Here is a 114263-nt window from a genome sequence, read left to right as displayed (position 1 = left end):
AGTACGCTTGCAAATGATATTGCTATTCTGAAACTCGCATCGCCAATAACTGCTGTAACAAGTTATGCAACGCTTGGTACGATAGGTGATGAGGGCACTTATAGGCAGACTAGTCCAGTTCAAGTGTTTTATGCGGTTGGTCACGGTAATACTCAAACCAATATCGATGCCACCACTTATCTACAAAGAACCCAGCTCCAGTATGTTCCAAATGCGAACTGTAATGTCTATACCAGCGCGAATACTAGTGCCAATCTGTGTATGAAAGGAGCGGCTACGGTCGTTTATGATAATGCAACCTGTCAAGGTGACTCGGGAGGTCCATTATATTGGGATATGTCGGGTAGCTTTGTTCAAGTTGGAATTACGAGCTTTGGCCCTCAAACTTGCGGTAACCCTGCTGTAGCGGCAAACTCGATATTTACGGAAGTTTCTGATCATAGAGACTGGATTACGTCAGTACTAGCGGGAAATGAGGCTCCTCAAGTGACGGTAACAGACGCTCAGCGAAATGCTCATCTAAATCCTAGCTCTGGGGACTCTGGCGGTGGCTCTCTAGGTCTCGTCTTTCTAACTCTATTAGGCTTCGTTGAATGGAGACGCAGCAAATAACTACCCAATGATCTGACGCACTTCTTACATCGTAATCTAAACTTAAAAGGTGATTACAATGTAGGAAGAAAGTATGAAAGCGTCAGCTCGGTTGTTTTGCCTGCTATTGTTTACCAAGTTAAGCTATGCCATTGAAGTGACTCCTTATATCGTCAATGGCAGCGACGCTAATATAGTCAATTATCCTTCCTTCGCGAGTCTGTTTTTCCGCAATGGTAACGTCTACAGTACTTCTGCGTTTTGTGGCGCGACCATGATTAATTCTCAGTATGTTTTAACAGCAGCGCACTGTGTTTATGGTGACGACAACTTAATGTTATACACCGTTGTCGCCCCCCAACTAGATGATGAAAGTAATTTCCTCTCTAATCAACAAGCCAAGGCTTTAGAATTCTACTATCCAGATACTTATATTGATTCATCAGCAGAGCTTTGGCCTGATGACATTGCAATAATTAAGTTGGAAAATCCATTGGCGGTAGCCGATTACTCGTCTTTGCTCAATGTGACAATCAACAATGCATTTCCCGGAGGCGGAGATTATAAAGCCATCGGGCATGGCTTAATTGAGGGTAACGTCTCTGGTGGTACAAACTTACTTGAAACGGCTCTTATCTATGTTGATACCGCTACATGTCAGGCGGAATACGGCAGCAAGCTGACTTCAAGTCATTTATGCTTCAGTGGTGCAATTAACGGTGGCTACCGTAACTCTACCTGTCGAGGAGATTCAGGAGGGCCAGTTTATTGGTACAATGGATCCCAGTACATCCAAATTGGTATCACAAGTTTCGGCCCTACTACCTGTGGAGATACAAGCGTAAATGCCACTTCCATTTTTACTGATGTGCATGACTATCAAACGTGGATATCAAGAGTAATTAATGGACTGGAAACACCAAAAGCTTATGTGACCACAATCAACGGTGTGAGGACCTTAATCAACAACGATTCTGGTTCGAGTGTGTCCGTCAGCGGTGGTGGCGATGGCGGTGGTTCTTTAGGTGTGTTAAGCCTGCTATACCTTCTAGTAGTACTTTTAGTACGTCGCGATTCGATAATGTCCTTACGAGTATTCATTTAACATTGTTCTTACAAATGAGAATGGCTTATTAATTCATTGAAACTATGGGCTGTTTTTGCTGAACAGCTCTTGAATGAGTAGATTGCTGTGTTGACTATTTCTTCCTAAACGATAGTTTTAAATCATCGGTAAGTCGTTTAGGGATCGCCACGATGAATAATGATATCTACAGAATTACGCTTATTTCTGATGTAACGATGCAATCAAAACTGCTGAAAGATTCTTTGGAAAAAGGGCTCTCGCTACAAGTCACTATGGTTACGTCAGATGCCTTAGAAGAGATGGAAGAAGGCTGTTCACTTTTAGGCAACCTAGTACTTATCGATTACCACTACCTTGATGACAGTAAGTTCGAGTCGTACAACCAAGCGAAAATAGCTGGTCAATACACAGTCAAAGAAATTGTATTCAACTGCCCGACTGAAGCGCCTTCAAGCCATTTGTTTAAATGGCGTAATCTAGTCGGAGTTTTCTATGTTGATGATGAAGTTTCTTTGCTTCTCAAAGGCATGGAAAAGATCATGAACGATGAGATGTGGTTATCGCGTAAAGTTGCTCAAGACTACATTGAACACTTCCGCTGCGCCAACACGGTCACGACTTCTCAAGCATACGCAAATTTGACTAAACGAGAAAAAGAAATCATGCGCTTGCTCGGGCATGGTGCTTCCAATATTCAGATTGCGGAAGAGCTGTTTGTCAGTGAAAACACGGTGAAAACGCACTTACATAATATCTTTAAGAAAATTAACGCTAAAAACCGATTACAGGCCCTGCTGTGGGCAAACAATAATATTGCTTTAGAAGAGCGAGTGTAATCGCGCTAATAGTTAATTTTCCTTGCCAGGCCAAGCAACAAGCTTGGCCTTTTTTATTGAAAAACTTCGACGATAAACAACAAATTACCTTGCATAGTTGGATGGCGCAATGAGGCTAAACTACGCTTAGTAAAGTGAGTGGTTAACCATTAGGTGTCGAATGGCAGACAAAGAGCTGATTTCATTGCTCTGGTTGCTAGGGTGTACCTGTATTGCGTTGTTTATGCAGGCAGGATTTACCTTGATTGAGACTGGCAGTGTACGTGCTAAAAACTCAGTCAATGTCGCGATGAAAAACCTTGCCGATTTTATTGTCGTGACGGTGGCTTATGTCGTGTTTGGCTATCATCTGAGCCAGGGCGAGAGCTTGCTCTCTTTTACAACTCTAGCTATGGATAATGAGCACTTACCGAAACTGCTATTTAACGTCATGTTTGTCACGACCGCAGCGACGATCGTTTCTGGATGTGTCGCAGAACGAATGAGTTACAAAGGTTATATCTATACGTCCTTTCTCATCGCTGTAATCACCTACCCAATAGCCTCATACTGGACATGGAACCCATACTCTTGGCTTAACTCAAGCGGCTTTTATGACTTCGCAGGTGGGGCAACCGTACATGTTGTAGGCGGGATAGTCGGTTTGGTGGGGACTATGATCGTCGGGCCGAGAAAAGGCCGCTTTGAAAAGAAGACAGTTCGAGAAATCCCTTCTTATAGCCATACGCTAGTCACTTTGGGCGTATTCTTAATGCTGTTTGCTTGGCTTGGATTTAACGGAGGGAGCCTATATACCTTTGATCTGCGAGTACCGAAAATTCTGTTCAACACTTTAGTTTGCGGTGCTATTGCTGGATGTACGACTTTGCTCTGGTTACATCACTATAGGTATGTTCCGGTCTTTGTTGTTCTCAATAGTGTTCTTGGTGGTTTGGTGATCGTCACGGCGGGTGCCGACATTATGGGAATCGTCGACTTATTGCTACTAGGTATGTTTGCATCAGCGAGTGTCATTTTAGGCGACCGACTATTGATCAAAGCGAAAATTGATGATCCGGTGGGGGCGATTCCTGTCCACCTATTCTGCGGTGTTGTTGGAACATTGTATGCGGGGTTCAAACTGGGATGGATGGAGAGCCATGACCTAGTCAATCAATTACTCATTCAAGCCATTGGCTTAGTGATGGTGACGGGTTGGGCGGCACTCAATGCTGTTGCCATATTTATGTTATTGAGAAAAATGCACTTGGATCGTGTGACTGAAAGCGAAGAGGAGGTGGGTCTCAATGTCAGTGAGCATGGCGTCAGAATGAGTTGGCTGGAAACTGTGAATACCATTGAGCAAATAAGCCAGCATGGGGACTATTCACGACGGGTTCCGATTGAATTTGGAACTGAAGCGGGTGATGTGGCGATTTCATTTAATAACTTGATGGATCGTCTAGAGAGCAACATTGATGTACTCCACCAGGTTGCTAAAGGTAACCTCGAAGATCTAGATGTGACGCCGAGCAGTGACAGGGACATTATGTCCAACTCACTAAAAACAATGATCGTTGGGTTGCGATCATTGATCGATGATGTTGAAGGCCAATTACAAAAACAAGTTTCTTCGGGAGATACTCACACTTTGCAAGCGTTAATCGAACGCTTTAAGCGCACTCAAGATCAGCTCATGGAAGCTGAAAAAATGTCTGCGTTGAGCGGTATGGTGGTGGGGGTTGCACATGAACTGAATACGCCTTTAGGGGTCTCGGTCACGAGTTTATCGATTTTAAATGAACGACTGTTTTCGATACAAAAAAGCTTCGTGGATAAAACGATTTCTCAGGACGATCTCACCGAGTTCCTCTCAGTGGCCAACCAATGTATGGAGATGCTTATCGCTAACATCAATCGCTCTGTTGAGTTGGTGAGTAAGTTGAAAAGTGTCGACCAGAAAATGACCGTCGAAGAACCCAAGTTGATTGAGTTGTCGCAACTGTTTTCAGACGTGTTAACTCACACAGAAGAGTTATTTGATGAACACAATATCTCTGCCCGATTAGAGTGCGATGAGAAACTTCGCGTTTACGTTGCACCGATTTCGTTGGCGTGTGTTATTGAGGAGCTTTTAACCAATAGCGCATTACATGCATTCTCTGACGAACAGAGCTCCCAGCGCGAGGTTAAGCTGGTTGCTAGCCAAGATCAGAAACATACCTATATCTACGTTGAGGACAACGGTAAAGGGATCAGTGAGCAAGATCAGTCAAAAATTTTCCAACCCTTTTTCACGACACTTAGAGCTAGAGGTGGAACAGGACTAGGGATGCACATGGTTTACAACATATGTACTCAGAAACTAAGCGCAAACATTGAAGTGGAGAGCGCCTTAGGCATGGGAACGAAATTTGTTATTACTCTTGAAAATCGAATTGGACCGGAAGAGTGAGCATTTGCTTGAGAACAAATACTCACTAGGGGTGGTTAGAACACACAATGCTTGGCGTAACTCGTTGCGTCGTTAGCGCTCCAATCGCCCTTTGGCTTGTCTTCTAAATCATTACACCATCCTTCACTTCCGACAGCGTCTTGCAACACACAGTGTTTAGCGTAGTCAACAGCTCCCTGAGCATTCCATTCGCTTTTAGGCTTATCAGCCATCTCGTCACACCAAGCTTGCGTTCCCACCTCAGTTTGGCAGGCGCTTAGCATTAGCAGCGTTACGAAAGAAAATACAATTTTTTTCATTTCAACTTCCAAATCTTATCTCTGCCTCACACTATACCTTAAAACAAGCATAGCGCCGCTTAATAGAGTCAATAAATAAAGAAAATGGCATATCGAAACGTTTCGATGGGTGATCTTAGTCACTTTGATAATAGAATAGTCACTATCAAAGTGGATCAATTTCACACTCTGTAGAATCGAATCTCGAATTTCTGAAGTGACGGATTATTATGCTATCGAAACGTTTCGATGAGTGTTTTCTCAATAACTGCCGAGGTAGAGAAAATAAAGCTTGCCGTACGATAAACGTGTTTTTGAAAGGTCGATGAGATGAAGAAAAGTACCCTTATAAATTCAGAACTTTCTTACTTGGTGGCGACATTGGGTCATACCGATGAGATTACGGTTTGTGATGCAGGCTTACCTATTCCTGATGAAGTGCAACGTATTGATTTAGCACTGACACATGGTGTTCCTTCATTTCTAGAAACAGTAAGAGTGCTATTAACAGAGTCCCAGATTGAGGGCGTTATTATTGCCGAGGAGTTTGCCAAGGTGAGCCCTGCTCATCACGAGGCTTTAATTAAAGAGCTTGCGACAGAAAGTGAGCTAAGCGGTAAGAAAATTGAAGTGATGTATGTGTCTCATGAAGACTTCAAAGCTCGCACAAAGCAGAGTCGAGCGGTCGTTCGTACTGGTGAATGCACACCTTATGCGAACGTTATATTTCAAGCAGGTGTGGTTTTTTAAGCCGCGGGATCGTAGGGAAGAATTATGACTCAAGCCATTCTTCAGCTGAGCTCCATTGAAAAGGCTTTCCCAGGTGTTAAAGCTCTGGACAAAGCAAGCCTGAATGTTTACCCCGGACGTGTTATGGCATTGATGGGAGAAAACGGAGCAGGTAAGTCGACTTTGATGAAAGTGCTTACGGGCATTTACACCAAAGACAGCGGCAGCATTCAATATCAAGGTGAAACCGCGGCCTTTAAAGGCCCAAGAGATTCTCAAGAAGCTGGGATCAGTATTATTCACCAAGAATTAAACCTCATTCCGGAACTGACTATTGCCGAAAACATTTTCCTTGGTCGAGAATTTACCAGCGCATTTGGTGGCATTCAGTGGGGAAAAATGTATGACGAAGCGGACAAATTACTGGCACGCTTGAACGTCAAACACAGCTCTAAGGCCTTGCTGGGTGACCTGAGTCTAGGTGAGCAGCAAATGGTCGAGATTGCGAAAGCACTGTCGTTCGAATCCAAAGTTATCATTATGGATGAGCCTACGGATGCCTTAACCGATACCGAGACCGAATCATTATTTAAAGTGATCAATGAGCTTCGTGCTCAAGGTTGCGGCATTGTTTATATCTCTCACCGTCTCAAAGAAATCTTTGAAATCTGCGACGACATTACCGTTCTTCGTGATGGCAAATTTATCGGAGAATGCCAAGTTTCTGATACCGATGAAGATGGCCTGATCGAGATGATGGTTGGTCGTAAACTTGATGAGCAATATCCGCGTATCGACGTTCGTCATGGTGAAACCTGCCTAGAAGTGATTGGTTTGACAGGTTCAGGTGTCCAAGACGTTACTTTTACTCTTAAACGAGGCGAGATCTTGGGTGTGTCTGGCTTGATGGGCGCAGGTCGCACTGAGCTAATGAAAGTCATCTACGGCGCACTGCCGAGTGAACGTGGTGTGATTAACCTAGACAACAAAACCATTAATCCAGTTAGCCCGCAAGATGGACTTGCGAATGGTATCGCCTATATCTCTGAAGACCGAAAAGGCGATGGCTTGGTACTAGGGCTTTCGGTTAAAGAGAATATGTCTCTTTGCGCATTAGATAAGCTGACCAAGGGTGGTCGCATTCAGCACAATGACGAAGTGGTTGCTGTTGAAGACTTCATCAAGCTTTTCAATATCAAAACCCCGACTCGCGACCAAATCATAGGCAACCTATCTGGTGGTAACCAGCAGAAAGTAGCGATTGCTAAAGGGTTAATGACCAAACCTAAAGTATTGATCTTGGATGAGCCGACTCGCGGTGTTGATGTCGGAGCGAAGAAAGAGATCTACCAACTTATCAACAAATTTAAAGCCGATGGCATGAGCATCATCCTTGTCTCATCGGAAATGCCCGAAGTGTTAGGCATGAGCGACCGCATCCTCGTGATGCACGAAGGTCGAATTAGCGGCGAGTTCGATGCAAAAGACGCCGACCAAGAAAAACTACTCGCCTGTGCCGTAGGCAAGAAGATTAATGAGGAAGCAGCATGAGTACCAATACCATGAGCAAACCAACGGAAACAAACAGCAAAAAACTGTTTAGTAAAGAGTGGTTAATTGAACAGAAATCGTTGATTGCACTCTTGTTTTTGATTGTTGTCGTATCATTTTTAAATCCGAACTTTTTTACGGTCGATAACATACTCAACATCCTGCGCCAGACATCGGTTAACGCCATCATCGCCGTCGGTATGACTTTGGTTATCTTGACCGCGGGTATCGATTTGAGCGTTGGCTCAGTATTGGCCCTTTGTGGTGCCTTCGCTGCGAGCTTAATCGCGATGGAAGTGCCTGTTCTAATTGCAGTACCAACAGCATTATTCGCCGGTGCCGCGCTAGGGGCAATCAGCGGCATTATTATCGCTAAGGGTAAGGTTCAAGCCTTTATTGCTACCTTGGTGACTATGACGCTGCTACGAGGCGTGACAATGGTGTATACCGACGGTCGACCAATTTCTACGGGCTTTACTGATACGGCAGATGCATTCGCTTGGTTTGGTACTGGCTACGCATTAGGTATCCCTGTTCCAGTTTGGCTAATGGTTATCGTATTTGCAGCCGCTTGGTACTTGCTTAACCACACTCGCTTTGGTCGCTATGTCTACGCCCTAGGTGGTAATGAGTCTGCGACTCGCCTATCTGGTATCAACGTTGACCGAGTGAAGATTGGTGTCTATGCCATCTGTGGTTTGCTTGCTGCACTGGCTGGCATCATCGTTACCTCACGCCTTTCGTCGGCACAACCGACTGCGGGTATGGGTTACGAGCTAGACGCGATTGCCGCAGTTGTACTGGGTGGCACTAGCCTAATGGGTGGTAAGGGCCGCATCATGGGCACACTTATCGGTGCGCTGATTATCGGCTTCCTAAACAATGCCCTAAACCTACTCGACGTTTCCTCCTACTACCAAATGATCGCTAAAGCAGTGGTAATTCTACTTGCGGTACTGGTAGACAACAAAAACAAGTAAATCATAACTAAATCGAGCCAAGTGACGTGTCTTGGCTCACCCTACACAAGGACTGAGAAAATGAAAAAACTAACGACTCTTATCTCTGCTGCACTACTTTCGTCAACCGTTTCCGTTTCAGCGCAAGCTCAGGACACGATGGCAATCGTATTGTCTACGCTAAACAACCCTTTCTTCGTTACGATGAAAGATGGTGCTGAAGCAAAGGCAAAAGAGTTAGGTTATGACCTAATCGTACTAGATTCGCAAAATGACCCAAGCAAAGAACTGTCAAACATCGAAGATCTGACTATCCGTGGTGTTAAGGCGATTCTAATCAACCCAACAGATTCAGATGCGGTATCTAACGCGATTCGCATGGCAAACCGTTCTAACATCCCAGTACTGACACTAGACCGTGGTGCGAGCCGTGGTGAAGTGGTGAGCCACATTGCTTCAGACAACGTTGTTGGCGGCGAAATGGCCGGTAACTACATCGTTGAAAAAGTGGGTATGAAAGCGAAAGTTATTCAACTTGAAGGTATTGCGGGTACTTCAGCGGCACGCGAGCGTGGTGAAGGCTTCATGAATGCGGTTAAAGGCAGTGACATGGACGTTCTTGCGAGCCAACCTGCAGACTTCGACCGTACTAAAGGTCTTAACGTAATGGAAAACCTGCTAGCGGCTAACCCAGATGTGCAAGCGGTATTTGCTCAAAATGATGAGATGGCTCTAGGTGCCCTTCGCGCGGTTCAAGCATCGGGTAAAGATGTCATGATCGTTGGCTTCGATGGTACAGATGATGGTATTGCAGCCGTTAACCGTGGCAAGCTTTCTGCGACAATTGCACAGCAACCAGATCTTATCGGTGCGCTAGGTATCGAAACGGCTGACAAAGTACTGAAAGGTTCCCAAGTAGAAGAGTACATCCCAGTACCACTGAAAGTTATCACTAAGTAGTGAGTTAGCCAATTTTGCCCTTCTCTCCGTTTATATCTGTCGTTTAGGGGAGAAGGGCGAATAGCCATGAGTTTTATTACAGAGCTCATCGCTATTACTCCTGTTCACATATAAGTGGCTCTAACAAGCCGAGGATTACCTTATGAATAAGTTAGTGGTGTTAGGTAGTGTAAACGCTGACCATGTTCTTCAAGTGCCTTCTTTCCCTCGCCCTGGCGAGACGTTACATGGTCGAAACTATCAAGTTATTCCTGGTGGTAAAGGGGCAAACCAAGCTGTAGCGGCTGCGCGATTAAATGCGGATATCGGCTTTATTGCTTGTGTTGGTGATGATGCGTTTGGCATCAATATTCGTGAAAATTTCAAGATGGATAATATCAACATTGCTGGCGTCAAAATGGAGCCAAACTGCCCTACAGGTATTGCAATGATTCAGGTTGCCGATAGCGGTGAAAACAGTATTTGTATTTCTGCAGAAGCGAATGCAAAACTGACTGCTGACGCTATTGAGTCAGACTTAGAGCAGATTCGTTCTGCCAAATACCTACTGACCCAATTGGAAACGCCGATTTGTGGCATTGAAAAAGCGGCCAAAGTGGCGAAAGAGGCGCGCACCAATGTGATTTTAAACCCTGCGCCAGCTCGCCCACTTTCTGATGAACTGCTAGCCTGTGTCGATGTGATCACACCAAACGAAACGGAAGCAGAAGTCCTTACAGGGATTACAGTGACAGATAACGATAGTGCGCAAGAAGCGGCGAATGAACTGCATCGTAAAGGGATTGAAATTGTTATGATTACCCTTGGCGCGAAAGGGGTTTGGCTAAGTCAAAATGGCCGTGGAGAGTTAATTTCTGGGTTCAAGGTTGATGCGACAGACACAACGGCGGCGGGAGATACCTTTAATGGGGCATTGGTCACTGGTTTGCTAGAAGATTTACCTTTAGAATCAGCGATCAAATTTGCTCATGCAGCAGCGGCTATCTCAGTGACGCGTTTTGGTGCTCAGACATCAATCCCATCTAGAGACGAAGTCGATGCCTTCTTAGCAGAGCGAAGCTAACTTATCGCTACAAGCAAGGAGAGAATGACATGGCGACAATGAAAGACATCGCAAGAGTTGCAGGTGTATCGACCTCTACGGTGAGCCATGTCATCAATAAATCTCGTTTTGTCAGTGAAGAGATCTCTGAGCGCGTTAACAACGCCGCTCGCGAGCTTAATTACCGTCCGTCTGCTTTAGCCCGCAGCCTTAAAGTCAATCGCACCAAAACCATCGGCATGTTGGTGACTACATCGACCAACCCGTTTTTTGGCGAAGTGGTAAAAGGGGTCGAGCGCAGTTGCTATCAACAAGGCTATAGCCTGATACTGTGTAATACCGAGGGTGACCACGAACGTATGCGCGAGTCGATTAATACCTTGCTGCAAAAACGTGTCGATGGCTTGATCTTGATGTGTTCTTCGCTCGAAGGTGAGCGCTTAGAAGTCTTTGAGCAATACCAAGACATTCCAGTCGTTGTCATGGACTGGGGACCGATGCTGTTTACCAGCGATAAAATTCAAGACAACTCGTTACGCGGCGGATACCTTGCGGCGAAGCACTTAATTGAGTCAGGCCATAAACAGATTGGTTGTATCACCGGCCCATTGGTCAAACACCAAGCTCAAATGCGTTATGAAGGGTATAAACGAGCACTTAACGAACACGGGTTGGAATTCAAAGCCAATTGGATCATCGAGTCCGACTTTGAGTGTGAAGGCGGCTACGAAGCGTTCAATAAAATGGTCGCGAAAGGACCACTACCAAGTGCACTTTTTGTCTGCAATGACATGATGGCGATGGGGGTGATCAATGCTGCGAACGAGAAAGGTATCCGGATTCCGGAGGAACTGTCCATTATTGGCTACGATGATATCCATATCGCAAAATTTATGAGCCCGTCTCTCACCACTATCCACCAACCTAAATACCGATTAGGTAAAGCGGCCGTAGAAGCACTGCTCAAGAAATTAGAAGGTGAATCAACAGATACTCAAGTGGTTCAACTCGAACCAACTTTGGTTAGCAGAGCAACCGTTCTTAAGTTGTGATAAAGGCAAAATCAAGCGTCAAACAATGAGTACAGTGAATTAGTCTTTGCTTAATGAGTAAGTAGTAAATATCTGCAAATTTGTGCTAAACCTAAAGAATGAACTCATTTGCGATATTAGGTACTACATGGAGTTGTTTGCCGACCAAAGACAGCAAGAAAGTCCTCTGAGTGATGGCCCAATTGATGAGGTTATTCCCTCAGTACCATGGACAGTACTGCTTGTAGATGATGACGCCCAAATGCACCAAGTTACTCGCTTGGCCTTATCTGGTTTTACTTTTGAAGGTCGTAAGCTCAATCTTATTTCTGCACATTCGGCGCAAGAAGCAAAAACTGTCTGCCAGCAAAATAGTGAAATCGCTCTGGCTCTAGTAGATGTAGTGATGGAAACAGAACACGCTGGACTGGAGCTTGTTAAGTTTATTCGTGAAGATTTAGGTAACAGCTTGATGCGAGTTGTTTTGCGTACAGGTCAGGCTGGCCAGGCTCCAGAAGATATCGTTATTCGTGAATATGAAATTGACGACTATAAAGAGAAGACGGAGCTCACTACCCAAAAACTCAAAACCTTGCTCTATTCGATGCTGCGCTCTTATCGCGACTTATGCCTTATTAATCAACAGAAATCAGGGCTTAAGAAAGTGATTGAGTCTTCCGCAAAAGTTCAAAATACTACGACGTTACAAGCCTATGCTGCCTCTGTTTTGGAACAGCTTACCTCGCTACTACAGCTCGAGAAATCAGCCTTTTACTGTCTAGTAAAGCCAAGGCCTAATGGTGAAGTGACACGAGCATTGACTTTAGCCGCAACGGGTGAGTATGTCGATTGCTATAGTGAGTGCGCATTCAATAAGTTGCCTGAAGAGGTCGCTAATCGTTGCCAACAAGCCCTTGAGCAGCGTCATTCGCAACATTTTGGCGATGCGTTTATTCTCTATACTAGTGATGAGCAGGGTGTAGATAGTCTCTTGTACGTCAATTTCCATAAAGACCTTTCCGAGTTGGATGTGCAGCTGCTTGAGATATACATGCAGAATATCGGTCTAACCTTCGAGAATCTGAGTCTTCTTATCGATATTAAAGAAACGTCAAAAGAACTTGTCTATAACCTCGCTAACGCTGTAGAAGCGCGTAGCCGCGAGACTGGTGCGCATGTTCAGCGAGTCTCACTTATCTGTGAAAAACTCGCACTTCTTTATGGTTTGAACGAACATGAAGCAAGTATGATGAAGCACGCTTCGCCTTTGCATGATGTCGGTAAAGTCGCGGTACCAGATTCGATTCTTCATAAACCCGGCAAACTTGATGCTGATGAGTGGGAGATCATGAAGAAACATGTCGACTACGGAGTGGAAATATTAAGCCGTTCAAAACGACGTTTGATTGTGATGGCAAAAGAAATTGCTGCTTACCACCACGAAAAGTGGGACGGCTCGGGATACCCTAATGGACTGAAAGGTGAGGAAATACCAATTAGCGGACGTATCGCCGCGCTTGCTGATGTGTTTGATGCTCTGGGCGCAAAACGAAGTTACAAAGAGCCGTGGAGTGATGAAGATATCCGTGCGGAGATCGTGAAACAAAAAGGGGCGCATTTTGAGCCGCAACTGGTCGAATTGCTTATTAACCATTGGGAGGAGTTCATCGAAATCCGCAACTCTCTGCCCGACTAGATGTTGTAATCTAAATGGTGTTCGGGAGAGTCATTAGCGGGTAAGTTCCTTGGCAGCCTTAGTTCAAAGTGAACCCCTTGACCGACTTCAGATTCGAATATCAGTTCACCTTTCAACTTCTGCTTAACCAGATTAAACACCAAGTTCAGCCCTAAGCCTGAGCCACCTTTACCTCTCTTTGTCGTGTAGAAAGGCTCGAAAATCTTCTGATGTAATGAGGCATCAATCCCACTGCCGTTGTCTCTGTACTCAAAAACCATAGTTTCCTCGTCTTCATGGAATTGAATCGATATTTGCGGTGTGCTTTGATCGTGAAAAGCGTGGTTGATGCTGTTCATAATTAGGTTAGAAATAACCTGAGTTAATACGCCCGGGAGACTGTTCATCGTTAATTTGGTATCGCCCTCAAGTACCGGAACTACAGGGAGTTTGCGTGTCTCTGGGTGTAGACTGGCGATTAAGGCATCCAACACCTGATATACTTGAAACTGGCTACGGCTTTCTGACACTTGATCGACCGCGGTTTGCTTGAAGTCTCGAATCAGTTTCGCGGCTCTGTTTAGATTATGTTCCAACATGGTGCTGCTGTCTGACATTCGCTCCATAATGGATTTGAACTGCTCTGTCGTGAGAGTTTGATTGGCAAAAGCTTGATTCGCTTCATGTGTCACATCGCGAATGACTGATGTCGCTGTCACTGCTATACCCAACGGTGTATTCACTTCGTGAGCAACACCCGCAACAAGCCCACCGAGGGCCGCGAGCTTTTCTGACTCAACAAGCTGTTCTTGGGTATGTTTAAGCTGCTCCATGCTTTGTTTCAAATCTAAGGTTCGAGTCGCCACTGTGTGTTCAAGATTTTGGTTCAGTTCTTCAAGTTCGATTTGGGTCAGCTTCAACTCGGTAATGTTGATGGCAGTGCCGCGAAACCCAAGGAAACGATCACTTTCATAGCGCGCTTTTGCTTGAAACAGCAGGTATTGGGTAATGCAGTTTAGTGTGATGGTCTCTTCACACATCGAAAAGGTGCTTCTTTGGCGAAGCTTTTCATGAAGTGAAGTGCAATGCTCCAACGCGGTTAGTTGATTCAATAGAGGCTTGCTGAGACTGTCTATGCCAAGCGCTTGTCTCATGCTGTCTGAACAATAAACAAGATGCCCTAACTCATCAGTCTCCCATAGCCAGTCTGAAGAGACATGGGCAAATTCTTTGAGACGCTCTTGCTCTTGTTTGATGTTGTCATAAAGCCGGGTGACGTTACTGGTGATTTTATTGGCTTCTTCGGCAAGCCAATCCAGCTCATCATCCTTTTCAGAAATCCAAGCTTGGTGTTCTAGCTCCAAAGGGTCTGCGGGATGGCGTGGGTTGTATTTACGAAGGTACTTGGCGATAGCAAAGATCCTTTGATTGACACTACGATGGAACACCATCAACACCAAATAACACACTAGTAGCGTTTTACCGGCATTGAGAAGCAAAGTGTAAACTGCTTGCCAAATTAGATAGTCATATATCTCTTGAGCATCAGACTGAACAAAAATATGCCCGATTTCCTCGACACGCGAAGTGTTCGGGTGCTTGTAGATCAAAGGATATTTTTTGGTTAGCGCGTTTTCCATTACTTCTGTGCCCGCTTCAAAAGTGTATCCTCCGCTTTCTACTCTTAGGTAATCCACTCTGGGGAGGTTCACCAGGCCATCTATTTCTTGCTGTAGAACCAATAGGTCAAAATCCCAGACTGAAGAAGCAATTAAAGGGGCGTGAATATCTCGGATTTCAAGCTGGCGTTGTTTAACAGTATCGAACTCTTTTTTATAGTCCCACGACAGTTGCAGTAATGTGGTAAACACAGTGATAAGGCCGCTCAGAAGCACCATGATCAGAATAATACGTCGTCCGATCCTGCTATAAAAAGGGCTATTCTGGCTTTGTTCGATGTCTTTACTACGCGTCATGGCATTAATTCTAAAGTTTATTTTTGAGTATAGACGTTCAAAGACTAATTGAATGGGAATGCCAGTGGAGACTTGAGCGGAGACAACTACACTAATAGAAAAGCAAGAGGAAACACTCATGCGTTGGATATTACTTTGTTTGGTTTTTTCGTCCCAAGTATTTGCAACTAAAGTATTGCTCATTGAAAGTTATCATTCTGAGTATCCATGGGATAAAAGTTATGTGGAAGGTATCAATGCTACCCTAGCTAGCACTGTAGAGCTGGAAACTTTTCAGATGGATACCAAACGTATCCCTAAGGCAGATTATGCGGGAAAAGCGATGGAGGCTTTTGCTAAATATAAGAGCTATAAGCCTGATATTGTCATGCTAGGTGATGACAATGCCTTGACCTATATGCTGCCTAAGCTGTTTGATGAGCCCATATCAATTGTGTTTTTGGGGATCAACTCCAACCCAAGAAAGCTACTCTCGAAGTATCGCGGTCAGGCAAAAGTAACTGGCGTGCTGGAGCGTCCACTTTTTACTAAATCTTTAGGGGAGCTTAGGAAGCTATTTGATGATCAAGATTTCAAGGTGAAGGTGTTGTTTGATTCAGGTGTGACGTCTCAAATCGCCAAAAGCTATATAGAAAAACAGTACACTTTAATCAGGGACAACCTTGGGATTGATGTTGATATCCAAGCTATTTCGACCAAAAATGAGTGGCATAGCCAAGTCAATGGGGCAAAGAATGACGGTTTTACGGTCATCATTGTTGGTTTGTATCAAACGCTTGTCGATGAACAAGGCAAAAATGTTCCAGCCGAACAGGTCATTAATTGGACCAACCAACATTCAGAGCTACCGATTTTTGCGTTTTGGGACTTTGCTGTCGGTGAAAAGAAAGCCGTTGGTGGCGTAGTATTGTTTGGCTATAGCCAGGGTGAGCAAGCTGCCAACTTGGTCACTCAAATAATTAACAGTGGGCATAGTAAACCGATTCCTATTGTGACAGGTAATCAGGGTAAGGCTATCTATGCAGAATCAGAGCGAGCGAGATGGAATATTGAAATGCCATCCCACTGGCGTTCAATTGACTAAATTATTACTTGCTCAGGCGCGGATATAGAGAAGTTTGAACTATGTCGGAGCAATTGATTTACAAATCACGGGATTACAGATAAAAAGAGCAAAAGAATTTGTAATTGATGACGATAATATAAAGTGATCAAACTAAGAAAGTAGAATTATGAGCGGATCAACCAGTACGATTTTAACGGAAAGTGGTACCAATGAACTTGAGATTATCGAGTTCCATTTGGTTAAGGAGCTGCCAGACGGTAGCAAGAAGACGTGCTATTACGGTATTAACGTCGCTAAGGTGAGAGAGGTTATCCAAGTCCCGGACACGACGGATTACCCCAACGCGCAGCCACATATGGTGGGTGTATTCTCGTCTCGGGATATTTTAACACCCTTAGTCGACCTCGCTGGTTGGTTGGGTGTACCAACGTCGAAAGATCTGCAGAAAAAGTTCGTCATTGTTACCGATTTCAACAATATGACTAATGGCTTCCTGATCGACAGTATTAGCCGAATTCATCGCATTTCTTGGAATGATGTAGAGTCTCCGAGTCAATTCCTTGAAGCCGGTGAGCAAGACTGTGTGGTCGCGGTAGTGCGCAAAGATGGCAACTTAATCATGATTCTCGACTTCGAGAAGATCATCGCTGACATCAACCCAGAACTGAGTATGGAAAAATACGATGTCACTTTAGATAAAAGTGTCGACTTAAATCAGCGTATGGTGGCTAAGCGAAATGCGAAAACCATCATGGTGGTGGACGATTCTGCTTTTATACGTTCTATGATCCAAGATACCTTGAGCTCTGCTGGGTACAACATTATTGCTTGTAAAGATGGTGGAGAGGCTCATGATAAATTAATGGGTCTAATAGACGTTGCCAAAGAAGAAGGGCTTCCAGTTAGCGAGTTCATTGACGGTGTAGTGACCGATGTTGAAATGCCACGTATGGATGGTATGCATTTAGTTAAACGCTTACGCGACAGTGACGCTTATTCGTCTGTTCCTATCGTGATGTTCTCATCTCTTATGAGTGAGGATAATCGTACTAAAGCACTGGCTTTGGGAGCGAACGATACGATCACCAAACCTGAGTTAGGTAAAATGGTGACCATGATGGATAAGTATATCTTTGGTAAAGAATCTTGAGCGCTTCTTCTCGTTACTAATCTTTCAAAAGGTACGCATTGCGTGCCTTTTGTCTTTCTTGCACCTTTCTCCACCACTCTTTCCACAAAAATATTGTAGTTTGACATTGAATTTAATAAACTAGTTTAAATTCAAACTAAAGTGTAGAACTATGAAACCAACAGATACGATAGGCGGATTGGTTGGCTTAGCTTCAAGAGTACTGACTAATGAGCTTGAAGCGCAATTTAGCCAAAGTGGGCTTAATTTGACGCGTGAGCAATGGATATTCTTGATGACAGTCATCGATGCAGAGCGTATTACTCCGCTCGAGCTGTCAAAGCAGTTGCTAAAGAATCGGGGTTCGGTGACTAGTCTGATTAAAGGATTGGAAAAGCGCGAGTTAATACACCGTATTACCTCAGAAACAGATGGAAGAAGTTATTCGATAGTCGCGACACAACAAGCGGTAGCAATGGTCGAGTCCTCGAAACATGTCGCATTTGGTGTATTGGGTAAAGCGCTGCACAATTTTGATAGTCAACAACAACAAAAACTTCACGAATTGCTCAACATGTTTGTGGAGAACTTACTAGGAGAAAATAATGGATAAACCATTCGAAGATCACGGCTTGTTTAGTTGGTGTGAACTGATGACGACCGATTTTGATAAGTCTTTCGAGTTTTACTCAAATGTGTTGGGCTGGACGCTAAGAGAAGTGCCGGGAAGAAATCAATCGCGCTATGCCTTAGTCATGAATGAAAATAGTTCAGAGCCGTTTGCTGGCATTCTGACGATGCCAGAGCTTTTAAAAGAGCGTGGCGTACCAAGTTTTTGGCAAGCCTATGTGACCGTAGAGGATGTGGATGCGACGTTAGAGAAAGCATTAGAAAATGGTGCGCAAGTGGTCATCGAGCCGATGGATATAGAACGTATTGGTCGCATTGCTTCATTTCGCGACCCTCTCGGTAGCGTATTGTCGGTAATTAAGTACGCGAGAAAGTAATATAAAAAGAGGCTCAAAAGAGCCTCTTTTTAAAGTTGCGATAGTTACACCTTAAAGAACCCAAGCTGCTGCTTTTGATTCTCGGCTAAGTTAGATAGCTCTTGGCTTGCTGCTGCTGATTGAGTAATACCGGTCACGTTTTGGCTGACAAGCTCGTAGATATTGCCAAGGTTCTTGTTGATGTCAGAAGTCACTTGACCTTGCTCTTCAGAAGCGACGGCGACTTGTGCGTTAAGCGTGGTAAGCTCCGATATCGAAGAGCTAATGTTACTCAGTGCTTCACTTACCTGCGCAGCTTGTTGCTGGTTTTGAGAGAGCATCTCTAGGCTAGAGTTCATGCTGTCGTTCGCACTACCAGACTGTCTTTGAAGCTCTTCGATGATGGTTTGAATCTCTTTGGTTGATTCTTGAGTGCGTGCCGCAAGCATACGTACTTCATCGGCAACCACTGCAAATCCACGGCCACTTTCACCTGCTCGCGCTGCTTCAATCGCAGCATTGAGTGCAAGTAGGTTGGTTTGCTCTGAAATACTTTCGATCACTTCGATCACTTTACCAATCTGTTCAGATTGATCTTTTAATGTGTTTACTACGCCTGCGGCCTGGTTAAGTTGGTCGGCCATCTTTTCACTTTGGCGAGTATTTTGTTCAAAGATCGCAAGGCTTTCACGTGCCAGTTTATCTGCACTGCTAGAAGCTTGATCCGCAAGGTTAGCATTTTGTGTAACTTCGGATGCGGTACTTTCCATCTGGTTGATAGCTGAAGCAACCTGTTCAACTTCGTTCTTCTCTTGATCTGAGTTGGCCGTTGATTGCGTCATTACAGCGGCAAGCTCTGTTGAAGCCGAAGCAACGTCGACACTAATGCGTACGAGCGAATCGACGGTTGTTTTAAGCTGTGCCACCGTCGAGTTGAAGTCTTTTGATAGGGCCGTGATCTCATTATTACCTTGCTCGGCAACGCTCACCTTAAGGTTACCTTGAGCAAGCTCCTGCATCGCTTTTTGTAGCTTTCTAATCGGGGTAACGATAATTCCCGCAAGGACCCAGCTAATAGCAAAAGCACCCAGCAACACAAAACCTAAGCCAATGATAGACTTGGTCATCACGCCTGAATGGATTTCACCATTGTGTTCTACCTCTGCTAAAGCGAGAAGATTAAGCTTGCTCGAAAGGTCTTCAATCGCTTTGACCATGAGATTACCTTTGTCGCGATAGAGGGAAGAAGCTTGATCATATTTGCGCTGGAACTCATCAGACACTGATGACTGACCATGCTTAGTATTGAGTAGTGGAACCATGGTATTGATTGAGTAACTAACATACCCTTCAATCGCCTCTTCCATCTGTTTTACTTCTCGTTGTAATCCATCGATATCACGCAGAGAGTCCAGTAAGCGTAAGTTGTCGTTCTGCTTTGCGAGAAGAGTAGATTGAAGCTGGGCGACATCCTCGGCACGAAACAAACTATAGATAGCTTTAATACGCATGCCATAAGTGTTGTCGATGATTTTTGTCAGCTCGTCTTTATGTTTAACCACGTTTTCAGTGGAAATGGTCACTTGATTGAACGCATGTTTTAAGCTGGTGGTGCTGTAGGTGATGCCGACAATGAGTAGTAACAATGTGAATACTACAGGTACGACGACCTGTAGCTTAATGGATAAGCCGTTTAGTAACTGGCGCATTTATAGTCCTCTCCGATGAAATATTAATAGTTTTATAATTGTTATAATGAGAGTGATTCTAATTCCTTTGATCTATAAATCAAAGGTGAAATCAGCAGGGTTTTTACAAATTTTGAACAGGCATTATGCAACTAAATTATTCATATTTTTCATTAGGTTAAAATGTGTTCAATTTTTCACATTTGGACACATTCAGCCGAATTTCAAACAGTACGATCTACTCTAATATTCGTTCTGGGACGGCGAAAAAGAAAAATTTAATCTGTCATACAGGCTTCAACGAAGTGAAACACAACTGTCATATTTGAGTCCTAAAGTGGGCACCGTTCAAGTGAAACACAACGGCAATAAAGCCACTTAAGGAAATTGTGATGAAAAAGACAGTAATCGGTGCAATCGCACTTCTAGGCGCAATGGCAGTGACTTCAGTTTCTGCTAAAGAAACTATCTCTGCAGTGGGCTCTAGCAGCGTAACTCCACTGATGGAAGTTTTCTCTGAAACATACATGAAGACACACAACAACGTGTTTATCGAAGTTCAAGGCCCTGGTTCTTCTGCTGGTGTAAAAGCAGCGAAAAACGGCAGTGCTGACCTTGGTATGTCTTCACGTAACCTGAAAGATTCTGAAAAAGAGCCAGCTCTTAAAGAACTAACAGTTGCACTAGACGGTATCGCAGTTGTTGTTAACCCAAAAAATGGTTTAGACAAGCTAACAGCTGAACAAGTAACGGCGATTTACAAAGGCGACATCACTAACTGGAAAGATGTTGGTGGTGCTGACAAGCCAATCGTAGCAATCACTCGTGACACAGCTTCTGGTACTCGTGGTGCATTCGAAGACATCATGAAGCTTAAGAAGAAAATCTCTGGTAAGAAGGTTTCTGCAATCTCTCAACGTGCTCAAGTTGCAAACGGTAACGGCGCACTGAAAACCATGGTTGCTTCAAACCCTTACGCTATCGGCTACATCTCTCTAGGTACAGTTGATAACTCTGTAAACGCGCTTTCAATCGACGGTGTGGCAGCAAACGTAGACAACGTTAAGAACGGTTCTTACAAAGTTGCTCGTCCATTCCTAGTTCTTTACAAAGAAGGTAAGCCATCTGCTGAAACTCAGAAGTTCCTAGACTGGATGGTTTCTGATGAAGCACAAGCTCTTGTTGATAACAAAGGCTACATCTCAGTTAACTAATTGCAGTTAACCCCACTTACTAAATTTGCTCAGCCCACCTTTTCGGGCTGAGCGTTTTCAATCCATTTCGACTCTGCTTTGCAGCTCGAACTGTGAGATTTTCATATGACCATCGCAAATAGTGAAAAGCTTATGAATACTGAAGCGACTCAACTAAACAAGTCAGGTCTGCGTGCCCAAAAACGTGTAGATTGGAAAGAAAGAATCTTCCACGGCCTGTTTTTAACCAGTGCGGTTATCGGTATTGTCTCTCTAGCGGTTATCGCTTACTTCATTGTTAAAGAAAGTATCCCTGCGTTCCAAGAAGCGGGTGTTTCTGGCATCGTCCTAGGCCAAGATTGGCTACCACCAGCGCTTTACGGCGTTGCTACTATGATCGTTGCCTCTGTGGTATCCACCTTAGGTGCGGTTGTGGTTGGTGTGCCAGTTGGTGTTCTAACGGCGATTTATATTGCTGAAATCGCGCCTAAACGTGTTGCTGACATTATTCGCCCTGCGGTAGAGCTGTTGGCGGGTATCCCTTCGGTCGTTTACGGCTTCTTCGGTTTGGTAATCATCGTTCCTCTGATTCAAAATATCTTCAATGTTCCGGCTGGTAACACGATTCTAGCGGGTATCATCGTGCTAGGTGTGATGATTCTTCCAACGGTTATCACGGTATCTGAAACGTCGATTCGCGCAGTACCAAGAACCTATAAAGAAGGCTCATTGGCACTAGGTGCTTCGAAGATCTTTACTATCTTCAAACTGTTAGTGCCTGCTGCTCGAAGCGGTATCATGACAGGTGTGATTTTGGGTATCGGCCGCGCGCTGGGTGAAACCATGGCAATCATCATGGTTATGGGTAATGCGCCAGCGATGCCTGAGGGTATCCTTGACTCTGCACGTACTCTAACAGCGAACATTGCGATTGAAATGTCTTACGCAAGTGGTGTCCACGCGAACGCACTCTACGCAACCGGTGTTGTTCTACTGGTGTTTATTATGTCTCTGAATGCGGTTCTGCTTTACCTTAACCGTGAAAAAGCGAAGTAATGACTATGTCTCAAGTAAATCAATCACCTAATAAGACAAAGGCCTCGCAAATGGATACAGCAAAACTTAAGAAAGCTCGTCAGACCAAAGACAATATCCTAAATGCCTTCATTTGGGCTGCTGCGGCGCTAACGGTTGGATTCCTGTTCTGGATTATCTGGTACATTCTTTCCAATGGGCTCCAGCATGTGGACTGGGCGTTCATTACCGATAACTACACCGCGACTGGCGAAGAAAAGGGTATTTTCCCGATGATCGTCTCGACCATCTACATGGTTATTGCATCGATCGCGGTTGCGGCTCCACTTGGCATTATGACGGCCATCTATCTAACTGAGTATGCGAAGGTGGGTAGCCGATTAGTTAAAGTTATTCGTTTCTGTACTGAGTCGTTGGCCGGTATTCCATCGATTATCTTTGGTCTATTTGGTATGACCTTCTTCGTGGCGATTCTTGGTCTTGGCTTCTCGATTCTATCGGGTGCTTTAACTCTGAGTATTCTTATTCTGCCAGTCATTATCCGTACTACGGAAGAGGCGTTAATGGCAGTACCACAAACATACCGTGAAGGCTCTTATGCACTGGGTTCTTCAAAAATCTATACTATCTGGCGTCTTATTCTACCGAGCGCGACACCAGGTATCTTAACTTCGGTCATTCTAAGTATTGGTCGTGTAATTGGTGAATCCGCACCTGTGTTTCTAACAGCAGGTATGGTAGCGCGAGTTCCAGATTCTCTTCTCGACTCAGGACGCACACTAACGGTTCACCTTTATAAGCTAACTACCGAGCTGTTCACTATTGAAGAGTGGAATCAAGCATACGGTACAGCAACAGTGCTGATTGTCGTGGTCTTATTGATCAATATGACAACCAAATTTATCGCTAGCCGCTTTAACAAAGCCACCTACTAAAGCTAGCCCTAGTCAGCATAGTTAGACACGAATTACAGAATTTTAGAGATTAAGACAATGAACAAATTTGATATTGAAAATCTAGATCTATTTTACGGCGAAAACCAAGCACTGAAATCAATCAACCTGCCAGTACCAGAGCGTCAAGTCACGGCGCTGATCGGCCCATCTGGCTGTGGCAAGTCAACACTATTGCGTTGCTTGAACCGCATGAACGACCTGATTGAAGGCGTAAAAATCACCGGTCGACTAGATATGGATGGCGATGACATTTATGGCAACATTGATGTCGCAGATCTGCGCATTAAAGTGGGCATGGTGTTCCAAAAGCCAAACCCGTTCCCAATGAGCATCTACGAGAACGTAGCATATGGTCTACGAGCTCAAGGCATTAAAGATAAAAAACACATCGACCAAGTTGTTGAGCAATCTTTGCGTGGCGCCGCGCTTTGGGATGAAGTAAAAGACCGTTTGAAATCTCACGCATTTGGTTTGTCGGGTGGTCAGCAGCAGCGCTTATGTATCGCGCGCACCATTGCGATGGAACCTGATGTCATCTTGATGGATGAGCCAACGTCAGCACTTGACCCAATCGCAACACATAAGATCGAAGAGCTAATGGAAGAACTGAAAAAGAACTATACGATCGTTATCGTGACGCACTCTATGCAGCAAGCACGCCGTATCTCTGACCGTACTGCTTTCTTCCTAATGGGAGAGTTGGTCGAACACAATGATACCCAAGTGATTTTTAGCGATCCTCAAGACGACCGAACTCGTGGTTATGTAAACGGTGACTTTGGTTGATATCGAATACTGGCAAGACAAAATTATAACTATAAGCGATGGTACTTTGCCCCTCTTCGTGAGGGGCTTTTTTGTATCCGGTGCTTTAGGTTTAGCATGTTAACTGTATTAGTTGGCAACAATGAACCTGTTAATGTCGCCGTGATGTCAGCAATTGATGCGGCAGTAATCCATATGATCGTCGGTGGTATTGGGCGAGGTATATGGCAACCGCAAAGCGACAAGGACGTTAAGCATGAGGTATTGCAGAAATACGCAAGGCAAACTCACCAAGTACTTTAACCTATAGTTTCGGATATCTTGATTTTACGTGCAGTGTGTTTCTCTACATACATTTTATTATCGGCGAGTTGCATTAGATCGTTGATCTCGTCTGCATCTTCTGGGAATTGCGCGCTGCCAATGCTGGTACCAATATGAATCACACAGCCATCTGTGACTATGATGGACGCTCTCATTTGGTTGTGTATTGCTTCGGTAATAGAATGCAGTTCATTCACAGCAATTTTATCATTGATAATCGCAAATTCGTCTCCTCCAATTCGATAGCATTGAGTATCTAGGCTACTTAAGCGTTCAGCAAAAGCTTTCAGTACGCGATCACCAGCTTGGTGACCATACTGATCATTGACGGCTTTAAACGCGTTTAGGTCGAGCAAGAATAGATGGAAAGGGTAGTCGTTGTGTACTCGCCATTTTAGGTCATTGAACAGTGCTAAGCGATTAGCAATGCCGGTGAGAGAGTCAGTTAAAGATTGCTGACGATGGTATTCGGATTCTTTGTGTAAAATGAACGTGACAAGCACAACACAAACGATCAGTAAGAGCATTGAGGTCAGCTGGAACTGATTTAAATCGTTAGCTGCGCGCTGTTGGTGTTCATATAGCGGGCTTTTAACACGGAAATTGGTGTTTACATACTTAACCATTGAACGGTAAACAGCATCAAGTTCTCTTCCTAGCAATTGTGCTTGCTCTTTAGTTTTTAGCTGCTCCAGTTTAGGCTCCAGTGACTGAAAATGATTAAATAAAGTCAGAAAAAACTCTCGCGCTCCTGGTAGTGAGATAAAAGAATCAGCTTCTCCACTGGTAAGAAGCAAATCGAAACGAGACCAAGTCAATTCATACTTTAGCAGGACTTTATCGCGATAATTCTGGCCATCGGCGGCAAATGGAGTGATGGTATTGAGCTCAGTAAACTCTTTGGTGAGCTGTAGGAGGAACCAAGTTGCCTGGTTTTGCTGCTCGCTATATGAATGCGCATGTTGCCGAGTAGCCGAAAGGAAGTAAAGGTTGGCAGCAATCAATACAACACTGAGCAACAGCAGCAGATACTTTGCTCGTTTTAGTAGGGTGGATGGGTCATTATCGTTATTTATTTTCCACATCTTGTTTTCTATGTACCATTATCTCATCGATTTGCCATACCATTTGCGAATGAAAAACAGCGTTATCGATCTCTGGGTTTTCATCTAAGTTAAAGACCAGCCAATACGGGCCTTTATTTCGGACCTTCATTTTTTATCGTTCATCTTATATGCAACTATAGGCTCATATTTTAAAATGTCCTCAATTTGAGAGCTGGCTGCGTAATCATTGAGGGCGATGAAAGAGACGGAGAAAGCATCATTTATTGAAAGATACTGCAATAAATCAGAGACTTTAAAACCTGTGTACTTATTGGTGTTGGCGTACCAAGGCAGCTTAGTGGTAAATGAGGCAGGGGAGAGTTTGGTTGTAATATCAGCATAAGATAGATGAACTGCTTGCTCATCGCCAACTCGGATAACCAGTTGAGAAGCTATCGCTTGAAAGCTCAATAACAGTGATACAAATACCAGCGTCCACCTCATAAGCACTCCTTGCAAGTAAGGTTATTATGTAATGTATCATTAATTATATGATGAGATGATTGTTAAGGGAATTTTAATTCCTAAGGAGAATGTTGGCTAACCAATTAGTGGTAGAGGGTTGATTACTAGGTACAAAAAAAGCCCCCGAAGGGGCTTAGTCTCATTACTTTAGAATATTAGGTGAGCAACACCCGCAATCACTGGCAGGGTAATCAAGGTACGCAAGATAAATATTGCGAACAGCTCAAAAATGTTAACTGGAATACGGCTACCTAGAAGCAGAGCCCCAACCTCGGACATGTAGATAAGCTGTGTTACCGACATTGCTGCAATAACAAAACGTGTCATTTCGTTATCAATTGACGCCGCTAAGATCGCTGGGATAAACATATCCGCAAAGCCAACAACGATGGTTTCAGATGCTGCTGCCGCTTCTGGGACACCAAGCAATTCAAGGAATGGGATGAAAGGCTGACCGAGAATGCTGAAAACAGATGTGTATTCTGCAATCACAAGGGCAATCGTACCTAGACCCATAACGACAGGAAGCACGCCAAACACCATGTCAACTGCGTTACGTATGCCTTCGCCAAACACGCCTTTAACCGACTTCACCTGAGCTGCTTTCTTAAGTGCTAGGTCCATGCCCCATGAGAACGCGGTATGCCCTTGAGGAATGGCATCGGCATCTTTAGCAGGCTCAGAACCGTCGATAAATGTGTTTTTCTTAAAGCTTAGTGGAGGAAGGCGTGGAATGATGATCGCCGCAACCAAGCCTGCCAAACAAATCGCACCATAGAACGGTAGGAACAGATGCTCCAACTCAACTTGTGCTATTACGACAAGGCTGAATGTAATCGATACTGCAGAGAAGGTAGTACCAACGACTGCTGCCTCGCGCTGGGTATAGAATTTGTTTTCGTACTGCTTACTTGTCAGAAGGATACCGACAGAGCCATCACCTAACCATGACGCCATACAGTCAATAGCGCTGCGTCCTGGTAAGTTGAATACTGGACGCATGATTTTACTCAGCAAAGTGCCAAATAGTTCCAGTAGGCCAAAGTTCAGTAGGAGTGGCAGCAACAAACCAGCAAAGATGAATACAGAGAATAGCGTCGGTAGCAGTCCTTCGAGCACTAAGCCACCAGTATTTTCTTCCCATACCGCATTTGGACCTACTTGGAAGAAAGTCATTACAACGGCTGCACCACCAATCAAACGTACCGCTAACCATAGTGGGCTTGGATTGAACAATCCGTTTAAGAATTCGCTATTAGCGATAAAAGCCGGCGTTTTGATACGGCACAGGGCAGACGCAATGGCCATAAAGGCGATGATCGCTGTCACCATGCCAACTAGATGGTCGCCAAAAATAGCTTGGATAGATTTCGCTAGTACTGCGACAGGGATAGTAATATCACCTTCGTAGCTGATCGGAGCCATAAAAAGGAACAAACCGATCAAGGAAGGGATAAAGAACATCCAAAAGTTGCCTTTAGTTTTTGGTTGTTCTGTTGATTGAGCGCTGTTTTGCATACGTTTCTCGAGTTACAACTAGATAAATAGTATAGCCACTGAGTGGCATAGTTATTCACTAAACTTCCATATATTATCAAATTGGCGCAAGATTAATGGCTTTCATGCATCCTTGCAATACTATTCAATAAATATCGCTAAATATTCAAGATAAAGCGTCGAATATTTATCATTTAGTGGTTAAATGTGTCGAGAATGTTAAATTGTTTATTTGTCTGTTTCAAGCTTAGTGGCACATTATCTGTGTGCGTTATGGTTTGATAGGAAGCGCCAGTAGGTGATCGCGAGTAAGAAGGCTAAAGCAACAGGCAGTAGCAATGCGGCTATTGAGTAGATAGAAAATACCTTGGCGCCAACGATACCACCGAATAAAAATCCGCAGAAAATAAACATAAACAGTTTGGCTTTACGGTAGTCAAAGCTTTCTCCCCGTAACTTTGCTCCGATCATTAATCCAAGATCAGTAATGATCCCTGTCATATGCGTAGTGCGAACAATCGCCCCACTAAATGTCGTGATCATGGCGTTTTGTAATCCACAAGCCGCAGAGGCGAGGTACTGTCCGGCAAGGTAATTCTTATCAAGCAGCCAATAAGCTCCAAGCAACAAAAAGCCTTCAACGCACAATGCGATGCCATATCGGCGGCCTAATTTGAGTGCTGTACTCTCTATAAACAACCCACTGAGAATCGCGCCAAACAGGAAGCTAAACAGGATCAGAAACAGATGGCCTGTTTGCGCATTGAGAGCTTCGATTGACGTGCCTAAGAGAGTGACTGTGCCAGATATGTGTGAAACGGCTTGGTGTTGAAAGCCGAGCAGACCGATAGCGTTTACGGTGCCAGCGAGTAAAGCGAGTAGAAAAGCGCCATATTCTACCCAACGAGGGAGTTTGGTGATCAAAATTGACTCCTTAGATTAGGGCGCAATTATAGAGCGAGTATGCTGAGTTCGGTAGGGGAAAAATGCCGAGAATATTGATCCGAAGCAATGAGTCGAGAAGATCTAATCGTAGTGCTCCATTTGGCAATCAAATTTGACCCAACCATGTTTCCTCTCTTCATAAACTGAAAAGCTGGGTGAGGGTAAGTCATGTTCGTTGAATACGCCAACGGGCACAACAATAGCATCAGGTGCCGCTTGTAGACGGAGCAACATCGTTGTGCTGCATTTAGGGCAAAACGAATAGGTCACTTCATTGCCAGAATCACTTATCCTGGTGTACTCAATCAACTCGCCGCTAAAAGAAACTTGTTCTTTTTCGAATCGCGCTTGTACGCCAAAGACACTGCCCGTTCTTTTTTGACACTCAAAGCAGTGACAAACTGAAGTACGAGAGGGCTCTCCTCGGCAAACTAAGCTCACTTGGCCGCAGCTACAATCTGCGATTCGAACTTTCTTCTGATGTTCCATTTTAACTCCTAATAGTGTCCTGCTAACATGGAGGCGAATAACGTATCGCTTTTATAAGACCTTAACTCACATGAAAAAACGCATTTTACCTGTCCCACTTATCCTTTTGATTCCTATCGTATTGCTAATCATAGTCGCTGTGGCAGGGATTTATCGGTTCAGTCTTACTGATGAAGAAATTTTAGCCAAATTTCCTAACCAAGTCTCTCAGTCAGATCGAGTAATGCAAAGCCTGTTTTCGATTAAAACGGTCAACCCTTGGACGATTAAAATCCCAGAAAGTAGTGCCTTTACATTTATTGATGATATGGAGCAACCACAGATTGTGAAAGGCACCTACGAAGACGGGGCTGAGCGTGGTGAGGTGTCGATAGAAACTCGCTTTATCACGCAGGTAAATGAGACCACCTACGTGTCGCCATTAGTAGTAAGTAACCAAGGTTCAGGCGTGTTTTACTATTTAATCATTTCTACATACGATGAGTTTCGGCAGCGTATGGTGACAAAAGGCTCTGCATTTTTGGGAGATAGAGTTCGAATCAAAGATATTTCTGTCAATGAAAATCAAGTGACGGTGAAACTCTTACAACGTGATGAACATCAAGCAATGTCAGAAGAACCTTCTCAATTAACCACTATACTTTTCAAGGTAACTGAGCAAGATAGCTTAGCAAAGCAATAGGTTTAGAGACCCAAGTTATCAGCATTGAATTCAGTATTGAGTATGTGTGATAGATTGCTTATGATTTGACCTAACAAGTTATGAGATGGAATTTAATTGTCGTTAACGGAGTAAACTATGATCAATAAACGTTTTTTCAAAACGAAAAATGAAGTAGAAGTTACCTTTGAGCTTGCAGCGGAAGAAGTAGGTCAATCTGTCGCTATCGTTGCTGATTTTTTGGATTGGCAGCCAACGGAAATGAAGAAAGTGGCGAAATCGAAGTCTTACAAGTTTAAGACTCGTTTGCCAAAAGATAGTCAGTTCGAATTTAGGTATCTGGTAGATAAAGAAAAATGGATCAATGATCCGAATGCAGACCAGTATCGACCGAATGGATTTGGTGAAGATAATGGTCTAGTGTCGACTTATCAATAGCAGCGATACTTTTAGAAGTAACTGCTAATTTAGACCAATAAAGGCGCAATCTGCGCCTTTTTTAGTTTAAATCTGACATTTCGCAGGTGACAACTTCTAGATAAATTCGTAACCTTATGCCTTTGTTTATATCAGGTAATAGGTCAAATTGTGCTAACTAGAAGTCTGAAGACCCGCTTCCAACAGCTGTCTAGACCAAAAAAAATGATGGTGGTGAGTTTACCTCTCTTAGCTGCAGTCGTTATTTCTAGCGTACCTAAGCATGGTAAGTATCATCGCACTATTGATCTTTCTCTTCCTGAGTCTTCCCTTGTATCCGATTTCTTACTCGACAATGAAGTTGTACGTGACGTTCCTGATTACGAATACGTAATTCAAGCTGGCGATAACCTAAGCACGATCTTTGATCAGTTAGGTTTTGGTTATAGCGAGCTCATGAAGATCATGGAAACCGATCTTAACTTCCTTGCTTTAGATACCCTTAAACCTGGAAACACATTGAGATTCTGGCGTAACGAAGAAACGGGCAATTTAAGCAAAATGGAGCTTGAATTTAGCTTAGTTGAACGCGCGGTCTATAGCCGACTCGAAGATGGCAGTTATGAGTTTGCCGACGTTAAAATTCCTGGTGTTTGGAAATCATTCCCTATGGTTGGGGAAATTAATGGCAGCTTCTCCCAGTCAGTCAATGCGCTTGGCTTAGGAAAGAGCGAAATTGAACAAGTGGTTAGCCTACTAAAAGATAAGATCAATTTTGCTCGAGATTTACGCTCGGGCGATAAGTTTGAAGTGGTTCAGTCACGCCAGTTTGTTGGAGATCAGCTTACTGGTAATCGAGAAATACAAGCGATTAAAATCTATAACCGTGGTCGTGTGCTATCTGCTTATCTACATAGTGACGGGCAATATTACGACTACAATGGTGACAGCCTGCAACGGGCTTTCCAGCGTAAACCCGTTAATGGTCGATATCGTCTAAGCTCCAACTTCAACCCGACTCGTAAGCACCCGGTAACTGGACGTGTTTCACCTCACAATGGTACAGACTGGGCAACCCCTACGGGAACGCCGATTGTATCAACGGGTGATGGGGTCGTGATCATGACGCGTAAACATCCTTATGCAGGTAACTACGTAGTGATCCAACATGGCAGCCGCTACAAGACGCGTTACCTTCACCTGAGTAAGATTTTGGTGCGTAAGGGGCAGAAGATTTCTCGCGGGCAGAGAATTGGTTTATCGGGCGCGACAGGGCGTGTCACTGGCCCTCATATTCACTATGAGTTGATTGACCGTGGTAGACCTGTCAATGCGATGAAAGCCAATATCCCCATGGCAAGCTCTGTGCCGAAGAAACAGATGGCATCATTTCAGTCTCATCGAGATGATATGGATAAGATGCTCAAGCAAAGGGAAATCGAACTCGCTAAGCAACAGAGTGGTGCGAGTACTAGCTAAGTTTAAAGCTCCTTCGGGAGCTTTTTTAGTGCGTGATGAACATAAAAGTTGCATTACATAAATGTCATCAATGTTACATCTTTTAGTGATCGTCTCGATAAAAAAGTAACTGCATACTCAATAAATTTCACAAATTGATTTCCCTCAATTTTGTATGGTTTTTATGTGCTACTTTGCGGCGCAAATAACAATGATTCCTTCAATCAATAAAACAAAACCCTACAAAAGGAAATCAAAATGAAAAAAACACTTTTAAGCCTAACCGTTCTAGCAACACTCGCTTCAGCAAATGCGTTTGCTCATAAAGAGGGTGATATTATTGTACGTGGTGGCTTAGCGGCAGTGGTACCGAATGAAAGCAGCGGTGATGTTTTGGACAATCCAGGCTCGAAGTTTTCGGTCGATTCTAATATCCAACTTGGGTTAACAGTAGGCTATATGTTTACTGATAACATCAGTTTTGAAGTGTTAGCTGCAACACCATTTAAGCACAAAATTTCTACCAATCACGGTGGCTTAGGTGACATTGCTGAAACTAAGCATTTACCGCCAACATTTATGGTTCAGTACTATTTCGGTGAATCTGGCAGTGACTTTCGCCCTTATGTAGGTGCGGGTATTAACTATACAGTTTTCTTTGATGAGAGCCTAAATAGTACAGGAACCAATGCTGGCTTAAGTGACTTATCACTTGATGATTCATGGGGCTTAGCAGCAAACATCGGTTTGGATTATAAACTCAATGAAGACTGGTTCTTAAATGCTTCAGTTTGGTATGCAGATATTGATACGACAGCGAAATATAAGGCTGGTGGACAAGAGTACTCGACCAAAGTCGAAATCGACCCTTGGGTATTTATGATCGGTGGTGGCTACAAGTTTTAAGCGAGCTTAAACCAGAAAGTAAAAAAGGCTTCCAATTGGAAGCCTTTCTTCATATCAAGCAAGCTTATTTACTTACGTTACCTAACTTCAACCAGGTATCGATAACCGTATCAGGGTTGAGTGATACTGAGCTGATACCTTGTGCCATTAACCATTCAGCTAGGTCGTCATGATCCGATGGACCTTGTCCACAGATACCGACGTATTTACCCGCTTTGGTTGCCGCATCGATTGCCATTTGAAGCATGGCTTTCACCGCTGGGTTACGCTCGTCAAATAGATGGGCGACATCACCGGAGTCACGGTCAAGGCCAAGCGTCAGCTGAGTCATATCGTTTGAACCAATAGAGAAGCCATCAAAGTATTTTAGGAACTCATCAGCGAGTACCGCATTCGATGGCAGTTCGCACATCATAATTACTTTTAAGCCTTGGTCGCCACGGCGTAGGTCAAACTTAGCAAGAAGGTCGATAACCGAAGCTGCTTCGCTTGGTGTACGAACGAATGGGATCATAATCTCTACGTTTTTCAGACCCATCTCATTGCGAACGCGTTTGATTGCTTGCGTTTCAAGTTCAAAACAATCTTCAAATACTGGCGAGATGTAACGCGATGCACCACGGAAACCTAGCATAGGGTTCTCTTCGTGCGGTTCGAAGCTCTTACCACCAACTAGATTGCTGTACTCGTTAGACTTAAAGTCTGACATTCGAACAATCACACGCTTAGGCCAGAATGCAGCACCAATCGTGGCAATCCCTTCGGTTAGCTTGCTCACGTAGAAATCGATAGGGTCTTTGTAGCCACGAATACGCTGACTGATTTCAGCTTTTAGCTCGTCACTTTGCTCATCGAAGTTCAATAGCGCTTTCGGGTGAATACCAATCATCTTGTTAATGATGAATTCTAAACGCGCAAGGCCGACACCTTCGTTAGGAATTTGTGCGAAATCGAAGGCGCGATCTGGGTTACCTACGTTCATCATCACTTTAGTTGGCAGCATTGGCAGCTCGTCGACTGAAGAGCGCTTAACTTCAAACTCAAGTTCACCTTTATAAACGTAACCGGTTTCACCTTCAGCACAAGAGACTGTTACGGTCGCGCCATCTTGAAGGCTAGTCGTTGCAGTGCCACAACCCACGATCGCTGGGATGCCTAGCTCACGGGCGATGATCGCAGCGTGACAGGTACGGCCGCCTCGGTTAGTCACAATCGCAGATGCCTTCTTCATTACAGGTTCCCAGTCTGGGTCTGTCATGTCTGTGACAAGTACATCTCCATCTTGAACCAAAGACATTTGGTCTAGCGAGTCGACTAAGCGGACTGGGCCAGAACCAATGCGTTGACCGATTGCACGACCTTCAACAAGAACGTCGGCCTTATTGTTTAGTTCATAGCGCTCAATAACATTTTGCTCGCTTTGAGAACAAACGGTCTCTGGACGTGCTTGAACAATGTACAGCTTGCCGTCAATGCCATCTTTTGCCCACTCAATATCCATAGGACGTTGGTAGTGCTTCTCGATGATCATTGCTTGCTTCGCTAGCTCTTTGATCTCTTCATCGTTTAAAGAGAACGTTTGGCGCTCTTGCTCTGAGGTATCAATGATGTCTACCTGTTTGCCAATTTCTTGGTTGGTTGAGTAGATCATTTTGATCAGTTTAGAACCAAACGTCTTCTTAACGATTGGGTAATGACCCGCTTCAAGCATCGGCTTGTGGACGTAAAATTCGTCAGGGTTAACTGCACCTTGAACAACCATTTCGCCAAGGCCCCAAGAAGAAGTAATAAATACAACTTGGTCGAAGCCTGACTCAGTATCTAGGGTGAACATAACACCTGAAGACGCTTTGTCTGAGCGAACCATGCGTTGAATGCCCGCTGAAAGCGAGATCCCGCGATGGTCAAAACCTTGGTGAACACGGTACGAAATCGCACGGTCGTTAAACAGTGACGCGTAAACGTGTTTTGTTGCTTCAAGGACAGCGTCGATACCTTTCACGTTAAGGAAAGTCTCTTGCTGACCAGCGAATGAAGCGTCTGGTAAGTCTTCAGCGGTAGCTGATGAACGAACAGCGACTGAAAGCTCATCATTACCGCCAATAAGTTCTTGGTAGTTTTCACGTATATCCTGCTCTAGATCAGCAGGGAAGGGGGCTTCTAAAACCCATTGACGGATGGTAGCACCTGTCTTACGCAGAGCGTCTACATCATCAACGTCCAGTTCATCCAGCAATTGGTGAATGCGATCATCCAGTCCTTCAAAATCTAGGAACTGGTTAAACGCGTAGGAAGTGGTCGCAAAACCGTTGGGTACTGAAACGCCAGCATTGGATAGGTTAGAAACCATTTCACCAAGTGAGGCATTCTTACCGCCGACTTTGTCGACATCTTCCATGGATAGGCCATCGAACCAGAGGGTGTTCTTTTGCATGTCTTTCTCCAGAAACATTGCAGCTTTGTAGGGATTGGGCAAACGATTACGTAAAAGCTTAAAAAAATTCACAAGGAATTTTCAAAGCTGTGGGGGCCGTAACAGCAACCCGGGTTTTATTGTCGATATTATGGCTACTATCCTACTCAAAAGAATTTTAAAGTTTAAAAAAAAATGCAAATTGATATTCAAAGTCGTGATGTATTCTATGTTTCTGACGGAACGGCTATAACATGTGAAACATTAGGGCACGTTGTTCTGGGTCAATTCCCGTTTAAAGCCAATGAGAAGACCTTTCCATTTATTGAAAGCGAAGACAAATTATCTGACCTGATAAAAGAAATCGAAACTTCATACCAAAAAAGTGGCATAAAGCCGTTGGTGTTTTTTTCAATTGTTATTCCTGAATTTCGCCAACGTTTACTCGAGTCGAACTCGTATGGTTATGATGTGTTAGAGAGTATTGTTCAGAAAGTACAAGATGATATTCAGATGCAGCCAAAGCCGAAGTTACAGCGTTCGCGCAGTGTAGGGCGCGATTCTGATAAGTACTTTGACCGAATTGCAGCGATTGAATATACCTTGGCCCATGACGATGGAATTACCTTAAAGGGGCTGGAAGAGGCAGACATCATCTTATTAGGGGTTTCTCGAAGCGGTAAGACGCCAACCAGCTTGTATATGGCGATGCAGTTTGGTTTACGCGTGGTCAACTACCCATTTATCGATGATGACTTAAAGCGAATGAGGCTTTTGCCCGAATTTGAAATTCATCGTCACAAGCTATTTGGGTTAACTATCAATCCAGAAAGGTTGACAGAAATACGAGAAAACCGATTAGCGGGTAGTGAGTATGCAAGTAATGAGCAATGTTTACACGAGCTTCAAACGGTAGAGTCCTTGTTTCGTCGTGAGGCGATTCCTTACATCAATACCTCTTCTTTATCGGTCGAAGAGATTTCGACTAGGGTACTAGAGAAAACGGGACTTAGAAGAAGGCTTTTATAGGTATTACTCTTGTTGTCGAATAGTGCGAAGGTGTTGATCTAAATAACGCTTTAGTTCATGCCTTTGCTCTAATTGACGTGAGATTAGCATGTGGAATTTGTGTCGTTTCATGTTGGGAACGGCGACAGACACTAAATCATCTGATATCAAGTTTATGCCCCACATCTCTTTAATTGCGTATAGGATTTCCTCCCAGTTTAGGTAGATATCGCATTCGCCCTGCTTTACCTTTTCTATACATTCGTTAATAGAATTTCCTACACGTTTTATGTCTCCTAAGCCGAAATCGGAGTAATTGTAACCATGATTTCCGCAGACTCTGAACTGGGTAAGTTCCTGGACATCAGAGATTCTCAAACCGTCAGGAAAACGTTTTTTGGAATAGACATAGTGAGGCGTAATTGAGTAGTACCAATCCGTGTAAAGGTAGTCTTTATTTCGCTGCTCATTAAAAGAGGCGCTCAGTGCTAGATCGAACTCTCCGCTTTTTGTCCCGCGCAGACACCTTGACCAAGAGGTCATAGTGATATCATAGCTAAATCCTCGCTGCGTCAAGACCTCGTCCAAAATATCGATATCATAACCGAGTGCTTTGTCGTTCAGTACATAGGTGTAAGGAGGCCAGTCGATAGCATCCCCGCATACGCGGATATGAGGAAGGTCAGCTTTCGGGGCAGCATACGCCCCAAAACTGAGTAACAAGCTAAGAACAATAATCAAGGGGTCAGTTATCCGAACCATCTTAGAGCGTCCCTCAAGCACGATAACTTGAGTATAGCCAAGCTTCACTGCCCCATCTAAATTACCTAAGCGGCTGGATAAATAAGTGGAAAATCGAGCGTTGGATGCGGTGCAACAATGGAGTCATAACCGTAAACACGTTTAATCATCTCCGGTTGCAGAGCTTTCCATGGAGCATCATCACAAACTAGCTTGCCATCATGAAGTACGATTAAGCGATCTGAGTACTGAGCGGCTAAGTTCAAATCATGCAGCACGACTACAACGGCAGTATCGTGTTCATCGGCCAGTTTACGCGCAATCTTCAACGTATTGTGCTGGTGGGCTAAATCTAGCGCGGAGGTTGGCTCATCAAGCATTAAGATCTTATTTTCGCCTGCCTGATCAAGTTGTACTAGAACGCGAGCTAAATGAAGACGCTGTTTTTCGCCGCCAGACAGTGAAGGGTACAAACGGTCACTTAAGTGAGTGACGTCCGTCATTTCCATGTACTTATTCGCGAGCTGTTGTGCAGATTTGTTTGGCACATTCAAAGGAATCGCCCCAAGTTCAACCACTTCATGGGCGAGAAACGGAAAACTCAGAGTACTGTGCTGTGGCAACATTCCGAGGTGCTTAGCTAAATCAGCAGGTTTCCATTGCTGTCGCGGTTGGTTGAAATAGCGAACGTCACAGCGTGATGGTATTTCTCCGCAAAGCAGTTTAAGTAATGTACTCTTGCCTGCACCATTAGGCCCTAGTAGCGTGGTGACTTCTCCGGCACGAATATCGATATTAATATCATCCAGTACCTTGCGAGCGCCGAACTTCATGGAAATATGCTTACCTGATAAAACAACTTTACGCATCAGATGATTTTTCCTTTTTGCTTGAAGAGTAGATAGATGAAGAAAGGCGCGCCGATGAGTGCTGTAACTATACCAACAGGTAACTCTGCAGGAGCGACGGCAACGCGAGAGAACATATCGGCAAGCGTAAGTAGTAAAGCGCCCATTAGTGCCGAGATTGGCAATAGGGTTCGGTGATCTGGGCCCGACAGCATTCTACCTAGATGAGGGATGACCAAGCCGATAAAGCCAATCATGCCAGACACACTCACCGTGACACCAACACCAACAGCAGTTAACAGAATCAGCTGACGCTTTAAGCGTTGAACGGGAATTCCTAGATGGTTCGCCTCCGCTTCACCTAGCAAAAGCGCGTTAAGAGACATCGCCTTACGCACAAAGATGAACATCAACAAAACCAATGTGACGGCACATAAAATGATGCTGGTCCAATTTGCGCCTGCTAACGAGCCCATCGACCAGAGGGATAAGTCGCGCAGCATTTGGTCATCAGCTTTAAAGTTCATGTAACCGATTCCCGCACCCGATAGAGCACTAATCGCCACACCAGCTAGCAGCATGATAGTCACAGAGGTGCCCATCTTACTTGTCCCCATTTTATAGACGAGAACTGTAGTCAGCGCGCCGCCAAGAAAGGCAAATATAGGCACGGCGGCAAAATTCATAAACTGCGGGTACTGCTCAATGAGATCAGCAAACATAACGATTGCTAACGCAGCCCCTAAGGATGCACCAGCAGAGACACCAATAATTCCGGGTTCAGCCAGAGGGTTACGAAACAAACCCTGCATCACGGTTCCGCAGATAGCAAGTATAGCGCCTACTAGCATGCATAAGATGGTACGCGGAAAACGTATTTCGTGGATAACCAAATTCACGTGTGGGGCTAATTGTTCTGATCGAAACATTAGGCTTTGGACACTTTCCCAAAAGCTAATGTTCATTGGTCCAACAGTGACTGAACTGATCGCAGTAGCAACCAATGCAAAACCAAATATGGCAACAGCAGCACTAAGCGGCAGACGGCGTAAAAGCATAGTAGTGACTCATTACTTCAGAAGCTGGCTCAAGCGATCTGCTTCAGACAGGCTTTTTAGTCCAAGTCCGCCGACTAATGCGTGACCATCAATTTGAATAAACTGTTTGTTCTGTCCTGCTGGCGTTGCCGCGAGCATTGGCATTTTCTTCAATATTTCGTCGGCACCACCCAGTTTGTTGTAACTGCGCCCGCTGACCAAAATAATGTCTGGCTGCATTTCGACCATAGCTTCGGTAGAAAGTGGCTTGTATGAACTTAACTGGCTAGCGGCTGGGTTTACACCGCCTGCGAGTTCAATAATCGCGTTAGGTGTAGTATCGCGGCCGGCGACGTTGGCAGGTCTACCTTCGTGAATAAGCAGGAACAACACCTTTTTCGCTGATTTCTGCTGGGATTTGTTCTTTTCTAAACGAGCAATCTGCTCTGTCACTTGTTTTTTTAATTTGCTTGCTTGCTGCTTTGCATGAGTTAGTTCAGCGATTTCGTCAATGCGCTCAATTAGGCCTTCTGGAGTTGGTTTTGTATTGACGATATCAACTTCTACACCTGCTGAGCGAAGCTGGCTGAGCGCCGTCTCTGGTCCCATCTCATCCGAGCCAATCAAGCGATTTGGGCCGAGAGCCAAAAGGCCTTCTGCTGATAAGCGTCGGTGATAACCAATTTTAGGCAACTGCAATGAGCCTGGTAGTTCACTAGTAACATCAACCGCAACCAGTTTATCTTGCTGATTTAAAGCGATAAGTAATTCTGTAACGGCACTTCCTGCACTGACAATTCTTTCGCTAGCGAATGATGTTGAAGCCATTAACGATAAAGAAAGGGCTGTTACGGTTTTTAAAAAGGCTTTTTTATACATGTTGAACTCGATTAATTAGATTCTTCCGTGAGTAGCTGTGTCGCTTGAATACCGTTTTCTTGCAAAAAGGCGAGCAACTTCACTAGGTGCTGAACTTGGGCTGTTTTATCCGCACCTATCACGATGGGCTGTTTGTTAGATTTGTATTCTTCCAGTAACGCTAGGGTGAAATTCTCCCAGTCTATGTATTCTTTTCCATCAATTGCCCAGTGAGGTTCTGCCTCCAAGATATTGACGGTTAACGATTTAGTATCTACTTCTGACACAACTTGAGAGTCAGTGGTCGGCAGGTCGACTTCAAGTGAGTCGAGCTTTACTGCTGCAGTGAGCATCAAAAACACCATTACGATAAAAATAATATCGAGAAGAGGTGTAAGATCAGGCGTCAATCCGAAGCGATTTTCTTCCTGCTTAACTTTGATCATGAACTGCCTCAGTTGCTAAGTTCGTTGATGGCTTTATTGCGGTCAAAGCGTTATCTGGCGACACATGCTGGAGGCTAATACCTTCCAACCATAGGTTTACGTAGTTGAGAGTGTGCTCTAATTTCGCCATGACTTTATCGGCCCACAAGCCGAGAAGCTGGGCTCCGGCAATAGCGGGTAGGGCAATAAGAAGACCAGCGGCAGTTGTTCTCATTGCCAAGCCAAGTCCGTCTGCTAGGTCATTAGGGGTAATGTTACCAGTTGAGGCCGCGACGCCTTTAAACATCTCTATCAGACCTAATACTGTGCCTAGTAAGCCAATCAGTGGACTAATTACCCCAATTAGAGTGAGTAACCTTAATCCAGAATTAAGCTGGTGGCGTTTTTCCTGTAACCACATACCGGCGGCGTCTTCACGCAGAGCTTTGGCAAATGAGTGGTGAGCAAGCAGCATGGCCACACCTTTATAGAGCAAAGGTCGGCGAGGTGAGAGTTTCTCTGCCAACGCCTCGATTTGATAGCTGTCAGTAGGGCTAATCTGCTTTAGTTCGCTGCGGATGGCTCGTTTGCCAACACCTAGGCTAATCATGACTTGAAAAAGACGCTCGGCAATAATCATTAATGTGAGTGCTGAGCAGATGATCAATGGCCAAGCCATAAGACCTAATTGTTGTTGCAATTGCTGTAATTGTTCCATTATCGATCCAACTTAAAACGAACAGGGATTTGGACGCGATGAGCCATTTTTTGCCCATTGACAGAATGAGGTGAGAATCGCCATTTTTTGATGGCCGCTAATGCTGACTTATCAAGTATGTCAGTGCCTGAAGATGAAATAAGGACTTGTTTAACCTGTTTACCATCCTCATCAAGCCAGATTTCATACAGGGCGATGCCTTCAATACCACGTTTTCTTGCTAAACGTGGGTACTTAGGTGCTGAAGGGCGAGTGAGAAACGAAGGTTTGGTGACCATCACTGGTTGAGAGCTTGCGCCCTGATTGACGAGTTCTGGCTGGGCTTTTGATTCGTGCTGTTTAGGCGCTTGTTTTTTTTCAACCACCTTTTGCGCAGTTTTTTCCTTTGGTTCGTCAGCCTCCAGTTGTTTCTTCGGCACGGGTTTTGTTTTGGTGACCTTTTTTTCTACCTTGGGCTTTTTCTTGACGACTTTCTTTTCAACTGGCTTAGGTTGCTTTACTACCTTTTTAGGCTCATAAGGAGCTGGTTCTTTTTTACTCGGTTCTGGTTCAGCTTTTGGTTCTGATTGTGTTACAGGTTGTTCTATTGGCGTGGCAGGCTTTGTTGCGACTGCCTTAAAATTAATCGACACAGAGCTTGATTGTGCCCCTGCTGGCATTGCAAAGGCTTTTGGCTCTTGTGCAACGAACACGAACGCAGCGTGGATAGCTAAAGAAATGCTACCTGCAATGGTGTATCGCTTGACGTTCACTAGAGTTCTCCATGATTCATATCGGTTACCAGACGGATTAGAATTATTACTCACAATGCAAATAAGATCAATTATCAATTGCATTATCATTACCGCCAATTTATGATCGCTACCAGTTTTTAAGAATTTGGCGCGAGGCTAGAGCTGACAAGCGCTGAGAGATTTATGAAATGCTTAATATTTATAATTTCGATGAATCAGTTTTGGCAGTAGATACGCCTGATCCACTTCGATTTGCATTTGCCAAAAAGTCTTCCCCTCATGCAGGCGGTATGGCAGCCCCTTTATTGCCTGAACAGAAAGCTGAAGTATTAAATAGACTTTATGCCTCACAAGGGGAAAAAAAAGATAAGCGCTGCTTATACATTCATATTCCATTTTGTCGAGTTCGCTGTACGTTTTGTAACTTTTTCCAAAATGCCGCCAGCCGAAAGCTTGTCGACGACTATTTCGAAGCCTTGATGGTTGAAATTAAGCACAAAGCAGCAATGCCTTGGACACAATCGGGAACATTTCACGCCGTTTATATCGGAGGTGGAACGCCAACAGATCTGTCGGCGGAGCAAATCGAACGATTGGGTAAAGCCGTTCGAGCGCGTTTCCCTCTATCGACTGATTGTGAGATCACCCTAGAAGGACGAATTAACCGCTTTAGTGATGAAACATTTGAGCGCGCTTTAGAGGGTGGTTTTAATCGATTTTCATTCGGTATCCAGAGCTTTAATACTCAGGTTCGACGTAGTGCAAAACGCCTCGATGACCGAGATGCAGTACTAGAGCGTGTGAGCTCTTTAAGTGCCACTGACCAAGCGCCAATAATTTTAGACTTACTCTATGGTTTGCCTTACCAAACTTTAGAGGTGTTTGAGCAAGATCTGAACGATTTCATGTCGACAGGAGCTCACGGGTTAGATTTATACCAGTTAGTTGTTGGTGGTAACGCACCAATGTTAAACCTAGTGGAGAAAGGAAAGATCCCCGCACCAGCAACGACACCAGACAAAGCATCAATGTACCAGCTTGGTTCAGAATTTATGCGAAAGCATCATATGCGACAGCTAAGCGTTAACCATTGGGCTAGAGACAACCGTGAACGCAGCCAATACAACTCGTTAGCAAAAACCTATGCCGAGGTTTTACCTATTGGCTGCGGGGCAGGCGGCAGCATCGGTGGCTACGGTATGATGAATCATCGAACACTAGAAACCTACATGACAGCAATGAAATCTGGTGACTCGCTAGTCGCGATGATGACTAAGCAGCACACGTTGGAACCGATTTTTTCTGTCGTGAAATCAGGCTTCGACCGCGGTGTTTTATCACGTGCGGCAATGCCACAATTCTTAGGCTTATCATCATTTGATTTCTTATTGCCTTTATTCCACCACTGGCAAGAAAAAGGGCTAGTTCAAGTCGAAGGTGATTATCTGTCTTTAACTTTGGCTGGGCAATTTTGGGCAGTAAGCCTCGCTCAAGCATGTATTCAAGTACTACAGTCAACGTATCAAGAAAAAAACGCGCTCGAATCAGTCGCGATGTAAACGGAAAAACTATGGAAGCACTAAAACAGCAGGTTGCTCAGCTTATCGAGCAAGAACCCAATCTATTACCCGCAGCTATTGCGGAGAAACTGAATGTCTCTGAATTTGAAGCGGTAGCGGCTTTACCTGAAGAAATGATTGCTTTAGTAGCTGGAGAGCAAGCTCAACATATCTTAGAGAGCTTGGTTGGATTCGGCCCTGTAACGACAATTGTTCATTCTTTTGGCTCAATCTTTGAAGTCAAAGCCCCTTTTCCTAAAGGGAAAGTAGCGCGTGGTTACTACAACTTGATGGGGCGCGAAGGCGAACTGCATGGCCACTTGAAGCTAGATAATGTTAAAAATATTGCTTTAGTAAGCAAACCTTTCATGGGTAGAGAAAGCCATTACTTTGGTTTCTTCTGTGAAGCGGGAAATAACATATTTAAGATCTACTTAGGTCGTAATGAAAAGCGTGAGTTGATTGAATCGCAGGTAGCGACATTCAAACAATGGCAGCAAGAGTTTAGAAAGTAATTCAGAATAATAATAGTAAGAGAAAGTTAGGAGCCTCAACATGGATCAACAAGTTAAACAAGAACGCCTTCAAGGACGTCTTGAGCCTGAAATTAAAGAGTTTCGCCAAGAGCGACGTACACTGCAACTAGCGACAGTCGATGAAAATGGTCGTCCAAACGTAAGCTACGCGCCATATGTTCAAAACCAAGATGGCTATTTCGTGCTTATCTCTGAAATTGCTCGTCACGCACGTAACCTGCAGGTAAACCCGAATGTCTCGATCATGATGATTGAAGATGAAGATACCTCTAAGCAGCTGTTTGCACGTAAGCGTTTAACGTTTGATGCAGTGGCTTCTGTAGTTGAGCGTGATACCGAGCAGTGGACTCAAGTTGTTGCACAAATGCAGGGCCGATTCGGTGAAATCATCGAAGGTCTAAGCCAGCTACAAGACTTCGTTCTGTTTAACCTTAAGGCTGAGAAAGGCCTGTTTGTAAAAGGTTTTGGTCAGGCATATCAAGTTTCAGGTGATGACTTAGTAGATTTCGTTCACCTAGAAGAAGGGCATAAGAAGGTATCAAACGCTTAAATTTGTTTTAAATTTAAGAGCCTAGTAAGCTATTTCTATTCAAAGGAGCCACATTGGCTCCTTTATTTTTGCCAAGGATTTATAATGCGCCCTGTAAGTAAAGAGCATGGAGAGATCTGTTATCCATTTATCTATGAAGATAGCCCTGTGTGTGATTTCGAAATTGCTGCTGATGAACTGTGTAGTCGAATCGGCTTAGTACTGACCATGGAATTAGACTCGCTGTGCCGTGATATTTTAAGCCGTATGCAGCCAAATGTTTATCACTTGAACGGTTCTGTTCGAGGTAAATTAGCGATTGATGAGCAGCAAGTCCAAGAACTCTATCAAGACTATAACCTATTGCGAGATAAGTTAGATGGCGGGTTTCGAGGTTTTGTCCTTCCAGGTGGTCATCTCATTTCTGCAGAGCTGCACCTATGCCGAACTCAGGCAAAGAAAATAGTCCGCGCTTTGGTCGCTGTTGAACATTCAGGTAAAAAGTCCCCAGCACCAATTTTGTTCCGCTACGCTAACTTGCTCGCTAACGTGATGTATACATTAGCTTCTTACACCAATTTGCTTCATTAAGTTGAAGAGGTAGAGTTTGTCAGTCGCAGTTACTAAACCTAGATTACAAGGATTATAGTAGGGGGCTATGAAGGCCCCTCATTGTTAGAAACTAGAGCCGGGCTGTGTTAGGAACTCCACTTCTTCAGTGCTACTCGCTCGCCCAAGAATGTCATTGCGATGCGGATAACGTCCAAATCTGTCAATGATCACCTTATGCTTCAGTTCAAACTCGTAATTGTTTTCCATTCCCGGGGCGTTAAACAGCTCAACCGCTTGTTGATGGATGAACGCTGACTCGCTGTGCATAAATGGCATATAGAGAAAGCTTCTTTGCTTGGTTTCTAACTCCTGGTCCAGCCCAAGTGAAATCGCCTCTTGTGCGAGGGCGAGTGCCAAAGGGTCTTGAGCAAAGGCCTTAGGTGTGTTGCGATAGATATTGCGAGAAAACTGGTCTAGTACGATGACTTCAGCGAGTCGCCCTTGACTAGAGCTCCTCCATGTAAACAGTTCACTTTGGGCGGCACTATTCAGTAAATCTTCAAAGCGCGAAGTGATTGCCTTATCTAACTCTGAGCTGCTGACAAACCAATCTTTTGGCTCTAACTCGTTGAACCAAAAATTCAGAACGTCTGTTGCATTGGGAAGTGTACTCATGATTCTATCCGTGTAATGAGGTGGTCAACTGATGATGAATAAGAGTGGCGAGCTTTTCAACCCCAAGTTTCCAGTCTGGATTCGATAAAAAGTTGGAGCAGCTAAAACGGATGCAATGTGAGTATTGTCCTGAAGTGTCAAAAATAGTTCCGGGCAATATGCTGATTCCTAGCGACTTTGTTTGCTGATACAAGGCGTTGCTATCGAAACTACTTGGTAATGCAAGCCACAGTAAAAACGAACCTTGCGGCAAAAGTAACTTAAACTTTCCATTCAAACTTGGGTATTGATTGAGGCAGTAGCTTAGCTGCTGATAAAACAGTTTAGTGTTACCTTGGTACAAGCGCTTCATTCTTTGTACGTGTTGGCGATACTTTCCTGAGCTAAGGAAATCAGCCACGGCAGATTGCATTAGATTCAGGCTGCCCATGTTGTCACACACAAGGAACTTTTCAATTTGTGCTTGGTATTGACCTGCCAGTATCCAGCCGATACGTAAGCGAGAATCAAGCATCTTTGAAAGCGAATTCACATAGATGACTCGATCTTGCGTATCAAGAGTCTTCAGTGGCGGGATCCCTTCATCAAATGCAAGTGCACCAAAAACGTCATCTTCGATAATGGGAATAGACCCGGTTACCTCTAGTAATTTCAAACGGTTGTCTAAAGGCATTCTCGCCCCGGTCGGATTGGTAAAGTTGGGAGTGACGAGCAGTGCTTTCACATTCCAGTTATCTAGAGCATCTCGCAATGACTGAGTATCGATACCAGTACGAGGACAGCTTGGAATCTCGACCACTTTTAGCCCTAATGATTCCATCAAAAGTAGGTTGCCAAAGTAACAAGGTGACTCAACCGCAATGATGTCTCCTGCCTTGGTCAAAGCGCGAAGTGCTAAACTGATGGCTTGTTGGGCACCATGAGTAATGGCTATCTCATTTTTGCCAGCATTTACGCCGAGATCTTGGCTAATCTTAGTCAGGTGTTTGAGTAAAAGCTCGTTGCCAGGAGGCAGTTGATAGTGGCTTGGGGTATGGCTTTGACGTCGACTATGGCGACCTATTTCTGCATAAAGACTTTTAATCGCAGGCGTATCTATATTTGGATGAGCAGAACCTGTCGCCAAGAGCTCCTGTTGGTGTGAGTAAGTAAGGATCTCTTTACAAACCGAAAGCAAATCAACGTTGTTTGGTGCATGTACCGACGGCGCTTGAGAGTGACGAGCAGACACGCGATAACCTGATTTAGGCACCGTATAGATCATGCCTTGTGCTTCGAGCTCTTGATAAGCACGAATGACGGTGTTTTTACTCACGGTTAATGTATCGCTTAGTGAGCGAATCGAAGGTAGCTTATCTTCATCTGCCAACAAGCCAGTATCAATCTTCTGTCTGATGTATTGCTCTACCATCAGATATTTATTACTCGCATTCATTAATCTGTACCCAATAAATAATCTAAATCTGTATCTTTAAGCTTTTTCTGTACCTATTAAAGTAAACCTATATTAACGATTAGATCCAGAGGAAAGTTCATGTTAGTACGGCTCATCCCATTTGTGTTTGTTGTTCTTTGGGCTTCAGGCTTTGTTGGCGCAAGGTTTGGGCTTCAGTATGCCGAGCCCGCGACATTGCTTTCTTTACGTATGGTGCTGAATGTTGCCTTGTTCGCTGTTTTGATTGTGTTCTTACGTCGTCGATTACCAGCAGGTAAAGCTTTGCTGCATTGTGCTGTGGTTGGGGTACTTATTCATGGCTTCTATCTTGGCGGAACCTACCTCGCCATAGACCTAGGTATGCCTGCAGGGCTAAGTTCACTCTTGGTCGGTCTACAGCCAATATTAACGGCGTTAATATTAGTCTCTTTCGTTGGACAGTCGTTTAAGGCCTCTCAATGGTTGGGATTGGCGCTTGGCTTTGTCGGAATAAGTTTAGTCTTGATGGGTAAAGTAAGTTGGCAATCTGAAGCGCATAAGACAGCGGCGATCATCCTTTGTTTGATCTCTTTAGTTGGTATCACCCTTGGCACTCTGTATCAGAAAAAGTTCTGCCAAGGCGTCGACATGGTAGGGAGTGCGGCGGTTCAGTATTTTGCAGCAAGCCTGTTGTTTATCCCTTACGCGGTGGGTTTTGAATCCATGCAGGTGGATTGGAGTTTTCCATTTGTTCTTACCATGATCTGGCTAGTGGTCGTTCTTTCATGTATTGCGATTCTACTGCTGCTCTATATGGTAGAGCATGGAGCGGCATCCAGTGTGGCTTCCGTCTTTTACCTAGTACCGCCAACAACCGCTGTCCAAGCTTGGTTGATGTTTGGTGAGTCTTTCGATGGACTTGGTGTGCTTGGCTTTGCCTTTGCAGCTCTGGCGGTTTATTTGGTTGCCAAAGCGCCTGAGTTTAGCATCTTCAAGCGCAGAAAAGAGAAACTCAGTCGGCCACACACTTTGTAGGTATTGGCAAATCTGGTGAAGGATCTATAATCCCGCTCCTTATTGTTGTTTGAGCTTTTTGTGTGAAAGAAAGTAGAAAACCAGATCGAGTAGCCGCAATGAAAGGCATTATTGAGCAGGTAAAAAATACCTTACCTCTTTATGCGCCAGAAACGTTTGTGTGTGGCACCAAAGGTAATTGCGTCGGCTGTCCAAAGAAGTTGTTAGAAATGGTGGACTCTGAGCTGAGTTATTGGGAGTCAGCGATAGATAGAGGCATCACTCCGCAGTTCGATGAGATTCGTCGATTCGGCAAAATGTGCTCAAGTGTTAAGCGCGGCTTAAGTCGAAACGGTCTAATTTAATTCTTTTTCCTCCTTTAGAACTGGTCATCCGTAGACTAACTTTAGTATTAGATGGCAATTAGGGGGAGAACATTGTGATTCACAACATCTCTGTTTACCACTTGCTTATGGCGCTTGCCGTTTGGTTGTTATCTCCAAGCGTGCTGAGTAAGGAAAACGATCTGCGAGAAGTCTCGTTTTATACTGAGGCCTATCCGCCTGCCAACTTTCTCAAAGACGATATAATTACTGGGTATTCCGTCGAGATACTGATGGCGGCGAGTGCCTTAGTTGGCGAACCTGTCACGCTCTCTCAAATGACTCTTCAACCTTGGGCGCGTTCGTATCGCACCGTGTTGACACACAAGAATTCCGTACTTTTTTCTACGACACGTTCTGAACATCGTGAAAAGTTGTTTCAGTGGGTGGGGCCGATCGTTGATATCAAAGTGGTTGTCCTTGCAAGAAAAGACTCAAACATCAAGATTAACGATGCGCTTGATATGGCTAAGTACCGTATTGGTGTAATCCGAGACGATATCGGTGAGCAAAGCTTACTAGAACTCGGTATTCCGAGAAACTCGATGCAAGAGGCCTCTTACGTCACCGTCTTGGCTGAACAGTTAATGAAAAAGCGTATTGATCTGCTTGTCTATGCCGATCGCGCTGCTTATTGGTGGTCGCGTCAAGCAGGTGTAGACCCAAGCATATTTGAAGCTGTATATGTGGTTAAGGAAGGGGATTTATATTTTGCCGTTAATCGCAATACAGACAAAGAAATCGTCGATAAGCTACAAAAAGGGCTTGAGTTGCTGAAGAAAGAAGATGAGTCGGGTATCAGTCGCTATCAACAAATACTCGATAAGTACTAAGGACAGCGTTGCGCTGTCCTTATGCGGTTAGACTTTGGCTTTTTTGACAAAGTATGGGTTGTCGAACTTTTTAGGGCTTCCCAGTTCAGAAACCACCAACTTGTTCCACAATTGAAGATCGAATTCACCTTTCTCAATCGAAGGATACAGTGTCTCTGCTTCTTCAAGAGCGAAGCGGATGAATTGCTTCTTCTTAATTTGATTGTATTTACGTGCCACGCGATTGTGCTTCGAAATCCATTCTTGTTTAAATGCAATCAAACCCGGCTCAGCCTCTTCAATAGGCAATCTTGATAAGTAAATACGCTTGTATGACACTTTACGGTCCATCATGGTGCGCATTGCAGTTTGAATGTACTTACCATGATTGGTAATCGAGATATCGTTTTTATCAAAAAGTTGGACACTCCAACCTGACGGAAAAAAATTAGGTTTTCGGTATTGCTTATTCCTAACTTCGATTGCTTGGTGCATGACAAGATCAGAGGTGCCGTTGAACGTCTGCTGCCATTTGCCTATACGGATCTGTACGGCCGTTGGCAATCGATAAATATTGGTGAATTTATCTTGTTCCATATTAAGTACACTACTATACGTCTATGAATATGAAGACGGGAAAAAGGCGAACCTACGGAACGCCTTAGACATTGCTTGTTTTTTATTCTGCCACAGTGTAAAGACTAGCGCGTATGCAATCTAGTCGTTTGAGTCAATTGTAAGTCAGAAATGTGGCGGCTTACTTTAGCGTTAGATTATACATGATAACTACTGGCTGTGCGATATGTGAGCGATGACAGTTGTATCATTTCATTACGTAATGCCTAATTATCTTAAACAATATTCTGTAAAGTGTATCTACTACTAAGGGGCGACTGCGCCGCCTAAGGTTAAATTTGTCGGCCATTTCGAAATACGGTTACCACCAAGAAAAATATTGCCGTTTACAGTCATGGTGTCGGGGAATGTCGTAATCTTTGACCCGCCGATATACAGATTGCCATCGATGGTTATCCCTTCAGGTAACGTTTCAAGTGGAGTTCGTATCACGCTGAGATCCCCTTTTACGCGCAATCTCGGCGGCAAAGAGGTGAGCGGGGTATCAGTTAGGTTGATATAGCCGCCGACTTTTACGCCAGAAGGCCACCTTGTGATTTTGGAGCCTAGCAGGTTAGCATAACCTTTGATTTTTACCCCTTTATCAATCTTGCTTAGGCTGCAGTTAGTCGCAGTCAGACTGCCCTGAATATCCACGCCTTTGGGGATACGTTTAATCGAGGTTTTGGCAATGTTCAGATTCCCTTTGACCACCAAGCCACTGGGCAATTCGGTATAGGGCTTATTGCGCAGATCTAAGTTACCATAGTTATCTAGATGGTTAAGAATACGAAATTGATCTAGAGCGACAGCATGGGTATTCAGAGAGAATACGACTAACAAGATTGAAAACAGAATACGCAGCATAGTCGAACGAGGTTTGTGAGAGTGATACCTAATATTAAGTCTAGGCTTAAATAGTGCAATGATATTGGCTTGTTGAAATAAAAAAACGGGCTGAATAGCCCGTTTTAGATAAAAATCAAATAGTTGATTATCGCGCTAGAGAGCGAGTTTTTAGTTCAAAGATCAGTTTCTCAGCACTTACCTCAAACTTAAAACGAGCCGTTAGCTCAGTTGATTCTTCAGTGATAGGAGACACTTCAAATTCAACAGCCGCACAAACTTGCTTGGCTAACTCAACATACCTATCCAGTTCTGCCTGTAGTAGTGTTTGGCCAGCTGCAAAGATAGTTACTTCGGCAACATCATCACCTTCTTTAATGATGAAACCCATTTCGCCTGCACAGCCACATGCTTCGCATACTTGTTCTGGTTCAGTGCTCATCTCAAATCAATCCTCTTACAAATAATAGGGCTATATTACCCAGTAATTAGATCTGAATCCATAAAAAGGACTCTGCTAGCAATAGAGTAAATAACAGTATGATCTATTGTTTGCTGAAATTTTGCGCAAACATAAACACGACGAATTGGTTAGCGCTAAGTGTGATTTAGATCAATAAATCACGAAAATTCATGTCATTCTCGCGTCAGAATGCTATTCAGTTAGTTGTAAGCACCAACAAATTGTAAGATTATCGGTCGCTCAATATTATATAAACAAAAAGATAACGTCCTTTGATTTCATAAATATCGTCAATGGTTATTTATGGAAAATTAGCTTGCATTACACAACAATTAGATAAGCCGTATGGTTTAATTGTGGTTTGGTCTTTTACGTTGAAAAATGACGTACGATACTAAAACGGAAGTTAGTGACATTGGACGTCAATAATTAAAGACGGATATACAGAGAGAAGAGCCTAAACATGCCAAAGCGTAGTAAAGAAGATACTGAGATCACCATCCAGAAAATAATGGATGCGGTAGTAGACCAACTATTACGACTCGGTTACGACAAGATGTCGTACACAACATTAAGCCAACAGACAGGTGTATCAAGAACGGGTATTAGTCACCACTTTCCGAAGAAGACTGACTTCACTGCTGCACTGGATGGTCGCATTTTTAAAATGTTTGTCGAGCACGTTAATTTTGAAAACGGGCTGGAAGCATTTTCATCTAGCTGGGTAGCTGCGCTAGATAACGAAGAGTTTCGTGCGATCCTACGTCTACTATTCCACCACATTGTGACTTCTCAAAGTACACATGAGTTTGCCAGCAATGGTATTGAGCGCCTTTACAAGGTTTGTGAAGAGAAGCTCGGTGATGGTAGTGCAAAAGAACTTGAGTGGTTAATTGGTCGTTCACTGATTCGAATGGCTCAATAGTCAAAAAAAGCCTTCTTCGGAAGGCTTTTTTGATCCTATAGAAACCTACTATCGGTAGCTATAGCTTTCTAAACTGGGTTACAAGCTTTCCTTGTGAGTCTAAGTTTTCGACCAGTCCTTCACATTCGTCTTTAGTATCACTTGCTAACACATTGGTTGCTGCGCAAACATCACTGATTGATTGAACGCTAGAGTTCATTTCATCTGTCACTCGTGCCATTTCTTCAATCGCAGTAGCGATTTGATTGTTTCGGTCAGAGATATCTGTCACTTGATGAAGTAGGGCATCCAGTTTATCTCCGGAAGTATTAGCACAATCGACACAGATGTCTGAAAGTTGATTGCCTTCATTCATGGCTTGAACTGCTCTTTCAGTGCTGGCTTGAATGAGCTTGATGATGTTCTGGATCTCCTCTGTTGACTCGTGGCTTCGTTGAGCTAATTGGCGGACTTCATCTGCTACTACGGCAAAACCTCGACCTTGTTCACCCGCACGCGCTGCCTCAATCGCTGCATTGAGTGCTAGTAAGTTGGTTTGCTCTGCGACACCTTGGATGATGACCAGAACTTCGCCGATAGTTCTACCATGCTCTACCAACTGTTGGATAACCTCAGAAGCCACACCCAGTTGTTTGGATAGCTCACTGATTGAATCGATAGTTTGAGTAACGGAAGCTCTACCTTCATTTGCAGCGGTACTTGCTTGTTCTGTGACATCCGAAGCGCTTTGCGCATTTTGAGCTATTTCGTTAGCGGTAGAGTGCATTTCATTGATCGCAGCGGCAACTTGTTCTGTCTCCGAAGTTTGACCAACAAGGTTCTCTGCGGTTGTCTCACAGTTTTTAGCCGAGGAACTCGCCGCCTTTGATATTTGTTGGTTAGAGTCTTGGATTCGGCCAACTATGGAATTGATTTCTGATTGGCGCATCTTAAATGCAAGTTGAATCTCTGAAATATCGTCTACCCGTTTGTTGTATACCAACTCCATTAAAGGGTTGTCGAAAACTTTCCGCGCTTGGGCCGAAAGTTCTTCTAAGCGTCTTGTTTGTGCGTAGGCAGTGGCGGTACTAAGAGCAAAAAATACCCAGATAGCAGTAGTGGGGGAAAAGGAGGCGATAGCACTTGCTGCTATGGCTATCAACAACATAACGCTTGCCATTCGCTGCCACAACCGAGTTCGAGGTAGTTTAAGCTGAAGAGGGGTATTGCCTTGATTGAGCTGTGCATAAATCTTTTCGGCATTTTTGACGTGCTCTCTCTTAGGCGCAAGTCTCACCGATTGATACTCGACCGTTTTGCCATTCTCTTTTATCGGGGAAGCAAAGGCATCAACCCAGTAGTGGTCACCATTTTTACAGCGGTTTTTCACCAATCCCATCCATGAGTTACCTTGTTTTAGATAACCCCACATGTTTTCAAAGGCTGCTGGTGGCATATCTGGGTGTCGGACGATGTTATGGGGTTGGTCCACTAACTCATCCAACGTATATCCAGCGACTTCGCAAAAATCCTGGCTTGCATAGGTGATATGGCTGCTTGGCTTAGTGATAGAGAGTAAATTGTATTCTGGCGGATACGTGACTTCCCTTTGGGTTACGGGTTGGTTTACGCGCATAAGGTTCCCCTATTACTTCCTTTTATAAAACGATTTCTAATGACCGAGTTCCATTCAGTATATGAACAAATTGAATACTTGACCTAATTACTAGGGATTAATTTTGTTTTTGATTCTTTTGTTATTTGTCACGTCAATTATGTGGTCTAAGCTTAATTGCATAGTCAATTGTTACGACTTTAGTTGAAGCCTTCACGAAGTGGCGATTAAAGATGAGGAAGCAAGGATGTCAAACAATAAGTCGGTTGGTTCATATACAAGTGCGGACAGCTTACTTAAGTTGCACGATTTAACAGAGGCAGACTTGGCGCTTATCCGTAAGTTTGGCGATCTAATGTTGCCTAAACTGCATGACTATGTGGGTCACTTTTATGACTGGCTAGAAAATCAACCCGAATATACACAGTTTTTTGCAGACGACAAAAAGTTGAAACGGGTTCAGAATGCGCAAATTGAGTATTGGAGTACATTTTTCAAAGCCAAAGTAGACGACGAATATGTTAAACAGCGCCGAGATGTAGGAGAGGTGCATGCGCGTGTTGGTTTGCCTTTACCCACATACTTCGCAGGTATGAATATCTCGATGGTTATCTTCACTAAAAGGATGTACGACGGAAGTTTATATAGTGATGAATACAGCTCGCTTGTAACAGCCTTTACGAAACTGCTTCATTTAGATACCACAATCGTAGTTGATACTTATTCACGCTTAATCAATCGCCGTATTGCGGAACAGAGCGAAGCGCTTCTGGCAATGTCTACGCCGGTGACCATGGTGTGGCAAGACATTTTAATGCTTCCTATTGTGGGGATCATTGATTCCAAGCGGGCGCAAGACATTATGTCGGCTGTGCTCAACAAAATATCCGAACACCGCGCTAAAATTTTCATTATGGATATCTCAGGTGTTGCGGTTGTCGATACCGCCGTTGCCAATCACTTTATTAAGATTACCAAAGCCACCAAATTGATGGGGTGTGATTGTTTAGTGTCGGGCGTTTCACCGTCAATTGCGCAAACCATGGTTCAGCTTGGTATCAACGTTGGAGAAGTACAAACCAATGCTACCTTAAGGGATGCATTAGAAAATGCATTTGAAATGATGGGGTTAAACGTACAGGCACTAAAAGCACTCTCTTAGTTTGAGGCTTAGCATAATAATGAAGAAGTCTATTTCCATAAGTCAGTTACAGAATGTTCTTGTTGCGACGATTCAAGTCGACTTGAGTGATGAAGTCTTAGATGACTTTCGCTTTCACTTGCTAGAAAAAGTCGCAAGCCACTCGATTAGTGGTGTACTGATTGATTTGTCGGAAGTGAAAACCTTAGATCGCGCCGATTTCGATAAGCTGTTTACCATTGCAAAAACGGTACGAGTTATGGGTAGGCGCTGTCTGTTTGTTGGTATACGACCTGGTATTGCAATGGCATTGGTTAACATTGGCTATCATACCGAGCAGCTGCCTTGTGTGCAGAGTATTGACGATGGTTTACAACTGATAGGAGGCGTCATTGATTGATTCTAGTGCTCCTGCAAAAGTGATAGAAACGCATCATGTTACGTCAGAGTCAGATGTCATGAGTGTTGTATTGGCTGTGTACACTATAGCTCAGCAGCTTGGGTACAGCGCTGCTTTTGTAAGTGAGTTAGCTACGTCGGTATCTGAACTTGCCACTAATATTGTGAAATATGCGGGAGAAGGTGAGGTATCTATTCACCAAGTTGAAACTTCGCTAAATATTGGCTTGAAGATTATCGCCTCAGATTCCGGGGATGGAATTAGCGATTTGACAAGTGCGTTGAAAGACAATTATTCGACCGGGCAATCTTTGGGGCTTGGGCTTCCTGGTGTAGTGAGAATGATGGATGACTTTGATATTCAGTCTTCACCTGAAATAGGGACAATTGTCACTATTACCAAGTGGAAGAACTAATATGGGGTTCCAATACAGCGTCAAGTGCGTCCCATATCGAGATGAACCGGAAGCCGGAGATGGCTTTCATATCTGTAAGCTAGACAACGGGCTACTGGTCACAATTATTGATGTTTTAGGTCATGGAGTAAAAGCCGCTCAGTTAGCCCGACAATTAGAACAGTTTCTTGATGCTAGTGGCAGCGCTGATATTGATTGGACAATGCGTCAAGCCCATCAATTCTTAGCCGGAACTTTAGGTGCAGCCATGACCATAGTTTTTTTCGATTCAACCAAGTTAAAAGGCTATGGTTTAGGTGTGGGAAACACTCTTGTTCGTCGGCTTGGAGATAAAGGAACGAGTTTCCATGCTCAAGCGGGGATCGTGGGTGAGACCTTACCGAATCTAAGGCATTTTGAATTCGAATTTACTAACGACTCCACCTTTCTCTTGACGACAGATGGTGTCAAAGAAAACATTTCTCAGTCTGAGTTAGAGCATGCCAATGGCAAAGCTTTGGATTACATCTCCTCTTATTTTATTGAGTCTTTCAGTAAGCCCTTTGATGATGCAACCGCAATAGTTGTGAGGTTCTCTCATGACTAACCAATATCACCTAACTGTTGCCAATAGTGATGTGTCTAGAATTGCATTGCGCAGAAAAATTGTTTCAATATTGGATGTCATTGGTTACCAACACATCGAACGTGACCAATTCCTAATGCTTGGCAGTGAAATCCCTCGGTATCTCTTTACACTTACAGACAAAATTCAATTGATAGCGGCATTGGATGATGAAATGCTGATGTTTGAATGGCGCTGTCCTGAACTTACCACACCTATTCCCCATTTAGCGATTCCAATACTGGATGTTCAGGTCTCCAAACAGAGTTTAATTTGGCGAATCCGGTTAGGTACAGCGCTTACTACCCAGCAACGTACCGCTATAGCAAGCATACTAGGAGAAAAATCACGGGATGAGTTGCTAGAAGAGTTGCAACAAAAAAACTTGGCTTTAGCAGAGCACCAACAAGGTTTAGAAGCGGAAATTGAGCGTCGAACGAAAGATCTGAAAGCCTCTGAGGCCTTGTCGAGTACTATTATTGATGGGGCTCCATCGAGCGTCGTTATTATTGATGCGTACCAGAAAATTGTCATGTGGAATAAGACGGCGCAGGAGACTTATGGCTTTACTTCCCAGGAAGTCACCGGCAAGAACTTATGTGAATTACTCAAAGTCGAGTTGCCAAAAGACCTAGAAGAAATCTTGAGTGGTGAGCTTTCTATTGATGATCAAGATAAGGTCAGTGGCGGTTTCTTTGAAGTTGAAACGTTCACCAAAGATGGAAGAATGATTCCAATAGATCTTGGGATTAGCATTTTTTGGTTTGATGACCAGTGTTGTGCAGCCATGTTTTTGCGTGATGTGACTTCGAGGAAGTTAGTCGAAGATGAGCTTACGAAGGCTCGTGCGAAAGCAGAGGAAGCGGTTGAAGTAAAGTCCATGTTCTTAGCCAACATGAGCCACGAAATTCGCACGCCTATGAACGCGATCATTGGTATGTCTCACCTTGCGTTGAAAACAGACCTTTCACCCAAACAACACGACTATTTGTCTAAGATCCACAATTCAGCTTCTCTACTGCTCGGTATCATCAACGATATTCTCGACTTCAGCAAAATAGAAGCTGGCAAACTTACCATTGAAGAGATCGACTTTTATCTCGATGATGTTTTGCACAATGTTTCTATGGTGACGGGTCAAAAAGCGTTTGAAAAAGGCCTAGAGCTTCTGTTTAAAGTCTCAAAAGATGTACCGAAAGTGATTAAAGGCGACCCGCTTCGCTTGGGGCAAATTATCATTAACTTGGTGAACAACGCGGTTAAGTTTACAGAGCAGGGCGAGATAGCGGTGTCGGTCAATGTCCGCCCTGAGTCGGATGGTCAGATTTACTTATGCTTAGACGTTCAGGATACCGGAATTGGAATGTCAAAGGAGCAAGCTGACAAGTTATTCAATGCATTTACTCAGGCAGATGGTTCTACTACCCGGCGTTATGGAGGTACAGGGTTGGGACTATCAATATGCAGAAGACTGGTCGAGCTTATGAATGGTGAAATTCGAGTTGATAGTACGCCTAATCAAGGCAGCTGTTTTTCATTTTGCGTCCTCGTTGGATTTGAAGAAGCCAATCAAGATAAATGTTTGGTGGTTCCAGATACGCTCCAATCAGTAAAAGCTTTAGCTGTAGATGATAATGAACATGCGCTACTCATTATGGAAGATTTACTGGATGTCTTGCCTAATAAGCCAGCTATGGTCAACAGCGGACAAAAAGCACTGCAAGAGCTTGAACGCGCCTCAGCGGCTGGAGAGCCTTATAACCTAGTGTTCATGGATTGGAAGATGCCTGAAATGAGTGGTATTGAGGCAACAAAGCTGATCCGCCAACAAATCAAACCGCAGCATCAACCCCAAATGGTCATTGTTACTGCTTATGACAAAGATGACATCTCCAATGAACTAGACGATTTAGATATTGCAGGATTCCTGGCGAAACCGATAGGACAGTCATTTCTGTTTGATCTATTGATGGACCTATTCGCGCCCCAAGGTTCATCGTCGAGTTCCCGCCATAAATCAAAAGCAGAAAAAGACGGTGGTATGTTTAACGGGTTGCGCGCACTGCTCGTAGAGGATAATGAGATCAATCAGCAAATTGCGGTTGAGCTGATGGAAGACAAAGCGATTCATGTGACGGTGGCCAACAACGGCTTAGAAGCGTTAGAAATCTTAGAAAAAGACAGGGATGCCTTTGACATAATTTTTATGGATCTACAGATGCCTGTTATGGATGGTTACGAGGCTAGTCGAAGAATTCGATCCAATGAGTTGTACGATGACATTCCACTGGTTGCCATGACGGCGCATGCGATGATTGAAGAGAGGGAAAGGTGTTTAAGTTTGGGTATGAACGAGCATGTATCTAAACCGATTGATCCAGACGCGCTTTATTCGACGATAAAGAGGTGCTGTGTCGATAAGCTCGATCTTAAAGATTCGAGGCAACAGTTTGCTGTATCGGAGCAAGAGAATGAGAGTGCTGTTGATACTAGCTACTCGATTCATGATATTGAGTTGCTTGACGCTAAAAGTGGGTTAATGCGTGTTGCAGGTAACGAAGTGCTCTATCAAAGATTGCTCTCTCAGCTAGTTGATAAAGAACATGATTTCTGCAAGCGTCTAAACATATCGCTTGAGAAACAAGATTATCCCCACGCGAAACTGTTAATACATACGCTTAAAGGTTCTGCTGGGAATCTAGGGGCAACACGATTATCTGATATCGCCGCACGATTAGAGTCACAACTGGGTGAAGAAGGGACCAATCAAGAGTTTGAAAGCTTAATTGAGGAACTTGAAGCACATTTAGAGCCGTTTTTTATAGCAGTTTGCAAAGGGCTAGGCCGACCTTATCCCGCTGAAGTTAAAGAGAGCTTAGATGACGAGAGTGTCGCGCTGATAGCTCGGCTCGATATGTTACTTAATGAATTTGACTCTAGTGCTATCGACTTTCTTGACGAGCACTACATACGACTCAATACTTTACTAGAGTCGGAGAACTTCGAAGCCTGCTGTCGGAATATTCACGATTGTGACTTTCTAGCGGCAAGTCAGGCATTGAGAAAGGCGATCAGTATCTATCCATTAGATATTGATAAAGTGTTTGGAGAGTCAAGTGGCTGATTCGGTATCGAGTGTGCTTGTTGTCGACGACAACGCAGAAAATCGGGTGTTATTAAGCAGCCTGCTTAAACCGCATCACAAAGTCATTGTGGCAACGAGTGGCCAGCAAGCTCTGGCTATTTGCGAAAATCAATCCCCTGACATTGTCCTTTTAGATATCATGATGCCTGAGATGGATGGTTATGAAGTCTGTGAGAGGCTCAAAGCCAATCCGAATACCCAGCACATTCCAGTTATCTTTCTCACCGCTAAAACTCAGATTGAAGATGAGCAACGTGGCTTTGAAGTTGGAGCGGTCGATTATATCCTGAAGCCGATCAGCCCACCGACCTTGCTATCACGTATCAATACTCACCTTAAGCTACGTTTCACGATGGAAGAGCTGTCTGAGCAAAACGAAAGCTTGGAACAACGCGTGAAAAAGCGTACTCGAGAGTTAGAAATGCTGCAAGACGCGACAATAGGCGCGATGGCATCATTGGCGGAAACACGAGACAACGAAACAGGAAACCATATACGTCGCACGCAAAACTACGTCAAACTGCTTGCTGAAGAGCTCCTGATTAATGGTCACTACACGGAAGAGTTGAGTCCGAGCTCAATAGAACTGCTCTACAAGTCAGCACCTCTGCATGACATTGGCAAAGTCGGTATTCCTGATAGTGTACTATTGAAGCCGGGTAAATTGACCGACGAAGAGTTTCATTTGATGAAGTTCCACACCACGCTTGGTCGAGCAGTGCTATTGACGGTTGAGGACTCTATTGACTTTAAATGTGATTTTCTTCAAACGGCAAAAGAGATTGCCTACAGTCACCAAGAAAAGTGGGATGGTAGCGGTTATCCGGAAGGTTTGTCAGGCTACGATATTCCTTTGAGTGCGCGGCTTATGGCGGTTGCTGATGTCTATGATGCGCTAATTTCAGAGCGCGTATATAAACCGGCTTTTTCCCATGAGAAAGCGGTAGGAATTATTGCTGATGGCTCAGGTAGCCATTTCGAACCCTTGATGGTCGATACCTTCTTAGCAATAGAAGAAAAATTTAGAGAGGTTGCGTCAACGTTTCGCGATGAAGGATTTGACGAGGACTCATTTAATCAAAAAGCGAGTGGCGAAGAGTAAGCCTAATATTGGTCTAGTGGTCTTACCTACTGTTTACTCAAAGAAATTTGCCGCCTAGCGTACCGGGTGTGCAAACCTTCTGTTACACTCAAATAATAAACTACATAAATAGGAGTAGGTGTACGCATGTCTTATCCGGTACTTATATGCGATGACTCCGCTTTGGCGAGAAAGCAAATGGCTCGCTCACTGCCTGCTTCGCTAAATGCTGATATTACCTTTGCAGTCCATGGATTGGATGCTTTAGAGCAGCTAGAACAAAATGAATTCAAGTTGATGTTCTTGGATTTAACCATGCCAGAGTTGGATGGTTTTGGCACATTAGAAGAAATTGGCAATCGAGGTATTGATATACCTGTGGTGGTTGTATCAGGCGATATTCAACCTAAGGCCAAAGAAAGGGTGATGACGCTAGGTGCAAAGGCGTTTATCCAGAAGCCAATTGATAAAGATGCTCTTAATCAGGTGCTTAAAGAGCTAGTTGAACCGCCAACTCAACCGAGAATTATCACGCCTGTTTCTGTCGAACTACCGATACTTCGCCGCCGCGATATCTATATGGAAGTGGCTAACGTATCTATCGGTCAAGCGGCTGACGCCTTGGCAAGACACTTTGATGTGTTTGTCCATTTACCCTTACCAAACGTAAATATACTAGAAGTCAGTGAACTTCACATGGCCCTTAGAGATCTAGCGGAAAACGATCAAGTCTCAGGGGTGTGCCAAGGGTTCAGTGGGGAAGGTATAGCAGGTGAAGCGCTGGTACTATTAAGTGATTCAAGTGTCAGCGACCTTAAAAAACTAATGAAAGTCCCTGCCGATAGTGAAGAGTTAGAAGAGCTTGAACTGTTAATGGACGTTTCTAACATTTTGGTCGGTTCCTTCTTGAATGGTTTGGGTAAGCAAGCTGAGGTGCGCTTCTTCCAAAGTTCTCCAGTGTTGTTAGGCCAGCACATCTCTATTGATTCTGTGATTTCTTCAACGACCGGTGTGTTTAAGAAAACGATGACGTTTGAAGTGAGCTACAACATTGATGGAACGTCGATACGTTGTGATTTACTGTTTATGTTTGTCGATGAATCGTTACCACTTCTAGACAACAAGCTTTCGTACCTAATGGAGGACTTCTAATGTTATCTCTTCCAGCTGAATTTGAGCAGTTCCACTGGATGGTGGATATGGTGCAAAATGTAGACTTGGGCTTAGTGGTTCTCGATACTGATCATAATGTTCAAGTGTGGAATGGGTTTATGACTCATCACAGTGGCATACAAGCGCACGATGCGATTGGTAAGTCTCTGTTTGAGCTGTTTCCTGAAATTCCTCAAGATTGGTTTAAGCTAAAAACCAAACCCGTTTATGATTTAGGCTGTCGTAGCTTTATCACTTGGCAGCAGCGTCCATACTTGTTTAAGTGCCGAAATGTTCGTCCTGTGACTCAACAAGCAGACTTTATGTATCAGAACATTACGCTTAACCCGATGCGTACACCGACGGGTGAGATTCGTTCTTTGTTTCTATCTATACAAGATGCGACGGCCGAAGCGCTTGTCTCCAAAAAGCAATAATCTGTAATCAACGCCAAGGATTTCCTTGGCGTTGTTGTATATGCTTTAAAGATCTTCCAATACCTCGTCGAATTTATGAACTCAACACTTCCTCTAGAACTGTATACAGGCCAGCAAGTTAAACACGGTGAACAGCAAGCAGCTAAGCTCGCTGGCGTTGAGATGTATACGTTAATGCTTCGAGCTGGGCTGGCAACTTATCAACTGATGAGAGATGAGTTTCCTCGTGCAAAGCGTATTGTGATAATGGCAGGAACAGGAAACAACGGCGGAGATGGCTTTGTCGTCGCCAAACTTGCCAAGTCAGATGGATTAGAGGTTTCTCTCTATTTATTCGGTGATGAGACCAAAATATCTGGTGATGCGGCTAAAGCCAAACAAGAGTGGAGGGAGTGCGGCGGAGAGATTCAATTGTTCGACTCGTTGGATTGGTCGAAAAGCAGCGCGGATGTGTTGATTGATGGACTATTGGGCACTGGTCTTACGGGAGAAGTCAGGAAGCCCCTTCAAGATCTCATCGCAAAGGTCAATGAAAGCCAAGTTCCGGTTGTCGCGATAGATACTCCTTCCGGTTTGTGTACCGACAGTGGTCAAATCTTGGGAAATGCGATCATTGCAAAACACACGGTAGCGTTTATTGGCGTAAAACAGGGTTTAACAACCGGGCAGGCGAGAGCGTACACAGGTAAGCTTCACTTTGCGGGCCTGGGTGTTGAGAGTGAATTCAGGCAGTGCGTAGAAGCCAGTAGCCGATTTATCGATGCGGGCCAATTTCGCTTAGCGATGCCGCCCCGTATCGCGACAGCTCACAAAGGGCACAATGGACGTTTACTATGCTTGGGTGGGAATCAAGGCTATGCGGGCGCGATTCGTCTATGTGCGACCGCGGGAGCGCGAAGTGGTGCTGGTCTGATACGTACGTTATGTCACCCCCATTCGGCGTTGCCACTGCAGGTTGCCTGCCCAGAGGTAATGACGTTGGGGTGGGGCGGCGAAGCTGATGCCCTGAAGGGTGGGTTAGATTTTGCTGATGTCATTGCTATGGGGCCGGGGCTTGGAATTGACAGCTGGGCACAAGATATGTTCTTAGCAGCTAGTCGAGTAGAAAAACCAAAAGTTATCGATGCGGACGGCCTTAATCTCTTGGCGCGGCAACCCAATGCCGATAGTTTGCGAATTCTCACTCCCCACCCAGGTGAAGCGGCGCGTCTTCTGGGCTGCAGTGTCACTGACATCGAACAAGACCGCTTTCAAGCAGTAAGAAACTTGCATAAGAAATACGGTGGTATCATCGTCTTGAAAGGCGCGGGAACCTTAATATTCGACGGAGACGAGATCTCAGTTTGTCAGGCAGGAAATGCAGGAATGGCAACTGGCGGTATGGGAGATGTCCTAACCGGAATTCTTGCAGCCTTGATCGCGCAGGGATTGACATTATCTAATGCTGCCAAGTTCGGCGTACTACTACATAGTGTTGCCGCTGACCAAATCGCAATGCGTGAAGGGCAGGTCGGTATGCTCGCTAGCGATGTGATTGATGAGGCGCGAACCGTGCTTAATTACTGGTTAACCTGAACGATTTTTGAACTTTTCTTAATCAATTCTGTGACTTCGATTGTTATTTCACATTAATTCGTTACAATACGCGTTCGTTCCTGAGTTGTGCATCCGTATTTGCGCAGAAAAAGGAAAAGAACTCTCGTCTTTACTCCTTGAATTCTAAGTTAAAGACACGTTTTAAATTGCATGTGTTGCTTGGTGTGCAACACCACTGTAAAGGACAGTTAAATGCCTATTATTACTCTTCCTGACGGCAGTCAGCGTCAATTTGACAACCCTGTTTCTACTCTTGATGTCGCACAATCTATCGGTCCTGGTCTTGCGAAAGCAACCATCGCTGGTCGTGTAGATGGTAACCGTGTTGATGCTTGTGATCTTATCGAACAAGATGCAAGCCTAGAAATCATCACAGTTAAAGATGAAGTAGATGGTCTAGAAATCGTTCGCCACTCTTGTGCTCACCTACTTGGTCACGCGATCAAGCAGCTTTTCCCTGAAGCGAAAATGGCGATTGGTCCGACTATCGATAGTGGTTTCTACTACGATATCGACCTTGAGCACTCTCTAACGCAAGAAGATCTAGAAAAGATTGAAAAGCGTATGAAAGAGCTTGCTAAGACCAAATACCAAGTCATCAAGAAAAAGGTTAGCTGGCAGGAAGCTCGCGATGCATTTGAAGCTCGCGGTGAAACATACAAGATGGAAATCCTAGACGAGAACGTTTCTCGTGATGATCGTCCTGGTCTTTACCATCATGAAGAATACATCGATATGTGTCGTGGTCCACACGTACCACATATGGGTTTCTGTCAGCACTTCACGCTACTGAACGTAGCAGGTGCATACTGGCGTGGTAACAGTGACAACAAGATGCTACAACGTATCTACGGTACTGCTTTCCATGACAAAAAAGCGCTTAAAGCGCACCTTACTCGCTTAGAAGAAGCAGCGAAGCGTGACCACCGTAAAATCGGTAAACAGTTAGATCTGTTCCACATGCAGCAAGAAGCACCGGGTATGGTGTTCTGGCATCATAATGGTTGGTCTATCTTCCGTGACTTAGAAGTGTTCGTACGTCAAAAGCTAACAGAGTACGATTACCAAGAAGTAAAAGGTCCATTAATGATGGATCGTGTTCTTTGGGAGCGCTCTGGTCACTGGGATAAATACGCAGATGCGATGTTCACAACTTCTTCTGAGAACCGTGAATACGCGATTAAACCGATGAACTGTCCAGGTCACGTACAGATCTTTAACCAAGGTCTTAAATCTTACCGTGATCTACCGCTACGTATGGCAGAGTTTGGCTCTTGTCACCGTAACGAGCCATCGGGCGCGCTACACGGCATTATGCGTGTACGTGGCTTCACACAGGACGATGCACACATCTTCTGTACTGAAAGCCAAATCCAAGACGAAGTTACGGGTTGTATCAAGATGGTTTACGATACCTACCAAACTTTCGGCTTCTCTAACATCGTGGTTAAGCTATCTACTCGCCCAGAAAAGCGTGTAGGTTCAGATGAGATCTGGGATCAATCTGAAGAAGCACTTAAGCTATCTCTAGAATCAATGGATATTCCATACGAGATTCAAGAAGGCGAAGGCGCGTTCTACGGTCCTAAGATTGAATTTACGCTTTACGATTGTCTAGATCGTGCATGGCAGTGTGGTACAGTTCAGCTAGACTTCAACCTACCGGGTCGTCTAGGAGCCACTTACGTGGATGAAAATAACGAGCGCCAAGTGCCAGTTATGATTCACCGTGCTATTCTTGGTTCACTAGAGCGTTTCATCGGTATTTTGATTGAAGAATACTACGGCTTCTTCCCAACTTGGTTATCGCCAGAGCAGGCTGTAATCATGAATATTACTGATAAGCAGTCAGATTATGTTCAGGAAGTGGCACAAAAACTACAAAAATGTGGAATTAGAGCTAAAGCGGACTTGAGAAATGAGAAGATAGGCTTTAAAATCCGCGAACATACTTTGAAGCGTGTACCGTATATGCTTGTTTGTGGCGACCAAGAAATGGAAGCTGGCGAAATCGCAGTACGTACTCGTAAAGGCAAAGATCTTGGCAAGTTTAAAGTGGATGACTTTATCTCATACATCCAAGACGAGATCTCAAGCCGTAAGCTCAATCTGGAGGAATAAACTATTAAAGGCGGAAGACGCGGCCAAGTACCGGCCAAACAAAATGCTCATCGTTTAAACGGTGAAATTCGTGGCGTTCGTGAAGTTCGTTTAACTGGCGCTGATGGTGAATCAGTTGGTGTTGTTTCTATCCAAGAAGCAGTAGCAGCAGCTGAAGAAGCTGGTATGGATCTGGTAGAAATCAGTCCAAACGCTGAGCCACCAGTATGTCGTGTAATGGACTACGGTAAATTCCTCTTTGAGAAGAGCAAATCTGCTAAAGAGCAGAAGAAAAAGCAAAAACAGGTCCAGATTAAGGAAGTAAAATTCCGTCCTGGAACTGATATTGGAGACTATCAGGTAAAACTACGCAACCTGACGCGTTTCCTTGAAGAAGGCAACAAAGTGAAGGTAACAATTCGCTTCCGTGGCCGAGAAATGGCACACCAAGAGATCGGTGTTGACGTTCTAAATCGTCTTAAGGAAGACACTGTTGATTTAGCAGTAGTGGAATCTTTCCCTAAGAAGATCGAAGGTCGTCAGATGATCATGGTTCTTGCCCCTAAAAAGAAGTAATTAACGGCTTTGCAAGTAAGAAAACTCAGCTTCCGTAAGGTGGCTGGGTTTTGTTCGCCCTAATTACTATTGTTTAAAACAACTCAACAATGCGGAGTTATTCATCATGCCTAAGATGAAAACCAACAAAGGTGCTGCTAAGCGTTTTAAGAAAACTGCTGGTGGTATTAAGTTTAAGCACGCTACTAAACGTCACATCCTGACTAAGCGTACTACTAAGAACAAGCGTCAGCTTCGTCCAAATGCAATCCTTCCTAAGTGTGAAGTGGCTGCAGTTGCTCGTATGCTACCATACGCATAATTCTTTTTAGTTTATTAATCGTTTAGTTTAGGAGAAGCATAATGCCTCGCGTAAAACGTGGTGTACAAGCTCGTGCACGTCATAAGAAAGTTCTAAAACAAGCTAAAGGTTACTACGGTGCACGTTCACGTGTTTACCGCGTAGCTTTCCAAGCAGTTACTAAAGCTGGTCAATACGCTTACCGTGACCGTCGCAACAAGAAACGTCAATTCCGTCAACTATGGATTGCACGTATCAACGCTGCATCTCGTCAGAATGGTCTATCTTACAGCCGTTTCATCAACGGTCTTAAGAAAGCATCTATCGAGATCGACCGTAAGATCCTTGCTGACATCGCGGTATTCGACAAAGCTGCATTCGCAGTTCTAGTTGAAAAAGCGAAAGCTGCTCTTTAATTAGAGTTAGTTTTTAGGATTAAGAAAAGGAGAGCTTCGGCTCTCCTTTTTTGTATCTAGATTTTGATCCTTGCTCAATTATCCACTCAAATACGATTAACCACTCGTTCATCGTCACTCCACCTATTGCAAACCTACTGAAATCACTTAATATTTTGCATTCACCCTATTATGCATCTATGACAATAGGCTAGTTGAACAGTGAGGGTAGTATGCAAGCAAAGGAAGCATTTGAAGCGGCGAGTAGTGCAGAGAAAGTCGCGAGCTCGTTGTACAAATGGATTGCAGGTAATCGTGGGCTTAAAAGAACGGTTGCAGTTGAACTGCAAGAAAACATCGAGCTCATTCGTTTGTACGTAGAGACGCGCTCGGGGTATGAACAACTCATTCCACAAATTAAAGAATCAGCCTATCGAAACGCATTGCAGCAAGGGTTTAACTTTAACTCACTCAGTCGCTCCAAAATAGATGCAGCTAGCACTAAAGGGATCAAACAGCTTGAGCGCTACCATGGGTGGGAGACTCAGCAAGTGATTGAAAGCATTTACGCCAAGATCTCTGCAATTAAAGCTGCCATCAAGATTAAAGATAATGCTAAGCCACTACGATTAGGGGTTCGATTACACAACATCTTCAAGCTTCTTGTGATGCTCTCTAATCACATTGGTCAAAAGTAAAGTAGCCGAACGAGGTGATAGGAAATGGATATTCTGATTGAACAAGAAAAAGCGCTACATCAGTTTTCAGTTAGGAAAGACAAAGCTGAAAGAGAACGACTAATCCACCCGACATTTCGTGAAGTAGGGAAATCGGGTACTAGTTTTGATTTTGAGACGATCACTGAAATGATGGACGGTGAAGAAGCTTCTCAAGTCGTTATCCATTCTCAGGATTATGAATGTATCCAACTTGAACCCTCCGTACAGCTTGTTTTATATAAATCCGCGTTGATCTCTGCTGATGGTGAAAGTAGCAGTTACGCCAAACGGTCATCGATTTGGGCATTTACTGAATGTAACTGGCAACTCAAATATCATCAAGGGACACCTTGTCCTGCTTTTGAAATTGAATCTTAGGCTTATCTCTTGGCGAAATCGAGTGTAGGATGAAATGTGCGCTGAAGGTCAAGGAGGACAAATGGAACTAAGGCAAGTAGAGCTCTCAGACGCTCAATGGATTGTAGATATTTATAATCACTACATCGCGACTACCGCAATCTCATTCGAGGAAGAGCCTATTTCTATTGAGGAAATGAAGGTGAGGATTGACTCTGTTCTCACCGCAGGGCTTCCATGGATTGTGCTTGAAGCAGATGGACAGCCCCTTGGATATGCCTATGCGGCAAAATGGAAACCTCGCAGTGCTTATCGCTATACGGTTGAACCATCTATTTATCTATCTAGTGATGCGAAAGGCAAAGGGGCGGGGCAAAAGCTCTATAGGGCCCTTATTGCCCAATTACGCGAACTGGGCATTAAGAATGCGATAGGAACGATTGCACTTCCAAATCCGTCGAGTGTGGCACTACATGAGAAAATGGGGTTTAGAAAGGTTGGAGAGTTTGCCAACATAGGATTCAAGTTTGATCAACATATCTCCGTGGGTTATTGGCAGTTAGAGCTTAACTAAATAGACCAAGCAAACCTGTACTGGGCGCCACGACGAACGAAGGGAAAGATAGAGACTGATATGAAGCCAGAACAAATAGGCAAGGCATACGACCAAATTACTCACATTTGGCAAGGTGAAAGTTTTAACTTAGAGAATGGTATTGATCAACACAAGCGCGCCGTCTCATTTACGGAGAAACGCGGAAAAGCACTTGATATTGGTTGTGGTTGCACTGGGCGATTTATTGATTTGCTGTCTAGAGAAGGGTTCACACCTTCAGGCATGGACGTCTCAAGTGAGATGCTGGCGCTAGCCAAAGAGAAACACCCACAGGTTGAGTTTATCAATGCAGATGTCTGTCAGTACGAATTTGCTGAAAAATACGATTTCATTACCGCTTGGGACAGTATTTGGCATATTCCTTTAGATCAGCAGCGCCAAGTTATGACCAAGATTGTCGATAGTCTCAATATTGGCGGTATCTTCATCTTCTCCTTTGGCGGAACGACTGAAGAGGGCTTTCACACCAACAGCTTTATGGGGCCTGAAGTCTATTACTCGTCACTCGGAACCAATGGATTTTTAAGTTTGTTTATTGAGCAGGGCTGTATGGTTCGACATCTCGAATTTGACCAATACCCAGAGCTCCATACTTATTTGATAGTTGAAAAGCTTAAGTAGCCGCATTGAGCTTCATTAAGGGAAAATTCGCTAGGCATCATGGAGGATGTAATGTACGCAGTTATTTTTAAAGCGAAAACGGGGTACCAAGATGCTCACTATTCTGAGATGGTCGCACTTATGCGTAACCTTGCCTTTGAAAAATACAACTGTCGAGACTTCATCGCGGTAACAGAAGGTTCTCAGGAGATAGCGATCTCTTATTGGGAAAATGAAGAAGACATTCGAAAATGGCACTTAGATAGCCAACACTCCATCGCTCAAAACTTGGGGCGAGAGAAATGGTATTCGTCTTATGTTGTTGAAGTTGTGGAGATAAAACGTAAGTATGCGTTTGGTGAGTCGGTATAATATCGACAAGCGCTCTATATCAAGCTCAAACATACAGCTAAGTGAAGTGGTTAACGATGAACAAACAAGTACGTGTCGGTGTCGCGGTTGTAATCAAGCGAGACAGTCAAATCCTTCTGGGGGAGAGAATTGGTGCTCATGGCGCTCATACTTGGGCAACACCTGGCGGGCACCTAGAATTTGGCGAGTCTATTGAAGAGTGTGCTCAGCGTGAAGTCTTTGAGGAAACTGGATTACAAGTGTCTGCAGTTAGTAAGCTTGGGTTTACCAACGACGTATTTGAACAAGAAGATAAGCACTACATTACGTTATTCGTAGTCGCGGAGTGCGAAGTCGGAGAGGCAAAAATTATGGAGCCGAACAAATGTAAGCAATGGAAGTGGTTTGCATTGGATTCACTTCCGAAACCACTTTTCTTGCCGATGACCAATGTATTGGCTGAAAATCCAGAACTGAAGACGAAATTTTGAGTAACAAAAGACACCTTCATCCTGACAAAGACAGTCAAGTGAATTGAAAACATGATTTACTAAACCATGATCTTTAAAGAAAGTTTGCCAAATAAGGTACCGATGGCGTTGTTGCTTGAAGCTGACCCCAGCGAGCAAAGTATCGCAACGTATCTCAGTGACTCTTGGTGCTTTGTAGCGCTAGACAACGAGCGAATAGTGGCTGTGTGTGCAGTAAAGCCTTTAAATGACACACTTGCCGAAGTATTTAATGTCTCAGTGCTACCTGTTTATCAGCAGAAAGGTATCGGTTCGAAGCTACTTAGGTATGCGCTCGCTGAGCTAAGCAATAAAGGTGTTAAGCGAGTCGAGTTAGGGACGGGAACGTTTGGTTATCAACTGACTTATTATCAAAGGCTAGGTTTTAGAGTCGATAGCGTGGTTAAAGATCACTTTGTAGATAACTACGCTGAAGCTATTTTTGAGTTTGGCATTCAACATAAGGATATGTTGAGGTTATACATACAGTTATAAGAACGAAAAATAAGAGGGAATACTATGTCAACGGAACTGAAAGCTTCATCCATCAAAGTTCAGGACTTTTTATCAAGTCGTGGCCATGATTTCGTGATTCAGCAAATGCCTGCCTCAACTCGCACTGCAGTAGAGGCGGCTGATGCTATTGGCTGTGGTGTCGCTCAAATCGCCAAATCGCTTATTTTTAAAAATGGTCAAACGGGCGAGGCCGTACTGATTGTTGCTTCAGGCACCAATATGGTTTGTGCAGACAAAATTAAACAGCAAACGGGTATCCCACTTGAGAAGGCCAACGCGGCATTTGTCCGAGAGAAAGTTGGATATGCGATTGGCGGTGTGCCTCCCGTCGCCCACTCCGCAAAAGTCCAAACCCTGCTCGACCAGGATTTGAAGCAATACGGTGAGATTTGGGCAGCAGCCGGAACGCCGAATACGGTATTTAGACTAAAGGCTGCAGATCTTGACAGTTTAACGGGCGGTCAATGGCTAGATGTAGCTAAGTAATCGAGCCCCTATTTACGTTGAAAAATTCGCTATGGAACTAGAAATCTATCAAGTTGACTCATTTACCTCCGAGCCTTTTCGAGGGAATCCTGCTGGCGTTTGTATTACTCAAGAGCCGCTCGAAGAATCGGTGATGTATTCGATTGCTGAAGAAATGGCCGTCTCAGAGACAGCGTTTCTCACATTGAGCAACATGCAACTGAGATGGTTTACGCCCAAAGTAGAGGTAGCACTATGCGGTCACGGTACCCTGGCCGTTGCCCATATCCTCGCGCAAAAGGAAGCACTCAAAATAAAGGAGAGCGTTAACTTTAATACACTATCAGGGCAACTAACGGCCAAACTTAATCACAATAGTATCGAACTTGATTTCCCAATTGCTACATTGACCCGCAGTGAAGCTGACTACTCGTTGCTATTTGAAGCTTTAGGATTGAGCCCAAGTCAAGTGAGCGCAACAAGGCAATTTGGTGAAAAAGTACTGATACACGTACCTGATTTACAAATACTGGAGCAATTGAATCCGAATTTTGATGCGATGAAGCAACTGCAAGGTCGTGGAGTGATTGTCACCGCTCTAAGCAATGATGCAGAGATTGATTTTGTATCTCGGTACTTTGCACCTTGGGTAGGCGTCAACGAAGATCCCGTTACAGGGTCTGCTCATTGCGCTTTAGCTGCCTATTGGCAACAGGTGTTAGGAAAAAATAGCTTTAATGCTTACCAAGCCTCCCCTCGGGGTGGGTATATTGGTATAGAGATAGAAGGCCAGCGAGTGAAGTTAAGCGGTACCGCTCGTACCACTATTTCAGGCGTGCTGCACTTGTAACGCGAAACAGTTGTTAATACCAACCGGGATAACTAGATATTTATTCTGGTTGGTATTAATTAGCTCGCAATATTCATGGTTAGATTCAGGTCTAACGAAAGCTTCGACAGTTTATCTTTTAACACTCGGCGGGTTTTATCCAGTTCCGCCACTTCAACTTGTTGACCTTTTGAATGAACGTCAAGATTGACCCTCAGCTCGCGGCCGACCTTAGTGACGGCCGCTACTTTTAGTTGCTGAGACACTTGTTTATCTAATGCAGAGACTTCTTTGTCTACCGCGTTACAAATGGCTTCGTCAGGTTTCATCATTAGCAGCTCACGCAGTGCGCCCATCAACATATCAAACGGCACCTTGATGAAGTAAAAAGACATAAGAATCATCATCATTGGGTCGGCATAAACGGCATACTGTGCAAATGGCGAAATGGAGACTAACCAAGCGGTTACAAAGCCTAACGTGACAGCGACACTTAATAGGGTATCCATTTGCCACTGTTTGCTTTCTGCTTCAATAAGCCCAGAAGAAAAGCGTTTTGATTTGTTGGCGATATACCACCAAGCATAGCCACAACCTAATACGTTCACGACGCCAAACAGAGTCGCAATGCCCGCGTCAACCTCACGACCGCCAGTAAACATAGCCGTCACTGCTGAGTAAAGAGAAACGCTGACAATCGCGAGGATGACACTGCCTTTTACAGCAATGACAACGGGCTCTAGCACTGCTTTACCAAATGGGAATTGACGCTTCGAAGGGCGCTCAATAAAGCGCGAGACAGCCAGCGACAATAAAGTTAACAGCAGACTGACCAATGAATAAACACCGTCAAACACAATAACCAGTGAGCCTACAAGCAAACCGAGTACTAGACCTGCGCCAGCAAAGCCCGATGCGAGCAACGCTGAGAAGGTGAGTATTCGTTTTTCGTTTAAGCTTGTCCTAGCACACATAATGTCATCTCTTGTTTATCTACACTTACAGTGTTCTCAAAACTAGCGCATTTAACAAACATTATATGAGTTTTAGGTATGGTGTATTTTTAACCTTTCTTGGTTAGTCTATATAATTCAATGAGATAGGTATAGAATTTGGTGTCATTATTTTTGACACTCACTGATGGTTTGTTTGTGTGTCAGGCTAAAAATCAAACAGATATTCGTTTAACTTGTCAGCCAACCAAGACATTCCGGGGTGCTCGGCCATGCCTGCTGCGGTAAACATGCAGTAGTCTTCCTGAGTTAAACCATAGGTATGCTTAATCACTGCAAGCTCTTGTTTACGTAATAGATTACGGATCAGAGGTTCTGGTAGAACGCCCCACGCTTCTTCTTCAAGAATCGTATTGAGCATATATTCAAAGCTTGAGAAGCCGATATAACGTAACGAAAACGGCTGAAGTTCAGGGTTGTCTTTCTCATTGAGATAAACCATGACCGCCTGCATCGCGTTACGCAGTTCGTCATCGGATACACGACGTAATTGCGCTAACGGATTGCTGGTTCGGCACACTGACATCAATCGAATTTTTCCGAGTGGCTGATAGGTTATCAGAGGATCATCGAGGCGTTCATAATCGACGCCGAAAGCAAAATCGACCTGAGAGGTGGCGACGAGATTGGCAAGGTCACCACTAGAGGCCAGCACAATATTGAATGTTGTGGCAGGAAAGTGATTGTTGAGTCTATGAGAAAGATCATGCCATAACTCATCGGGCAGTGAATCGTCACGGGCGATCCAAACTTCGGCGTTGAACTCACCGGACACTTGCGCGCAAGTCTGCCTTATACGCGATGCCGTCACCAACAAATTCTGGCTATCTTTATAAATTGCTTTACCTGCTTCAGAAAGCACCAAATTGTTACCGCTGCGGACGAATAGCTCGACGTCGAGATCTTTTTCCAATGCTTTGATTGCCATACTTAATTTAGTGCGGTTGCATTCAAGTTGGCGCGCGGCCTCCGAAACAGAGCCAGTATCTGCAACGGTGCAAAAAGCTTCGATTTGAGATAAGTTCATCTTTTGTTCAATTTGATTAGCTTGAAATCGATATTATATTAATCCTAGGCAATTGTCTGTTTTCAGCATTGAAACGCTATGAATTTCATGCAGTTTTGGTACTCTTGAGAGGTGCCAAGTGAATGTAGTAACAGGGAGATCATGATGGCTAATAGTTGGGACGATGTCGCAGCAAACTGGGACGCGGAAAACGCGACCAATGACTACGCAGATAAGGCGTTTGAGTCGCTACAGAAAGTTATCGATTTTAAAGGAATGCATATTCTGGACTTTGGCTGTGGTACAGGTTTGTTGAGTCAACGGATGTCGCCAGTCGCTAAAGACATTGTCGCGCTAGACAGCTCGGAAGCGATGATCGAACAGCTAGACATGAAAGAGCTTGCCAATGTCGAGCCAGTAGTCGATATCCTCAGTCGTGGACTTGTCGCAATGCACCCAGCATTTAGAGCTCAGTTTGATTTGGTTGTTGCCTCGTCGGTATGCAGCTTTTTACCAAGCTACTCTGATACCGTAGATATTGTCTTCAGTTTGCTCGATGAAGGCAGTTACTTTGTCCATTGGGATTGGTTGTCAGATAAAGACGAAGTCGGCGGTATGACCATCACGCATGCGCAGCAAGTGTTATCCAGTGTTGGTTTCAGTGAAGTTGTTGTAACGACACCATTCGATATAGAAACGCCAGATGGAACGCTAAAGGTACTAATGGCCGTGGCTAAAAAATAATGGTCTAAAACTGATAGCTTAAAGAGATTGAAGAAGCCCGACGATGACGTCGGGCTTTTTGTTTAGACAACAGGATGACCTTGGAACTTCTCGACTTCATCTAGAACCCAAGGGTTAGCGATAGCGCCTTTGTTCTTTATCTCTTCACCATGTAAGACTTGTTTTACCGCAAGCTCGACCAGTTTGCCCGATTTTGTTTTTGGTATTTCAGTCAATGTATAGATTTCTGAAGGTACATGGCGCGGAGAACACTGTGCCCGCAGCGTTTGCTTAATCGTGCTTTCGAGCTCCTTAGTAAGCGTCTGTTCAGGGTTCAGTTGGACAAAAAGCACGATCTTTTCATCACCATCGACGCGCCGTCCTACAGCGATAGAGTCTTGAATTTCAGGAAGTTGATTCACCTTCTGATAAATCTCAGCGGTACCAATTCTCACCCCGCCTGGGTTGAGTGTGGTGTCGCTTCGTCCATAGAAAATCATGCCATTTCGCGCGGTCATTTCAACATCGTCACCATGATGCCAAGTGTTTACATATTTGTCCCAGTAGGCGCTGTGATAGCGTTCACCGTCATCGTGCCAAAATCCTAAAGGTTGATTAGGAAAACTGTTGCGACAAACCAGTTCACCTCGTTCTGCAATCACTTCTTTTCCTGAGTCATTGAACACAGCAACATCCATGCCTAGCCCAGCACCCTGACACTCTCCACGATAAACTGGCGAAATAGGGTTGCCTAATACGAAGCAGCCACAGATATCCGTTCCACCGGAGATGGAAGCCAAATGAAGATCCACCTTGATGTTGGCATACACATAGTCAAACTGTTCGGGGTGCAAGACAGAGCCTGTTGAACACAAGGTTCGTAGGGAGTCCAACGAATAGTGACTACTTGGGTTAAATTGCGACTTTTCAAGCGCTTCCAAATACTTAGCTGAAGTGCCAAACAAGGTCGCTTGCGCATCTTCGCACAGCTGCCACAAAGCATTTGGGTTCGGGTACATAGGGCTGCCGTCGTAAATGACTAGACTAGCACCACTAGCCAATGCTGATACATGCCAGTTCCACATCATCCAACCACAGGTTGTGTAGTAGAAAACGTGATCTTTAGGTTGAACATCACAGTGAAGTTGATGTTCTTTGAGGTGGTTTAGGATTGTTCCGCCAACTGAGTGGACAATACATTTTGGTTTGCCAGTAGTGCCTGAAGAGTAGAGGACAAACAGCGGATCATTGAAACTGATCCTTTGATAGCGCATTCCCCGTGGTAGGAAACTAGCCAAAATGGCTTCCCAGTCTGAAAACGAGTCGTTAAGACCTTGGTTGCTCGGTTGTTGCTGCAAGTAATCAATCTGACAAGTATTCACTAAACTCGGCATAGCATCGACAATTTGTCGATTCTTCTCTTCCATATGAAAAGTTTTGCCGTTGAAGTCGTAGCCATTGCAGCAAAACAGGATCTTAGGCTGAACTTGACCAAAGCGCTCAATGACGCTTTCTGCACCGAAGTCAGGGGAGGTTGACGTCCATATCGCACCTAGGCTTGTCGTCGCTAACATGGCGATAACGGTTTCTGGCATGTGCGGCAAGTACCCAGCAACGACGTCCCCTTTTTCGACGCCATTGTGTTTTAACCATTGTTGAAGAATAGACACCTGATCACACAACTCTTGCCAAGAGAGTTTTCGGCAATCTCCACGCTCATTTTTAAACCAGATGGCGATGTCGTCAGGAGCTTGGAATGCGTAGGCAAGGAGGTTTTCTGCATAATTGAGTTGCGATTGAGGGAACCAAATAGTGTCTCGACTAGGGCTGAATGTTCCCCATTTGGCCAAACCTTCACCTAAAATACAGTCGCCTTTGTAACCAATAACATCGCAAAATTGCCAGACTTCTAACCAGAAATCTTTTTTGCACTCTACTGACCAGCGATGTAAGTCAGAGTAGTTTTCTATCGCATCTCCCTGAATATTAATGTGTTTTATGAACTGATCTAGATTTGATGATTCTATACGCTCGCGACTAGGCGCCCAGATCGGGGAAGGGAAGCGCTGCTCTGAGTTAGACATGACATCCTCGTCTTTTTGTTCTCCGTTATCCAAATAAGCTTTGATGAAAATATAGGCAAAGTCAAACAAGTGGGGTGACTTCAGCTCCATGAAAAATAAGCAAAAAGCTGTCAAATGTAAAAATTATGTTACAGGAAAGGGTGGCGATAGAGTTGGCTTGGAAAATTGTCACCGTCTTAGCATGGCGATAGGCTTAATGTAACGGATTTGTTAACGGAGCTAGGTATGGCACAGTATCATTCTAAACCTGTGAATGAGCACGGGATTGTGGAGTGGAGCCCAGAAGAGAATGAGGTTTGGCGCGATTTGGTTGAGCGTCAACTGCATTTGGTGAACCAAAGAGCGTGTAAAGAGTATTTGGCAGGACTCGAACTGCTTGATTTGCCAATAGATAGAGCTCCGCAGATTGTTGATATCAATCGAGTATTAAAGGAATCGACGGGTTGGCAGGTGGAACCTGTACCAGCATTAATCAATTTTGACCGATTTTTTGCTCTGCTTGCAGATAAGAAATTTCCGGTGGCGACATTCCTGCGAACTCGTAAAGAGTTTGACTACCTCCAAGAACCGGACTTTTTCCACGAAATCTTTGGTCATTGCGCAATGTTGACCAACCCCGAGTTTGCCCAGTTTACTCAGACCTATGGGGATCTTGGACGCAATGCTAGCGATAAAGAGCGAGTCTATCTGGCGCGCTTATATTGGTTCACAGTTGAATTTGGACTCGTTAAAGAAGGCGATCAAACTAAGATTTATGGTGGTGGCATATTGTCCTCACCAGGCGAAACACTCTATGCGTTAGATGATCCCAAAGCGCAGCGAGTAGAATTCGATATTCATACGGTTCTAAGAACACCTTATCGCATTGATATCATGCAGCCAGAGTACTTTATATTGGATAGCATTCAACAATTATACAAACTAAGTAAAATGGATTTGATGTTCCATGTTAAACAGGCGATGCAGGCTGGATTATTACCCCCATTATTTGAACCAAAGGAAGTGACACATGCTTGATGAATTACGTTGTGAGTCTTGTACCAGTAGCGCAGTGGCGTTAGGAGCAGAAGAGAGAAGGTTGCTACTCACAGAGCTAGAAGGCTGGGAGATGTTAGAACGCGATGGTATTCCTCAATTGGAGAAAGTCTACAAATTCAAGAACTACAAACTTGCGTGGGCGTTTGCCAACCAAGTGTCTGAGTTAGCTGAAGAGGAATTTCATCACCCATCGATACTTCTTGAATGGGGAAAAGTGACTGTAACTTGGTGGAGCCACTCTATTAAAGGGCTGCATCAAAATGATTTTATCTGTGCGGCTAAGTGTGACCGCTTAGACTAGCTCAACAGATCCTAGAAACAACAAAGCCTGAGGAGTGAGTTCTCAGGCTTTGTTTTTTTGGGGCTACCCAAGATTAAAATGAAGGAAGGTAACGCTGCTCGCGAATGACATCACCATTCTCATCAATAATTTCGAAGGTAAACGTGCGGCCGTTATCCAGTAAGTTTGCCGCCATAAAAGTACCTTTTTCACCTGTAGTGAAGTACTTGGTTCCGTTCCCTTTGACTTTTACTTTGACGTCACTGATTGGCATGCCACTCTCAGTAACGGTGACAATAGCTTGGTTTTCAATAGTCTTGATTCGGATTGATTGATCCTTTGCTGGCATTGCAAATACGACTGTTGAAGTTAGGGCGGTAAGTGCGATTGCTTTTAGTACTGTTTTCATCATGAATTCCTCTCAACTTTTGGCTGTAGTTAATTTTGTAAACTGCGTCTTGTGCGCTTGAGAGAAATAATATGTGTGAATTAAATCACAAAAAATAATATAAATTCGTTATTCATATTCGAAATTTTCGAACAAGGTTAAGCGGTCGCTTTTGTCTGGTTATCAAGGACTCTTTCTATACCACACACAGTAAGAGGCTTAGATTTCAAGTACCCTTGGATTAAGTTACAACGATGCTGGGTTAAGAAAGCGAGTTGCTCTGGGGTTTCTACGCCTTCGGCGACGACTTCAAGATCGATGGTATGCGCCATGTTGATAATCGCCTGACAAAGGCTATCGGCATTATGCTGACCAAGTGCAATACGGCTGACGAAACTGCGATCGACTTTGATCACGTCAACAGGGTAATCATTGAGCACCGAGAGTGAAGAGTAGCCTGTGCCGAAGTCATCCAAGTAAAGGGTTACACCGAGATCTTTGATACGCTGAAGTTGGCTGGCGTTGCACTCGTCCGCTAGAAGCATAGATTCTGTTATCTCAATACCGATGAGATGGGCAGGAAAAGATTGACTTTCAAGTAAATGCGCTAACGTATGGTAGATATGCTCTGACTCAAACTGCTTGGCCGACACATTAATATTAAACCGAGGTACATTGTTGCCTTGCCGCGAGATCCACAATCGCTCTAGAATCTTGCAGCACTCTTTCGCCACCCAATCACCTATTGGAATGATCTGACCGGTCTCTTCTGCGATCGGGATAAAGTCTTGGGGAGAGATAAATCCTAGCTTAGGGTGATTCCATCTAAGTAGAGACTCAAATCCGACGACCGTATCACTGCTTGTTTCATAGATAGGTTGATAGACCAATGACAACTGCTTGAATGCGAGTGCGCCGGTCAGCTCTTGCTCTAAAGTAAAGCGTTTCTTAGCCTGATTAAACATTTGGTCATGGAAGAAGACGACCTTCTCATTGGAAGAGCTTTTAGCCTTATACATCGCGGTATCTGCCTCACGAAGAATACCGGCAATGGTCTGTTTGGGGTCAGTGACCACTGAAATACCAATGCTCGCGCCTATATGGCAAGACTGACCATCGATCGTGTAGGGCTGACTTAGCACTTTGGCATAGCGATGGCATATGTGTGTCAGTGCTCCACGTGAGGTTAATCGAGGTAAGCAGATGATGAACTCGTCACCGCCAAAGCGAAAGCTCATATCGTCGTCGCGGCAATGGCTGGTTAATCGAGATGCAACTTCCTTGAGCAATTTGTCACCGTGGAGGTGACCCATAGAGTCGTTGATGACTTTAAATCGATCTAAGTCGATAAAGAGTATCGAGAAGCCGTTAGATGACCCTTTTTGTAAATACCTAAGCTGTTTATCTATTTCTCGATTGAGTGCAGTTCGATTGTTTAACCCAGTTAAGTTATCTTTGACCGCTTGAATAGCAAGACTTCGGGTTTTCTCTTCGATCAGTTGATCAGAGACTTTCAATCGGGTGGCATAGAAGTTTGCGGCTATTGAAACAGAACCCGTTAAAAGAAAAATTAACAGGATGGACGCTGTACTATACAAAGCAGTACTGCCACTGCTATCCATCTTTGAAATCGAAATTGTCCACTCCTGATTGAATAGCGGGACACGTACAGTTTGGTCAAGCGAAACGAGCCGTGCGGTTAGGCCATCTTCTTTAAGCTTGGTGTTGATATGAGACTCAAAGGCAAGCTCATGGTTTGGTTGAACATAGACTTCAATTTCAGTTGTGGCTGAGTTCACTTCTCGTTGCCATATCTCACCAAGTAGTTCATGGAAAACAACCTTAGCGACAATAAATCCTTCAAGCTTTCCAGCGGTAGAGAACTTAGGTAAGACCAAGTTTGCAGCCAGTTGACCTTCTTCAACAAAATCGGCAACACCGACTCGATTGGAGGTAATAGCACGGGACATCGCGCTAACCAGTTGAGTGTCACTCTCTAATCGAAAGCCTAGATCATCACTCCCTTCAAACGAGGAGGATAGGTAGTAAACAGGAACCGTTTGATTACTGAGAAACCATGTTTTGTCTTCATTGGTCGATAACGGCGGAGTGAGCTCAAAGCCTAGAAAGCCGTTTTGCCGTGCGGTCTGCTTAAACTCAGAAATCTGATCAATGGGTACAGTAGGCGCCCAAATCACAGCTTGAACGTTTGGCAGCAGCGAAGATTGCTCTGAAAAGTATGCTTCAAATTGTTTAGGTGTTGGCTTATTGCCATTCGATAAAAATGCTCTAGTTGAATAGAGCAGCCTTTCAATCGAGTTTAGTGATTGTTGAAGGGTCTGTACTTGGTTGCTTAGCTGCGCGGTAAGTTGGCTATTGAGCTTTTGGGTTTCATAATGATGAACGATTAAGTAGCTGCCTCCAGCAAGACTTAGACCGATAATCCAGATCAAAAGAAAATGTTTAAGTGACAGAGCAAGTTTCAAGGCAGAGTCAGAGGTAATCCGTTACACATACTTAAATGGTAACTGCAATTAACATTAATGCAAATGATAATTGATAACAAACAGAATCAACAGTAAAAGTAATTGTTACATTTGGTTTAATTGGTCTGCTTATATAAATTGGGTTGATTATAAGTTTTCACTCTAAATAAAGGATTGCATAAAAGTGTGATGTGGATCTATTCTATTTCCCAAGGTGATGGGGTTCCACCTACTTAACCGCCAATTCTGGCTGATGACTCCTACAGATACGAAAACAGGTGATGCTGTTGTGAATAAACCACTCGTTAACGAGTCGGTTTGACGTTCTGTAGAGAAGTTATACCTTCACACCTCACTTGTTTTCCTAACGATTAGGAAAACGCCATGCAATACTCTTCTGAAATTCAATCAATGTGCCCAATTCAACGTGGGGATTTACATCCATCTGCGCCCATTCCAGTGGAAGGGTTAATGGTGCGGCCAAAAGATGTTATCGCGATTTCTGGTTTAAGCCACGGTGTTGGTGCTTGTGCTCCCCAGCAAGGGGCTGCGAAACTCACTTTGAATGTTAAGCAAGGCATCATCGAAGAAGCGCTGATTGAGACTATAGGCTGCTCTGGAATGACGCACTCAGCGTCTATGGCGGCTGAAATATTGACTGGAAAAACCATCCTAGAAGCGCTAAATACCGATCTGGTCTGTGACGCGATTAATGTCGCGATGCGCGAGCTATTCCTCCAATTTGTTTATGGGCGTACTCAATCTGCTTTTTCTGAAGGCGGGTTAGAAATTGGCGCTGCGTTGGAAGATCTCGGTAAAGCTCAGAGAAGTCAGGTTGGAACGAGTTACTCGACGATGGCGAAAGGAGTGAGATATATGGAACTTGCTGAAGGCTACGTAACCAAACTTGCGCTCGACGAGAATGATGAAGTCATCGGGTATCAGTACCTTAACCTTGGCAAAATGATGGCAAACATTGAAAGTGGAATGGAGGCTGAAAGCGCAATGCTAGACGCGAGTGGAACGTATGGACGCTTCGATGAAGCTGTAAAAACGATCAATCCGCGTAACGCTTAATCTGAGGGCCCAATCATGAATATTTCGACAACTCAATTACTTAATCACATGAACTTTTCTACTCTAGAAGAGGCGCATCATTACTGTCTGACTTTCGGAATTGACCCTAAGCAAGTAGTACTTGAAACTCAGCCGATTGCATTTGATAACGCTTGTGATGCGTATACCTTAGGGACGGCACTAGCACTGTTTCGCCAATCAGAAAACGCGGAGCAGGCAGCGCTAGCCATCGGTGAAGGGCTACAAGCGTTTACCAAAGTGGGCAGCGTTGCCCAGCAAAGACAAGTAGGTTTAGGGCACGGTGCTTTGGCTGCTCGACTGCTTAATGAGCAAACGCAGTGCTTTGCATTTCTCGCAGGTCATGAGTCTTTTGCTGCAGCGGAAGGAGCGATTAAAATTGCTCTCAATGCTAACAAGTCGAGAACTACACCTCTTAAAGTGATCTTGAATGGACTCGGTAAAGATGCGGCCTACTTAATCGCCAGAATTAACGGATTTACCTATGTAAGAACCGAGTTCGACTACCAAACCGGGGAGCTGGTGGAGGTTGAAAGAAGACGTTTCTCTCAGGGCGCGCGTGGTGAGATTCTCTGTTACGGCGCTGATGATGTCAGAGAGGGCGTGGCGATCATGCATCGTGAATCGGTAGACGTCAGTATTACGGGTAATTCGACTAACCCTACACGCTTTCAGCATCCGGTCGCCGGTATCTACAAATCTGAGTGCAATGCTCAGGGCAAAGCGTATTTTTCGGTTGCCTCTGGTGGTGGTACTGGACGAACGCTACACCCAGATAATGTTGCGGCAGGACCAGCAAGTTACGGAATGACGGATACCATGGGGAGAATGCACGCAGATGCCCAGTTTGCAGGAAGCTCTTCAGTGCCAGCTCATGTGGCAATGATGGGCTTCATCGGTATGGGGAATAATCCTATGGTAGGCGCATCCGTGGCACTCGCAGTGGCGGTGGAACAGCAACTTCATCACTAAGGTAAAACCGGAATTAATCCTGAGGCTTTGGTTTGGCGTTTTCCAGAGCCTCAATCTCTTTTCTATAGCGCCCTTCAAGTATGGTCAGTTTACTGATCAAGGATTCAATATCTTTCCTCATTGCTTGGTTAACCTGTGAGTATTGCCAACCGCTAATGACATTAGATTGGCTACCTGATTGTTTGCAATGTTTACTGATCGATAACCAACGTTTTTCCATCGCGTTCGCTTGATTGACTAATGGGTCAAGTAACCGTTTCTCTTCGTTTATCCTGCTTATCACAACACCGGAAGCCTCCGCTTGGGTTTGCATATGCTGATGAAAGGAGTGATTGCCGCTTTGCCACAGCCCTTGCAGTTCATTGGCGGTGAACTCCTGATATAAGAAAGGCTGAGCTTGGTGTATCTGGAGAAACTGATTGAATCGAGTCGCGTGAAAGTTATATTTCTGATCCAATTCTTGCTGAAGTTTGAGGGCACGATTCCATGATTCGGCGTCGCAATGCGCACTATTTGCCCCATAAGGTAAAGTGATCAGCAATGCTGCCGCTATAGTTATATTAATACTGTGCCATTTCATTATGATGGTTGTGGTGTTTGCAACCTCTTAAGTATAGGAAAAGAATCAGGGCGATATGAAAAAGGTCATTATGCTTCTCCTGCTGCTCGTCGGCATAGGCTGTGCTGCGGGTGGTTACTACATCTTCTATTACAAACCTCAACAAGACGCGTTGGCGATGGAAGGGGTAGAGGAAGAAGAGCCAATGACACCCATTCTTCTGGTTGAAGAGGAAGAAGAGGTCGAGCCACCGCCGCCGATTACCGACTACTATGTTAGCCCTCCCAAACTGGGTGTGCGCGAAGCGCCAGATTACTCCGCGTTTGTGGAAAATGTGGTCTATCGTGGTGACAAGCTGCATATCTTAGAAAAACGCGATGGCTGGGGAAGAATATCGCCTTACTATGTGTATGAAGAAGGTGGGCCTGAAGTTGCAGAATGGGTACCAATGGAAGCACTTTTGGAAGTGGCTCCAACCATTACCAAGCAAGAGAGAGTAGAAACCGTCACTACTTATATTGAAGATTCTGATGATTTTAAACAGCATTTCGAAATGTTCATTAAGACAACAGATAACCTGCTAAAAGAAGGGACGTGTGTACCGGAGGATTTTGAAGAAACTCAAGGTTGGATACGTTCGGTGACGTTTGAAGATATTGATGCCTACTTTGTGTACTGCGGTGGCTTGAAGCAAGCCAATAAGATCTATTTGGATGTTCAAACGGGTAAGATTTTCTATCGTTAAAACCCACCAAATTTGAAATGTTAGCTTTTAGATTATTTTAGTTGTCTGTTGCCAAGGTTAGATCTACTATCACGCTGTTGACTACTATCAGGTTCATCAATGCTTCAACGAATCGTTTCATATATCTGGCTTTTTACACTTGCGATGGCATTGCCAACGCAGGCGTTTGCCTATGTATTGCAAGCTGAAAATGAAGCATCTGCACGCCTTAACTATCGTGCGAACGCTTTACTGCCCCTTTCAAATAGTGACTTCCAAGCTCTATTTGATGAAGTAAAGCAAGAGCCTCAATCAGAACCTGTTACCAAAGCCGATTTTTCGCAAGATTGGCTAGCCATCATCAATGCTAATCGCTGGCTGAATGTCACTCGCTACCTTGATGATGGTGAGTCCTCTTCAAACATTGATTTACCAAGCTTTGAACCTGCTGCAATAGCGCTATTTAGGTTGTATAAACTTCCTAAAATAGAATCAGGTTTAGGCGTTACATCACGCTACAATTCCCCTTACCGCATTTCTGGTTGGAAAGAGACCAACGCGCTTTACGTGGCGCTTAACGGTCAGTATTCCGTTATTTCCTAACTTACATACCGAAGCTATAGCCTTCACCGTTTATTCCTAGGCACAGATCTATCTGTACCCAGCTAAGTTAAGAAATATTATGAAAAAAAATCCTATAAAGCAGGCGAAATCCGCACGCCTGATGAACCACTATTCTGCATGGAAATATGTGGTTCTTATCGCAACAGTGGTAATGCTGACCCTTAGCGCCATTCCAACTTGGTATGGTGAAAAACCTTCCATTCAGGTGACAACGTCACAAGTTGGCTCAAACAACATTGTTAATAATGTCACCGAACTCAACCGCTATCTGGATCAACGCGATATCCAAGTAAACGAAATCGAGCAGGTTGGTAACAAAACAACGCTCGTGTTTGAAAACGAAACTGAGCAAACTCAAGCACGTCAGGCGCTAGATAAGCTATTAGGGAAAGAAGACTCGATTACCTTTTCTTATGTCTCCGTCGCGCCTAAGTGGCTAGGTGATATGGGCTTTAGTCCTATCAAGCTAGGTTTGGACTTACGTGGTGGTGTGCAGTTTTTGCTCAATGTTGATATTGACAAGGCATTTGAAGACCAACGCAACAGCTTAGTTGATGAAGTGAGAGACTTCTTGCGTCAGGAAAGATTGCGCGGTATTCAAATTTCTTCGGTTGGTTCTGAAGCCTTTGATGTTAAGACTGACACTGACAATGCGCTGGCTCAAGTGAATACTTTCCTTAAGCAGAACTACCCGAACTGGGACGTGAAGCGCCATTCGGATTACCTTGCGGTTAAGCCAACGCCAGAGAGTAAATCTGAGTTCCAGTCGGTCACTATCAAGCAAAACTTAAAGATCATGCGTGATCGCATTGAAGAGCTAGGCATTACAGAAGCTCTAGTTCAGCGTCAAGGCGAACACAGTATTCGTATTGAGTTACCTGGTGTGCAAGACCCTTCATTGGCGAAGAACGTTATTGGCGCAACGGCGACTTTGGCTTTCCATGAATCACGTACTCCTTCAGAGGGTAAAGCTTACGGCGACGTTGTTTTGAAAGACAATGACGGTCGTGATGTGACTCTAGCAAAACGTCCAGTTCTGACTGGTGAGCACATTATTAATGCGCGTGCTGGCATTGATAAAATGGGATTCTCTGAGGTAAACATCTCCCTTGATCATGCTGGTGGCAAAATCATGAGTGATTTCTCTGGGGGCCATATCGGCAAACCAATGGCAACTGTGTATCGCGAATATACGACTAACGCTAAGGGTGAAACTGAACGTAGCGAGCGAGTCATCAGTGTCGCAACCATTCAATCTCAACTAGGCAGTCAGTTCCGCATCACAGGTGCAGGCTCAATGGAAGACGCACAGAACCTTGCATTATTGCTTCGCGCTGGCTCGTTGACCGCACCAGTGACGATTGTTGAAGAGCGCACTATTGGCGCTTCATTGGGTGCTGAAAACATTCAAAATGGCTTTGCCGCTCTTGCGCTTGGTTTAGCGATGACATTGACCTTTATGGCGCTTTGGTATCGCCGATTAGGCTGGGTCGCCAACGTTGCACTAATGGTTAACATGGTGAGTTTACTTGGTTTGATTGCACTTCTACCTGGTGCCGTCCTGACTTTACCTGGTATCGCAGGTCTAGTTTTAACGGTCGGTATGGCGGTAGATACCAACGTACTGATATTCGAACGTATCAAGGACAAACTCGCTGAAGGGCGTACATTCGCTCAGTCGATTGACCTTGGGTTTGATAGTGCATTGAGCACGATTCTTGACGCCAACATTACAACCATGATCACTGCTGTCGTTCTTTACTCGATTGGTAATGGTCCAATTCAAGGCTTTGCCTTAACTCTAGGTCTGGGTCTGTTGACCAGTATGTTCAGTGGTGTGTTCGCATCACGCGCAATCATCAATTTGGTATGGGGACGCGATGCGCGTCGCGATGTGAGGGTATAACCATGGTTGAATTTTTTAAACAGCATATTCGTCGAGTTCGCTACATTACCAACTTTGTATCGTTCGCGTTAATGGTCATCTCTCTTGTTGCGTTGGGGGTGAATGGCTTAAACATGGGGCTCGACTTTACCGGCGGTATGGTCACTGAAGTCAAAGTAGACAACAATGTTACTCATGAACAACTTGTTGACGCCCTGCAACCAGAATTAGGTCAGTTCACTAATGTGACTCACTCAGATCAAGATGGTCGTTGGGTAATTCGCTATCCAATTCCTGAGCAAGGCGAACAGTCAGCAGACCTGGTTACAACGCTCTCGCCGATCTCCCACCAAGTGGATGTGATCAGCAATAGCATGGTCGGTTCTCAAGTAGGTCAAGACTTAGTCGATCAAGGTGGCTTAGCACTGATGATCTCTATGATGTGTATTTTAGGTTATCTGTGTTTCCGCTTTGAGTGGCGATTGGCAAGCGGCTCTTTGTTAGCATTGGTTCACGATGTGGTGCTTGTGTTGGGCTTTTTCGCTGCAACACAGATGGAATTTAACCTGACCGTGTTTGCTGCGATACTGGCGATTCTTGGTTACTCGCTTAACGACTCGATAATCATTGCCGACCGAATTCGTGAGTTGTTGATCGCTAAACAGTCATTGCCAACCGAAGAGATTAACGACCAAGCCGTTATGGCGACCTTCTCGCGAACTATGGTGACTTCGGGTACCACGTTAATGACGGTATCGGCATTGTGGATTATGGGCGGTAGCGCGCTGCAAGGTTTCGCTATTGCGATGTTCATCGGTATTCTGTCAGGAACCTGGTCTTCGATCTCCATGGGTACGGTGTTACCAGAATGGCTAAAACTTGAGCCCAAGCACTATCTTCCTGTCGAGATTGACAACGCGCCATAAAGCGATGAGTTAAATGAAAGGCCCTGAGCGATACGTCTCAGGGCCTTTTTGTTTCTAGCGATATTACCTAGCGTTAAGCCTGTTTTGGTCGCTTCTTAACGACACCTAGAATAATTTATGCACTCACAGAGAGATAAATCGCAGTGGTTAGATTGAATTGGCATGACTTTGCCCAGATTCTTGTGAAGCGGCTATCAGATCTGATCGAAACAAAACTCAGAGAACAAATTTCCCAATGATTATGTATTCACTATTCTGGGAAAATTACATTATTTAATGAGTGCGAGTTTAATCAAGTAATAAAAATCTGGATATTTAATCTGGTAGTGACTAAATATCCTTGTTTTCGCCAGCTTATAGTAAAAGTAGTTCTTGATTCTAGTCACAATTAACAGCAATTAATTCACTTACTATCGTGTCACTTTAATTCCAATAACTAAAAACTAACCCAAGATAAAATAACTATCTAGCGTGAAATAGAAGGATAAATATCGACATGAGTGGCGCAATCATTAAAGTTTCAAGAAACACCGAAAATGCACCTGTTTCTGAGCTGTCTACGCAAAGCGTAGCATTCTCTCACTACAATAATATCTCTGCGCAGTTACCTCTAGACTCTGCTACTGGGCAGATTGTTGTAGGTGATGTAAAAGAGCAAGCGAAACAGTGCTTAAACAATATTAAGGCGATTGTTGAAAGTATTGATCACGTCATGGACGACGTTGTACGTATTAATGTTCACCTAAAGAACATTGCAGACATGGAAGCTGTGGACGAAGTATACGCGACTTTCTTCCCGAACCTCATTCCAACCCGTACCACTGTGGCTGTGAATGCACTACCACACGGTGATGCTTTGGTTCAAATGGACGCGCTAATTTCAAATGGTGAAGGTACAGCGCCTCAAGAGCCTTGTGCGCTTATCAAGCTATCAAGAAACACTGAGCAAGCACCCGTCAGTGCAGTATCTACACAAACCGTTGCATTCTCGCACTACAACAATATCTCAGCTCAGCTGCCAATTGATGCGGAAACAGGCAAGCTAATTGAAGGTGGCGTTCAAGAGCAGACGGCTCAATGTTTGAAGAACATCAAAGCTATCATGGAAAGCATTGATGTCCCATTTGATGACATTGTGAAAGTAAACGTGTATCTGAAAGATCTAGCGGATTTGAAAGAGGTCGATACGGCATACACGACTTTCTTCCCAGATTCGTCTATCGCACGCACTGTCGGCTACATGCCAGCGCGTACTTTTGTTTCTGTGGCAGACCTTCCTATGGGTGCGAAAGTTCAGTTAGATGCCGTCGTTTCTCACGGTGATGGTACGCCACCACAAGAAGTGGAAGATAGACACGGTATCGTGATTCGCGCACACAACACAGAAAATGCACCAGTGAGCCCACTTCATTCTCATACAGTGGCATTTTCTCACTACAACCACATTTCTGCGCAACTTCCAATGAAAGCAGACGCGAGCCAATTGGTTGCTGGTGGAGCAAAAGAGCAGGCTCAACAATGTCTCGATAACATTAAAGCGATTGTTGAAAGCATCAATCATGTGATGGACGATATTGTTAAAGTTAACATTCAACTGCGTGATATGGCTGATCTAGAAGCCGTTAATGAAGTATACAAGACCTACTTTGAACGTGAGCTGCCAGCGCGTACTGTTGTTGGTGTCGCTGAAATCGCAATGGATGCATTAGTACAGATTGATGTGGTTGTTTCGAACGGTGAAGGTACACCGCCAAACGCATAATGTTAATCAATTATAAATAATGGGAAGAGGCTGACTAAATTAGTTAGCCTCTTTTTTATAATAACTGGATAACTGGATAACTGGATAACTGGATAACTGGATAATTATCCGAAATATTGGATAGTGTTTATTTTAGTTATTGTCTTTGTAAAATATAAATATATTTTAGTTAAAATAAAGCCTGCACATAGGCAGGCTAATTATATATTTAGGTATTAAATTAGTGAGGTCGTTTAGGTCCATTGCGAACCAAGTCTTGTCCAGTCTGGAATACTTCCTCTGTTACCCAACGACCTAACACAAGTTGGTGTTTATCATCTAACACTGCAACAAATCGGCGCCCATCACTGTTGTTGGTTGCGAGTACTACGCCAGCTGCATTACTCAGCCCAAGTACACCACTCTCTACAGCGATTAGGAAAGCCTCCAGTTCTGTTAAGTCTGCGATAATTCTGTCGTCATTAATCATTGGTCTATCTCGTTACATTTCTTACTTTTAGCCAAGCATATAATAAAAAGCAGTGGCTCAATTATTGGCGCTACTCTAACGATCATAGTGGTAAAAATCTATAGCTGCACGCCGTTAGCGTTGAGGGATTGTCCATTTAATCCACTTTACGACCGTTTACTCTCGATTTCTTCCATTCGTCGCATAGTGCTGCCGACTTTTATTGGCGTGGTTATTCTTTCATCATCAAAACAGGCAAGGGATTATTCAGATGAAAACAGTAACGTTAGCGAGCTTATTTAGTATTGGGTTAGTTGTTGCGACACAAGTCGTCGCGGCGCCGAGTGAGGAGCTGATTGCTCAATACAATCTTGCAGCAGAAGGCGATGAAGACAAGGTGGAACTTGTTCATCAGCAGTTAGAGACTCAAATTGCTACCGATGGCGCTGACCCATTGAGTTTGGTGTACTTAGGAAGCACTCAGACCCTTATGGGGCGAGATGCTTTTATGCCGTGGAACAAAATGAAGTACACAGAGCAAGGGTTAGCGACCATCAGTAAGGGGTTGGATCTACTGAGTAGTCAAACAACACCACTAGAACAACAAGAATACCGCCAAGGGTTGCCTGAATCGCTGCTCGCGCGAGCAATCGCGGGGGCTACATTTACCTCTCTACCTGACATGTTCAACCACTTTGAGCGTGGCTATGACCTATTTCTCGATTTGTTAGCCGATGAGTCGTTTAAGCAACAGCACTATGATGCGATCTCTTGGGTTTATATCTATGCCATTCAAGCGGCACTTCGAGCAGAGGATAAGACTCAAGCTAAACAGTGGGTCTCTGAAATGCAAGCTAGAAACCCGAATCACCCTATGACAGTTCAAGCTAAAGCGATTCTAGATTCTGCAGCTTAAGGAGGCGTTATGATTGAGTTTAAGCAGATTAGCAAAACCTATCGAATTGGCCAGCAGCAGGTACATGCATTAAATCAGGTCAGTGGTGTGATTAGCAAAGGTGAGATGGTGGCTCTATGCGGGCCGTCAGGTTCGGGCAAGAGTACGCTCCTCAACATATTAGGCTTACTTGATATGGACTACCAAGGTTCTATTGAATTATCTGGTCTTGCTTATCCAAGAGAAGCCATTAAGGCGGCTCATATGCGCCGTAACCAACTTGGCTTCGTGTTTCAAAAGTTTAATTTAATTCCTGTTATGACTGCGTGGGAAAATGTGGCCTATCCACTGATGTTAAATGGCTTTTCTTTGCAAGAGCAAAAACAAAAAGCGTTTGAAATCTTGGAAAAGGTTGGCCTTAAAGAGTTTGCTGAGCACCGCCCAGATAACCTTTCAGGAGGACAGCAACAGCGGGTTGCTATCGCGAGAGCCCTAGTACATAAACCGCAAATGGTGATTGCAGATGAACCTACCGCAAGTTTAGACAGCCACACTGCCTCGGTGGTGATTGAACTGATGAAAGGCCTAGGGCACGAGTTGGGTACTACTTTTATTGTTGCGACACACGACCCTCGTATGGCTCTGCAATGTGACCGAAGCATTGACCTGTTAGACGGTACTATCAACAAGGAGGCAATGAAATGGGCAAGCTAATTCCACCATCATGGCGTATCGCGTTTCTTAATTTGCAGCGAAACAAACGTCGTAGTGTGCTATCTGTTCTGATCATTGCGATCGCTATTTTTGCTCTAACTTCAGCGGGTGGCTTTGGGCTGTATACCTATGATTCTTTGAAAGAGTCGACGGCCAGAGATACAGGTCATTTGACTATCAGCCAGCTTGACTTCTTCGAAAAAGATGAAGAGATGCCACTGGCAAATGGTCTATCAGATGGTACTCAAATCACCCAGCAATTGATTGCCAACGATAAAGTGCGTGGTGTTCAGCCTAGAATCGAGTTTACTGGTCTTGTCTCCAACGGGAGTAAATCGACCATCTTTGTTGGCACAGGCGTCAATGAGCGTGAGTTTGATATGAAAGGACCGTTTTTGGATGTCCGCCAAGGTAAAACGTTGTCGAGCATTCAATCCTCTCGCTACGACCCAAGTGAGCCAGAAGTCATGCTTGGCGTCGATTTAGCGCGCAACCTAAATGTTAGCATTGGTGACTGGGTCACATTGCTCGCAACAACCAGCGACGGCGCACTAAATGCCTATGACTACAAAGTGCGCGGCATCTATTCAACGGGTGTGCCTGAACTGGATAAGCGCCAGCTCTACATTCATATCAAGTCTGCTCAGGAGCTATTAGGTAGTGACAAGGTCAGCACATTATCCGTGTTCCTATTTGATACTGAGCAAACAATGCCGATGAAGCTTTGGGTTGAGCAGCAGCTGGCAGACATGTCTCTCGCAGAGCCAGTTGAAGTGACGCCATGGCAAGAGCGCGCATTCTTCTATACCAAAGTTAAAGATCTGTATGACCGAATTTTCGGCATTATGGGCGCGGTGATGGCGTTGGTGGTGTTTGTCGCACTGTTTAACACTATGACGATGTCGGTCACTGAACGCACACGAGAAATTGGAACCTTGTCGGCACTAGGCACTTACCCAAGAGAAATTGTGTCTGGCTTTGTACGCGAATCCGCCTTGCTGGCCCTGATTGGTTCGTTCATTGGAGGCGTAATCAGCCTGTTAGTGAGTCTATTGCTTATGGTTGTGGATGTGCAAATGCCACCCCCACCAGGCCGAACAGAAGGTTACCCACTCAATATCTACTTTTCACCAGAACTACTCTCTATGACAGCCGTGGGCGTGTTGCTCATATGTGTTGTGGCAGCATGGTTATCTGCATCGAAAGGGGTTAAGAAGCCAATAACGGAGGCGTTGATTTATGTTTAGTTTGATTAAGAAGATGGTCGTAGCCTCAGTGCTTATTGCCAGTGCTTCGAGTGTAATGGCGAAAGATGTCGCGACCATGGTTAAGAATGCCGATCAGTACCGCCTTGATACCGATGCAGCCAAAGTGGTGTCACTGGTCAGTCTGTTTGAAAACGGAGAGTTGGATAAAACGCGTGAGTACAATGTTTACACTCGTCCAAATCGAGAGTCTCTAGTGCTGTTTAAATCCCAAGTTGAAGCAGGGCAAAAAATGCTGATGCTAGGGGACAACTACTGGCTAGTGATGCCGAAAAGCCGCCGTCCAATCCGCATTACACCAATGCAGAAGTTATTGGGTGAGGCGTCAGTCGGGGATATTTCTACCCTGACTTGGAGCGAAGATTACCATGCAACGTTTGTAAAACCGGAACAACTGGATGTAAACGGTGATTCCTTACTGGTTAATCACCTACGTTTAAGAGCGACGACCAAAGGGGCAAGTTATTCGAAAATTGAACTGTGGTTAGATGAAAGTAACGACTTTCCTATCAAAGCTGATCTTTATCTGCGCTCGGGTAAGCTAGCCAAACAAGCTTGGTTTACCCAAGGTGAACGTGATGGTTTGCAGCGAGTTGTTGCCATGACGCTGCTTGACCAAATCCAGCCTGCGAAAAAGACCGTGATTGAATATCAGCAAATCACGCCAGTGGCACTAGAAGATAAATACTACAACCCAGCGTATTTAACGCGTAATGCGTTGTCGGAGTTATAAATGAAACATTGCCTTGCATTAACTTGCTTATTGGTATTTTCAACGTCTGTTGTGGCGGACGAAGTGAGCTTTGACTGGGATTACACACTCAGTGCTAGCACCGCGCAGCATCGAGATTCCGCTTTGCTTGGCAAGTCGAGCGACAGCAGTAGCGAAACGGTAGATGCGCTTATCGACTTACAACTAGAAGGCTATGGGTTCACGGGCTTGATAGCGGCAAAAGGCAATCAAATCTACAGCTCAGATTCGTCTGAGTCATATGATGGCGAGTTGATAATCCAAGAGCTGTTTTGGCAAGGCAGTAGAGAGTTTTTTAAAGCTCCAATTGATTTAACGTTAGGTAAAGTGCGCCTCGATTGGGGGGTAGGTTACGGCTATCGTCCACTCGATGTATTTAAACCTTACCGAAGAAACCCTGTTGGTATTCAAGTTGAAGAAGGAACCGGCGCCGCGATGGCGTCTTACTTTGACATGTCAGGTGAGTGGAGTCTCGTTTACAGTGACTCTTCATGGACGCAACAAGAAGGTAGCCAGTTAGAAGAGGCCTCTGAGCAGCAAGGTATTGGCCTAAGGCGATATGTTCTGTCGGGAGACAGCGAATGGCAAGGATTGGCTTACTATGATGATGTGCGCCAAGGTTTATTCGGCGGTTCATTTGTTACCGTTCTGAATGACGCATGGTCATTGCATAGCTCTGCACTTTATCAACGTAAGTACTTAAGCCATGCTCAAGGCGAAAATCACCAACCAGTCACCTTGGAAAAGCGGACGGACGCTGTTCAAGCTCTGGTCGGGCTTAATTGGGCAAATGCAGTAGGCAACAACATCATCCTAGAATACTGGTATGACAGTCGCAGCTGGAGTCAAAGTGAATGGAATAACGCATTCGAGCGCGTGGCATCTTTATCTAACAATCACTCACTTAAGCCGTTGGCTTCATCGTACGCACAAGGGCTAAATAATACTAACTTGGTGCAACATAATATGATGTTTCATTGGTCGTTAGACTCTTCGAGTTGGAGCCAATGGTCTTGGTCAAAAGAGTATTTGTGGCTAAACAAACTGACTCCGACGTTTGATCTTCTTTATTCCCTCCAAGATCAGGGAGTGATAGTGACTCAGTGGTTGGATTATCGGCTGTATGACTCAGGCTCTGCCTCATTTTCAGCGGAACTTGCTGCGCGTTTTATGACGGGGGACAGCGAGTCTGTGTATGCAAATTTATCAGACAAGCGTATGATTTTTATTAATCTCAGAGGAAGGTTTTAATGACGGAATCGACAAACTACGCAGCGAATGCATTTAAAAGTTTTGCCTATACCACGATCTTTTGTGCAGTCATCGCAGTAGTAACTCAATCTATTTGGCCAAGTGCCTACCTAGAGCATCTGGCGATAAGTTTAGGCTATGGTTACAGCTCGGTTGTGAGCTCATTGGTGATCAGTCGCTTGTGGCCGAAGCTGTCAAATCAAGTGGTTACCGGGTTGTCGATAGTGGGCGCAATGGTTTTCGGTACGCTGAATGCCTACTGGTGGTTAAATAGTTACGAAAAGTTCTCTGATATCAGCCAACTTAAACCAGTAGCAATTCTTGGTTTTATCTTCTCAGCGACATGCTTTTTCTACTTTTACACGCATGAGCAAAAACTGCTAGCGCAAAAAGAGTTAGAAACGGCCAAGCGAATTCAATCGGAACAAGAGAAAGCCTTAGTCAAAAGCCAGCTTCGCCAACTGCAAAGCCAAATTGAACCGCATTTTCTATTTAATACCCTTGCTAACGTCAATGCGTTAATTAGTCATGACCCGAAAGCCGCGCAAAATATGTTGGGGAAACTGACGGATTTGCTAAGAGGGACGCTGCAAAACAGTCGCAAAGAGACATCGACTTTAACAGCAGAATTAGACTTGGTTGATGCCTACTTAGCGATCCAGAAAATCCGTCTTGATGAACGCTTAAACTATCAGATAACCAGCTCAATCAATGAAGAGGTATTGTTTGCTCCTTTGCTGTTGCAACCTTTGGTTGAAAATGCGATTCAGCATGGTATTGAACCAAAAATCGATGGGGGCGAAATCTCTATCGAAATCTCGAAAAAAGAACAGTTTATGGTTATCGAAGTCGAGGATTCTGGTGTAGGGTTTGCTAATGCGCCAAACAGCAGTGGTAATGGCATTGGGTTGGAAAACACCAAAGAGAGAATTGCTGCGCTTTATGGCAACCAAGCGAGCTTGAAAATCAAGCAATCTAACTCTGGTGGTGTGTTGGCCGTGATTCAAATTCCGTTCAATCAATTGAACTCGTAATAGGAAGGATTTAATGACAATCAAGGAAGTTAGCGCAGTCATCGCCGATGATGAACCATTGTTGAGACATCACCTTAACAAAATGCTGGCTGAGGTTTGGCCTCAATTAGAAATTGTAGGGCAGGCTAAAAACGGTCAAGAAGCGCTGGAAATGATTGAACAATTCGAGCCTGATCTTGTATTCCTTGATATAAAAATGCCTCAGCTTGATGGTATGTCGGCAGCACGAGCATTGGGTAAAATGAACAGCCCAACCCAAGTCGTGTTTATTACTGCTTATGATGAATATGCACTACAGGCGTTTGAAGCCAATGCTCTTGATTACTTGCTTAAGCCGTTATCCGAGCAGCGCCTAGAGCAATGCGTCGCTAAGGTAAAGCAGCGAATCGAAGGGACGGCAGATCAAAACTCACCAGATATGGCAGCGTTACTTTCGCAAATTCAACAGCTTGGCCATCAAGTGTCCCCGAGCTATTTAAACTGGGTAAGAGCGACCAAAGGGGAGGACATTCACCTTATCTCTACCTCAGACGTGCTCTATTTTAAAGCGGAAGATAAATACGTTTCTGTATTCACTAAAGAAGAAGGCAAAACGGCAGAATATCTGCTTAGAACCTCGTTAAAAGAGTTACTCCAGCAACTCGACCCCGATAACTTTTGGCAGATACATCGTTCAACCATAGTGAACGTTTCAAAAGTCGAGAAGATAAAGAAAGTCATTACTGGGAAGATGATGGTAGTGATTGGGGAGGATAAGCTCCCTGTCAGTCGAGCGATGCAAAGTCAGTTTACTAGCCTTTGGTGATCTCGTTTAAAATTTACTTATTCCGTTATAGTGCAAATTGATTCTCAACAGTTATGCTTAAAGCTATCAATACTTCGCTGGAGTGATGTGGATGGCTCAAAACAAACTCTATTATGTTTATGACCCTATGTGTTCGTGGTGCTGGGGTTACAAGCCAGTTTGGCAGCAGATTTGCCAAATTTTAGAGGGCAAAATTGAAATACAGTATGTAGTAGGCGGCTTAGCGCCAGATTCTGACCAACCCATGCCGAAAGAGATGCAACAGCAAATAGCGTCGTACTGGAAAAGAATCGAAGACTTTCTTGGTACCCAATTTAATTATGAATTCTGGAATACCAACGTCCCTAGACGGTCCACTTATCCTGCTTGCCGAGCGGTGTTAGCTGCGCGTAAGCAAAGCGCAGAGAAACAAATGCTGACCGCAATTCAAACTGCGTATTACCTTGAGGCGAGAAACCCGAGTGACAGCGATGTGCTTATCGATCTTGCTGACAGCATTGGTTTAGATGTAGAACGATTTGAGTCCGACTTTGGCTCGGTCACCTTGAATGAGGAGTTCATGCGCGAGTTGGATTTTGCTCGTAGCATAGGGGGGAATAGTTTCCCATCGTTGTTTGTGCAAACGGCGGAAGGACTTGTCGAACTTCAAGTGGATTACCAATCAGCACAAACCACTATTAGCCAAATTGAACAATTGATTTAGGCTTGCGATGCAAACAAAGAAACACCGGGTTAATGCCCGGTGTTTTTGGTTAAGGTTCGATTCAACTACAGTTTAACTGCGATAGATTCGAATGGCCTGAGGTTTATTTCATTGCTAAGCGAATCGATTGAGTCACCGTTGCTGATTAAGGTCTTGACCTGCTGACCAACCAAGTGGTCGGGTAGTTCAACTCTAATGGATTCAGCACTGAAGTTACTAAATACCACAATGTGTTCCTCAAGCCCCTTGCGCTCATAGGCGAACAGTTGTGGGTGATCTTCCAGTAGCGGGATGAAATCGCCATAGACAATCACTGGATGTGCTTTACGCAGCGAGATAAGTTGCTGATAGTGATAGAAGATTGAGTCTTTATCGGCAAGTGCTTTAGCGACATTGATTTCTGTGTAGTTTGGGTTGACCTCTATCCACGGAGTACCATTGGTAAAGCCTGCATGATGGTCATCATTCCATTGCATTGGCGTACGTGCATTATCGCGGCCATTTTCATGGATGGCTGTCATCATGTGTTCATGACTCACTCCCGATTCTGTCTTCACCTTATAGAAATTGAGCGTTTCGATATCTTTGTATTGTTCAATGTTTTCAAACGCAACGTTGGTCATGCCAATCTCTTCGCCTTGATAGATGTAAGGCGTGCCTTTCATAAAGTGCAAAGTGGTAGCGAGCATCTTGGCAGATTCAACTCGATATTGCTTGTCACAGCCATATTTCGAGACGACACGTGGGAGATCGTGGTTGTTCCAAAATAGTGAGTTCCAACCTTGGCTTTTTAGCTCAACCTGCCATTTTGTTAGCACACGCTTAAACTCGTTTAAATCGAGTGGAATAGGGCGCCATTTATCACCGTTTTGCCAAGTCAGGGTGATGTGTTCAAACTGAAACACCATAGAAAGCTCATGCCTTGCAGGATCGCTATACAGTTTAGCAATCTCTGGTGTTGCCCCCCACGTTTCGCCAACCGTGAGCAAGTCTTTGTCACCAAACGTTGCTTGGTTCATTTTCTGCAGTAATGGATGCAGGCGATCACCGTTACCTGTGATGCCTTTATCGATCTCTTTACCAATAAGGTCGATCACATCTAATCGGAAACCACCAATCCCTTGCTCGATCCACCAGTTCATCATCTCGAACACTTTGTTGTGGACGTTTGGGTTTTCCCAGTTTAAGTCAGGTTGGCGTTTTGAAAATAGATGGAAATAGTACTGCTGATTCTCTTCATCCCACTGCCACGCGCTGCCACCAAAAATAGAATCGATCTGGCTTGGTGGAGTGCCGTCTGGATTGGCGTCGCGCCAAATGTAGAACTCTCGATATTCGCTGTTAGGGTTTTGCTTTGCTTCAACAAACCAAGGGTGTTCATCAGAGGTATGGTTGACCACTAAATCCATGACGATGCGAATACCGCGTTGTTTAGCTTGTGCAATCAGCTCGCGCATGTCCTCCATGGAGCCAAACTCAGGTGCGATAGCTTGATAATCTGAAATATCGTAGCCGTTGTCGTCCATCGGTGACTGATAAACGGGAGAGAGCCAGATAACGTCAATCCCGAGTTTATCTAAATAGTCGAGTTTGCTGATGATGCCTTGAAGGTCACCAATACCATCGTCGTTTGAATCACAAAAGCTGCGTGGATAGATCTGATAGACCACACTGTCATGCCACCAACGTTTTTCCATTTTCTAAGCCCTAACTGAACTGATTAACTGACCAGACTATAGCGAACTAACACAGGCAAAAATAATTGATTGTTTGAATTGCTCTATAGAAAAAATCAATATCACACGCTAGGCTTGAGCCTTCAGAAAACGGATGCGTGAAAGTATGGATAAGCAATATCGTTATTTTTATGAAGTTGCGCGGCAGGGCAGCATAAAAGCCGCTGCTGATAAGCTCTTTATCAGTCAACCTTCCTTGACGACAGCAATTAAAAAGTTAGAAGACCAACTTGGGGCGGACTTGTTCGTCAGAAAGTCAAAAGGTGTCGAGCTTACAGAATATGGTTGGGTGTACTTTCGCTATGTTCAGGAAGTGCAAGAAAAGCACATCCAGATGATGCATCAAATGTCGGATATGAAGCTTAGAAGTGGTGGTAAGGTTAAGCTGGGCATTGGAGAGGCTTGGTGGCAGTGCTTTGGCGCTGAAGCGGTGCAGCAGTTCACAAAACAGTTTCCTAATAGTTCAATGCATATCGAATTTGGCAATGGTTTGTCTATGCTGCATCACCTGATTAACGATGATATTGACCTGTTTGTTGGTCATGAAATTATCGGTATTAACTCACGTCATCGTGTTCGTTTTATTCCGCTTTTTCAGGAACGTGAAGCTTGGTACGTTCGACCGGAGCATCCTTTAAGAGGCGAAGCCAATATCGCTGACAAAGCCAAAGACTATCCGCTGGTTAAGGTTACGCCTGACCATGCTCGCCATGGCGATGTGCTTACAGAAGAGGGGGCGGAACTGTTCACCGTTGCTGCGCAAAATACCCAAGTTACGTATGAGCTAGATTCGCTCTCAGCCAGTATTGATATGGTCAAAATGAGTAATGCGATTATGCCGTATACCTCTGAGATGGAGGCGTATTTTGTTAACCAAGGATTAGCCCTGTTATGGCTAAACAAAGGGCAGCTTGGTCAGGTGGGTATTTACACTAAGGTAGGTGACTTTACCACTCCGACTCAAGCCCTAATCGATTTAATCATAAAAAAAGCCGAGAGTTAAACTCTCGGCCAAAGGACTGAACAAGTCAAAAGAAGAAAGTAAGTTGTGATTATTTAATGATTTGCTTCGCTGCCGTATCAAGCGCTTGTTTTACGGTTTGTTTTCCTTGCATCGCGTTGTCAATTGCTGCCCCTTCGGCAAACCAGTAAGCAGTCATCTGCGGAATGTTAGGCATGATCTCGCCATTTTCAGCGTTGGTCATGGTTGCTTTGATTCGCTGATCGCTTTCTAGGATTTTCTGGAAGCTTTTTAGTGTGACGGCACCAAGCGGTTTGTCGTCATTCATGATTTTTAACGAGTCATCAACGAACAGGTAGTTTTCCAATAGTTCTACGGCTAAATCTTCATTTGGGCTCCCAGCATTAATACCTGCACTGAGGACGCCGACAAACGGATTGCCCTTACCGCCATTTAGGGTTGGAAGCTCGGCCACGCCGTAGTTAAGCCCCATTTTATCTAGGTTGCCCCAAGACCAAGGGCCATTAATCGTCATAGCAACTTCACCTTTGCTAAAGGCAGCTTCGGACACTGAGTAATCCATATCGGGATTGACGACGCCTTGGTTCACCATGTCGACAAGAAACTGAAGTCCTTTAATACCCGCTTCATTATTCACGCCAGTCTTTGCACCATTGTAGCCGCCCTCGACCTTTTCAAATGCGTACGCGCCGCCCGACGAAATTATTGGCCAAGTAAAGTAGGCGTTCTTTACGTCCCACATGATGGCTTGCTTACCTTGCTCTGCCATGTTTTTGTGAATAGCGGCGAGCTCTTCCCATGTTTTTGGCGGCTCAGGTAATAAGTCTTTGTTGTAGATAAGCGAAGGTGTCTCAATGGCGATTGGGTAACCCATAATCTTGCCGTTAACCGTGACCGCATCCCAACTGAAATCGATGAGTTTGTTTTTAAACTCTTGGCTAGGATTGAGCTCCTTTAGAAGCCCGGCCTCTGCATAGCCACCGAATCGGTCATGGGCCCAAATGATAATATCTGGCCCCATTCCTTTTGCGGCAACTTTTTCAAATCGTTCTTCTAAGGATTCAGGGTGCTGAACAATGACTTTAACGCCAGTATCTTGTTCAAACTGTTTACCTATTTCAGCTAAACCTTCATAGCTTTTATCACCATTGATCCAAATCGTGATTTCACCTTCGGTCATTGCTACTACAGGGTTAGAAGCCAATACTGCCAGAGTACAAATAGAAAGAGGTTTCAGGAACTTGTTCATCACTATCAATCCATGTCATTAACTTTAGGACTAAGCTACCTCTCATCGAGTTAATGAGAAAATAGATTATCGAAAGTAATGTATAGAAAAAAGCTATATCAAACGGTAAAGGTGTGCTTGTGTTCAAAGAAAACGGCGCATCATAGAAAATGCGCCGTTGGTTTTATCCTTGATAGTGTGAAGTTAGGAGCTTAGTTCTCTTTTAACAGCAGCAGTGCCGAGCGAGGTGGCATTGAAAGGTTCAATAGCCCGTTAGAGGCGTAAGATACCTCGCCACATAGTTGTCCATTGAAAGTGCCTGAGTGAATATCAGCCCGCCAGACAGGCAGTTTGCGGTGGACTGTTTTCTCGCTTAAGTTGAAGGCACAAAGCATGGTATTGCCGTCTAGTTTACGTGCGAAAACAAAGCAGTCATCATCGTGATGGACGGGAATATAATCACCTTTTTGGAGGGCAGGGTTGGCTTTTCTTAGAGCAATCAACTGTGTAAACCAGTCAAGGTACTCAGAGTTATCCTTCTGTTCCCAAGGCATTGTGCGGCGATTGTCAGGGTCATGGCTCCCCATCATACCAAGCTCAGTACCATAGTAGATGCATGGCGTACCGACGTAACTAAACAGCAGCACACTTGCTAGCTTAAATAGGCGAGGGTCATGTTTAACGAGTTCAAAGAAGCGCGCCGTGTCATGGCTATCTAGCTGGTTTAACTGGGCTAGTTGGTTTTGCCAAGGTAGTTTAGCTCGCGCTTCGGCTTGCCAGTCTATAAACTCCCCGATATTGATATCGATAGGGTCAAAGGCAATATCGAGTTTGGCTAACAAGGCTCTTACAGGATGGGCAAAGCCGTAGTAGTTCATCGCGCCATCTTCTTGATCGCCTTGCAACCACTGTGTCGCTTCAAAGAAGTGCTCTCCCAGTACATAGCAATCTGGATTCACTTGCTTGGCTGAATCTCTGAATGCTTTGACATAGTGGGCATTATTTGTTGCGCCTTCGCCTTCACCAAGCATATGAATGACATCAAAGCGCCACGCATCGATTTGATAGGGCGGCTTTAACCAGTGCTTGATGACCGCTTCTTCGCTGGCGTAGATATAGTCTTTCACTTGCTGGTTTTCAAAGTTCAGCACGGGGAGTGATTGAATTCCCTTCCAGCCAACGTAGTCTTGGCTATCACCATTAAAGAAATAGTAATCTCGATACGGAGAATCCGGTGATTGATAGGCACCAAGGCTATCCTGTAACCCTTGTAAATTAAACCACGGATGTTCTGTTGACGTATGGTTAAACACCGCATCGAGCATGATTCTCATCTCTCTATCACGCAGTTGCTGGCAAAGGCTGGCAAAGTGCTCATTGCTGCTTAAATGTGGGTCAACTTGCAGGTAATCAGAGGTATCGTATTTGTGGTTACTTGGCGCGGTGAAAATTGGGTTTAAGTAGAGCGCAGTAACCCCTAGATTTTGCAAATAATCGAGCTTACTTTCAACGCCGTATAAGTCTCCACCGTAGAACTCGCAACCCGCGTTTCCGCCTTTGGTATCTACGGGTTCACCCCATTGCTTAGTCACGACCGGTTTTGTCCCGCCAGAGACTAAGTATTCTCCCTCTTTAACGCTGATTTCAGGTTTGCCATTGCAAAAACGGTCAGGGAAGATCTGATAGAAAACCTGCTCTTGCACCCAATTCGGCGGTTGATGTTGTGCATTGTATTTAAAGTGAGTCTCTTTTGGTGAAACTCGCTTTGAGACTCCCTTAGCATCAAGCCAGTACTGCCCACTCTCAGTCAAAAGCTTGAAAGTGTAGTGCGAGACATCTCGGTCATTGTTGAGAGGGAAACTCGCTTGCCAGTAAGTTAAGTGTTCTGTGGTTTTACTCAACGTCATCTCAACCAGATACTCTTCATTATCTGGCTCATGGCGTAGCAAGACTTTGGTAAAGTTGACGGCTTTCTCGGTGGCTAGTGTGACGGTGAGTTTATTGTCTTCGCGTGATAGCCAGTCGCTAGATTGTCCGTGATAGATAAATGGTAGTGACTTCATCTTAACCTCTCAACTGCTTGAGATTATCTAAACATAGGAAATGGGTTGCCAATGGAGCAAGATCTATTTCGATGCTTGCGCCGTTTTGGTCTACCTTGAGTCGATACGTTTGCTGATTGAGTTTATCAACGAGAGGATATTGCCCATCGCTTAATTGCCACAGCTCCACAAGGTTATTTGGGATAATAAGCTCGAGTTGCTTCGATTGCTTGTTACTAAAATTGGTGGCGATGATGATGGCTTGCTCATCATCGGAGCGAGCAAACGCATACAGTTTATCCTGCATTTCCGCGAAGTTATCAAAATTGGCGGCGTATAAGTCATGGTAATCGCCACACAGTGCTGAATGGTTTAACGTTAGGTTAAGCAGTGTGCTGTAAAAGTTTCTAAGCTCGAGTTCTGATGGTGAAAGAAGGCCGCCATCAAAACGCCCTTCATTCATCCAGCGCTGGTGGGCAGGGACACCAATATAGTCAAAAATTGAAGTTCGTGATGGTTGACCAAACCCTGCCATTTCAGCGCCTGCTTCACCAACCTCTTGACCAAAATAAATCATGGTCGGTGAGGTAGATAAACACGCTGACACCAGCATGGCAGGTTTGCCTTTCGCGCCACTGCCTGCAAACTCAGGTGAAGCCACGCGCTGCTCGTCGTGGTTATCAAGGAAGTGCAGCATATGGTGCTCAATATCGCGCAGCTCATGCTGTATACGTCCAATCTCTTTGGTCGAGCCCTTGTCCTGAATCACCTCTTTGAGTGAATCATAAAGATCGACTTTGTCGTATAAATAGTCCATCTTGCCCAGCTGAATATAGTCGCGATACAAGTCCGGTTGATAAACCTCCGCCATGAGGAAAGCATCTGGATTAACGTGTTTAATCGACGAGTTCATAAAACTCCAAAACTCGACAGGCACCATTTCTGCCATATCGTAACGGAAACCATCGACGCCTTGTTCAAGCCAATACAGTGCGATATCGCGGAACTTAATCCAAGAGTCGGGCACTTGCTTGTCTGACCAAAACTCTAGGTGTTCGTTAGCTGATTTAAAGCGATAGTCTTCAGGTAGTGTTGCAAAGTCTTTGCTGCCGTCGGGTTTTACCCCATAGTTAACTTTGACCGTTTCATACCAATCATCATGATTAGGTTTAGCAAGGCGCGAACCATTGCCTGTCCACTTTGCGGGAAACTCATAATACGGATCGACAAGATCTGGATGTTTTTCACCACCAAGTGGCGGCTCCTCAAGCAGAGTATCAGGCAACTCAAACGCTTGATTGGGGATATAGTAAAAGTTGTTATCTTTGGCGTAAGCAAGGCTAGTGTCATCATGAGCACCAAAGTCGCTGATGCCTTTTGGGTTGTTCAGCCCCTTGTAAACGCGCGCAACATGGTTGGGTACGATGTCGATGATGACCTTCATGCCCGCGTTATGCGTTCTTTCAATCAGCGCTGCAAACTCTTGGTTGCGCTCGCTAGGGTTGTCGGCCAAATCGGGATTGACCGAATAGTAATCTTTTACCGCGTAAGGTGAACCAGCACGCCCTTTGACCACGCTTGGGTGATCATTGCTAATACCTATCTCACTGTAGTCACCAATAACAGCATGATGCGGAACCCCCGTGTACCAGACATGTGTGATGCCAAGCTTTTTAATTTCGAACAGCGCCTTATCAGTAAAATCGCTGAATTTCCCGACACCGTTTTGTTCAATCGTTCCCCATGGGATATTGGTTTGATTGGTGTTGCCAAATAGCCGAGTGAAGACTTGATAAATATTGTGTTTTTTCATTGTGTAGGGTAGCCAATTGTTGTTTTGTCAAAGGCTAAAACAAGCGAGGGAGAGCCAACTCATCCCTTTTAAAACTATAGGGGGCGTAGAAAAGGAAAGTGTGATTTTCGTTAAACATTTTCGCCTGAATTCTAGCAACCTTCCACCAATATAAAGTTTGGTATTGATAAGATTTATTGCGTTTGCTCTCGCATATTTGCTTAGTAAATGGTTGTATTAAAATAGAATTATTTAGAATGGGAATGAGAAAACTAATCAGGAGTCAGGATGATGATAACAGCTAAACGATGGCGGATTCACAAAGCCTTTTCTGTAGTTACTTGTGCGGCTTTACTTTTATCCCATGCGCAAGCAGATACGCTCACAGCGCATCATGGAATGTATGAAGCGGGAAAATCTGAAGCGCAAAATATGTTCTTTTATGAACAAAACGGTAACCAATATCTATACAGCGCATGGGGCGTCGTCCCGATAGAGGTTAACGATAAAGGGGAGTTTCGTGCGCTAGACACAAATGTTCCTTTATCAGGCTCTTTTTATCACCAAAAAGATGGGGTGTACCAATCCGGAAGATTCCAATACAGCGAATTTAAAAGCTTGTTTGGACGTGCCGATGTCAATAGTCATGAACTCAACGTTCCTATGTTATTCGATGACTACTGGTGGAGTAAGTTGAGCAACGAAACTAGTTGTGAAAATCAACAATGGCAAACCGACAGCAATATCAGCTATGACCAAAGTGTTATAAAATCGCTTGTTGAACTGAGCCAGCAACCAGACTCCCTTTATTCGAACACAGACAGCCTACTGATCGCTAAGGATGGCAAACTGGTTATTGAAGAATACTTCGGTGGTTGGCAAGCGGAGTTTCCTCATACCATACAATCAATCAGTAAAAGTTTAACCTCCCTCGCGGCTGGTTCTGCAATAAAACAAGAGCTGGTCGAAGGCTATCAAACAAAAATAGCAGACCTTATGCCGGCTTATGCCAAGTTTCTTCAACAGGACAAATCCGAGCTGACTTTACATCACTTTTTGTCAATGGGGGCCGGCCTCAACTGGGATGAGTGGAGTATTCCTTATGGCAATCCAAACAATGTTCGCTCAATTGAAATGGCAAAAAACGATCCTGTCGAGTTTATTTTGGATCGTGAGCTTGCCGTACAACCTGGCAGTATGTTTGAGTACAACGGTGGTCTAGTGACTGTTGTTGGAGAGATTGTCGCCCAACAGAGCGGAAAGAAAAACTTCGCAGACTATTGGCGCTCTAGCCCTCTTAATATGCTTTGTTTTCAAAACGCTTACATGTCAATGCAGGCTGGTGGTGTGAGTAATGCCGCTGGTGGTGGTTATATGCGACCACGAGACATGTTAAAAGTCGGTCAACTGGTTGCACAAGATGGAGTATGGCAAGGCGAACGAATTTTGCCTGAAGGTTGGATTGAGCGCTCGACACAAAAGTATTTAAAAACACGTGATAGAGGCGTTAGTTACGGGTATTACTGGTGGTTAAGTGACGCTGAAGTAGATGGGAAAACCTACTCTGTTACTTATGGCTTGGGATATGGTGGACAAATCGTCGCTGTGGTGGACGAACTCGACTTAGTTGTGGCGAGAACGGCGTGGCAAATGAATGGACCGACACCGTATCAAGAAATAATGGAGGACTATATTATTCCTGCATTCACTTCAGTTAAATAAGTTAATAAATTTACGGTAAAATTGGTAAAGGCTCACATATTCACTAATTGGGTGAGCCTTTAATTGTTATCCATACTGATTAATTTCTCTTTAATATCAGCTGTTAACAAAGAGTTTCGTGGTGTTTTCTGGTACGAAAGTTCACTTTGACACTTGGAGGAGATTTCCTAAGCTTTATTTGAGTAAAACGTCAGAGGAAAGGAGAACACAATGGCGAAATTCCAACAGGACATCCCTAATCGCGTCACCGTATATCATGATGATATTGACCAAGAAAAAGCGCTAAAGAACGCGATGCTTCCTGAAAAACCAAGATACTTTAACGGCTCACCCACCTACGAAGCATCAAGCGTTGATGAATTCAAAACCAAGCTCAGTCAAATTGGCATGTCACTAGACGTGTAGCAATAAGTAGAACCACCAAGGCAGCCGACTTGGCTGCCTTTTTGCTTGCTAAGATAAGTGCAATTTACCATCGCTATATTTCAACCCATTCACTACATCTTTCCCTAACAAAACAGGGCCATCTAGGTCGACGATTTCTGCACGAGTCGCGATTGGCAATGCCGCTTTCATGGCTAAGGAAGTGCCTAACATACAGCCAACCATGATACCAAAGCCAAGCGAACGTGCTTGAGCTTCAAGTGCAAACGCTTCGGTGAGCCCGCCAGTTTTATCCAGTTTGATGTTGACCATTTCATAACAGCCCTTTAGTGAAGAGAGGTCTTGTTTGGTATGACAGCTCTCGTCAGCGCAAAGCGGTATTGGATGAGCAATGCCTTGCAATAACTCATCTTGACCCGCAGGAACAGGTTGCTCAATCATGGCGATATCATAGTGAGCGAGACGATGAAACAGAGACTCCAACTCCATATCGTGCCAAGCTTCATTGGCATCAAGAAGGATTTTGCAATTTGGCGCGGCTTGCCTTACCGCTGCTACCCTGTGTTCTATGTCTGACTCATCAAGTTTAACCTTGAGTAAGGTCGCCCCTTGTTCAACATACTGCCGAGCTTGTTCTCCCATGGCTTCTGCACTGCCTATAGATACCGTCATTGCTGTTGTGATATGGGGCTTAACGTCGAAGTAAGGTGCGGGAAAGCCGAGTTCGTCCATATCGCTTATTAGTGCCCACAATGCGCAGTCCAGAGCATTACGAGCTGCACCAGCAGGAAAGTTTTGCAATTGCAGCTTGGCTTGTACTGGGGTTAAGTGCTTCAGATTCACTTGCCAAGTTTCGATTTGCTCTAGGACGGATTCAACACTTTCCTCATAACGTGGGTAAGGAGTACATTCACCGACGCCTTGCCAGTTGCCCAAACCAATCGTCACTCTGACGACGTTACAGTGAGTCCGGGCACCACGAGAGATAACAAACGGAGTGGCAAGCTTAATTGAGTGAGCTTTGGCTTCAATGCGCATCTTAGCCACCTTTAAAGCTGAGCAATATGTTGAGCAATAGAATCAATACCAAAGCGAACCGGGTCTGTCACAGGTACCTTGAATTGCTCTTGCCAATCGGCGCATAAAGCGCGAGCATCCTCTTCACTGATTGCAGAAGTGTTTAAGCTTATGCCGGCAATCTGAACATTGGCATTAGTGAGCTTAGCAGCGGCTAAGTTAGCTGACAGTGTCTCCTCGATTGAAGGGACAGGGCAATGAGGCAGATGGCGAATATGCGGGCGACCGATTTCGTGACAAAGCACCAAAGCATCAGCCTGAGCGCCATGAAGTAACCCCAAACTGACACCTGCAAAAGAAGGATTAAATAGCGAACCTTGGCCTTCGATAATATCCCACTTGTGGTCTGTAAAGTCAGGACTAATCGCTTCTACTGCACCAGAAATAAAATCTGCTACTACGGCATCGACTGAAATGCCTGAGCCTTCAATCAAAATGCCAGTTTGCCCAGTGGCTTTAAAGTGTGCATCTACCGAGTGTTTTTTGAGAGCACTTTCAAGTGCTAGGGCAGTAAACATTTTGCCAACAGAGCAATCGGTGCCCACGGTTAAAAGGCGCTTACCGAGGCGTTTCTTACCATTTCCGATGGCGAGTGATTGGTCAAAGTGGCGTACATCGTGAAGTTGGCATTTGCCTTTCTCTTCAAGCAATTTTAACTGAGGAATATCGGACAGGCGGCTATGCATTCCGGACGCAATGTTGAAGCCCATTTCAGCAGCCTGAATTAGCGTCTGTTGCCAACTCTCAGGGATAACGCCACCGGCATTGGCTGTGCCTATAACAAGGGTTTTGACGCCTTGCTCTTTTGCTTGTTGCAACGATAACTCTGGTAAATCTAATGACACGGCTTCTTCGCTTAGTCTCAGTTGCCCTTTACAGGTTTCAGGGCGCCACAAGGCAATGCCGCGGGCTGTTTTAGCTGCGATTGGATCAGTGACATCGCCAAGAAAAAGAAGGTAAGGTTGAGCAATTGACATAAGCATCCCTGTTATTGATTGTTTGCAATAACAAGACTTTATCTAGGCGTAGAGTCCGTTTCGAATGCTTATCTATTTGTTGTATATAACGTTAGGTTATAGGTTGGAGTCAAGCTGTTCCACAAACCACTTGGCCGCGATCGATAATGGGTAGTGTTCTGCATGAAGTAGAGAAACGGAGAATCTAATGGCAGGTTCGAGCTGAGCGGTTTGCACCTTGTTCTGATAATGCTGCGCTGTCCATGGGTCCACGACCGCGTTACAGTTTCCATACGTGACAAGTTCTGCAGCTGCGCTGTAGCTTCTTACTGAGATCTTAGAGTGATAGCTGGCGTCTACCGCATGAATAGCTTGGTGAAGTCGCAACCCTAATGGATCGCGAGTATCTAGCCCAACTAAGGGGTATTCATTCTCTATAAGTTCTGAAAGTGAATAGCTAGCTTGAGTAGTACTCTTCAGTGGCGTTAATACCGTCATCTCTTGGCCTAGCAGTTCGCGTCTCACGATTGCTGGTGGCGTTTCGTCACCAAAACCAATCGCCAGATCCACCTCATTTTTGATCAAAGCATCACATAACTCGTCTCGGTTTCCGGTAGAAATTTCAACGGTATAATCGGTTTCGCGGCAAATTTTATCTACTATGGGCGCAAGTAAGATGGTCGCAAGAATAGGCGGAGCGCCAATCGTCAGGTGTTTTTCTCCTGCTTTTATCTTGTTAGTCAGGTTTCTAAACTGTCCAAGTTGTTGATAAACCTTTTCAGCTTCAGGTAACAGTAAATTCGCTTCTCTAGTTGGGATTAAACGTCCTTTAACACGCTCAAATAGCGCGAAACCTAATTGCTGTTCGGTGTGAGACAAAACGCGGGTAACATTCGGTTGGGAAACAAAAAGCTGTTTTGCCGCGCCTGAAACAGTACCTGTTTTCATTACTGCATAAAACACTTCAAGCTGTCTTAAATTCACCGCCGACGATCCCTTCGCTCATTTGTCCTTCAATCACTTTAAATGAATTTAGGTATTTAAAAAAGAAGCCTTTTTCGCTATTGACCTGTCTACCAGTGTAGGTTTTACTATCCGGCTCGCCAAAATAAGGCTAAAGATTTCGATACAGTGAAGAGGTATAGCCACTATGTCTATTGGATTTGATTATGGAACCGCGAATTGCTCAGTTGCAACGCTAGTCGATGGACAGGTGAAACAGATTCCTTTGGTGGGAGAAGATTACTATATTCCTTCGACCCTTTGTGCTCCAATGTCAGAAGTGGTGTCAGAATACCTATTTAGAATCCTCGGCATTAAGCCTTCTGACGCGGCCGGAGAGCAGATGCTTCGTCGTGCGATTAAACTCAACGCAGAAGAAGGCCTCGATGTCCGCAGTGATGACGTCAAGTTTGGTCATGAGGCGCTTAATCTTTATCTCGAAGACCCACAAGATGTCTATTACGTTAAATCTCCAAAATCGTTTCTAGGCGCAATGGGACTGCGCGATATGCAGCTATCGTTTTTTGAGGATCTGGTGTGTGCCATGATGGCGAACATTCGTCAGCGAACAGAATCAGCTCTAGAGCAAGAGGTGACTCAAACCGTGATTGGTCGCCCGGTGAACTTTCTTGGTCGAGGTGGCGAAGAGTCTAACATTCAAGCCGAAGGTATCTTGCGTCGCGCCGCTTTAAGGGCGGGATTTAAAAACGTTGAATTTCAGTTTGAACCCGTTGCCGCTGGGTTGGACTATGAAGCATCATTGGATCAGGACAAAAATGTCTTGGTCGTGGATATTGGTGGTGGTACCACAGACTGCTCGTTTTTACGCATGGGGCCAACATGGGCTGGAAAGCGAGAACGTAGGGATTCACTCCTAGCCCACTCGGGTCAAATGGTGGGTGGCAACGATCTCGATATCTTTACCGCATTTAAGCAGTTTATGCCTGAGTTTGGGATGGGGACGCAAAATCTAGCTGGTTTAGAAGTGCCGACAACCCAGTTTTGGAATCCTATTGCCATTAATGACGTCCAAGCGCAGCGTAAGTTCTATGGTCACGACAATCGCAAACAGCTGCAACTGCTGATTAAAGAAGCGCAGAACCCAGATAAACTACGCCGACTATTCGAACTATATCAGGGCACACTGGGATATGCCGTCATCAGAGAAGCCGAGCAGACCAAAATTGCTTTGGGCGAAGACGACAGCTACCAAGCGCAAATTCAGTTGATCAACGAGTTGGTCTCTATCCCTGTTTTAAAATCGGATATGGAAGAGGCAATTTCAGTCCCGACAGAGAAGATTAAAGCACTAGTTAAAGAAGCAATAAACCAGAGCGGGATTGAGCCAGATGTCGTTTATATGACAGGGGGCTCTGCACGTTCACCAATATTAAGAGGGGCGGTGAGCGCGATACTGCCGACCACGCCAATCGTGAGTGGTAATTACTTTGGTTCGGTCACCGCTGGATTAGCTCGCTGGTCTGACACTATTTATTCCTAACGTTAGTCGTCCCACTTTTGGGACATCAACAAGCTAAATCACATTTTACTTACTGATATTAATCACATTAATGATTTATCTATCATTAATGTGATTATTGCATTTCAAATCTGGATTTTTGTCATATAACAGCCACACTTTAATAATAATTTTAATAATTAACTAAAGTTGACGTACTTCAAGTCGCTTAATAACTAATTGACTAAAAAAGGGTTGTTTGTAATGAGGAATTTAGGGTTTAGAAAACTACTTCTTATCTCCATTATTGCTCTGGTTGTTTTTTCGGTCTCTGTGTCTAGCTATGTTGCTTATATTGACCAGAAAGAAACGTTGGTAGAGGTTATTACCAATAGCAACCAAGAGTATGTAGAGAGTCAGGCAGAGCAAATCGCCAGTAAACTCAATGAGAAAGTGGCAGGTTTAGATAAGCTTGGCAAACAGTTCGAAAGTGAGCCTATTACCGGAACTGAACAAGATTTCATTCAATTGACCCACCTGATTGCAGGCGGGATGAATCTGAATAGTTCGGTTGTCGGGTTTACCAATGGTGATGCGTATTGGAACCAAACCGCAAAGACTTGGCCAAATCACAAATACGATGGGGATGTTACAACACGAAGTTGGTATCAGCTCGGTCGGCAAAGTACCACTGCGGCTATGACTGAACCATACCTAGACAGTGATGGTGACACTTATTGGGTATCCATTGTTCGTAAGACATTTAGCGGCATGATTTCTGCCGATATGCAGCTCGGGTTTCTCAACGAAATCGTCAAAAACGCGAACGAGATACCTGGCGCGATAGCGATGATTATTAACCACGATAAAACCATTCTTGCATCATCATTCGAAGAGGTAAAAGCTGGCGAAAAATCCGATAAATACCCTTGGCTTAGTGACGTTGCAAAGCAATCACTTGGCGTCAGTGAGTCGGTATTTGATGGACTCATGGGAGATAAAGAGAAGTTATTTTTCTCGCATCAAATCAACATAGCGGGTAAGAGTTGGTATTTTGTTGTTGGTCTAGAAAAGGACATTGTGTTTGCTGATCTCGCTTCGGCGAAGACATCTGCCATCACCACTGCGCTAGTTGCCACGGTGATCAGTGTGGTTCTGGCACTACTAATCATGAATGTGTTATACCGACCAATACTGGTACTGAAAGAAACCATTGCTGGTTTGAGTCAAGGTAACGGTGACCTAACCCAACGTATTGAGGTGAAAACCAATGATGACCTTGGGCAGATATCTGGAGGGGTCAATGCGTTTATCACCAACCTGCAGAACATGATGCTTGAGATCAGGGAAGTCACTGATCACTTGAATGAAAACGTCGATCGAATGAAAGATCAAAGTCAGCGTAACAGCGTTATTCTTCAAAACCATGTTCAAGAAACAGAGCAGGTTGTCACTGCGATAGAAGAAATGAACTCAACCGCAGAATCTATGGCGACGGATGCAGCGAATACCGCTCAGCTGACTCATAAAGCGAGCGAGGCGAGCGCAACTTCGAAGAGTACAGTGACACAGGCGCAAAATAACGTTCAGGAACTGGTCGATGATGTCAGTACAGCATCTGATAATGTTAATAACATGGCGTCAGAGACGGATGGTATCAACACTATTTTGGGCGTTATCGGTGATATCGCAGAGCAAACCAATTTACTAGCCCTAAATGCGGCAATTGAAGCGGCGCGTGCAGGTGAACAAGGTCGAGGTTTTGCGGTTGTTGCCGATGAGGTACGTAACCTTGCAAGCAGAACGAAAACCAGCACCGAAGAAATCGAGGCAGCGCTTGCAAGTTTGCTACGTGGTAGCCAATCTGTTGTGGATTCGATGGACTCTACGAAGCAGAAATGTGCGCAAACCGCGGACGGTGCCGGCGAAGTAGCAGAAAGCCTAGATGTGATGACAGAGTTTGTTACCAACATCAATGATCTGAGCACTCAGATTGCGACAGCGGCGGAAGAGCAAAGTAGCGTGACTCAGGAGTTGAGCCGTAATATGTCGGCGATTAATGACATAGTTGGTGAGTTGGACAGCAATGGTCAACAAGCTCTTGAGGAAGCTCAGAATATCTCTGACATGAACCAGAAATTAACCGGAATCGTGGGTCGATTCAAACTTGACTAATATAAAACAAAAAGAGGCACCGATGGGTGCCTCTTCTACTATCTGGATAATGGATTAGCTGCGACGAGCCCAAACGCCCCAGCGAACAATGCCAATTACTTCAATTTCAGATTCATCAATGGTGTTGATCGGGTTGCGATCGGTATCTTCACCATACCAAACGTGAACTTTGTCAGCGATTTTAACCAATGTGAAAAAGTCAGGAGTCGGGTTATTACCAATACGAGCGAGAACAATATCATCGTTCGCCCACTCTTTATCTTTGGTAATAAGTGCGTAGCAACTCCAAGTTCTTGAAATTACGCCAGCGACAGGGTAAACCACACCAAAGCAATCGGCATATTCTTTGGCCACAGGCATAGTGTCTATCGCAATGGCATCGCCGGTTGTCAGTTGTTGATGAACGTCAGTGCGCTTATAGATGTTAACGGTTGCGGCTTCAGAGTCAGACAGTAGGTTAATGGTCTCTTTATCTGTTGACTTGTCACCAATACCAAAGCAAAGCCAATGTGGCTCGACATCAAGAAAGCGAGCAATATCAGAAAGCTCCTCTAAGCTTGGATAAGTACGGTTGCTTGATTTTGAAAGGTAGCGACCGATGGTTGCTTTACCTTTGCCAATACCTTGTGCCAATGACGCGTTGTTCTCTCCACGCTCTTTTAAAAGCGCTATGATTCTATCTTGATAATTGTCTTGCATTGGTGAAAACCTTAACGGGTAAGTATTCTTCTCAAATATGAAACTACAAGAAAATATATGCTGTTTTTAAACACCTTGCAAGTTGCTATCTCTCATATTCCATTGGGTTGTTTCTGATTTGGGCGTAAATTCATCAATATTTTATATTGATTTCAAAAATGATTTATAACGACACTGATAAATATGTCGTTATTGAATCACGATGACTGAGCGAGCGCTTCATTCATAATCTAGACTTCGCAATCTGAGTATGGCGTGAATAAATTGCTTGGTGATTACCTCGCTATTACAATGTCACGTTTCGACGCCAACGGATTAAGCTATCCGATACTGCAAAGGATATTTTAATGAAAGATCAAA

General features: G+C 44.4%; 115 protein-coding genes, 1 pseudogene and 1 riboswitch (2 of these 117 cut by a window edge). Of the genes and pseudogenes, 79 read left to right on the top strand and 37 right to left on the bottom strand.

Annotated elements, in window-relative coordinates; all coding sequences use genetic code 11:
* The 4 genes from AC6R00_RS17880 to AC6R00_RS17865 form a co-directional block, all read left to right on the top strand.
* Positions 1 to 612 carry the 3' portion of a S1 family peptidase gene (locus tag AC6R00_RS17880; RefSeq protein ID WP_500641424.1) on the top strand. 357 nt of this gene lie to the left of the window's left edge, so the window shows 612 of its 969 coding nt (coding positions 358-969); the start codon falls outside the window, past its left edge; the stop codon is at positions 610 to 612.
* A gap of 73 nt (positions 613 to 685) precedes the next feature.
* Complete coding sequence (locus AC6R00_RS17875; RefSeq protein WP_500641423.1) at positions 686 to 1696, top strand: S1 family peptidase; 1011 nt, start codon at positions 686 to 688, stop codon at positions 1694 to 1696.
* Positions 1697 to 1848: 152 nt separating this feature from the next.
* On the top strand, positions 1849 to 2514 hold the full coding sequence (locus tag AC6R00_RS17870; protein ID WP_500641422.1) for a LuxR C-terminal-related transcriptional regulator: 666 nt from the start codon (positions 1849 to 1851) through the stop codon (positions 2512 to 2514).
* A 160-nt stretch (positions 2515 to 2674) separates the two neighbouring features.
* Positions 2675 to 4948 carry an ATP-binding protein gene (locus AC6R00_RS17865; RefSeq protein ID WP_500641421.1) on the top strand — a complete coding sequence of 758 codons (2274 nt, stop codon included), beginning with the start codon at positions 2675 to 2677 and terminating at the stop codon, positions 4946 to 4948.
* A 35-nt stretch (positions 4949 to 4983) separates the two neighbouring features.
* On the opposite strand, the gene AC6R00_RS17860 is transcribed toward AC6R00_RS17865, so the two are convergent.
* The gene (locus AC6R00_RS17860; protein ID WP_500641420.1) at positions 4984 to 5247 is read right to left on the bottom strand and encodes a DUF3012 domain-containing protein; all 264 of its coding nucleotides are present in this window, start codon (positions 5245 to 5247) and stop codon (positions 4984 to 4986) included.
* 309 nt (positions 5248 to 5556) lie between these two features.
* Here AC6R00_RS17860 and rbsD point away from each other — a divergent pair, with 309 nt between their 5' ends.
* The 7 genes from rbsD (at position 5557) to AC6R00_RS17825 (ending at position 13194) form a co-directional block, all read left to right on the top strand.
* Positions 5557 to 5976, top strand: a complete 420-nt coding sequence (rbsD, locus tag AC6R00_RS17855; protein WP_500641419.1) for a D-ribose pyranase — start codon at positions 5557 to 5559, stop codon at positions 5974 to 5976.
* Between the two features lie 24 nt (positions 5977 to 6000).
* Positions 6001 to 7506 (top strand): ribose ABC transporter ATP-binding protein RbsA, encoded by a 1506-nt coding sequence (rbsA, locus tag AC6R00_RS17850; protein ID WP_500641418.1) that lies wholly within the window; start codon positions 6001 to 6003, stop codon positions 7504 to 7506.
* Complete coding sequence (gene rbsC, locus AC6R00_RS17845) at positions 7503 to 8486, top strand: ribose ABC transporter permease (protein ID WP_004745593.1); 984 nt, start codon at positions 7503 to 7505, stop codon at positions 8484 to 8486. Before rbsA ends, rbsC begins: the two co-directional genes overlap by 4 nt.
* 60 nt (positions 8487 to 8546) lie before the next feature.
* A complete protein-coding gene (gene rbsB, locus AC6R00_RS17840; RefSeq protein WP_500641417.1) occupies positions 8547 to 9425 on the top strand; it encodes a ribose ABC transporter substrate-binding protein RbsB in 879 nt (292 codons plus the stop codon).
* Positions 9426 to 9567: 142 nt separating this feature from the next.
* A complete protein-coding gene (gene rbsK / locus AC6R00_RS17835) occupies positions 9568 to 10488 on the top strand; it encodes a ribokinase (protein WP_500641416.1) in 921 nt (306 codons plus the stop codon).
* Positions 10489 to 10517: 29 nt separating this feature from the next.
* Complete coding sequence (locus tag AC6R00_RS17830; RefSeq protein WP_500641415.1) at positions 10518 to 11519, top strand: substrate-binding domain-containing protein; 1002 nt, start codon at positions 10518 to 10520, stop codon at positions 11517 to 11519.
* Between the two features lie 127 nt (positions 11520 to 11646).
* Positions 11647 to 13194, top strand: a complete 1548-nt coding sequence (locus AC6R00_RS17825) for a DUF3369 domain-containing protein (RefSeq protein WP_500641414.1) — start codon at positions 11647 to 11649, stop codon at positions 13192 to 13194.
* On the opposite strand, the gene AC6R00_RS17820 is transcribed toward AC6R00_RS17825, so the two are convergent.
* Positions 13191 to 15149, bottom strand: a complete 1959-nt coding sequence (locus tag AC6R00_RS17820; RefSeq protein WP_500641413.1) for a PAS domain-containing sensor histidine kinase — start codon at positions 15147 to 15149, stop codon at positions 13191 to 13193. The genes AC6R00_RS17825 and AC6R00_RS17820 overlap by 4 nt on opposite strands.
* 118 nt (positions 15150 to 15267) lie before the next feature.
* On the opposite strand from AC6R00_RS17820, the gene AC6R00_RS17815 reads away from it, so the two are divergent.
* The 4 genes from AC6R00_RS17815 (at position 15268) to AC6R00_RS17800 (ending at position 18351) form a co-directional block, all read left to right on the top strand.
* The gene (locus AC6R00_RS17815; protein WP_500641412.1) at positions 15268 to 16233 is read left to right on the top strand and encodes an ABC transporter substrate-binding protein; all 966 of its coding nucleotides are present in this window, start codon (positions 15268 to 15270) and stop codon (positions 16231 to 16233) included.
* 148 nt (positions 16234 to 16381) lie between these two features.
* Entirely contained in the window at positions 16382 to 17365 is a 984-nt protein-coding gene (locus AC6R00_RS17810) for a chemotaxis protein (protein WP_425667271.1), read from the top strand.
* A gap of 151 nt (positions 17366 to 17516) precedes the next feature.
* Positions 17517 to 17957, top strand: a complete 441-nt coding sequence (locus AC6R00_RS17805) for a MarR family winged helix-turn-helix transcriptional regulator (RefSeq protein ID WP_500641411.1) — start codon at positions 17517 to 17519, stop codon at positions 17955 to 17957.
* A complete protein-coding gene (locus AC6R00_RS17800) occupies positions 17950 to 18351 on the top strand; it encodes a VOC family protein (RefSeq protein ID WP_500641410.1) in 402 nt (133 codons plus the stop codon). The genes AC6R00_RS17805 and AC6R00_RS17800 overlap by 8 nt, the downstream gene beginning before the upstream one ends.
* 44 nt (positions 18352 to 18395) lie before the next feature.
* Here the strand turns inward: AC6R00_RS17800 and AC6R00_RS17795 are convergent, their stop codons facing one another.
* Entirely contained in the window at positions 18396 to 20039 is a 1644-nt protein-coding gene (locus AC6R00_RS17795) for a methyl-accepting chemotaxis protein (RefSeq protein WP_500641409.1), read from the bottom strand.
* A gap of 371 nt (positions 20040 to 20410) precedes the next feature.
* On the opposite strand from AC6R00_RS17795, the gene AC6R00_RS17790 reads away from it, so the two are divergent.
* The 5 genes from AC6R00_RS17790 (at position 20411) to AC6R00_RS17770 (ending at position 24270) form a co-directional block, all read left to right on the top strand.
* The gene (locus tag AC6R00_RS17790; RefSeq protein ID WP_272788094.1) at positions 20411 to 21232 is read left to right on the top strand and encodes a phosphate ABC transporter substrate-binding protein; all 822 of its coding nucleotides are present in this window, start codon (positions 20411 to 20413) and stop codon (positions 21230 to 21232) included.
* Between the two features lie 105 nt (positions 21233 to 21337).
* Positions 21338 to 22267 (top strand): phosphate ABC transporter permease subunit PstC, encoded by a 930-nt coding sequence (pstC, locus tag AC6R00_RS17785; RefSeq protein WP_004745605.1) that lies wholly within the window; start codon positions 21338 to 21340, stop codon positions 22265 to 22267.
* Between the two features lie 50 nt (positions 22268 to 22317).
* The gene (pstA, locus tag AC6R00_RS17780) at positions 22318 to 23181 is read left to right on the top strand and encodes a phosphate ABC transporter permease PstA (RefSeq protein WP_004745606.1); all 864 of its coding nucleotides are present in this window, start codon (positions 22318 to 22320) and stop codon (positions 23179 to 23181) included.
* A gap of 57 nt (positions 23182 to 23238) precedes the next feature.
* Positions 23239 to 23988, top strand: a complete 750-nt coding sequence (pstB, locus tag AC6R00_RS17775; protein ID WP_069669129.1) for a phosphate ABC transporter ATP-binding protein PstB — start codon at positions 23239 to 23241, stop codon at positions 23986 to 23988.
* 96 nt (positions 23989 to 24084) lie between these two features.
* Positions 24085 to 24270, top strand: coding sequence for a CsgG/HfaB family protein (locus AC6R00_RS17770; protein ID WP_500641408.1), 186 nt, complete (start codon positions 24085 to 24087; stop codon positions 24268 to 24270).
* Here AC6R00_RS17770 and AC6R00_RS17765 read toward each other — a convergent pair.
* From AC6R00_RS17765 to AC6R00_RS17745, 5 genes and pseudogenes are all read right to left on the bottom strand, one after another.
* Positions 24267 to 25376 (bottom strand): GGDEF domain-containing protein, encoded by a 1110-nt coding sequence (locus tag AC6R00_RS17765; protein WP_500641407.1) that lies wholly within the window; start codon positions 25374 to 25376, stop codon positions 24267 to 24269. The genes AC6R00_RS17770 and AC6R00_RS17765 overlap by 4 nt on opposite strands.
* A pseudogene (locus AC6R00_RS17760) lies at positions 25360 to 25841 on the bottom strand (putative pterin-binding protein). The gene AC6R00_RS17765 and the pseudogene AC6R00_RS17760 overlap by 17 nt, the downstream one beginning before the upstream one ends.
* Before the next feature lie 168 nt (positions 25842 to 26009).
* Positions 26010 to 27380, bottom strand: a complete 1371-nt coding sequence (locus AC6R00_RS17755; protein WP_500641406.1) for a YjiH family protein — start codon at positions 27378 to 27380, stop codon at positions 26010 to 26012.
* A gap of 237 nt (positions 27381 to 27617) precedes the next feature.
* Positions 27618 to 28283 carry a YoaK family protein gene (locus AC6R00_RS17750; RefSeq protein WP_171320733.1) on the bottom strand — a complete coding sequence of 222 codons (666 nt, stop codon included), beginning with the start codon at positions 28281 to 28283 and terminating at the stop codon, positions 27618 to 27620.
* A 102-nt stretch (positions 28284 to 28385) separates the two neighbouring features.
* Positions 28386 to 28793, bottom strand: a complete 408-nt coding sequence (locus AC6R00_RS17745; RefSeq protein WP_500641405.1) for a GFA family protein — start codon at positions 28791 to 28793, stop codon at positions 28386 to 28388.
* A 70-nt stretch (positions 28794 to 28863) separates the two neighbouring features.
* Here AC6R00_RS17745 and AC6R00_RS17740 point away from each other — a divergent pair, with 70 nt between their 5' ends.
* From AC6R00_RS17740 to ompW, 4 genes are all read left to right on the top strand, one after another.
* Positions 28864 to 29475: a hypothetical protein gene (locus AC6R00_RS17740; protein WP_500641404.1), complete on the top strand. Its 612-nt coding sequence runs from the start codon at positions 28864 to 28866 to the stop codon at positions 29473 to 29475.
* Between the two features lie 117 nt (positions 29476 to 29592).
* Positions 29593 to 29892 (top strand): isoamylase early set domain-containing protein, encoded by a 300-nt coding sequence (locus tag AC6R00_RS17735; protein ID WP_004745615.1) that lies wholly within the window; start codon positions 29593 to 29595, stop codon positions 29890 to 29892.
* Between the two features lie 150 nt (positions 29893 to 30042).
* A complete protein-coding gene (gene shyA, locus AC6R00_RS17730; protein WP_500641403.1) occupies positions 30043 to 31350 on the top strand; it encodes a peptidoglycan DD-endopeptidase ShyA in 1308 nt (435 codons plus the stop codon).
* A gap of 237 nt (positions 31351 to 31587) precedes the next feature.
* A complete protein-coding gene (ompW, locus tag AC6R00_RS17725) occupies positions 31588 to 32235 on the top strand; it encodes an outer membrane protein OmpW (protein WP_500641402.1) in 648 nt (215 codons plus the stop codon).
* A 64-nt stretch (positions 32236 to 32299) separates the two neighbouring features.
* On the opposite strand, the gene ppsA is transcribed toward ompW, so the two are convergent.
* A complete protein-coding gene (ppsA, locus tag AC6R00_RS17720) occupies positions 32300 to 34669 on the bottom strand; it encodes a phosphoenolpyruvate synthase (protein ID WP_500641401.1) in 2370 nt (789 codons plus the stop codon).
* Positions 34670 to 34843: 174 nt separating this feature from the next.
* On the opposite strand from ppsA, the gene ppsR reads away from it, so the two are divergent.
* Positions 34844 to 35677, top strand: coding sequence for a posphoenolpyruvate synthetase regulatory kinase/phosphorylase PpsR (gene ppsR / locus AC6R00_RS17715; protein WP_500641400.1), 834 nt, complete (start codon positions 34844 to 34846; stop codon positions 35675 to 35677).
* A 3-nt stretch (positions 35678 to 35680) separates the two neighbouring features.
* Here ppsR and AC6R00_RS17710 read toward each other — a convergent pair whose 3' ends face one another.
* The 7 genes from AC6R00_RS17710 to AC6R00_RS17680 form a co-directional block, all read right to left on the bottom strand.
* A complete protein-coding gene (locus AC6R00_RS17710; RefSeq protein WP_500641399.1) occupies positions 35681 to 36418 on the bottom strand; it encodes a substrate-binding periplasmic protein in 738 nt (245 codons plus the stop codon).
* Between the two features lie 65 nt (positions 36419 to 36483).
* Positions 36484 to 37266 carry a heme ABC transporter ATP-binding protein gene (locus AC6R00_RS17705; RefSeq protein ID WP_500641398.1) on the bottom strand — a complete coding sequence of 261 codons (783 nt, stop codon included), beginning with the start codon at positions 37264 to 37266 and terminating at the stop codon, positions 36484 to 36486.
* The gene (locus AC6R00_RS17700) at positions 37266 to 38303 is read right to left on the bottom strand and encodes a FecCD family ABC transporter permease (protein ID WP_500641397.1); all 1038 of its coding nucleotides are present in this window, start codon (positions 38301 to 38303) and stop codon (positions 37266 to 37268) included. The genes AC6R00_RS17705 and AC6R00_RS17700 overlap by 1 nt, the downstream gene beginning before the upstream one ends.
* Positions 38304 to 38315: 12 nt before the next feature.
* Entirely contained in the window at positions 38316 to 39161 is an 846-nt protein-coding gene (locus tag AC6R00_RS17695) for a heme/hemin ABC transporter substrate-binding protein (RefSeq protein WP_500641396.1), read from the bottom strand.
* An 11-nt stretch (positions 39162 to 39172) separates the two neighbouring features.
* Entirely contained in the window at positions 39173 to 39586 is a 414-nt protein-coding gene (locus AC6R00_RS17690) for an ExbD/TolR family protein (RefSeq protein ID WP_500641395.1), read from the bottom strand.
* Positions 39573 to 40283 (bottom strand): MotA/TolQ/ExbB proton channel family protein, encoded by a 711-nt coding sequence (locus tag AC6R00_RS17685; protein ID WP_500641394.1) that lies wholly within the window; start codon positions 40281 to 40283, stop codon positions 39573 to 39575. Before AC6R00_RS17685 ends, AC6R00_RS17690 begins: the two co-directional genes overlap by 14 nt.
* Positions 40283 to 41035: an energy transducer TonB gene (locus tag AC6R00_RS17680; RefSeq protein WP_500641393.1), complete on the bottom strand. Its 753-nt coding sequence runs from the start codon at positions 41033 to 41035 to the stop codon at positions 40283 to 40285. Before AC6R00_RS17680 ends, AC6R00_RS17685 begins: the two co-directional genes overlap by 1 nt.
* A gap of 170 nt (positions 41036 to 41205) precedes the next feature.
* Here AC6R00_RS17680 and hutW point away from each other — a divergent pair, with 170 nt between their 5' ends.
* The 4 genes from hutW to AC6R00_RS17660 all read left to right on the top strand — a co-directional run bounded on the left by hutW (position 41206) and on the right by AC6R00_RS17660 (position 44232).
* On the top strand, positions 41206 to 42576 hold the full coding sequence (hutW, locus tag AC6R00_RS17675) for a heme anaerobic degradation radical SAM methyltransferase ChuW/HutW (RefSeq protein ID WP_500641392.1): 1371 nt from the start codon (positions 41206 to 41208) through the stop codon (positions 42574 to 42576).
* Positions 42577 to 42587: 11 nt separating this feature from the next.
* The gene (hutX, locus tag AC6R00_RS17670; protein WP_500641391.1) at positions 42588 to 43091 is read left to right on the top strand and encodes a heme utilization cystosolic carrier protein HutX; all 504 of its coding nucleotides are present in this window, start codon (positions 42588 to 42590) and stop codon (positions 43089 to 43091) included.
* A 40-nt stretch (positions 43092 to 43131) separates the two neighbouring features.
* On the top strand, positions 43132 to 43662 hold the full coding sequence (hutZ, locus tag AC6R00_RS17665; protein WP_049843195.1) for a heme utilization protein HutZ: 531 nt from the start codon (positions 43132 to 43134) through the stop codon (positions 43660 to 43662).
* 84 nt (positions 43663 to 43746) lie between these two features.
* Positions 43747 to 44232: a cobalamin adenosyltransferase family protein gene (locus tag AC6R00_RS17660; protein WP_500641390.1), complete on the top strand. Its 486-nt coding sequence runs from the start codon at positions 43747 to 43749 to the stop codon at positions 44230 to 44232.
* Between the two features lie 84 nt (positions 44233 to 44316).
* Here AC6R00_RS17660 and AC6R00_RS17655 read toward each other — a convergent pair whose 3' ends face one another.
* Together AC6R00_RS17655 and AC6R00_RS17650 are read right to left on the bottom strand one after the other, a co-directional pair.
* The gene (locus AC6R00_RS17655) at positions 44317 to 44868 is read right to left on the bottom strand and encodes a DUF924 family protein (RefSeq protein ID WP_500641389.1); all 552 of its coding nucleotides are present in this window, start codon (positions 44866 to 44868) and stop codon (positions 44317 to 44319) included.
* Between the two features lie 4 nt (positions 44869 to 44872).
* On the bottom strand, positions 44873 to 46303 hold the full coding sequence (locus tag AC6R00_RS17650; protein WP_500641388.1) for an aminotransferase-like domain-containing protein: 1431 nt from the start codon (positions 46301 to 46303) through the stop codon (positions 44873 to 44875).
* 99 nt (positions 46304 to 46402) lie between these two features.
* Between AC6R00_RS17650 and AC6R00_RS17645 the strand changes: the two genes are divergently transcribed.
* The 3 genes from AC6R00_RS17645 (at position 46403) to AC6R00_RS17635 (ending at position 48512) form a co-directional block, all read left to right on the top strand.
* Positions 46403 to 47317 (top strand): DMT family transporter, encoded by a 915-nt coding sequence (locus AC6R00_RS17645; protein ID WP_500641387.1) that lies wholly within the window; start codon positions 46403 to 46405, stop codon positions 47315 to 47317.
* A gap of 98 nt (positions 47318 to 47415) precedes the next feature.
* Entirely contained in the window at positions 47416 to 47661 is a 246-nt protein-coding gene (locus AC6R00_RS17640) for a hypothetical protein (RefSeq protein ID WP_069669160.1), read from the top strand.
* 107 nt (positions 47662 to 47768) lie between these two features.
* Positions 47769 to 48512, top strand: a complete 744-nt coding sequence (locus AC6R00_RS17635) for a substrate-binding periplasmic protein (protein WP_500641447.1) — start codon at positions 47769 to 47771, stop codon at positions 48510 to 48512.
* 27 nt (positions 48513 to 48539) lie between these two features.
* Here the strand turns inward: AC6R00_RS17635 and AC6R00_RS17630 are convergent, their stop codons facing one another.
* The 3 genes from AC6R00_RS17630 to AC6R00_RS17620 form a co-directional block, all read right to left on the bottom strand.
* The gene (locus AC6R00_RS17630) at positions 48540 to 49088 is read right to left on the bottom strand and encodes an MSHA operon transcriptional regulator (RefSeq protein ID WP_500641386.1); all 549 of its coding nucleotides are present in this window, start codon (positions 49086 to 49088) and stop codon (positions 48540 to 48542) included.
* Between the two features lie 285 nt (positions 49089 to 49373).
* Entirely contained in the window at positions 49374 to 49973 is a 600-nt protein-coding gene (locus tag AC6R00_RS17625) for a hypothetical protein (RefSeq protein WP_500641385.1), read from the bottom strand.
* A 127-nt stretch (positions 49974 to 50100) separates the two neighbouring features.
* The gene (locus AC6R00_RS17620) at positions 50101 to 50394 is read right to left on the bottom strand and encodes a YfcZ/YiiS family protein (RefSeq protein WP_500641384.1); all 294 of its coding nucleotides are present in this window, start codon (positions 50392 to 50394) and stop codon (positions 50101 to 50103) included.
* Between the two features lie 484 nt (positions 50395 to 50878).
* On the opposite strand from AC6R00_RS17620, the gene AC6R00_RS17615 reads away from it, so the two are divergent.
* Positions 50879 to 51340, top strand: a complete 462-nt coding sequence (locus AC6R00_RS17615; protein WP_500641383.1) for a TetR/AcrR family transcriptional regulator — start codon at positions 50879 to 50881, stop codon at positions 51338 to 51340.
* 58 nt (positions 51341 to 51398) lie between these two features.
* Here the strand turns inward: AC6R00_RS17615 and AC6R00_RS17610 are convergent, their stop codons facing one another.
* Positions 51399 to 52955, bottom strand: coding sequence for a methyl-accepting chemotaxis protein (locus AC6R00_RS17610; RefSeq protein WP_500641382.1), 1557 nt, complete (start codon positions 52953 to 52955; stop codon positions 51399 to 51401).
* A 226-nt stretch (positions 52956 to 53181) separates the two neighbouring features.
* Between AC6R00_RS17610 and AC6R00_RS17605 the strand changes: the two genes are divergently transcribed.
* The 22 genes from AC6R00_RS17605 to AC6R00_RS17500 all read left to right on the top strand — a co-directional run bounded on the left by AC6R00_RS17605 (position 53182) and on the right by AC6R00_RS17500 (position 71239).
* Positions 53182 to 54096, top strand: a complete 915-nt coding sequence (locus AC6R00_RS17605; RefSeq protein WP_500641381.1) for a protoglobin domain-containing protein — start codon at positions 53182 to 53184, stop codon at positions 54094 to 54096.
* A 19-nt stretch (positions 54097 to 54115) separates the two neighbouring features.
* Positions 54116 to 54475, top strand: a complete 360-nt coding sequence (locus tag AC6R00_RS17600; RefSeq protein WP_500641380.1) for an STAS domain-containing protein — start codon at positions 54116 to 54118, stop codon at positions 54473 to 54475.
* Positions 54468 to 54890, top strand: coding sequence for an anti-sigma regulatory factor (locus AC6R00_RS17595; RefSeq protein WP_500641379.1), 423 nt, complete (start codon positions 54468 to 54470; stop codon positions 54888 to 54890). Before AC6R00_RS17600 ends, AC6R00_RS17595 begins: the two co-directional genes overlap by 8 nt.
* Position 54891: 1 nt before the next feature.
* Positions 54892 to 55476, top strand: coding sequence for a SpoIIE family protein phosphatase (locus AC6R00_RS17590; RefSeq protein WP_500641378.1), 585 nt, complete (start codon positions 54892 to 54894; stop codon positions 55474 to 55476).
* Complete coding sequence (locus AC6R00_RS17585) at positions 55469 to 58618, top strand: hybrid sensor histidine kinase/response regulator (RefSeq protein WP_500641377.1); 3150 nt, start codon at positions 55469 to 55471, stop codon at positions 58616 to 58618. The genes AC6R00_RS17590 and AC6R00_RS17585 overlap by 8 nt, the downstream gene beginning before the upstream one ends.
* Positions 58611 to 59741, top strand: coding sequence for a response regulator (locus AC6R00_RS17580; protein WP_500641376.1), 1131 nt, complete (start codon positions 58611 to 58613; stop codon positions 59739 to 59741). The genes AC6R00_RS17585 and AC6R00_RS17580 overlap by 8 nt, the downstream gene beginning before the upstream one ends.
* A gap of 126 nt (positions 59742 to 59867) precedes the next feature.
* On the top strand, positions 59868 to 60872 hold the full coding sequence (locus tag AC6R00_RS17575) for a response regulator (protein ID WP_004748566.1): 1005 nt from the start codon (positions 59868 to 59870) through the stop codon (positions 60870 to 60872).
* On the top strand, positions 60872 to 61309 hold the full coding sequence (locus AC6R00_RS17570) for a PAS domain-containing protein (protein WP_239853429.1): 438 nt from the start codon (positions 60872 to 60874) through the stop codon (positions 61307 to 61309). The genes AC6R00_RS17575 and AC6R00_RS17570 overlap by 1 nt, the downstream gene beginning before the upstream one ends.
* 75 nt (positions 61310 to 61384) lie before the next feature.
* Entirely contained in the window at positions 61385 to 62884 is a 1500-nt protein-coding gene (locus AC6R00_RS17565) for an NAD(P)H-hydrate dehydratase (protein ID WP_500641375.1), read from the top strand.
* Positions 62885 to 63097: 213 nt separating this feature from the next.
* Positions 63098 to 65026 (top strand): threonine--tRNA ligase, encoded by a 1929-nt coding sequence (thrS, locus tag AC6R00_RS17560; RefSeq protein ID WP_004748569.1) that lies wholly within the window; start codon positions 63098 to 63100, stop codon positions 65024 to 65026.
* 3 nt (positions 65027 to 65029) lie between these two features.
* On the top strand, positions 65030 to 65581 hold the full coding sequence (infC, locus tag AC6R00_RS17555) for a translation initiation factor IF-3 (RefSeq protein ID WP_071881323.1): 552 nt from the start codon (positions 65030 to 65032) through the stop codon (positions 65579 to 65581).
* Between the two features lie 106 nt (positions 65582 to 65687).
* The gene (rpmI, locus tag AC6R00_RS17550) at positions 65688 to 65882 is read left to right on the top strand and encodes a 50S ribosomal protein L35 (protein ID WP_004411425.1); all 195 of its coding nucleotides are present in this window, start codon (positions 65688 to 65690) and stop codon (positions 65880 to 65882) included.
* A gap of 41 nt (positions 65883 to 65923) precedes the next feature.
* A complete protein-coding gene (rplT, locus tag AC6R00_RS17545; RefSeq protein ID WP_004401084.1) occupies positions 65924 to 66277 on the top strand; it encodes a 50S ribosomal protein L20 in 354 nt (117 codons plus the stop codon).
* 212 nt (positions 66278 to 66489) lie between these two features.
* Positions 66490 to 66954, top strand: a complete 465-nt coding sequence (locus AC6R00_RS17540; protein WP_500641374.1) for a hypothetical protein — start codon at positions 66490 to 66492, stop codon at positions 66952 to 66954.
* 24 nt (positions 66955 to 66978) lie between these two features.
* Positions 66979 to 67353 carry a nuclear transport factor 2 family protein gene (locus AC6R00_RS17535; RefSeq protein ID WP_500641373.1) on the top strand — a complete coding sequence of 125 codons (375 nt, stop codon included), beginning with the start codon at positions 66979 to 66981 and terminating at the stop codon, positions 67351 to 67353.
* Between the two features lie 61 nt (positions 67354 to 67414).
* Positions 67415 to 67906: a GNAT family N-acetyltransferase gene (locus AC6R00_RS17530; protein WP_500641372.1), complete on the top strand. Its 492-nt coding sequence runs from the start codon at positions 67415 to 67417 to the stop codon at positions 67904 to 67906.
* Between the two features lie 60 nt (positions 67907 to 67966).
* On the top strand, positions 67967 to 68569 hold the full coding sequence (locus tag AC6R00_RS17525) for a class I SAM-dependent methyltransferase (protein ID WP_500641371.1): 603 nt from the start codon (positions 67967 to 67969) through the stop codon (positions 68567 to 68569).
* A gap of 51 nt (positions 68570 to 68620) precedes the next feature.
* Complete coding sequence (locus AC6R00_RS17520) at positions 68621 to 68920, top strand: antibiotic biosynthesis monooxygenase family protein (protein WP_500641370.1); 300 nt, start codon at positions 68621 to 68623, stop codon at positions 68918 to 68920.
* A 56-nt stretch (positions 68921 to 68976) separates the two neighbouring features.
* Entirely contained in the window at positions 68977 to 69390 is a 414-nt protein-coding gene (locus tag AC6R00_RS17515) for a nucleotide triphosphate diphosphatase NUDT15 (RefSeq protein ID WP_500641369.1), read from the top strand.
* Between the two features lie 66 nt (positions 69391 to 69456).
* On the top strand, positions 69457 to 69903 hold the full coding sequence (locus AC6R00_RS17510; protein ID WP_500641368.1) for a GNAT family N-acetyltransferase: 447 nt from the start codon (positions 69457 to 69459) through the stop codon (positions 69901 to 69903).
* 24 nt (positions 69904 to 69927) lie between these two features.
* Complete coding sequence (locus tag AC6R00_RS17505; protein ID WP_500641367.1) at positions 69928 to 70410, top strand: YbaK/EbsC family protein; 483 nt, start codon at positions 69928 to 69930, stop codon at positions 70408 to 70410.
* 31 nt (positions 70411 to 70441) lie between these two features.
* Complete coding sequence (locus AC6R00_RS17500; protein ID WP_500641366.1) at positions 70442 to 71239, top strand: PhzF family phenazine biosynthesis protein; 798 nt, start codon at positions 70442 to 70444, stop codon at positions 71237 to 71239.
* A 59-nt stretch (positions 71240 to 71298) separates the two neighbouring features.
* Here AC6R00_RS17500 and AC6R00_RS17495 read toward each other — a convergent pair whose 3' ends face one another.
* Both AC6R00_RS17495 and AC6R00_RS17490 read right to left on the bottom strand, forming a co-directional pair.
* Complete coding sequence (locus AC6R00_RS17495) at positions 71299 to 72192, bottom strand: cation diffusion facilitator family transporter (protein ID WP_425667251.1); 894 nt, start codon at positions 72190 to 72192, stop codon at positions 71299 to 71301.
* A 187-nt stretch (positions 72193 to 72379) separates the two neighbouring features.
* Positions 72380 to 73258, bottom strand: coding sequence for a LysR family transcriptional regulator (locus AC6R00_RS17490; protein WP_500641365.1), 879 nt, complete (start codon positions 73256 to 73258; stop codon positions 72380 to 72382).
* A gap of 144 nt (positions 73259 to 73402) precedes the next feature.
* On the opposite strand from AC6R00_RS17490, the gene AC6R00_RS17485 reads away from it, so the two are divergent.
* Positions 73403 to 73981 (top strand): class I SAM-dependent DNA methyltransferase, encoded by a 579-nt coding sequence (locus AC6R00_RS17485; RefSeq protein ID WP_500641364.1) that lies wholly within the window; start codon positions 73403 to 73405, stop codon positions 73979 to 73981.
* A gap of 62 nt (positions 73982 to 74043) precedes the next feature.
* On the opposite strand, the gene AC6R00_RS17480 is transcribed toward AC6R00_RS17485, so the two are convergent.
* Positions 74044 to 76044: an acetoacetate--CoA ligase gene (locus tag AC6R00_RS17480; protein WP_500641363.1), complete on the bottom strand. Its 2001-nt coding sequence runs from the start codon at positions 76042 to 76044 to the stop codon at positions 74044 to 74046.
* A 225-nt stretch (positions 76045 to 76269) separates the two neighbouring features.
* Here AC6R00_RS17480 and phhA point away from each other — a divergent pair, with 225 nt between their 5' ends.
* Positions 76270 to 77061 carry a phenylalanine 4-monooxygenase gene (gene phhA / locus AC6R00_RS17475; RefSeq protein WP_500641362.1) on the top strand — a complete coding sequence of 264 codons (792 nt, stop codon included), beginning with the start codon at positions 76270 to 76272 and terminating at the stop codon, positions 77059 to 77061.
* Positions 77054 to 77383 carry a 4a-hydroxytetrahydrobiopterin dehydratase gene (locus tag AC6R00_RS17470; protein ID WP_500641361.1) on the top strand — a complete coding sequence of 110 codons (330 nt, stop codon included), beginning with the start codon at positions 77054 to 77056 and terminating at the stop codon, positions 77381 to 77383. Before phhA ends, AC6R00_RS17470 begins: the two co-directional genes overlap by 8 nt.
* A 73-nt stretch (positions 77384 to 77456) precedes the next feature.
* Here AC6R00_RS17470 and AC6R00_RS17465 read toward each other — a convergent pair whose 3' ends face one another.
* Both AC6R00_RS17465 and AC6R00_RS17460 read right to left on the bottom strand, forming a co-directional pair.
* Positions 77457 to 77774 carry a hypothetical protein gene (locus AC6R00_RS17465; protein WP_500641360.1) on the bottom strand — a complete coding sequence of 106 codons (318 nt, stop codon included), beginning with the start codon at positions 77772 to 77774 and terminating at the stop codon, positions 77457 to 77459.
* A gap of 134 nt (positions 77775 to 77908) precedes the next feature.
* Positions 77909 to 80236 (bottom strand): bifunctional diguanylate cyclase/phosphodiesterase, encoded by a 2328-nt coding sequence (locus tag AC6R00_RS17460; RefSeq protein WP_500641359.1) that lies wholly within the window; start codon positions 80234 to 80236, stop codon positions 77909 to 77911.
* Positions 80237 to 80440: 204 nt separating this feature from the next.
* A riboswitch (Fluoride riboswitch) is annotated at positions 80441 to 80506 on the top strand.
* A 114-nt stretch (positions 80507 to 80620) separates the two neighbouring features.
* On the opposite strand from AC6R00_RS17460, the gene AC6R00_RS17455 reads away from it, so the two are divergent.
* Entirely contained in the window at positions 80621 to 81313 is a 693-nt protein-coding gene (locus tag AC6R00_RS17455) for an iron-sulfur cluster assembly scaffold protein (RefSeq protein ID WP_500641358.1), read from the top strand.
* Between the two features lie 15 nt (positions 81314 to 81328).
* The gene (locus AC6R00_RS17450; RefSeq protein ID WP_500641357.1) at positions 81329 to 82303 is read left to right on the top strand and encodes a GGGtGRT protein; all 975 of its coding nucleotides are present in this window, start codon (positions 81329 to 81331) and stop codon (positions 82301 to 82303) included.
* Between the two features lie 13 nt (positions 82304 to 82316).
* Here AC6R00_RS17450 and AC6R00_RS17445 read toward each other — a convergent pair whose 3' ends face one another.
* Complete coding sequence (locus AC6R00_RS17445) at positions 82317 to 82883, bottom strand: hypothetical protein (protein ID WP_500641356.1); 567 nt, start codon at positions 82881 to 82883, stop codon at positions 82317 to 82319.
* Between the two features lie 55 nt (positions 82884 to 82938).
* Between AC6R00_RS17445 and AC6R00_RS17440 the strand changes: the two genes are divergently transcribed.
* The 5 genes from AC6R00_RS17440 to AC6R00_RS17420 all read left to right on the top strand — a co-directional run bounded on the left by AC6R00_RS17440 (position 82939) and on the right by AC6R00_RS17420 (position 88783).
* The gene (locus AC6R00_RS17440) at positions 82939 to 83607 is read left to right on the top strand and encodes a flagellar basal body-associated FliL family protein (RefSeq protein ID WP_171320779.1); all 669 of its coding nucleotides are present in this window, start codon (positions 82939 to 82941) and stop codon (positions 83605 to 83607) included.
* Positions 83608 to 83706: 99 nt separating this feature from the next.
* The gene (locus AC6R00_RS17435) at positions 83707 to 84189 is read left to right on the top strand and encodes a hypothetical protein (protein ID WP_171320780.1); all 483 of its coding nucleotides are present in this window, start codon (positions 83707 to 83709) and stop codon (positions 84187 to 84189) included.
* A gap of 79 nt (positions 84190 to 84268) precedes the next feature.
* The gene (secD, locus tag AC6R00_RS17430; RefSeq protein ID WP_500641355.1) at positions 84269 to 86116 is read left to right on the top strand and encodes a protein translocase subunit SecD; all 1848 of its coding nucleotides are present in this window, start codon (positions 84269 to 84271) and stop codon (positions 86114 to 86116) included.
* A gap of 2 nt (positions 86117 to 86118) precedes the next feature.
* Positions 86119 to 87021: a protein translocase subunit SecF gene (gene secF, locus AC6R00_RS17425; protein WP_500641354.1), complete on the top strand. Its 903-nt coding sequence runs from the start codon at positions 86119 to 86121 to the stop codon at positions 87019 to 87021.
* A gap of 496 nt (positions 87022 to 87517) precedes the next feature.
* Positions 87518 to 88783, top strand: coding sequence for a Rid family hydrolase (locus AC6R00_RS17420; protein WP_500641353.1), 1266 nt, complete (start codon positions 87518 to 87520; stop codon positions 88781 to 88783).
* A gap of 220 nt (positions 88784 to 89003) precedes the next feature.
* On the opposite strand, the gene AC6R00_RS17415 is transcribed toward AC6R00_RS17420, so the two are convergent.
* Entirely contained in the window at positions 89004 to 89252 is a 249-nt protein-coding gene (locus AC6R00_RS17415) for a hypothetical protein (protein ID WP_486788170.1), read from the bottom strand.
* Positions 89253 to 89502: 250 nt separating this feature from the next.
* On the opposite strand from AC6R00_RS17415, the gene AC6R00_RS17410 reads away from it, so the two are divergent.
* The 8 genes from AC6R00_RS17410 (at position 89503) to AC6R00_RS17375 (ending at position 96649) form a co-directional block, all read left to right on the top strand.
* A complete protein-coding gene (locus AC6R00_RS17410) occupies positions 89503 to 90147 on the top strand; it encodes a hypothetical protein (protein WP_500641352.1) in 645 nt (214 codons plus the stop codon).
* 9 nt (positions 90148 to 90156) lie between these two features.
* Entirely contained in the window at positions 90157 to 90840 is a 684-nt protein-coding gene (locus AC6R00_RS17405) for an ABC transporter ATP-binding protein (RefSeq protein ID WP_500641351.1), read from the top strand.
* Complete coding sequence (locus AC6R00_RS17400) at positions 90828 to 92087, top strand: ABC transporter permease (protein ID WP_500641350.1); 1260 nt, start codon at positions 90828 to 90830, stop codon at positions 92085 to 92087. Before AC6R00_RS17405 ends, AC6R00_RS17400 begins: the two co-directional genes overlap by 13 nt.
* 13 nt (positions 92088 to 92100) lie before the next feature.
* Positions 92101 to 92838 carry an outer membrane lipoprotein-sorting protein gene (locus AC6R00_RS17395; RefSeq protein WP_500641446.1) on the top strand — a complete coding sequence of 246 codons (738 nt, stop codon included), beginning with the start codon at positions 92101 to 92103 and terminating at the stop codon, positions 92836 to 92838.
* A complete protein-coding gene (locus AC6R00_RS17390) occupies positions 92839 to 94107 on the top strand; it encodes a hypothetical protein (RefSeq protein ID WP_500641349.1) in 1269 nt (422 codons plus the stop codon).
* On the top strand, positions 94107 to 95141 hold the full coding sequence (locus AC6R00_RS17385; protein ID WP_500641348.1) for a sensor histidine kinase: 1035 nt from the start codon (positions 94107 to 94109) through the stop codon (positions 95139 to 95141). The genes AC6R00_RS17390 and AC6R00_RS17385 overlap by 1 nt, the downstream gene beginning before the upstream one ends.
* Before the next feature lie 13 nt (positions 95142 to 95154).
* Complete coding sequence (locus AC6R00_RS17380; protein ID WP_500641347.1) at positions 95155 to 95946, top strand: LytR/AlgR family response regulator transcription factor; 792 nt, start codon at positions 95155 to 95157, stop codon at positions 95944 to 95946.
* 91 nt (positions 95947 to 96037) lie between these two features.
* Positions 96038 to 96649 (top strand): DsbA family protein, encoded by a 612-nt coding sequence (locus AC6R00_RS17375; protein ID WP_500641346.1) that lies wholly within the window; start codon positions 96038 to 96040, stop codon positions 96647 to 96649.
* A gap of 65 nt (positions 96650 to 96714) precedes the next feature.
* Here the strand turns inward: AC6R00_RS17375 and AC6R00_RS17370 are convergent, their stop codons facing one another.
* Positions 96715 to 98346, bottom strand: coding sequence for a glycoside hydrolase family 13 protein (locus AC6R00_RS17370; RefSeq protein ID WP_500641345.1), 1632 nt, complete (start codon positions 98344 to 98346; stop codon positions 96715 to 96717).
* A 145-nt stretch (positions 98347 to 98491) separates the two neighbouring features.
* Here AC6R00_RS17370 and AC6R00_RS17365 point away from each other — a divergent pair, with 145 nt between their 5' ends.
* On the top strand, positions 98492 to 99388 hold the full coding sequence (locus AC6R00_RS17365; RefSeq protein WP_500641344.1) for a LysR family transcriptional regulator: 897 nt from the start codon (positions 98492 to 98494) through the stop codon (positions 99386 to 99388).
* A 49-nt stretch (positions 99389 to 99437) separates the two neighbouring features.
* On the opposite strand, the gene malE is transcribed toward AC6R00_RS17365, so the two are convergent.
* The 3 genes from malE to AC6R00_RS17350 all read right to left on the bottom strand — a co-directional run bounded on the left by malE (position 99438) and on the right by AC6R00_RS17350 (position 104450).
* Positions 99438 to 100616 (bottom strand): maltose/maltodextrin ABC transporter substrate-binding protein MalE, encoded by a 1179-nt coding sequence (malE, locus tag AC6R00_RS17360; protein WP_500641343.1) that lies wholly within the window; start codon positions 100614 to 100616, stop codon positions 99438 to 99440.
* Positions 100617 to 100807: 191 nt separating this feature from the next.
* A complete protein-coding gene (gene malZ / locus AC6R00_RS17355) occupies positions 100808 to 102658 on the bottom strand; it encodes a maltodextrin glucosidase (RefSeq protein ID WP_500641342.1) in 1851 nt (616 codons plus the stop codon).
* Position 102659: 1 nt separating this feature from the next.
* Positions 102660 to 104450 (bottom strand): alpha-amylase family glycosyl hydrolase, encoded by a 1791-nt coding sequence (locus AC6R00_RS17350; protein WP_500641341.1) that lies wholly within the window; start codon positions 104448 to 104450, stop codon positions 102660 to 102662.
* A gap of 267 nt (positions 104451 to 104717) precedes the next feature.
* Here AC6R00_RS17350 and AC6R00_RS17345 point away from each other — a divergent pair, with 267 nt between their 5' ends.
* Positions 104718 to 106151, top strand: coding sequence for a serine hydrolase domain-containing protein (locus AC6R00_RS17345; protein ID WP_500641340.1), 1434 nt, complete (start codon positions 104718 to 104720; stop codon positions 106149 to 106151).
* A gap of 210 nt (positions 106152 to 106361) precedes the next feature.
* Positions 106362 to 106556 carry a hypothetical protein gene (locus AC6R00_RS17340; RefSeq protein ID WP_004749433.1) on the top strand — a complete coding sequence of 65 codons (195 nt, stop codon included), beginning with the start codon at positions 106362 to 106364 and terminating at the stop codon, positions 106554 to 106556.
* 48 nt (positions 106557 to 106604) lie between these two features.
* Here AC6R00_RS17340 and dgcA read toward each other — a convergent pair whose 3' ends face one another.
* The 3 genes from dgcA to AC6R00_RS17325 form a co-directional block, all read right to left on the bottom strand.
* Complete coding sequence (gene dgcA / locus AC6R00_RS17335; RefSeq protein WP_500641339.1) at positions 106605 to 107573, bottom strand: N-acetyl-D-Glu racemase DgcA; 969 nt, start codon at positions 107571 to 107573, stop codon at positions 106605 to 106607.
* Positions 107574 to 107584: 11 nt separating this feature from the next.
* The gene (dgcN, locus tag AC6R00_RS17330) at positions 107585 to 108589 is read right to left on the bottom strand and encodes an N-acetyltransferase DgcN (protein ID WP_500641338.1); all 1005 of its coding nucleotides are present in this window, start codon (positions 108587 to 108589) and stop codon (positions 107585 to 107587) included.
* A 96-nt stretch (positions 108590 to 108685) separates the two neighbouring features.
* Positions 108686 to 109552: a LysR family transcriptional regulator gene (locus AC6R00_RS17325; RefSeq protein WP_500641337.1), complete on the bottom strand. Its 867-nt coding sequence runs from the start codon at positions 109550 to 109552 to the stop codon at positions 108686 to 108688.
* A 166-nt stretch (positions 109553 to 109718) separates the two neighbouring features.
* Between AC6R00_RS17325 and yegD the strand changes: the two genes are divergently transcribed.
* Together yegD and AC6R00_RS17315 are read left to right on the top strand one after the other, a co-directional pair.
* A complete protein-coding gene (yegD, locus tag AC6R00_RS17320; RefSeq protein ID WP_500641336.1) occupies positions 109719 to 111071 on the top strand; it encodes a molecular chaperone in 1353 nt (450 codons plus the stop codon).
* Positions 111072 to 111293: 222 nt separating this feature from the next.
* Positions 111294 to 113204: a methyl-accepting chemotaxis protein gene (locus AC6R00_RS17315; protein ID WP_500641335.1), complete on the top strand. Its 1911-nt coding sequence runs from the start codon at positions 111294 to 111296 to the stop codon at positions 113202 to 113204.
* A 54-nt stretch (positions 113205 to 113258) separates the two neighbouring features.
* Here AC6R00_RS17315 and AC6R00_RS17310 read toward each other — a convergent pair whose 3' ends face one another.
* Positions 113259 to 113903 carry a helix-turn-helix domain-containing protein gene (locus AC6R00_RS17310; protein ID WP_500641334.1) on the bottom strand — a complete coding sequence of 215 codons (645 nt, stop codon included), beginning with the start codon at positions 113901 to 113903 and terminating at the stop codon, positions 113259 to 113261.
* A 347-nt stretch (positions 113904 to 114250) separates the two neighbouring features.
* Here AC6R00_RS17310 and AC6R00_RS17305 point away from each other — a divergent pair, with 347 nt between their 5' ends.
* Positions 114251 to 114263 carry the start of a cation efflux transmembrane domain-containing protein gene (locus AC6R00_RS17305; protein WP_500641333.1) on the top strand. The gene runs 899 nt beyond the window's last position, so only the first 13 of its 912 coding nucleotides appear in the window; it begins with the start codon at positions 114251 to 114253; its stop codon lies off the right edge, out of view.

The organism is Vibrio sp. R10-SF1-ISO8, from assembly GCF_059833805.1.
This window is presented reverse-complemented; position numbering and strand designations above follow the sequence as displayed.

Coding starts and splice junctions, on each gene's coding strand:
- AC6R00_RS17875 (WP_500641423.1), top strand. CDS start 686: ATGAAAGCGTCAGCTCGGTTGTTTTGCCTGCTATTGTTTACCAAGTTA.
- AC6R00_RS17870 (WP_500641422.1), top strand. CDS start 1,849: ATGAATAATGATATCTACAGAATTACGCTTATTTCTGATGTAACGATG.
- AC6R00_RS17865 (WP_500641421.1), top strand. CDS start 2,675: ATGGCAGACAAAGAGCTGATTTCATTGCTCTGGTTGCTAGGGTGTACC.
- AC6R00_RS17860 (WP_500641420.1), bottom strand. CDS start 5,247: ATGAAAAAAATTGTATTTTCTTTCGTAACGCTGCTAATGCTAAGCGCC.
- rbsD (WP_500641419.1), top strand. CDS start 5,557: ATGAAGAAAAGTACCCTTATAAATTCAGAACTTTCTTACTTGGTGGCG.
- rbsA (WP_500641418.1), top strand. CDS start 6,001: ATGACTCAAGCCATTCTTCAGCTGAGCTCCATTGAAAAGGCTTTCCCA.
- rbsC (WP_004745593.1), top strand. CDS start 7,503: ATGAGTACCAATACCATGAGCAAACCAACGGAAACAAACAGCAAAAAA.
- rbsB (WP_500641417.1), top strand. CDS start 8,547: ATGAAAAAACTAACGACTCTTATCTCTGCTGCACTACTTTCGTCAACC.
- rbsK (WP_500641416.1), top strand. CDS start 9,568: ATGAATAAGTTAGTGGTGTTAGGTAGTGTAAACGCTGACCATGTTCTT.
- AC6R00_RS17830 (WP_500641415.1), top strand. CDS start 10,518: ATGGCGACAATGAAAGACATCGCAAGAGTTGCAGGTGTATCGACCTCT.
- AC6R00_RS17825 (WP_500641414.1), top strand. CDS start 11,647: ATGGAGTTGTTTGCCGACCAAAGACAGCAAGAAAGTCCTCTGAGTGAT.
- AC6R00_RS17820 (WP_500641413.1), bottom strand. CDS start 15,149: ATGACGCGTAGTAAAGACATCGAACAAAGCCAGAATAGCCCTTTTTAT.
- AC6R00_RS17815 (WP_500641412.1), top strand. CDS start 15,268: ATGCGTTGGATATTACTTTGTTTGGTTTTTTCGTCCCAAGTATTTGCA.
- AC6R00_RS17810 (WP_425667271.1), top strand. CDS start 16,382: ATGAGCGGATCAACCAGTACGATTTTAACGGAAAGTGGTACCAATGAA.
- AC6R00_RS17805 (WP_500641411.1), top strand. CDS start 17,517: ATGAAACCAACAGATACGATAGGCGGATTGGTTGGCTTAGCTTCAAGA.
- AC6R00_RS17800 (WP_500641410.1), top strand. CDS start 17,950: ATGGATAAACCATTCGAAGATCACGGCTTGTTTAGTTGGTGTGAACTG.
- AC6R00_RS17795 (WP_500641409.1), bottom strand. CDS start 20,039: ATGCGCCAGTTACTAAACGGCTTATCCATTAAGCTACAGGTCGTCGTA.
- AC6R00_RS17790 (WP_272788094.1), top strand. CDS start 20,411: ATGAAAAAGACAGTAATCGGTGCAATCGCACTTCTAGGCGCAATGGCA.
- pstC (WP_004745605.1), top strand. CDS start 21,338: ATGACCATCGCAAATAGTGAAAAGCTTATGAATACTGAAGCGACTCAA.
- pstA (WP_004745606.1), top strand. CDS start 22,318: ATGGATACAGCAAAACTTAAGAAAGCTCGTCAGACCAAAGACAATATC.
- pstB (WP_069669129.1), top strand. CDS start 23,239: ATGAACAAATTTGATATTGAAAATCTAGATCTATTTTACGGCGAAAAC.
- AC6R00_RS17770 (WP_500641408.1), top strand. CDS start 24,085: ATGTTAACTGTATTAGTTGGCAACAATGAACCTGTTAATGTCGCCGTG.
- AC6R00_RS17765 (WP_500641407.1), bottom strand. CDS start 25,376: ATGTGGAAAATAAATAACGATAATGACCCATCCACCCTACTAAAACGA.
- AC6R00_RS17755 (WP_500641406.1), bottom strand. CDS start 27,380: ATGCAAAACAGCGCTCAATCAACAGAACAACCAAAAACTAAAGGCAAC.
- AC6R00_RS17745 (WP_500641405.1), bottom strand. CDS start 28,793: ATGGAACATCAGAAGAAAGTTCGAATCGCAGATTGTAGCTGCGGCCAA.
- AC6R00_RS17740 (WP_500641404.1), top strand. CDS start 28,864: ATGAAAAAACGCATTTTACCTGTCCCACTTATCCTTTTGATTCCTATC.
- AC6R00_RS17735 (WP_004745615.1), top strand. CDS start 29,593: ATGATCAATAAACGTTTTTTCAAAACGAAAAATGAAGTAGAAGTTACC.
- ompW (WP_500641402.1), top strand. CDS start 31,588: ATGAAAAAAACACTTTTAAGCCTAACCGTTCTAGCAACACTCGCTTCA.
- ppsA (WP_500641401.1), bottom strand. CDS start 34,669: ATGCAAAAGAACACCCTCTGGTTCGATGGCCTATCCATGGAAGATGTC.
- ppsR (WP_500641400.1), top strand. CDS start 34,844: ATGCAAATTGATATTCAAAGTCGTGATGTATTCTATGTTTCTGACGGA.
- AC6R00_RS17710 (WP_500641399.1), bottom strand. CDS start 36,418: ATGGTTCGGATAACTGACCCCTTGATTATTGTTCTTAGCTTGTTACTC.
- AC6R00_RS17705 (WP_500641398.1), bottom strand. CDS start 37,266: ATGCGTAAAGTTGTTTTATCAGGTAAGCATATTTCCATGAAGTTCGGC.
- AC6R00_RS17700 (WP_500641397.1), bottom strand. CDS start 38,303: ATGCTTTTACGCCGTCTGCCGCTTAGTGCTGCTGTTGCCATATTTGGT.
- AC6R00_RS17695 (WP_500641396.1), bottom strand. CDS start 39,161: ATGTATAAAAAAGCCTTTTTAAAAACCGTAACAGCCCTTTCTTTATCG.
- AC6R00_RS17690 (WP_500641395.1), bottom strand. CDS start 39,586: ATGATCAAAGTTAAGCAGGAAGAAAATCGCTTCGGATTGACGCCTGAT.
- AC6R00_RS17685 (WP_500641394.1), bottom strand. CDS start 40,283: ATGGAACAATTACAGCAATTGCAACAACAATTAGGTCTTATGGCTTGG.
- hutW (WP_500641392.1), top strand. CDS start 41,206: ATGCTTAATATTTATAATTTCGATGAATCAGTTTTGGCAGTAGATACG.
- hutX (WP_500641391.1), top strand. CDS start 42,588: ATGGAAGCACTAAAACAGCAGGTTGCTCAGCTTATCGAGCAAGAACCC.
- hutZ (WP_049843195.1), top strand. CDS start 43,132: ATGGATCAACAAGTTAAACAAGAACGCCTTCAAGGACGTCTTGAGCCT.
- AC6R00_RS17660 (WP_500641390.1), top strand. CDS start 43,747: ATGCGCCCTGTAAGTAAAGAGCATGGAGAGATCTGTTATCCATTTATC.
- AC6R00_RS17655 (WP_500641389.1), bottom strand. CDS start 44,868: ATGAGTACACTTCCCAATGCAACAGACGTTCTGAATTTTTGGTTCAAC.
- AC6R00_RS17650 (WP_500641388.1), bottom strand. CDS start 46,303: ATGAATGCGAGTAATAAATATCTGATGGTAGAGCAATACATCAGACAG.
- AC6R00_RS17645 (WP_500641387.1), top strand. CDS start 46,403: ATGTTAGTACGGCTCATCCCATTTGTGTTTGTTGTTCTTTGGGCTTCA.
- AC6R00_RS17640 (WP_069669160.1), top strand. CDS start 47,416: ATGAAAGGCATTATTGAGCAGGTAAAAAATACCTTACCTCTTTATGCG.
- AC6R00_RS17635 (WP_500641447.1), top strand. CDS start 47,769: ATGGCGCTTGCCGTTTGGTTGTTATCTCCAAGCGTGCTGAGTAAGGAA.
- AC6R00_RS17630 (WP_500641386.1), bottom strand. CDS start 49,088: ATGGAACAAGATAAATTCACCAATATTTATCGATTGCCAACGGCCGTA.
- AC6R00_RS17625 (WP_500641385.1), bottom strand. CDS start 49,973: ATGCTGCGTATTCTGTTTTCAATCTTGTTAGTCGTATTCTCTCTGAAT.
- AC6R00_RS17620 (WP_500641384.1), bottom strand. CDS start 50,394: ATGAGCACTGAACCAGAACAAGTATGCGAAGCATGTGGCTGTGCAGGC.
- AC6R00_RS17615 (WP_500641383.1), top strand. CDS start 50,879: ATGCCAAAGCGTAGTAAAGAAGATACTGAGATCACCATCCAGAAAATA.
- AC6R00_RS17610 (WP_500641382.1), bottom strand. CDS start 52,955: ATGCGCGTAAACCAACCCGTAACCCAAAGGGAAGTCACGTATCCGCCA.
- AC6R00_RS17605 (WP_500641381.1), top strand. CDS start 53,182: ATGTCAAACAATAAGTCGGTTGGTTCATATACAAGTGCGGACAGCTTA.
- AC6R00_RS17600 (WP_500641380.1), top strand. CDS start 54,116: ATGAAGAAGTCTATTTCCATAAGTCAGTTACAGAATGTTCTTGTTGCG.
- AC6R00_RS17590 (WP_500641378.1), top strand. CDS start 54,892: ATGGGGTTCCAATACAGCGTCAAGTGCGTCCCATATCGAGATGAACCG.
- AC6R00_RS17585 (WP_500641377.1), top strand. CDS start 55,469: ATGACTAACCAATATCACCTAACTGTTGCCAATAGTGATGTGTCTAGA.
- AC6R00_RS17575 (WP_004748566.1), top strand. CDS start 59,868: ATGTCTTATCCGGTACTTATATGCGATGACTCCGCTTTGGCGAGAAAG.
- AC6R00_RS17570 (WP_239853429.1), top strand. CDS start 60,872: ATGTTATCTCTTCCAGCTGAATTTGAGCAGTTCCACTGGATGGTGGAT.
- AC6R00_RS17565 (WP_500641375.1), top strand. CDS start 61,385: ATGAACTCAACACTTCCTCTAGAACTGTATACAGGCCAGCAAGTTAAA.
- thrS (WP_004748569.1), top strand. CDS start 63,098: ATGCCTATTATTACTCTTCCTGACGGCAGTCAGCGTCAATTTGACAAC.
- rpmI (WP_004411425.1), top strand. CDS start 65,688: ATGCCTAAGATGAAAACCAACAAAGGTGCTGCTAAGCGTTTTAAGAAA.
- rplT (WP_004401084.1), top strand. CDS start 65,924: ATGCCTCGCGTAAAACGTGGTGTACAAGCTCGTGCACGTCATAAGAAA.
- AC6R00_RS17540 (WP_500641374.1), top strand. CDS start 66,490: ATGCAAGCAAAGGAAGCATTTGAAGCGGCGAGTAGTGCAGAGAAAGTC.
- AC6R00_RS17535 (WP_500641373.1), top strand. CDS start 66,979: ATGGATATTCTGATTGAACAAGAAAAAGCGCTACATCAGTTTTCAGTT.
- AC6R00_RS17530 (WP_500641372.1), top strand. CDS start 67,415: ATGGAACTAAGGCAAGTAGAGCTCTCAGACGCTCAATGGATTGTAGAT.
- AC6R00_RS17525 (WP_500641371.1), top strand. CDS start 67,967: ATGAAGCCAGAACAAATAGGCAAGGCATACGACCAAATTACTCACATT.
- AC6R00_RS17520 (WP_500641370.1), top strand. CDS start 68,621: ATGTACGCAGTTATTTTTAAAGCGAAAACGGGGTACCAAGATGCTCAC.
- AC6R00_RS17515 (WP_500641369.1), top strand. CDS start 68,977: ATGAACAAACAAGTACGTGTCGGTGTCGCGGTTGTAATCAAGCGAGAC.
- AC6R00_RS17510 (WP_500641368.1), top strand. CDS start 69,457: ATGATCTTTAAAGAAAGTTTGCCAAATAAGGTACCGATGGCGTTGTTG.
- AC6R00_RS17505 (WP_500641367.1), top strand. CDS start 69,928: ATGTCAACGGAACTGAAAGCTTCATCCATCAAAGTTCAGGACTTTTTA.
- AC6R00_RS17500 (WP_500641366.1), top strand. CDS start 70,442: ATGGAACTAGAAATCTATCAAGTTGACTCATTTACCTCCGAGCCTTTT.
- AC6R00_RS17495 (WP_425667251.1), bottom strand. CDS start 72,192: ATGTGTGCTAGGACAAGCTTAAACGAAAAACGAATACTCACCTTCTCA.
- AC6R00_RS17490 (WP_500641365.1), bottom strand. CDS start 73,258: ATGAACTTATCTCAAATCGAAGCTTTTTGCACCGTTGCAGATACTGGC.
- AC6R00_RS17485 (WP_500641364.1), top strand. CDS start 73,403: ATGGCTAATAGTTGGGACGATGTCGCAGCAAACTGGGACGCGGAAAAC.
- AC6R00_RS17480 (WP_500641363.1), bottom strand. CDS start 76,044: ATGTCTAACTCAGAGCAGCGCTTCCCTTCCCCGATCTGGGCGCCTAGT.
- phhA (WP_500641362.1), top strand. CDS start 76,270: ATGGCACAGTATCATTCTAAACCTGTGAATGAGCACGGGATTGTGGAG.
- AC6R00_RS17470 (WP_500641361.1), top strand. CDS start 77,054: ATGCTTGATGAATTACGTTGTGAGTCTTGTACCAGTAGCGCAGTGGCG.
- AC6R00_RS17465 (WP_500641360.1), bottom strand. CDS start 77,774: ATGATGAAAACAGTACTAAAAGCAATCGCACTTACCGCCCTAACTTCA.
- AC6R00_RS17455 (WP_500641358.1), top strand. CDS start 80,621: ATGCAATACTCTTCTGAAATTCAATCAATGTGCCCAATTCAACGTGGG.
- AC6R00_RS17450 (WP_500641357.1), top strand. CDS start 81,329: ATGAATATTTCGACAACTCAATTACTTAATCACATGAACTTTTCTACT.
- AC6R00_RS17445 (WP_500641356.1), bottom strand. CDS start 82,883: ATGAAATGGCACAGTATTAATATAACTATAGCGGCAGCATTGCTGATC.
- AC6R00_RS17440 (WP_171320779.1), top strand. CDS start 82,939: ATGAAAAAGGTCATTATGCTTCTCCTGCTGCTCGTCGGCATAGGCTGT.
- AC6R00_RS17435 (WP_171320780.1), top strand. CDS start 83,707: ATGCTTCAACGAATCGTTTCATATATCTGGCTTTTTACACTTGCGATG.
- secD (WP_500641355.1), top strand. CDS start 84,269: ATGAAAAAAAATCCTATAAAGCAGGCGAAATCCGCACGCCTGATGAAC.
- secF (WP_500641354.1), top strand. CDS start 86,119: ATGGTTGAATTTTTTAAACAGCATATTCGTCGAGTTCGCTACATTACC.
- AC6R00_RS17420 (WP_500641353.1), top strand. CDS start 87,518: ATGAGTGGCGCAATCATTAAAGTTTCAAGAAACACCGAAAATGCACCT.
- AC6R00_RS17415 (WP_486788170.1), bottom strand. CDS start 89,252: ATGATTAATGACGACAGAATTATCGCAGACTTAACAGAACTGGAGGCT.
- AC6R00_RS17410 (WP_500641352.1), top strand. CDS start 89,503: ATGAAAACAGTAACGTTAGCGAGCTTATTTAGTATTGGGTTAGTTGTT.
- AC6R00_RS17405 (WP_500641351.1), top strand. CDS start 90,157: ATGATTGAGTTTAAGCAGATTAGCAAAACCTATCGAATTGGCCAGCAG.
- AC6R00_RS17400 (WP_500641350.1), top strand. CDS start 90,828: ATGGGCAAGCTAATTCCACCATCATGGCGTATCGCGTTTCTTAATTTG.
- AC6R00_RS17395 (WP_500641446.1), top strand. CDS start 92,101: ATGGTCGTAGCCTCAGTGCTTATTGCCAGTGCTTCGAGTGTAATGGCG.
- AC6R00_RS17390 (WP_500641349.1), top strand. CDS start 92,839: ATGAAACATTGCCTTGCATTAACTTGCTTATTGGTATTTTCAACGTCT.
- AC6R00_RS17385 (WP_500641348.1), top strand. CDS start 94,107: ATGACGGAATCGACAAACTACGCAGCGAATGCATTTAAAAGTTTTGCC.
- AC6R00_RS17380 (WP_500641347.1), top strand. CDS start 95,155: ATGACAATCAAGGAAGTTAGCGCAGTCATCGCCGATGATGAACCATTG.
- AC6R00_RS17375 (WP_500641346.1), top strand. CDS start 96,038: ATGGCTCAAAACAAACTCTATTATGTTTATGACCCTATGTGTTCGTGG.
- AC6R00_RS17370 (WP_500641345.1), bottom strand. CDS start 98,346: ATGGAAAAACGTTGGTGGCATGACAGTGTGGTCTATCAGATCTATCCA.
- AC6R00_RS17365 (WP_500641344.1), top strand. CDS start 98,492: ATGGATAAGCAATATCGTTATTTTTATGAAGTTGCGCGGCAGGGCAGC.
- malE (WP_500641343.1), bottom strand. CDS start 100,616: ATGAACAAGTTCCTGAAACCTCTTTCTATTTGTACTCTGGCAGTATTG.
- malZ (WP_500641342.1), bottom strand. CDS start 102,658: ATGAAGTCACTACCATTTATCTATCACGGACAATCTAGCGACTGGCTA.
- AC6R00_RS17350 (WP_500641341.1), bottom strand. CDS start 104,450: ATGAAAAAACACAATATTTATCAAGTCTTCACTCGGCTATTTGGCAAC.
- AC6R00_RS17345 (WP_500641340.1), top strand. CDS start 104,718: ATGATGATAACAGCTAAACGATGGCGGATTCACAAAGCCTTTTCTGTA.
- AC6R00_RS17340 (WP_004749433.1), top strand. CDS start 106,362: ATGGCGAAATTCCAACAGGACATCCCTAATCGCGTCACCGTATATCAT.
- dgcA (WP_500641339.1), bottom strand. CDS start 107,573: ATGCGCATTGAAGCCAAAGCTCACTCAATTAAGCTTGCCACTCCGTTT.
- dgcN (WP_500641338.1), bottom strand. CDS start 108,589: ATGTCAATTGCTCAACCTTACCTTCTTTTTCTTGGCGATGTCACTGAT.
- yegD (WP_500641336.1), top strand. CDS start 109,719: ATGTCTATTGGATTTGATTATGGAACCGCGAATTGCTCAGTTGCAACG.
- AC6R00_RS17315 (WP_500641335.1), top strand. CDS start 111,294: ATGAGGAATTTAGGGTTTAGAAAACTACTTCTTATCTCCATTATTGCT.
- AC6R00_RS17310 (WP_500641334.1), bottom strand. CDS start 113,903: ATGCAAGACAATTATCAAGATAGAATCATAGCGCTTTTAAAAGAGCGT.